This is a genomic window from Herbiconiux aconitum (assembly GCF_024979235.1).
In the GTDB taxonomy this organism is placed as follows: domain Bacteria; phylum Actinomycetota; class Actinomycetes; order Actinomycetales; family Microbacteriaceae; genus Herbiconiux; species Herbiconiux aconitum.
The window spans coordinates 1,086,939-1,201,263 of record NZ_JANLCM010000001.1 but is presented as its reverse complement, the minus strand read 5'-3'; the positions used below and the strand labels follow the sequence as shown (position 1 = coordinate 1,201,263).

The 114,325-nt window shown below is 68.6% G+C and carries 105 protein-coding genes and 1 pseudogene (2 of these 106 only partly in view); 52 read left to right on the top strand and 54 right to left on the bottom strand.

Annotation, left to right across the window (positions count from 1 at the left end):
* Positions 1–1,321, top strand: partial view of a LuxR C-terminal-related transcriptional regulator gene (locus N1027_RS05485; RefSeq protein WP_259505981.1) — the 3' portion only. The gene continues 1,262 nt to the left of window position 1, outside the view; only the last 1,321 of its 2,583 coding nucleotides appear in the window; the start codon falls outside the window, past its left edge; it ends in the stop codon at positions 1,319–1,321.
* On the opposite strand, the gene N1027_RS05480 is transcribed toward N1027_RS05485, so the two are convergent.
* The 5 genes from N1027_RS05480 to N1027_RS05460 form a co-directional block, all read right to left on the bottom strand.
* Positions 1,246–1,488: a hypothetical protein gene (locus N1027_RS05480; protein WP_259505980.1), complete on the bottom strand. Its 243-nt coding sequence runs from the start codon at positions 1,486–1,488 to the stop codon at positions 1,246–1,248. The genes N1027_RS05485 and N1027_RS05480 overlap by 76 nt on opposite strands.
* 12 nt (positions 1,489–1,500) lie before the next feature.
* Positions 1,501–3,225: a RecQ family ATP-dependent DNA helicase gene (locus N1027_RS05475; RefSeq protein ID WP_259505978.1), complete on the bottom strand. Its 1,725-nt coding sequence runs from the start codon at positions 3,223–3,225 to the stop codon at positions 1,501–1,503.
* 176 nt (positions 3,226–3,401) lie between these two features.
* Positions 3,402–4,280, bottom strand: coding sequence for an alpha/beta fold hydrolase (locus N1027_RS05470; protein ID WP_259505976.1), 879 nt, complete (start codon positions 4,278–4,280; stop codon positions 3,402–3,404).
* A gap of 14 nt (positions 4,281–4,294) precedes the next feature.
* Positions 4,295–4,744 carry a cupin domain-containing protein gene (locus tag N1027_RS05465; protein WP_259505975.1) on the bottom strand — a complete coding sequence of 150 codons (450 nt, stop codon included), beginning with the start codon at positions 4,742–4,744 and terminating at the stop codon, positions 4,295–4,297.
* Between the two features lie 18 nt (positions 4,745–4,762).
* Positions 4,763–5,626 (bottom strand): SDR family NAD(P)-dependent oxidoreductase, encoded by an 864-nt coding sequence (locus N1027_RS05460; protein WP_259505973.1) that lies wholly within the window; start codon positions 5,624–5,626, stop codon positions 4,763–4,765.
* Positions 5,627–5,721: 95 nt separating this feature from the next.
* Here N1027_RS05460 and N1027_RS05455 point away from each other — a divergent pair, with 95 nt between their 5' ends.
* On the top strand, positions 5,722–6,300 hold the full coding sequence (locus N1027_RS05455; RefSeq protein WP_259505971.1) for a TetR/AcrR family transcriptional regulator: 579 nt from the start codon (positions 5,722–5,724) through the stop codon (positions 6,298–6,300).
* Positions 6,301–6,315: 15 nt separating this feature from the next.
* On the opposite strand, the gene N1027_RS05450 is transcribed toward N1027_RS05455, so the two are convergent.
* Genes N1027_RS05450 through N1027_RS05435 form a run of 4 tightly spaced genes read right to left on the bottom strand, consistent with a single transcriptional unit; the run spans position 6,316 to position 9,897 of the window.
* The gene (locus N1027_RS05450) at positions 6,316–7,227 is read right to left on the bottom strand and encodes an amidase domain-containing protein (protein WP_259505969.1); all 912 of its coding nucleotides are present in this window, start codon (positions 7,225–7,227) and stop codon (positions 6,316–6,318) included.
* Between the two features lie 25 nt (positions 7,228–7,252).
* Positions 7,253–7,891 carry a pyridoxamine 5'-phosphate oxidase family protein gene (locus N1027_RS05445; RefSeq protein ID WP_259505967.1) on the bottom strand — a complete coding sequence of 213 codons (639 nt, stop codon included), beginning with the start codon at positions 7,889–7,891 and terminating at the stop codon, positions 7,253–7,255.
* Positions 7,892–7,894: 3 nt separating this feature from the next.
* On the bottom strand, positions 7,895–8,812 hold the full coding sequence (locus tag N1027_RS05440) for a hydroxyquinol 1,2-dioxygenase (RefSeq protein WP_259505965.1): 918 nt from the start codon (positions 8,810–8,812) through the stop codon (positions 7,895–7,897).
* A complete protein-coding gene (locus N1027_RS05435; RefSeq protein WP_259505964.1) occupies positions 8,809–9,897 on the bottom strand; it encodes a maleylacetate reductase in 1,089 nt (362 codons plus the stop codon). The genes N1027_RS05440 and N1027_RS05435 overlap by 4 nt, the downstream gene beginning before the upstream one ends.
* A gap of 126 nt (positions 9,898–10,023) precedes the next feature.
* Between N1027_RS05435 and N1027_RS05430 the strand changes: the two genes are divergently transcribed.
* Both N1027_RS05430 and N1027_RS05425 read left to right on the top strand, forming a co-directional pair.
* Positions 10,024–11,187 carry an ANL family adenylate-forming protein gene (locus tag N1027_RS05430; protein ID WP_372499713.1) on the top strand — a complete coding sequence of 388 codons (1,164 nt, stop codon included), beginning with the start codon at positions 10,024–10,026 and terminating at the stop codon, positions 11,185–11,187.
* Positions 11,177–12,301, top strand: coding sequence for a thiolase family protein (locus tag N1027_RS05425; protein WP_259505956.1), 1,125 nt, complete (start codon positions 11,177–11,179; stop codon positions 12,299–12,301). Before N1027_RS05430 ends, N1027_RS05425 begins: the two co-directional genes overlap by 11 nt.
* A 61-nt stretch (positions 12,302–12,362) precedes the next feature.
* On the opposite strand, the gene N1027_RS05420 is transcribed toward N1027_RS05425, so the two are convergent.
* Both N1027_RS05420 and N1027_RS20105 read right to left on the bottom strand, forming a co-directional pair.
* Positions 12,363–14,309, bottom strand: a complete 1,947-nt coding sequence (locus N1027_RS05420) for a cell wall-binding repeat-containing protein (protein ID WP_259505955.1) — start codon at positions 14,307–14,309, stop codon at positions 12,363–12,365.
* A 42-nt stretch (positions 14,310–14,351) separates the two neighbouring features.
* On the bottom strand, positions 14,352–15,263 hold the full coding sequence (locus N1027_RS20105; protein ID WP_259505952.1) for a M15 family metallopeptidase: 912 nt from the start codon (positions 15,261–15,263) through the stop codon (positions 14,352–14,354).
* Positions 15,264–15,376: 113 nt separating this feature from the next.
* On the opposite strand from N1027_RS20105, the gene N1027_RS05410 reads away from it, so the two are divergent.
* Complete coding sequence (locus tag N1027_RS05410) at positions 15,377–17,200, top strand: MDR family MFS transporter (protein ID WP_259505951.1); 1,824 nt, start codon at positions 15,377–15,379, stop codon at positions 17,198–17,200.
* 6 nt (positions 17,201–17,206) lie between these two features.
* On the opposite strand, the gene N1027_RS05405 is transcribed toward N1027_RS05410, so the two are convergent.
* From N1027_RS05405 to N1027_RS05390, 4 genes are all read right to left on the bottom strand, one after another.
* On the bottom strand, positions 17,207–17,926 hold the full coding sequence (locus N1027_RS05405) for an MBL fold metallo-hydrolase (RefSeq protein WP_259505950.1): 720 nt from the start codon (positions 17,924–17,926) through the stop codon (positions 17,207–17,209).
* A gap of 42 nt (positions 17,927–17,968) precedes the next feature.
* Positions 17,969–19,048, bottom strand: coding sequence for an NAD(P)-dependent oxidoreductase (locus N1027_RS05400; RefSeq protein WP_259505949.1), 1,080 nt, complete (start codon positions 19,046–19,048; stop codon positions 17,969–17,971).
* A gap of 135 nt (positions 19,049–19,183) precedes the next feature.
* Positions 19,184–20,527, bottom strand: a complete 1,344-nt coding sequence (locus N1027_RS05395; protein ID WP_259505948.1) for an LLM class flavin-dependent oxidoreductase — start codon at positions 20,525–20,527, stop codon at positions 19,184–19,186.
* Positions 20,528–20,529: 2 nt separating this feature from the next.
* Positions 20,530–22,077: an O-acetylhomoserine aminocarboxypropyltransferase/cysteine synthase family protein gene (locus tag N1027_RS05390; protein ID WP_259505937.1), complete on the bottom strand. Its 1,548-nt coding sequence runs from the start codon at positions 22,075–22,077 to the stop codon at positions 20,530–20,532.
* Positions 22,078–22,364: 287 nt separating this feature from the next.
* Here N1027_RS05390 and N1027_RS05385 point away from each other — a divergent pair, with 287 nt between their 5' ends.
* The 7 genes from N1027_RS05385 (at position 22,365) to N1027_RS05355 (ending at position 30,163) form a co-directional block, all read left to right on the top strand.
* The gene (locus N1027_RS05385) at positions 22,365–23,681 is read left to right on the top strand and encodes an ABC transporter substrate-binding protein (protein WP_259505936.1); all 1,317 of its coding nucleotides are present in this window, start codon (positions 22,365–22,367) and stop codon (positions 23,679–23,681) included.
* An 84-nt stretch (positions 23,682–23,765) separates the two neighbouring features.
* Positions 23,766–24,944 (top strand): carbohydrate ABC transporter permease, encoded by a 1,179-nt coding sequence (locus N1027_RS05380; RefSeq protein ID WP_259505935.1) that lies wholly within the window; start codon positions 23,766–23,768, stop codon positions 24,942–24,944.
* Positions 24,941–25,858 carry a carbohydrate ABC transporter permease gene (locus N1027_RS05375; RefSeq protein ID WP_259505933.1) on the top strand — a complete coding sequence of 306 codons (918 nt, stop codon included), beginning with the start codon at positions 24,941–24,943 and terminating at the stop codon, positions 25,856–25,858. The genes N1027_RS05380 and N1027_RS05375 overlap by 4 nt, the downstream gene beginning before the upstream one ends.
* A gap of 72 nt (positions 25,859–25,930) precedes the next feature.
* On the top strand, positions 25,931–27,361 hold the full coding sequence (locus N1027_RS05370; RefSeq protein ID WP_259505931.1) for a glycoside hydrolase family 1 protein: 1,431 nt from the start codon (positions 25,931–25,933) through the stop codon (positions 27,359–27,361).
* A gap of 34 nt (positions 27,362–27,395) precedes the next feature.
* The gene (locus N1027_RS05365; RefSeq protein ID WP_259505930.1) at positions 27,396–28,415 is read left to right on the top strand and encodes a LacI family DNA-binding transcriptional regulator; all 1,020 of its coding nucleotides are present in this window, start codon (positions 27,396–27,398) and stop codon (positions 28,413–28,415) included.
* Positions 28,416–28,570: 155 nt separating this feature from the next.
* Positions 28,571–29,266, top strand: coding sequence for an SDR family NAD(P)-dependent oxidoreductase (locus N1027_RS05360; protein WP_259505929.1), 696 nt, complete (start codon positions 28,571–28,573; stop codon positions 29,264–29,266).
* A 48-nt stretch (positions 29,267–29,314) separates the two neighbouring features.
* The gene (locus N1027_RS05355; protein ID WP_259505928.1) at positions 29,315–30,163 is read left to right on the top strand and encodes an NAD(P)-dependent oxidoreductase; all 849 of its coding nucleotides are present in this window, start codon (positions 29,315–29,317) and stop codon (positions 30,161–30,163) included.
* A 43-nt stretch (positions 30,164–30,206) separates the two neighbouring features.
* On the opposite strand, the gene N1027_RS05350 is transcribed toward N1027_RS05355, so the two are convergent.
* On the bottom strand, positions 30,207–30,755 hold the full coding sequence (locus tag N1027_RS05350) for a hypothetical protein (protein WP_259505927.1): 549 nt from the start codon (positions 30,753–30,755) through the stop codon (positions 30,207–30,209).
* An 87-nt stretch (positions 30,756–30,842) separates the two neighbouring features.
* Here N1027_RS05350 and wrbA point away from each other — a divergent pair, with 87 nt between their 5' ends.
* The 5 genes from wrbA (at position 30,843) to N1027_RS05325 (ending at position 33,949) form a co-directional block, all read left to right on the top strand.
* Positions 30,843–31,457, top strand: coding sequence for an NAD(P)H:quinone oxidoreductase (gene wrbA / locus N1027_RS05345; protein WP_259505926.1), 615 nt, complete (start codon positions 30,843–30,845; stop codon positions 31,455–31,457).
* 37 nt (positions 31,458–31,494) lie between these two features.
* Positions 31,495–32,244 (top strand): SDR family NAD(P)-dependent oxidoreductase, encoded by a 750-nt coding sequence (locus tag N1027_RS05340; protein WP_259505925.1) that lies wholly within the window; start codon positions 31,495–31,497, stop codon positions 32,242–32,244.
* A 74-nt stretch (positions 32,245–32,318) separates the two neighbouring features.
* A complete protein-coding gene (locus N1027_RS05335; RefSeq protein WP_259505924.1) occupies positions 32,319–32,780 on the top strand; it encodes a MarR family winged helix-turn-helix transcriptional regulator in 462 nt (153 codons plus the stop codon).
* A 109-nt stretch (positions 32,781–32,889) separates the two neighbouring features.
* Positions 32,890–33,597 (top strand): SDR family NAD(P)-dependent oxidoreductase, encoded by a 708-nt coding sequence (locus tag N1027_RS05330; protein ID WP_259505923.1) that lies wholly within the window; start codon positions 32,890–32,892, stop codon positions 33,595–33,597.
* A gap of 28 nt (positions 33,598–33,625) precedes the next feature.
* Positions 33,626–33,949, top strand: coding sequence for a nuclear transport factor 2 family protein (locus N1027_RS05325; RefSeq protein ID WP_259505921.1), 324 nt, complete (start codon positions 33,626–33,628; stop codon positions 33,947–33,949).
* A gap of 32 nt (positions 33,950–33,981) precedes the next feature.
* On the opposite strand, the gene N1027_RS05320 is transcribed toward N1027_RS05325, so the two are convergent.
* Positions 33,982–36,747, bottom strand: coding sequence for a helix-turn-helix transcriptional regulator (locus N1027_RS05320; RefSeq protein ID WP_259505920.1), 2,766 nt, complete (start codon positions 36,745–36,747; stop codon positions 33,982–33,984).
* Between the two features lie 52 nt (positions 36,748–36,799).
* Positions 36,800–37,735, bottom strand: coding sequence for a DNA-methyltransferase (locus tag N1027_RS05315; RefSeq protein WP_372499682.1), 936 nt, complete (start codon positions 37,733–37,735; stop codon positions 36,800–36,802).
* Between the two features lie 48 nt (positions 37,736–37,783).
* On the opposite strand from N1027_RS05315, the gene N1027_RS05310 reads away from it, so the two are divergent.
* On the top strand, positions 37,784–38,068 hold the full coding sequence (locus N1027_RS05310) for a GNAT family N-acetyltransferase (protein ID WP_259505918.1): 285 nt from the start codon (positions 37,784–37,786) through the stop codon (positions 38,066–38,068).
* A 107-nt stretch (positions 38,069–38,175) separates the two neighbouring features.
* Positions 38,176–39,924 (top strand): ABC-F family ATP-binding cassette domain-containing protein, encoded by a 1,749-nt coding sequence (locus N1027_RS05305; RefSeq protein WP_259505915.1) that lies wholly within the window; start codon positions 38,176–38,178, stop codon positions 39,922–39,924.
* 11 nt (positions 39,925–39,935) lie between these two features.
* Here the strand turns inward: N1027_RS05305 and N1027_RS05300 are convergent, their stop codons facing one another.
* From N1027_RS05300 to N1027_RS05290, 3 genes are read right to left on the bottom strand one after another with little or no spacing between them, the layout of a single operon-like run.
* Positions 39,936–40,430, bottom strand: a complete 495-nt coding sequence (locus N1027_RS05300; RefSeq protein ID WP_259505913.1) for a heme-binding protein — start codon at positions 40,428–40,430, stop codon at positions 39,936–39,938.
* Entirely contained in the window at positions 40,427–41,476 is a 1,050-nt protein-coding gene (gene lplAB / locus N1027_RS05295; RefSeq protein WP_259505910.1) for a lipoate-protein ligase LplAB, read from the bottom strand. Before lplAB ends, N1027_RS05300 begins: the two co-directional genes overlap by 4 nt.
* 37 nt (positions 41,477–41,513) lie before the next feature.
* Positions 41,514–41,819 carry an EthD family reductase gene (locus N1027_RS05290; RefSeq protein WP_259505908.1) on the bottom strand — a complete coding sequence of 102 codons (306 nt, stop codon included), beginning with the start codon at positions 41,817–41,819 and terminating at the stop codon, positions 41,514–41,516.
* A gap of 127 nt (positions 41,820–41,946) precedes the next feature.
* Here N1027_RS05290 and N1027_RS05285 point away from each other — a divergent pair, with 127 nt between their 5' ends.
* Both N1027_RS05285 and N1027_RS05280 read left to right on the top strand, forming a co-directional pair.
* A complete protein-coding gene (locus tag N1027_RS05285; protein WP_259505907.1) occupies positions 41,947–42,693 on the top strand; it encodes an HAD family hydrolase in 747 nt (248 codons plus the stop codon).
* Positions 42,694–42,766: 73 nt separating this feature from the next.
* The gene (locus N1027_RS05280) at positions 42,767–45,301 is read left to right on the top strand and encodes a glycoside hydrolase family 65 protein (RefSeq protein ID WP_259505906.1); all 2,535 of its coding nucleotides are present in this window, start codon (positions 42,767–42,769) and stop codon (positions 45,299–45,301) included.
* Here N1027_RS05280 and N1027_RS05275 read toward each other — a convergent pair.
* Together N1027_RS05275 and N1027_RS05270 are read right to left on the bottom strand one after the other, a co-directional pair.
* Positions 45,298–46,617, bottom strand: a complete 1,320-nt coding sequence (locus N1027_RS05275) for an alpha/beta hydrolase-fold protein (protein WP_259505904.1) — start codon at positions 46,615–46,617, stop codon at positions 45,298–45,300. The genes N1027_RS05280 and N1027_RS05275 overlap by 4 nt on opposite strands.
* Positions 46,618–47,541, bottom strand: a complete 924-nt coding sequence (locus N1027_RS05270) for an alpha/beta hydrolase (protein WP_259505900.1) — start codon at positions 47,539–47,541, stop codon at positions 46,618–46,620.
* 155 nt (positions 47,542–47,696) lie between these two features.
* Between N1027_RS05270 and N1027_RS05265 the strand changes: the two genes are divergently transcribed.
* The gene (locus tag N1027_RS05265; RefSeq protein WP_259505898.1) at positions 47,697–48,752 is read left to right on the top strand and encodes a cell wall-binding repeat-containing protein; all 1,056 of its coding nucleotides are present in this window, start codon (positions 47,697–47,699) and stop codon (positions 48,750–48,752) included.
* Positions 48,753–48,788: 36 nt separating this feature from the next.
* Here N1027_RS05265 and N1027_RS05260 read toward each other — a convergent pair whose 3' ends face one another.
* The 4 genes from N1027_RS05260 to N1027_RS05245 all read right to left on the bottom strand — a co-directional run bounded on the left by N1027_RS05260 (position 48,789) and on the right by N1027_RS05245 (position 53,356).
* Positions 48,789–49,634 (bottom strand): transglutaminase family protein, encoded by an 846-nt coding sequence (locus N1027_RS05260; protein ID WP_259505896.1) that lies wholly within the window; start codon positions 49,632–49,634, stop codon positions 48,789–48,791.
* Positions 49,631–50,563: an alpha-E domain-containing protein gene (locus tag N1027_RS05255; protein WP_259507912.1), complete on the bottom strand. Its 933-nt coding sequence runs from the start codon at positions 50,561–50,563 to the stop codon at positions 49,631–49,633. Before N1027_RS05255 ends, N1027_RS05260 begins: the two co-directional genes overlap by 4 nt.
* 5 nt (positions 50,564–50,568) lie before the next feature.
* Positions 50,569–52,230 (bottom strand): circularly permuted type 2 ATP-grasp protein, encoded by a 1,662-nt coding sequence (locus tag N1027_RS05250; RefSeq protein ID WP_259505895.1) that lies wholly within the window; start codon positions 52,228–52,230, stop codon positions 50,569–50,571.
* 115 nt (positions 52,231–52,345) lie between these two features.
* A complete protein-coding gene (locus N1027_RS05245; RefSeq protein WP_259505893.1) occupies positions 52,346–53,356 on the bottom strand; it encodes a LacI family DNA-binding transcriptional regulator in 1,011 nt (336 codons plus the stop codon).
* A 227-nt stretch (positions 53,357–53,583) separates the two neighbouring features.
* On the opposite strand from N1027_RS05245, the gene N1027_RS05240 reads away from it, so the two are divergent.
* From N1027_RS05240 to N1027_RS05175, 14 genes are all read left to right on the top strand, one after another.
* Complete coding sequence (locus N1027_RS05240; protein WP_259505892.1) at positions 53,584–55,134, top strand: sugar ABC transporter ATP-binding protein; 1,551 nt, start codon at positions 53,584–53,586, stop codon at positions 55,132–55,134.
* Complete coding sequence (locus N1027_RS05235) at positions 55,131–56,111, top strand: ABC transporter permease (protein ID WP_259505891.1); 981 nt, start codon at positions 55,131–55,133, stop codon at positions 56,109–56,111. The genes N1027_RS05240 and N1027_RS05235 overlap by 4 nt, the downstream gene beginning before the upstream one ends.
* Positions 56,104–57,159, top strand: coding sequence for an ABC transporter permease (locus N1027_RS05230; RefSeq protein ID WP_259505890.1), 1,056 nt, complete (start codon positions 56,104–56,106; stop codon positions 57,157–57,159). Before N1027_RS05235 ends, N1027_RS05230 begins: the two co-directional genes overlap by 8 nt.
* 32 nt (positions 57,160–57,191) lie before the next feature.
* On the top strand, positions 57,192–58,268 hold the full coding sequence (gene rhaS / locus N1027_RS05225) for a rhamnose ABC transporter substrate-binding protein (RefSeq protein WP_259505883.1): 1,077 nt from the start codon (positions 57,192–57,194) through the stop codon (positions 58,266–58,268).
* Between the two features lie 82 nt (positions 58,269–58,350).
* Entirely contained in the window at positions 58,351–59,799 is a 1,449-nt protein-coding gene (locus N1027_RS05220; protein ID WP_259505881.1) for an L-fucose/L-arabinose isomerase family protein, read from the top strand.
* A complete protein-coding gene (locus tag N1027_RS05215) occupies positions 59,799–60,137 on the top strand; it encodes an L-rhamnose mutarotase (RefSeq protein ID WP_259505879.1) in 339 nt (112 codons plus the stop codon). The genes N1027_RS05220 and N1027_RS05215 overlap by 1 nt, the downstream gene beginning before the upstream one ends.
* Before the next feature lie 67 nt (positions 60,138–60,204).
* Positions 60,205–61,371 (top strand): L-rhamnose isomerase, encoded by a 1,167-nt coding sequence (gene rhaI, locus N1027_RS05210; RefSeq protein ID WP_259505877.1) that lies wholly within the window; start codon positions 60,205–60,207, stop codon positions 61,369–61,371.
* A gap of 236 nt (positions 61,372–61,607) precedes the next feature.
* Entirely contained in the window at positions 61,608–62,558 is a 951-nt protein-coding gene (locus N1027_RS05205) for an EamA family transporter (protein WP_259505876.1), read from the top strand.
* Between the two features lie 339 nt (positions 62,559–62,897).
* On the top strand, positions 62,898–63,641 hold the full coding sequence (locus N1027_RS05200) for a DeoR/GlpR family DNA-binding transcription regulator (RefSeq protein WP_259505875.1): 744 nt from the start codon (positions 62,898–62,900) through the stop codon (positions 63,639–63,641).
* Positions 63,642–63,820: 179 nt separating this feature from the next.
* Positions 63,821–65,857: a bifunctional aldolase/short-chain dehydrogenase gene (locus tag N1027_RS05195; RefSeq protein ID WP_259505874.1), complete on the top strand. Its 2,037-nt coding sequence runs from the start codon at positions 63,821–63,823 to the stop codon at positions 65,855–65,857.
* A gap of 9 nt (positions 65,858–65,866) precedes the next feature.
* Positions 65,867–67,294 carry a rhamnulokinase gene (locus N1027_RS05190; protein WP_259505873.1) on the top strand — a complete coding sequence of 476 codons (1,428 nt, stop codon included), beginning with the start codon at positions 65,867–65,869 and terminating at the stop codon, positions 67,292–67,294.
* A gap of 53 nt (positions 67,295–67,347) precedes the next feature.
* Positions 67,348–68,706: a DUF6745 domain-containing protein gene (locus N1027_RS05185; RefSeq protein ID WP_259505872.1), complete on the top strand. Its 1,359-nt coding sequence runs from the start codon at positions 67,348–67,350 to the stop codon at positions 68,704–68,706.
* 93 nt (positions 68,707–68,799) lie between these two features.
* Entirely contained in the window at positions 68,800–69,891 is a 1,092-nt protein-coding gene (locus N1027_RS20100; protein ID WP_259505871.1) for a helix-turn-helix domain-containing protein, read from the top strand.
* A 55-nt stretch (positions 69,892–69,946) separates the two neighbouring features.
* Positions 69,947–70,630, top strand: a complete 684-nt coding sequence (locus tag N1027_RS05175) for an endonuclease/exonuclease/phosphatase family protein (protein WP_259505869.1) — start codon at positions 69,947–69,949, stop codon at positions 70,628–70,630.
* A 151-nt stretch (positions 70,631–70,781) separates the two neighbouring features.
* Here N1027_RS05175 and N1027_RS05170 read toward each other — a convergent pair whose 3' ends face one another.
* Complete coding sequence (locus N1027_RS05170) at positions 70,782–71,291, bottom strand: DUF1707 SHOCT-like domain-containing protein (protein ID WP_259505867.1); 510 nt, start codon at positions 71,289–71,291, stop codon at positions 70,782–70,784.
* A 116-nt stretch (positions 71,292–71,407) separates the two neighbouring features.
* Between N1027_RS05170 and N1027_RS05165 the strand changes: the two genes are divergently transcribed.
* Positions 71,408–72,154 carry a FadR/GntR family transcriptional regulator gene (locus N1027_RS05165; protein ID WP_259505866.1) on the top strand — a complete coding sequence of 249 codons (747 nt, stop codon included), beginning with the start codon at positions 71,408–71,410 and terminating at the stop codon, positions 72,152–72,154.
* Positions 72,155–72,191: 37 nt separating this feature from the next.
* Complete coding sequence (locus N1027_RS05160) at positions 72,192–73,631, top strand: alpha-hydroxy acid oxidase (protein WP_259505864.1); 1,440 nt, start codon at positions 72,192–72,194, stop codon at positions 73,629–73,631.
* 214 nt (positions 73,632–73,845) lie between these two features.
* Here N1027_RS05160 and N1027_RS05155 read toward each other — a convergent pair whose 3' ends face one another.
* Positions 73,846–74,784, bottom strand: coding sequence for a carbohydrate kinase family protein (locus N1027_RS05155; RefSeq protein WP_259505862.1), 939 nt, complete (start codon positions 74,782–74,784; stop codon positions 73,846–73,848).
* A gap of 111 nt (positions 74,785–74,895) precedes the next feature.
* Between N1027_RS05155 and N1027_RS05150 the strand changes: the two genes are divergently transcribed.
* A complete protein-coding gene (locus N1027_RS05150; protein WP_259505859.1) occupies positions 74,896–75,759 on the top strand; it encodes a DUF3097 domain-containing protein in 864 nt (287 codons plus the stop codon).
* A gap of 49 nt (positions 75,760–75,808) precedes the next feature.
* Here the strand turns inward: N1027_RS05150 and N1027_RS05145 are convergent, their stop codons facing one another.
* Both N1027_RS05145 and N1027_RS05140 read right to left on the bottom strand, forming a co-directional pair.
* Positions 75,809–76,486, bottom strand: a complete 678-nt coding sequence (locus tag N1027_RS05145; RefSeq protein ID WP_259505853.1) for a GntR family transcriptional regulator — start codon at positions 76,484–76,486, stop codon at positions 75,809–75,811.
* A 139-nt stretch (positions 76,487–76,625) separates the two neighbouring features.
* The gene (locus N1027_RS05140) at positions 76,626–77,000 is read right to left on the bottom strand and encodes a helix-turn-helix domain-containing protein (RefSeq protein WP_259505852.1); all 375 of its coding nucleotides are present in this window, start codon (positions 76,998–77,000) and stop codon (positions 76,626–76,628) included.
* On the opposite strand from N1027_RS05140, the gene N1027_RS05135 reads away from it, so the two are divergent.
* Positions 76,999–77,166, top strand: coding sequence for a hypothetical protein (locus tag N1027_RS05135; RefSeq protein ID WP_259505851.1), 168 nt, complete (start codon positions 76,999–77,001; stop codon positions 77,164–77,166). The two genes, N1027_RS05140 and N1027_RS05135, sit on opposite strands and share 2 nt — an antisense overlap.
* A 46-nt stretch (positions 77,167–77,212) precedes the next feature.
* Positions 77,213–77,785: an ATP-dependent Clp protease proteolytic subunit gene (locus N1027_RS05130; RefSeq protein WP_259505850.1), complete on the top strand. Its 573-nt coding sequence runs from the start codon at positions 77,213–77,215 to the stop codon at positions 77,783–77,785.
* A gap of 24 nt (positions 77,786–77,809) precedes the next feature.
* Here N1027_RS05130 and N1027_RS05125 read toward each other — a convergent pair whose 3' ends face one another.
* From N1027_RS05125 to N1027_RS05075, 11 genes are all read right to left on the bottom strand, one after another.
* The gene (locus N1027_RS05125; RefSeq protein ID WP_259505849.1) at positions 77,810–78,562 is read right to left on the bottom strand and encodes an SDR family NAD(P)-dependent oxidoreductase; all 753 of its coding nucleotides are present in this window, start codon (positions 78,560–78,562) and stop codon (positions 77,810–77,812) included.
* The gene (locus tag N1027_RS05120; RefSeq protein WP_259505848.1) at positions 78,559–79,686 is read right to left on the bottom strand and encodes a zinc-binding dehydrogenase; all 1,128 of its coding nucleotides are present in this window, start codon (positions 79,684–79,686) and stop codon (positions 78,559–78,561) included. The genes N1027_RS05125 and N1027_RS05120 overlap by 4 nt, the downstream gene beginning before the upstream one ends.
* On the bottom strand, positions 79,686–81,392 hold the full coding sequence (locus N1027_RS05115) for an IlvD/Edd family dehydratase (RefSeq protein ID WP_372499680.1): 1,707 nt from the start codon (positions 81,390–81,392) through the stop codon (positions 79,686–79,688). The genes N1027_RS05120 and N1027_RS05115 overlap by 1 nt, the downstream gene beginning before the upstream one ends.
* 74 nt (positions 81,393–81,466) lie before the next feature.
* Entirely contained in the window at positions 81,467–82,912 is a 1,446-nt protein-coding gene (locus tag N1027_RS05110; RefSeq protein WP_259505838.1) for an aldehyde dehydrogenase (NADP(+)), read from the bottom strand.
* On the bottom strand, positions 82,893–84,191 hold the full coding sequence (locus N1027_RS05105) for an endo-1,4-beta-xylanase (protein WP_259505837.1): 1,299 nt from the start codon (positions 84,189–84,191) through the stop codon (positions 82,893–82,895). Before N1027_RS05105 ends, N1027_RS05110 begins: the two co-directional genes overlap by 20 nt.
* Positions 84,188–84,556, bottom strand: a complete 369-nt coding sequence (locus tag N1027_RS05100; RefSeq protein ID WP_259505836.1) for a tautomerase family protein — start codon at positions 84,554–84,556, stop codon at positions 84,188–84,190. Before N1027_RS05100 ends, N1027_RS05105 begins: the two co-directional genes overlap by 4 nt.
* The gene (locus tag N1027_RS05095; RefSeq protein WP_259505835.1) at positions 84,556–85,629 is read right to left on the bottom strand and encodes a Gfo/Idh/MocA family protein; all 1,074 of its coding nucleotides are present in this window, start codon (positions 85,627–85,629) and stop codon (positions 84,556–84,558) included. The genes N1027_RS05100 and N1027_RS05095 overlap by 1 nt, the downstream gene beginning before the upstream one ends.
* 49 nt (positions 85,630–85,678) lie before the next feature.
* On the bottom strand, positions 85,679–86,440 hold the full coding sequence (locus tag N1027_RS05090; RefSeq protein WP_259505834.1) for an SDR family oxidoreductase: 762 nt from the start codon (positions 86,438–86,440) through the stop codon (positions 85,679–85,681).
* The gene (locus N1027_RS05085) at positions 86,437–87,225 is read right to left on the bottom strand and encodes a carbohydrate ABC transporter permease (protein WP_259505833.1); all 789 of its coding nucleotides are present in this window, start codon (positions 87,223–87,225) and stop codon (positions 86,437–86,439) included. Before N1027_RS05085 ends, N1027_RS05090 begins: the two co-directional genes overlap by 4 nt.
* 3 nt (positions 87,226–87,228) lie before the next feature.
* The gene (locus N1027_RS05080; protein ID WP_259505832.1) at positions 87,229–88,176 is read right to left on the bottom strand and encodes a carbohydrate ABC transporter permease; all 948 of its coding nucleotides are present in this window, start codon (positions 88,174–88,176) and stop codon (positions 87,229–87,231) included.
* 81 nt (positions 88,177–88,257) lie between these two features.
* The gene (locus N1027_RS05075) at positions 88,258–89,622 is read right to left on the bottom strand and encodes an ABC transporter substrate-binding protein (RefSeq protein WP_259505831.1); all 1,365 of its coding nucleotides are present in this window, start codon (positions 89,620–89,622) and stop codon (positions 88,258–88,260) included.
* A 217-nt stretch (positions 89,623–89,839) separates the two neighbouring features.
* Between N1027_RS05075 and N1027_RS05070 the strand changes: the two genes are divergently transcribed.
* On the top strand, positions 89,840–90,898 hold the full coding sequence (locus N1027_RS05070; RefSeq protein ID WP_259505830.1) for a LacI family DNA-binding transcriptional regulator: 1,059 nt from the start codon (positions 89,840–89,842) through the stop codon (positions 90,896–90,898).
* Here the strand turns inward: N1027_RS05070 and rocD are convergent.
* Positions 90,865–92,052, bottom strand: coding sequence for an ornithine--oxo-acid transaminase (rocD, locus tag N1027_RS05065; protein WP_259507910.1), 1,188 nt, complete (start codon positions 92,050–92,052; stop codon positions 90,865–90,867). The two genes, N1027_RS05070 and rocD, sit on opposite strands and share 34 nt — an antisense overlap.
* A 140-nt stretch (positions 92,053–92,192) precedes the next feature.
* On the bottom strand, positions 92,193–93,065 hold the full coding sequence (gene ddaH, locus N1027_RS05060; protein ID WP_372499679.1) for a dimethylargininase: 873 nt from the start codon (positions 93,063–93,065) through the stop codon (positions 92,193–92,195).
* Between the two features lie 201 nt (positions 93,066–93,266).
* On the opposite strand from ddaH, the gene N1027_RS05055 reads away from it, so the two are divergent.
* Both N1027_RS05055 and N1027_RS05050 read left to right on the top strand, forming a co-directional pair.
* Positions 93,267–93,695, top strand: a complete 429-nt coding sequence (locus N1027_RS05055; protein WP_092550120.1) for an Lrp/AsnC family transcriptional regulator — start codon at positions 93,267–93,269, stop codon at positions 93,693–93,695.
* A 4-nt stretch (positions 93,696–93,699) separates the two neighbouring features.
* Positions 93,700–94,122, top strand: coding sequence for a GntR family transcriptional regulator (locus N1027_RS05050; RefSeq protein ID WP_443669350.1), 423 nt, complete (start codon positions 93,700–93,702; stop codon positions 94,120–94,122).
* A 93-nt stretch (positions 94,123–94,215) separates the two neighbouring features.
* Here N1027_RS05050 and N1027_RS05045 read toward each other — a convergent pair whose 3' ends face one another.
* Entirely contained in the window at positions 94,216–97,722 is a 3,507-nt protein-coding gene (locus N1027_RS05045) for a proline dehydrogenase family protein (RefSeq protein WP_259505827.1), read from the bottom strand.
* Between the two features lie 52 nt (positions 97,723–97,774).
* On the opposite strand from N1027_RS05045, the gene N1027_RS05040 reads away from it, so the two are divergent.
* Positions 97,775–99,349 carry a phytoene desaturase family protein gene (locus N1027_RS05040; protein ID WP_259507904.1) on the top strand — a complete coding sequence of 525 codons (1,575 nt, stop codon included), beginning with the start codon at positions 97,775–97,777 and terminating at the stop codon, positions 99,347–99,349.
* A gap of 61 nt (positions 99,350–99,410) precedes the next feature.
* On the top strand, positions 99,411–100,250 hold the full coding sequence (locus tag N1027_RS05035) for a siderophore-interacting protein (protein WP_259505825.1): 840 nt from the start codon (positions 99,411–99,413) through the stop codon (positions 100,248–100,250).
* Positions 100,251–100,286: 36 nt separating this feature from the next.
* On the opposite strand, the gene N1027_RS05030 is transcribed toward N1027_RS05035, so the two are convergent.
* Positions 100,287–100,835: an acyl-CoA thioesterase gene (locus tag N1027_RS05030; protein ID WP_259505824.1), complete on the bottom strand. Its 549-nt coding sequence runs from the start codon at positions 100,833–100,835 to the stop codon at positions 100,287–100,289.
* Positions 100,836–100,947: 112 nt separating this feature from the next.
* Between N1027_RS05030 and trhO the strand changes: the two are divergent.
* Positions 100,948–101,874: pseudogene (gene trhO, locus N1027_RS05025) on the top strand (oxygen-dependent tRNA uridine(34) hydroxylase TrhO); the annotation flags it as partial.
* Positions 101,875–101,925: 51 nt separating this feature from the next.
* Positions 101,926–102,738: an isocitrate lyase/PEP mutase family protein gene (locus tag N1027_RS05020; RefSeq protein WP_259507903.1), complete on the top strand. Its 813-nt coding sequence runs from the start codon at positions 101,926–101,928 to the stop codon at positions 102,736–102,738.
* Positions 102,739–102,762: 24 nt separating this feature from the next.
* Here N1027_RS05020 and N1027_RS05015 read toward each other — a convergent pair whose 3' ends face one another.
* On the bottom strand, positions 102,763–104,295 hold the full coding sequence (locus N1027_RS05015) for an LssY C-terminal domain-containing protein (protein WP_259505823.1): 1,533 nt from the start codon (positions 104,293–104,295) through the stop codon (positions 102,763–102,765).
* Positions 104,296–104,428: 133 nt separating this feature from the next.
* On the opposite strand from N1027_RS05015, the gene N1027_RS05010 reads away from it, so the two are divergent.
* Genes N1027_RS05010 through N1027_RS05000 form a run of 3 tightly spaced genes read left to right on the top strand, consistent with a single transcriptional unit; the run spans position 104,429 to position 107,168 of the window.
* Positions 104,429–105,331 carry an ATP-binding cassette domain-containing protein gene (locus tag N1027_RS05010; RefSeq protein ID WP_259505822.1) on the top strand — a complete coding sequence of 301 codons (903 nt, stop codon included), beginning with the start codon at positions 104,429–104,431 and terminating at the stop codon, positions 105,329–105,331.
* A complete protein-coding gene (locus N1027_RS05005) occupies positions 105,328–106,131 on the top strand; it encodes an ABC transporter permease (protein WP_259505821.1) in 804 nt (267 codons plus the stop codon). Before N1027_RS05010 ends, N1027_RS05005 begins: the two co-directional genes overlap by 4 nt.
* 41 nt (positions 106,132–106,172) lie before the next feature.
* Complete coding sequence (locus N1027_RS05000) at positions 106,173–107,168, top strand: MDR family oxidoreductase (RefSeq protein ID WP_259505820.1); 996 nt, start codon at positions 106,173–106,175, stop codon at positions 107,166–107,168.
* Positions 107,169–107,210: 42 nt separating this feature from the next.
* Here N1027_RS05000 and N1027_RS04995 read toward each other — a convergent pair whose 3' ends face one another.
* The 3 genes from N1027_RS04995 to hemB form a co-directional block, all read right to left on the bottom strand.
* Entirely contained in the window at positions 107,211–107,585 is a 375-nt protein-coding gene (locus tag N1027_RS04995) for a hypothetical protein (protein ID WP_259505819.1), read from the bottom strand.
* Positions 107,586–107,668: 83 nt separating this feature from the next.
* Positions 107,669–109,120: a glutamate-1-semialdehyde 2,1-aminomutase gene (gene hemL / locus N1027_RS04990; RefSeq protein ID WP_259505817.1), complete on the bottom strand. Its 1,452-nt coding sequence runs from the start codon at positions 109,118–109,120 to the stop codon at positions 107,669–107,671.
* A complete protein-coding gene (gene hemB, locus N1027_RS04985) occupies positions 109,120–110,115 on the bottom strand; it encodes a porphobilinogen synthase (protein WP_259505815.1) in 996 nt (331 codons plus the stop codon). Before hemB ends, hemL begins: the two co-directional genes overlap by 1 nt.
* An 88-nt stretch (positions 110,116–110,203) precedes the next feature.
* Between hemB and N1027_RS04980 the strand changes: the two genes are divergently transcribed.
* Positions 110,204–110,836 (top strand): alpha-ketoglutarate-dependent dioxygenase AlkB, encoded by a 633-nt coding sequence (locus N1027_RS04980; RefSeq protein ID WP_259505814.1) that lies wholly within the window; start codon positions 110,204–110,206, stop codon positions 110,834–110,836.
* Between the two features lie 53 nt (positions 110,837–110,889).
* On the opposite strand, the gene N1027_RS04975 is transcribed toward N1027_RS04980, so the two are convergent.
* The 4 genes in view from N1027_RS04975 to hemQ are tightly spaced (each overlapping or abutting the next) and all read right to left on the bottom strand, a layout consistent with a single transcriptional unit that may run on beyond the window.
* Positions 110,890–111,684 (bottom strand): uroporphyrinogen-III synthase, encoded by a 795-nt coding sequence (locus N1027_RS04975; protein WP_259505813.1) that lies wholly within the window; start codon positions 111,682–111,684, stop codon positions 110,890–110,892.
* Positions 111,681–112,667, bottom strand: coding sequence for a hydroxymethylbilane synthase (hemC, locus tag N1027_RS04970; protein ID WP_259505812.1), 987 nt, complete (start codon positions 112,665–112,667; stop codon positions 111,681–111,683). Before hemC ends, N1027_RS04975 begins: the two co-directional genes overlap by 4 nt.
* Complete coding sequence (locus N1027_RS04965) at positions 112,664–113,839, bottom strand: ferrochelatase (protein ID WP_259505811.1); 1,176 nt, start codon at positions 113,837–113,839, stop codon at positions 112,664–112,666. Before N1027_RS04965 ends, hemC begins: the two co-directional genes overlap by 4 nt.
* Positions 113,836–114,325, bottom strand: the 3' portion of a protein-coding gene (gene hemQ, locus N1027_RS04960) for a hydrogen peroxide-dependent heme synthase (protein ID WP_259505810.1). The gene runs 257 nt beyond the window's last position; only the last 490 of its 747 coding nucleotides appear in the window; its start codon lies off the right edge, out of view — the gene reads right to left on this strand; the stop codon is at positions 113,836–113,838. The genes N1027_RS04965 and hemQ overlap by 4 nt, the downstream gene beginning before the upstream one ends.

Sequence of the window (114,325 nt, the reverse complement as noted above, 5' to 3'; positions counted from 1 at the left end):
CGTGGCGATCCTCTCCGCCCGGGCGCAGCGGGCCGGAGCGAGCCCACCCGACAGGGCGCTCCTGCGCACCATGGAGAGCGCGTCGTTGCGGGTCATCGGGCGCTTCAACGGCGCCGATGAAGCGGCGCTCGACGCCTTCGACATCCTCCAGCACCTCTCCCCCGCCGACCACGACGACCTCGATCGCCTTGAACCAGCACTATGGGCGCACGTCGGCACCACCTTCTTGTACACCGGGCGCATCGACGAGGCGATCACCTGCTTCCGCGCAGGCATCGCCATCGGTGACGCGCTGCAACGCCCCTCGGCGCTCACCTCCCTCGCGCTACTGGCCGGCACGCTCGCCCTGAACGGCGACATCCGGGCCGCGCAGGAGGTGTGTCGCGAGGCCGACTCACGTGTCTGGCCTCCACGCTGGAAAGACGGCTACGCGGGCAGCCTCTACCGACTGGCCGAAGCATTGATCGCGCTCGAGAACGGTGATCCCGACACCGCGGAACTGCGCATCCGGGGCCTCGACCCGCATCGAGAGACCATCGAGCACTGGCCTCTGATCGATCACGTCGAAGCCATGATCTCCCTGTTGCGCGGCCGGCCGGGGGAGGCGCTCGACCAGATCGACCAGAGCATCCGCGCTCACCGCAAGCGGTCGGCGACCAGCCCGCAGACCCTGCAACGACTGGCCGCGACGCGCTCCCTGCTACAGCTGGCCGGCGGAGACTCCGACGCCGCGACCCGCACCTTGGCCGCACCGGGAAAGCAGCCGGGCGGTTGGATCGTCGGCCAGGCACGCGTCGCGCTCGGCCGAGGCGACCACTCGGGTGCGCTCCGGCTGACCCTCCTGGCGCGCCGCGAGACGCTGTCGATCCGTCAGAGGGCCGAGGCCGACGTCATCCGACTCGCCGCCCTGCTGAGGGCGGGGCGGCACCTCGAGGCCCAGGAGGTCGGGGCGGCGACGCTCGGCTTCCTCACCGACCATGCCCTCGCTTTTCCTCTGGCGCTGATTCCGCCAACCGACCTGCGCGCCGTCCAGGAGTTCGCCGAGCGACTCGGCCGCGACGAGTTCATTCCCATCGTCACGCGTGCGGGCCTGCACTCCGTCATACCCGACCAGCAACCCATCCCTTCGCTCAGCGAGCGTGAGCACGTTGTGCTGCGCGAGCTGCTTCGCAACGGTTCGGTGGCCGACATCGCGGCCGCCCTGTCGGTCTCCCCCAACACGGTGAAGTCACAACTGCGCAGCATCTACCGCAAGCTCGGTGTCACGAACCGCGATGACGCCATCGTCGTCGCCACCACGCGCGACCTCGACGCGCGGTAGCCTCTCCGTGACGCCAGCTCGGCGAGCCGCGCGGTGAGAGCACGTTCGTGTCGGTCGGTGGGCGTGAAGATGCCGTCGGCCACGTGCTCGGCGCCCCCGGCGATCTCGACGTTGGAGTGCACGCCGCGGAGCCCGAGGTTCGCCAGCACCGGCTGCAGCGCACCCACGAAGCGTGACCGTCAGGCGCTCGGGCGGAGGAGCCCGTCGCGGGCGACCGCCTCGAGGGAGAGCACCCGATAACCCGCGCTCTCGAAGAACACTGTGACGCGGTCGGCCCCCACGCTCACCACCTCGCCCTCACCCCAGGTGACGTGGTGCACCCGCTGGCCCTCGTGGAATCCGGATGCCGCGGAGGAGGCGGTGGCCGCCGAATCCGCCCCGGGGTGCTGCCGGTAGGCGGTTCCGCTCTCGCAGGTGTCGCAATTGCCGCACGGCTCCGCCAGCTCGTCGCCGAAGTAGGCCAGGAGGAACTGGCGGCGGCATCCGAGGGTTTCGGCGTAGGCGCGCACCATGGCGAGCCGTGACTCCTCGATCTGCAATCGTTGCTCGGCCATCTCGTCGACGGCGGCGCGCGCCTGTTCGGCCGTGACCTCGCGGGTGAGCGCGACGCCGGCGGCGCGCTCGTCGGCGAGGCCGGCGTCGATGAGCAGGTTCACGATGGTGCCGGTGGTGGCCTCCGACAGGCCGGAGGTTTCCGCGATCGCGCGGAGCTCCCGGCGGCGGCTGGCCCGGTCGCCGGGCCGGGCGGCGTCTGCGCCGGCGTCGTCGGCTTCGGCATCGGCATCGGCATCGGCGCGATCGAGTGACCGGATCACCGCATCCACGTGTGCGCCGTCCGGCCGACCGCCGGCGAAGAACCGGCGGAGCCCCAGATCCTCCTGCCGGTAGTGCAGCGTGGCTGCGGCCGGGGCGCCGTCGCGACCGCCTCGACCCACCTCCTGGTAGTACGAGTCGATCGAATCGGTGATGTCGGCGTGCACCACGAATCGCACGTTCGGCTTGTCGATCCCCATGCCGAACGCCGAGGTGGCCACCACGGCATCGACCTCGTCGCCCTGGAACCGTTCGTGCACCTCGCGGCGCTCCGACGAGCTGAGCCCACCGTGATAGGCGGCCGCTCGCAGACCTCCTGTCTGCAGCGCCTCGGCCATCCGTTCGGTCTCCCCGCGGGTGGCGACGTAGACGAGGCCCGGCTTCGCCGCGGCCGCGACCTGCGCGAGCACGGCCCGATCCTTCTCGCGCTTGTCCTCGTGCCGCACCACCGAGAGGTGCACGTTGGGGCGGTCGAAGCCGCGCACGAAGATGTGGGGCTCGCGCATGCCCAGGCGCCGCACGATCTCTTCGCGAACGGGCGCCGATCCGGTCGCCGTCAGGGCCAGGATGCGCGGGGAACCCAGGCGCTCGATCATGCCGCCGAGTCGGAGGTAGTCGGGGCGGAAGTCGTGGCCCCACGCCGAGACGCAGTGCGCCTCGTCGACCACCACGAGGCCCACCGCGAGCGCGCCGAGCTCGTCGATGACCTCGTCGCGCGCGAGCTGTTCCGGGGCGAGAAAGATGAACTCGGCCTCGCCCGACGCCACGGCGCTCCAGGCCGCGGCGTTGAGTCGGCGTGACTGACTGGAGTTGACGGCGACCGCATCCGTTCTGCCCGTCGCCTCGCCGATGTGGCGCACCTGGTCGATCTGCAACGAGATGAGGGGCGAGACGACGACCGTCGGGCCGTCGAGGAGGTGGCCGGCGAGCTGGTAGATGGCGGACTTGCCGTAGCCGGTCGACATCACCGCGAGCACGTCGCTGCCGGTCACCACCGCTTCGACGGCCTCGGCCTGGCCCGGCCGCAGCTCCGCCCAGCCGAACACGCGCCGCGCGACCGCCGCGACGTCATCCACGTGCACCTCGGGCATCGGCCACCGCCTTCCTCGCACCGACGCTGCCATCCTCGCGCGGCCACCCGCGAGCCGCAATCGTGCACCGGGTTCGTCGTGGCGTCGTTTCGGGAGGAGGAGAGTCACACGAGGCCCGTATACGACCTTCCTTGCACGCAGCTCCTCCCGAAACGGAGGCGTACCGCTGCCGAGGGCTACTGCCGCTGCAAGAACGCGTCGACGCTGTCGAGGAACTCCTGCGGGCGCTCCTCAGGGAGCCAGTGCCCGCAGTCGGGCACGACGACGCCCTCCACGTTCTCGGCCACCGCCTCCATCGAGCTCACGCAGAGGTCGCGGATGCTGTTCGCGCCGCCGAGCGCCAGCACCGGGATGGTCAGCTTCCGCTTCATCAGTTCCTTGTTGTCACGCCCGTCCTGGTAGAACGCGCGGTAGTACTCGAGCCGCAGACCGCCCGGCCCGGCGTAGCTCCGGGCGTAGACATCGATGTCCTCGTCGGAGATCGCATCCACGTTGTAGATCTGCATGCGGTAGAACCAGCGCAGGTACTCGCGTTCCTTGCCGTGGATGAGCATCTCGGCGACGTGGTTCGCGGCGTGGAAGGAGAGGTGCCAGAGCCGGAGCTCCTCCCGCTGGTCCATGAAGTACTCGATGCCCTTGTCGCCCGCCACGCCCATCAGCGCCATCTCGCAGAAGACAAGACTCAGCACCTCGTCGCGGAACGTCGCCGCGTAGGCGTAGGACACCGCCGCGCCGTGATCGTGCCCCATCAGGTGCACGGGGCCGAGGTCGAGGCGCGTGACGAGCTCGTGGATGTCGTGGGCGACCGTCACCTTGTCATAGCCCGACAGCGGCTTCTGCGGCATGCCCGAATCGCCCACGCCTCGCAGATCGGGAACGATTACCGTGTAGTTCTCGGCGAGACGGCCCATCACCCGCCGCCACATGTACCAGGTCGACCCCCAGCCGTGCAGCAGCACGACGGTGGGGCCGGATCCGCCGCGCACGTAATGCAGTTGCACCTCGTCGAGGTCGATCATGTGGTGCGAGAACGTGCTCTCCAGTTGATAAGGCATCAGTGCTCCTCCCGTCAGGCTGTGTGATGTTCGGGGCGGTCGCTGCCGCTCGGCACGAATCGCGAGGGCGACCCGTCTTCGGGGTAGGTCGTATATCCGACTCGGTTCTCCGGCATGTAGCTGATGGCGAAGGCGAGGGCGCGGAATCCATCGTCTCCGGTGGTCCAGATGCTATGGATTTCGTTGCGGGGGATGCGCACGAGCTGGCCCGTTCCGAGCGCGAACTCGTCGTCACCGACCCGCATCCTGGCCTCCCCGGTGAGCAGGTAGTAGAACTCGTCGGTGTCGTGCGAGTGCGGTTCGAGGCGCGCCCCGGGGAGAAGCTCGAACTCGTCGACGAACTCGAGGTAACCGCCCATCGTCTCCTGCCGCAGCGCCTCCTTCTCGAAGAGAAACCACGATCGGCAGGTTCCGCCGTGCTCCAGGATGGTGGGCACGTTCGCGTCTTTGACGATCTGTGTCATGGCCGTCTTCCTCTCGTTTCAGTTGGTCGCCCGCACGGTGCCGCCGTCGACGGCGAGGGTCGAGCCGGTGGTGTAGCCGGCGGCATCGGAACTCAGGAACAGCACCGCGTTCGCGACCTCCTCAGGCGTTCCCATCCGGCCGAGCGGGATGCCGCGGTCGGCGATCAGCGCGGCGACCGCGTCGTCACCGCTCGCCCCGTATGCCGCTTCGATGGCCTTCAGCCAGCCCTTCTCGGCGTCCGTCCAGAAGGGCGTCCAGATCGGGCCCGGTGCGACGTTGTTCACGCGCACGCGCGGCGCGTAGGCGCGGGCCAGCGATTTCGAGACACTCGCCACGGCGGCCTTGGAGGCGGCGTAGTCGACGATCACGTCTTCCGCCTGCCGTGACAGGTCGGACGTGACGTTCACCACGGCTCCGCCCCCGGCGGCGTGCATCGCCGGCACGAGCGCCCGGCACAGGCGAACCATCGAGAAGAAGTTGAGCTCGAAGGTGCGGTGGAAGTCGTCGTCGGTGAGCTCCTCGAACGAGGCGAGCCGGCCCGCTCCGACGTTGTTCACCAGGATGTCGGGCGGCCCGTCGAACACCTCGCTGGCCCGATCGACGGCGGCCTGGATGTCGGCGGCCTGCGTCAGGTCGGCGTGCACGGCGACGATCCGGCCTGGCGCATCCGTCGCACCGGGCGCACCCGTCGCCGCCGCGTATTCCTCGATCAGGTCGTCGCGGATGTCCACCGCCACCACGCGGGCGCCTTCCCGCACGAACGCCTCCACCACCGACCTGCCGATGCCGGTCGCGCTGCCCGTGACGATGACGTTCTTGCCCGACAATCCGAGATCCATCGAGTCAGCCTCCTTGGTGACGACGTTCAGGCGAGTGAACACCTCGAATGGTACCGGTCGGTAACAAATGCGTCCAGTGCTGTCTTTCGAGTGGTACCGTTCGGTTGCAAACCTTTCCCCGACCATCTGGAGGCCCCATGGCGCGCCCTCGAGCATTCGACGAGTCGCAGGCTCTTCGCGCAGCGCTCCTCGCCTTCTGGGAGTACGGCTACGAGGAGACGACGCTCGCCGTGCTGATGCAGGCGACCGGCCTGAACAAGACCAGCCTCTACCGCACCTTCGGCAACAAGGAGGAGCTGTTCGAGCGCGCCGTGGCCCTGTACCACCGCGACTTCCTCGGCTTCCGGGCGGAGGCGATGGCCGCACCCTCACCCAAGCAGATCACCGAGCGGCTCCTGCGCGGCATGGCCGCCCTGCACAACGGCGACGGCACCCCACCGGGCTGCCTCGAGACCACGGCGGCACTGGCGACCGGGCCCCAGAACGACCCGGTTCGCGCGATGCTCTCGGGCAATCGCAACCTGATCATCCCGCTCCTCACCGAGCGCTTCGAAGAGTTCGACGCCGACGACCTGCCACCCCGGATGTCGGCGGCTCAGACCGCGAGTTTCGTGGCGACCGTCATCATGGGCATGTCGGTGCAGGCCAAAGGCGGTCATGACCGCGCCGAGATGGACGACGTCGTCACGTCCACGCTCCGCATCTGGGGCGACTGACCCCTTCGAGCCGCCCTACGCGATCGACCAGAAGTGGGCCGTGCCGCCCGGCTTCTCGACGGTGATGGCGTTGTCGAGGTCGCGGTATTGCGCGTCGAGGGTGTGGCCCACGAGCTTGATGGCGATCGTGCCGTCGAGGTTCGGCAGCACCTGCGACACCATCATCGTGTGGTCGACGCCGTTGTCGTTCAGCGGGTCCCAGTCGAACATCACGACGTCGCCCACCTTCACCTGGTCGCGCTGGGTGAGTTCGAGGCGCGTGGTGTCGGGTCGGGAGTCGTAGTAGGCATCCATCTCGTTGCCGCGGATCCAGCTGAGGCTGTAGTCGCCGGTGGTGGCGTACTCGCTGAACCAGTCGGCGTTCTGCGTCCAGCCCCGGGCGAGCATGGCCTGGTTCACGAAGTTGCCGCAGTCGTTGTCGGGGAACTCGCCCCACTCGGCGAGGTTGTAGTCCCGCCAGTAGGTGAACGCGTAGTTCATCTGACTGTCGACGGGGGTCTGGATCTCGTAGCCGAAGGTCGTGTCGGACTCCACCTGCGAGCCGTCGTCGAGGGTCACGGTGACCGGCACGTCCGCGACGGCGAAGTCGACCGCCGTCGGAGTGACGGCGGTGAGGGTCTTCTCGTCGACGACGGCGAAGGAGGTGGCGGGGGTGGGCCCGAAGGAGACGGATGCGACATCCGCGAACCCGGCGCCCTCGATGGTGACCTCGGTGCCGCCGCCGAGTGAGCCGCTGGCGGGTGCGATCTCCGCCACCGACACCCGATCCTCGGCCGCCGCGGAGTCCTTGGACAGTGATGCTGCGGCATCCGATCCGCCTTCGGAGTTCTCGCCGGTGCACCCCGCGAGGCTCGCCGTGAGCAGTCCGGCAGCGAGGGCGGCGAACAGGGACATCGGGTTCTTCATGCGCAGGGTCATTGCCTCCATGGCACCACGGCAACATTTGTGTCCCCTATGAAGGGGGCATTTTGCTCGCACCGCGCAAAGCGGCGTTCTCGGCCTCGAGGGCGGCGATTCGGGCGCGCAACGGCTCCACCGCCGTGTTCACCTGCAGCTCCGTGAAACGCGGTGTGATGTGCTGGGGGCAATTCCAGTCGTAGGCCTCGACGGAGATCAGGATGCCGCGTTCGACGACGGCCTCGTAGTCGTGATCGTCGAGGGCGGCCATGAGTTCCGGGTTCTCGTCGACGGTCACGATCCGGGCCCGCCCGAAGATCTTCAGGCGCTGCCGCCGGGCGTAGTCGAGCACGATGATCGCGACCCGGTCGTCGTCGGTGACGTTGCCGGCACTCACGTACTGCAGGTTGCCACGGAAGTCGGCCCATCCGATGGTGTTCTCATCGATCGTGCGGATGAACCCGGGTGGTCCACCCCGGTACTGCACGTACGGCCATCCGGTGGCGCTGACCGACGCGAGGTAGAAGCCGTCCTGCTCGGCGAGGTAGTCGCGTTCGGCGGCGGTGAGCGGATCGGCCCCCGGGTCGGCGAGTCCTTTGTCGGCGCGGGCTCCGTAGAACGCGCCGCTCCCCCGCTCCGACTGGATGGCTCGCACCGAGTCGGTGAAGGCGATGCTTCCGTAGTGCTTGCTCATGGTTCACTTCCTCTGTGCGGCCGCCGGGGTGAGCACGATGTCGAAAACGACCGACGACCACTCCCGGTCGCCGAGATCGCGCCCGTCGGGGGTGGGCATCCCGGCCGCGTGATGCTCGAACGGTTTGATCAACGACTCCTTCACCCCGAACACGCTGTCACGGTCGAGGTACTCGCTGCCGGCCACGAAGATGTGGGTGACGAGTGTGCGAAGTCCGGGGGCCGAGACCATGAAGTGCAGGTGCGGGGCTCGCACCGGCGAGCGGCCCGCCGCCTCGAGGAGGGCACCGACCGGTCCGTCGGAGGGAATCGGATACGGCGTCGGCGTGAGCCCCCAGAAGCGGAAGGTGCCGTCGGCGTCGGAGTGCAGTCGGGCGCGGGCCGAGGTGCGCTCGTCGGAGTACTGCACGTCGTAGAAGCCGTCTTCGTCGGCCTCCCACACCTCGATGCGCGCCCCTGCGATCGGCTGACCGGTCGTGTCGCGCACCGTTCCCTCGACCCAGCAGGGCTCGCCGGGGGCTCCGAACGCGATGTCGCCACCGTTCGGCACCTCGGGGGCGTCGTTCACGAAGAACGGCCCGAACACCGTGGCCTCGGTCGCGTCGCCGACGACCTCGTTGTTCACCGCGATGGTCTGCATCGAGAGGCCCAGCACGTCGGAGAGCAGCACGAACTCCTGCCGGCGCTCATCGGTGATGTGCCCGACTGCGGTGAGGAAATCGATGGCCGTGCCCCACTCCTGTTCGGTGAGCCGCACTTCGCGCACGAACGAGTGCAGGTGCGTCGTGAGAGAGCGCAACACGAACCTCAGCCGTTCGTCGGGGGCGCCGTCGAACGAGTCGAGCACCCGTCGCACGAGCGCCTCCTCGGCCTCGCGCTGCGCATCCGAGACCCCGGATGAGGGAGGTTCGACGGGGTTCATGCTCGGGCGTCTTCTTTCTGGTCGAGGGGGGTGCCGGCCCACGCGGCGGTGAGGATCGCGACGAGATCGGATTTCGCGACGGGTCGCGGGTTCGAGTCGGGCACCTGGGGCAGGATGATCGCGGCGGCCTCGTCGATGTCGGATTCAGCGAATCCGTAATCGCGCAACGCGCGTGGGGCCTCCAGCTCGTCGCGGAGTTCGCGCAGCCCGCCGTCGGCGGTGGGGGCGCCGAACGCGGCCGCCGCACGGGCTTCGAGGTCGGGCACTGCCGGGCCGTTGAAAGCCAGCACGGTCGGGAGCACGATCGCGTGCGTCTGCGCATGAGGCAGCCCGAAGCTGCCGCCGAGCACGTGGCAGATCTTGTGGTGCAGGCCCGATCCGGCCGAGGCGAAGGCGACGGCGGAGAGATAGCCACCGTAGAGCGCGCGCTCTCTGCCTTCCAGGGCTGTCGGATGGGCGGTGATCGCGCGCAGACCGTCCTGCAGCGCCCGGATGCCTTCCAGGGCCAGCGCTTGGGTGATCGGATCGGCGCGCGGGGCCCAGAGCGAGTCGACGCCGTGGGCGATGGCATTCAGTCCGGATGCGACCACGAGCTCGCGCGGAAGGCCCAGGGTGAGCGCAGCGTCGTAGACCACGGTGGCGGGCAGCACCCGGGCGTCGACGCCGGTGAGCTTGCGCGACGATTCGGTGATGCCCCAGACGTTCGTGGCCTCGGAGCCGGCGAAGGTGGTGGGCACGGCGACGATCGGCAATCCGGTGGTCAACGCGATCGCCTTGGCGAGACCGGTCGCCGAACCTCCACCGATCGACACGACGAGTTCGACCTGCGCATCGGCGGCGGCACGGCGTGCCCGGTCGGCGACGTCGGCGGGCACGTGCTGGGCGACGTCGTGGAACCACACCACCGGTCGCAACACCGGCGCGAGGTCGGCGGCCGCCGTGTTGCTTTCGCCGGCGACCAGCATCACCCGAGGTGCGCCGAGCCTCTCCACCTCTCGTGCGAGGTTCTCGGCGGCCGCACCGCTGCCGAAGATCACGCGCTGCCCGAGAGTCTCGTGTTCGAATCGCACAGCTGTGATCTCCATCCTTAGCGGTGAACGTCGCTTCAGTTTCCTCCGCCTGCGCCTTCTCGCAAAGATGCGCTCACGCCCGTTCCCGCGCCGGCCCTCTCGCGAGCTAGAGTGAACGGCGTTCAGGTGAACGTTGTTCAGGTGCCGCGCGGAAGGAGCCATGATGACTGCTGTCGCATCCGTGCCGCTCTCGAACCGGAGCGCGCCGTGATCGTCCCGCAGAGCGGAGCCACAGGCGACCTTCTCACTCGTTTGCGGGAGATCCGGCGACGTGGGAACGTGCCGCTGGTCGGCGACGACCGGTGGCCGGCCGCTCTCTGGGAAACGGTCCGGGACACTGCTCGCCGTGTGGAGCCGGCCCCCGACATCGCCTGGGCGACGCTCACCTCAGGCAGCAGCGGCTCGCCGCGGATCGTGCTCCGCACGGCAGCCTCGTGGGGCGATTCGTTCGCCGCCGTGGCGCGGTATCTCGAAGCCGGTGCGGGCGATGCCGTGCTGCTGCCCGCCCCGCCCGCCGCGTCTCTGACCCTGTTCTCGCTCGCGCACGCCCTCGAGGCCGGCCCGCGACCACTCTTCGCCGCCGACCCGCACTCGCGCTCGCACGCCACCAGCCTGCACGGCACCCCCCAGGCACTCCGCGCCGTGCTGGATTCCGGAGCCGGCTCGCGACTGCGGGCGGCCTTGGTCGGCGGTTCCCATCTCGATCCGGCGCTCCGGCACCGCGCAGAGGCCGCGGGCATCCGAGTCACCGCCTATTACGGCGCGGCCGAACTGTCTTTCGTGGCGGTCGACGAGGGCGACGGCCTCCGAGCCTTCCCCGGCGTCGAACTGAGCGTGCGGAACGGTGAACTGTGGGTGCGCTCCCCCTTCACCGCGGCCGGCTATGCCGGTGCCACGAGCCCGTTGCGTCGGGATGGCGAGTGGGCGACCGTCGGCGATCGGGCGGAGCTCGTCGACGGGCGGCTCCGTCTGCTCAGGCGAGCCGACGACGCCATCCTGAGCGCGTCGGCGACGATCGTTCCCGAGGAGGTGGAGGCCGTGCTGCGCTCGGTTCCCGGAGTGCGTGACGCGATCGTTTTCGGCCTGCCCCACCCCACCGTCGGCGCGCTCGTCGCAGCTTTCGTGGAGCTCGACGACGACCTCGCTCTCGAACTCCGGCGTGCGGCGCGTGAGCGCTTGGCACCCGCGCACCGGCCGAGGCGATGGTTCGCGGGCGAACTTCCGCGGACGGCATCGGGAAAACCCGCCCGGGCCGAAGCCGCACGCCGAGCATTGGCCGGGGAGGTGCCCCGCCTTGCCATCTGATCGGGATCCCGTGATCATCGCGGCACGCCGCACGCCCATCGGCACGCGCGGTCGCGCTCTCGCAGAGCTGCGTGTCGAAGAGCTCGCCGCTCCGACGATCCGAGCGGCTCTGACGGATGCCGAAGCATCCATCGGTGCTCCGATCCGGGTCGCTGACGTCGTGCTCGGCAACTGCGCGGGGCCCGGCGGCAACCCGGGCCGGGTGGCTGCCCTGGCGGCAGGGCTCGGGGTGGACGTTCCCGGAGGCACCGTCGATCGCCAATGCGGCAGTGGACTCGCGGCCGTGCTCGATGCCGCGGCGGCCATCCGGGCCGGAGACGAGCGTCCGCGTGTGGCCGGCGGCGTCGAAAGCGCATCCACGGCCCCGCTTCGCTCCGTGGGCGGTGTCGCGTACGACCGCGCACCGTTCGCGCCCTCGGGCTTCCCCGATCCCGGCATGACACGGGCGGCCGAGGATCTTGCCGCACGGGATGGAATCACGCGCGCCCGGCAGGACGGGCATGCGGCCCGCAGCCATGCGCGAGCACGTGCAGCGCTCACAGCCGGCCGGTTCGAGGCCGAGCTGGTGCCCCTTGCCGGACTCGACCACGACGACGCGATCGGTGGGGCCGAGGCTCTCCTCGCGCGACTTCCTCCACTCTTCGACGGCGGGACACTCACGGCGGGCACCTCCACGCGCATCGGCGACGGCGCCGCCGCGGTGGTGCTCGCGGCGGCCGGCGCAGCGCCCGGGCTCGCGGTTCGGGCGTCGGCGGTGGTCGGATGCGATCCTGCGTTTCCCGGCATCGGGGCAGCGCCCGCGATCGAGGCGGCGCTCCGGAATGCGGGCGCGACCCTCCGCGACATCGAGGCGTTCGAGATCGTGGAAGCGTTCGCCGCCCAGAGCCTCGCCGTGCTCGATCGGCTCGGCATCGCCGACGACGATCCGCGGGTGAGTGCAGACGGCGGAGCGCTCGCCCTGGGACATCCTTGGGGTGCAACCGGAGCCGTGTCGGTCGTGCGGCTGTTCAGTCGGCTGATCCGAACGGGAGCGCCGGCCGGAACTCTCGGCGTCGCCGCCGCGTCCGTGGGAGGCGGGCTCGGAATCGCAGCAGTGTTTCAGGTAGTGGGCTAGCCGCTACGGCGGCGGGGGCAGCGGCGAGAAGAGTCGACGCCAGTCCGCCGTGGACTACCCATCAGGGTTTGACGTGGGCTTGGAGTTCGGTGAGGACGGAGTCGGAGACCGTGTTTGGCCCCCCGAGCACGACAATATGGACGGGTGCCAACCTGTCGATCTCGGACAGCACGTCGGCGGGGATGGCTGCACCGGTGACGAGCAGCACCGGGGAGCGCGTGAAGACGGCGGCGGAACCGCCGGACAGCGCGTCGGGGAACACAGCGCCGGACGCGATGTAGACCGTCCCATCGGCTGGCGAGAAGGACGCCGCCGCAACATTCGCCGACACCGCATACCGATCCGGGCCGCCGATCCGCGCCGACGGCGCGAGTGCCTGAAGCTGGACGAGTACCGCATTGGAAAGACTGTTCTCACCGCCGAGAAGCACGATGCGGTTCGGGTTCAAGCGATCGAGTTCTGCGACAACGGCCGCTGGGACCTCCTCCTTTTTCGACAGCAACACCGGGCCGCTTCCGAGGCCCGCGGCCGCAGAGCCGGAGAGCGCATCCGGGAACGCCGCTCCGGAGGCGACGTAGACGGTCGATGCCCCCGGGCTGAACACCTGACGTGACACTTCGGCCGACACGGCATATCGATCAGCGCCATTCAGCCGCGACACGGTGGGCGCATAGCTCGCCAGGCCGTCTTGCACACCGGCACTGATCGTGTCGGTGCCGCCGAGCACCACGATGCGCTGGGGCTTGAGCCTGTGCAGCTCAGTCGCGATGGACTCGGGCACGCCGTCCTTCGTGACGAGCAAGACGGGTCCACCTTGGGCACCTGCCGCCGCGGATGCCGAGAGGGCGTCGGAGAACACAAGGCCCGAAGCAATGTAGGCCACCGGGCTACCCGCTCGGAAGGTAGCGGCTGAGATCGCAGCGGAGAGTGCGAACCGATCGGCACCGCCGACCCGATCGACTGAATGTCCGCGAGTCACGAGTGGCTGCAATAAGGCGATCTCGGTGTCGCGCGCGGCGAGCAGCCGCCCCGTGGAAGGGTCAACGGCCATGCTTTCCCAATGCCCAGCAGTTCTCACGCTCGAGATCCGACTCAAGTCGGATGCCTCGAACACCTCGGCACTGAGGTCGTACCGGCCGGATCGATAGGTGTACACGAGCTCATTCGCGGCGTCGAGCGAAAGGCCGCGGGTGTTGCTCACCAGGGTTCCAGAACTGGCGGGGTGAGCCCAGTCTCCGTTCTGCTCGTAGCGATCGAGTCTCTGCTCACCCCGCAGGCCGTCCACGAGAAGTACGACGTACCCCGAGCCGACCGCGATGCCGCTCAGGAACTTGGGCACGGGGTGAACGACGACCGACCGGTCGGCTGCTACGACGACCACGCCGGCATCGGTCGACAGATAGACGGAACCACTGCTCGAATCGAGCGCCATGTGAAGCTGCCAGGAGACGGCGCCGACGTCGACTCGACTCTGCATTCCGGTGTTCCGGTCAAGGATGATGAGGTCATGCGTGGTGCGGTGTGCCGCATAGAGCACATTAGTCTCGGTGTCGATCGCGAGATCAACCAGTCCGACCCCACCCGTGTCAAGCGTGCCGACCACGGAGTTGACGGTGGGAGATCTGGGATTGATGTCCACGATGGCGACCGTGGACGAACCTTGACCGACGTAAAGCAGCTGAGTTCGCCCATTGACAGCAAGCGCAAAACCGGAGGTGAACCCCGAGATGGTAGCCACCGGGGTGAGACGACCGACGGAGATGTCGTACACCGCTACTGATTTGCCGTCGCCACTCATGACATACGATCGGTGGCCGGTTGCGTCGAAGACTATCGGGGACGGTGACCCCGCCCCCGGGCGCACCTGCGAGTCGAGCTGGCTGAGACTAACCGATCGCGTATCCGCGAGCGCGCGGGCCGGTTGCGGGAACGCCCCGAGCGCACACACGACCAGTAGCGCCGTAACGACGCTTGCGAAGATTTCACGAGCGTTGCTCACCTTAATCATTGCATGACTATAGCTCACTATCGCTCGCGCGAGAAGGGGTGTCTAGGGCGCGTAATCGGGGGCGGCCGGCAGGCCGAAGAACTCCTCGAGCGTCGAGACACCCGTGTCGTGCATCTCGGTGGCCAGCGGCACCCCGACCCAGCGGTAGTGCCACGGCTCGAACTCGTAGCCGGTGACCGGGGTTCCGCCATCCGGATAGCGCAGCACCCAGCCGAAGCGGTAGGCGTTCGCGGCGAGCCACTGCCCCGCGGCGGTGTCGGCGAAGCAGCGGCCGTCGGTGGAGCATCCGGAGACCGTGTCGAGGATGTCCATGGCCATCCCGGTCTGGTGCTCGCTGAAGCCGGGGCGGGCGCTGGTGAGATCGGCGCCCGCCGTGCCGAGCTGGTTCACGTAGTAGTCGTAGGCACCGACCTGCACGCTGTAGGAGCGGTAGCCGCTCTGGGCCACCAGCTGCACGCCGATCTCGCCGAGCGCGGCGTGGAACATCTCCTCGAGCGAGGCCGCGGCATCCGCCCGCATCTGGTAGCCGTTGGGGTTCGGCATGTCGGCCGGCAGGTCGACGAGATCAGGTGGCACGTAGTCGGCGCCGTTCTGCAGCGGACGCAGTTTGTTCACCACGACCCACGGGCTCGTCGGGTCGTCGATCGAGAGCGCCGCCTTGTCGAAGGCGGGCGGCGGCGGGGGTTCTGGAGTGAAGGCGGGTGCAGGGATGCCCGGAACGGTAGCAGACGGCGTCGGAGTGGCGCTGGGGGTCGCGGATGCGCTGACCCGCGTCGACGAGACCGATGCGGCATCCAGGCCCCCGCCCCCGAAACCCCACACGCCAGTGGCGAAGAGGGTTCCGGTGGCCACGATCGCCGCGACCGCGAGGGTTGCGACCGTCGCCGAGACGGCGCGTCGACGCCGTGTGCGACGCGCGCGCTCGCGCTGCTGGCGCTCCGTGGTCCTCGACACCGGGCCAGCTTAACGCCCGCTCCTTGAGAGTTGAGAAGTACCGTACAGCGGGTGTAACTTTGCACTTTGCGCAATGTTCGCGCGGCCTCCCTCTCTCTTCCCCGAGGATCTGCATGTCTCGCTCCAATTCGTCGTCCGCCCGTAGGGCCAAAACCGCATCCCGCGAGATCGATGCCGGGGCGGTGATGTCGCACCGCCAGATCATGTTCGTGATCTTCGGCCTGATGGCGGGCATGTTCCTCTCGGCGCTCGACCAGACCATCGTCGGCACCTCGATCCGCACGATCTCCGACGACCTGCACGGCCTGAGCCTGCAGGCCTGGGTCACCACGGCCTACCTGATCATGTCGACCATCAGCACGCCGATCTACGGCAAGCTGAGCGACATCTTCGGCCGCCGACCGCTGTTCATCATCGCGATCACCATCTTCCTGGTCGGCTCGCTGCTCGCCAGCCTCTCGACCTCGATGTTCGAGCTGGCAGCGTTCCGCGCCATCCAGGGTCTCGGCGCCGGTGGTCTGATGGCGCTGCCGCTCGCCATCATGGGCGACATGCTCGCCCCACGAGAACGCGCGAAATATCAGGGCTACTTCCTCGCCGTGTTCGGCATCTCGAGCGTCATCGGGCCGCTGATCGGCGGACTCTTCGCCGGTGCCGACCAGATCCTCTGGATCACCGGATGGCGCTGGGTGTTCCTGCTCAACGTTCCCATCGGGGTCATCGCCCTCTTCGTCGTGCTGCGCTTCCTGCACTTGCCGAAGGGCGCGAAGCGAGCGGTGCGCATCGACTGGTGGGGTGCGGTCGCCGTCATCGTCGCACTCGTGCCACTGCTCCTCGTGGCCGAGGAGGGTCGGGATTGGGGCTGGGGCTCCATCGGCGCGATCTCCTGCTACGTCATCGGCGCGATCGGCGCGGTCGCATTCATCTTCATCGAGCGTGCAATGAAAGACGACGCACTCATCCCGCTCAAGCTGTTCCGGTCGGCGACCTTCTCCATGGCCACCGTGCTCGGCGTGCTGGTCGGGTTCGGTATGTTCGGGGCGCTGCTCACCATCCCGCTCTTCCTGCAGCTGGTCGTCGGCGCCTCGCCCACCGAGAGCGGCCTGCTCCTGCTGCCGCTGATCGTCGGGTTGATGATCGCATCGATCACGAGCGGCCAGATCATCGCGCGCACCGGCAAGTACCGGGCGTTCCCGATCATCGGCACCGGGCTCATGAGCGTCGGCTTCTTCTACTTCACCTTCGTGACGGCCGACAAGCCGGTCTGGTTCCTCATGATCGGCATGCTCCTGATCGGGCTCGGCATCGGCCAGCTCATGCAGACGCTCACCATCGCGAGCCAGAACTCGGTGGGCCTTCGTGACATGGGTGTGGCCACGAGCTCCTCGACGTTCTTCCGTCAGATCGGTGGAACGCTGGGCACGGCGGTGCTGTTCTCGGTGCTGTTCACGCGCATCCCCACCACCATCCAGGCCGCGTTCGCCGACCCGACGATCTCTGCCGGCGTCAAAGCCGCTGCCTCCGACCCGGCCGTGGCCGCCGACCCGAAGAACGCCCAGATCCTTCAGCTCCTCCAGCAGGGTCAGAGCGGCAACACCGGCGCCCTCACCGGAGCGCTGAACGGAGACACCTCGTTCCTCAACGCGGCCGACCCGCGCCTGGCCGATCCGTTCCTGGTGGGCTTCTCGAACGCGACCGTCACCGTGTTCTGGGTGGCTCTCGCGGCGTCGCTCCTGGCGTTCATCCTCGCCTGGTTCTTCAAGACGCCGCCGCTCCGCGCGAAGTCGGCTCTGCAGGAGGCGGCCGACGACGCGGCCATCTCCGCGGCCCGCGCGGCCGAGGAGATGGGCGCGATGGTCGGGCCCGACATCACCACCCAGTCGGTGCCGGTTCAGCGACCGGCGGCTTCGTCGGGCCCTTCGCACGCGAAGGAGTAGGCCGAGCTACCCCTCCAGGAGCTCCCAGCCCTGGAGGGTTCTGGCCATGGCCGGGCCGTGCCCGGGGAGCACGACGGTCGCCGTGCTCCCCAGCAGCGTGAGGGAGGCGTCGCGGGCGAGGCCGGGGTCGTGACTGAAGACCGCGTCGATCGCCTGGGGCCGCGGTGGCTGTCGGCGGGGGAGCGTCGGATGGTGCGTCACGATCACGTCCCCGGTCGCCACCACCGCGCCGTGATCCAGTACGAACGCGGTCGATCCGTCGGTGTGACCCGGAACCTCGATCGGCTCCAGGGCGCTCCCCGCGACATCCGCTGCCGTTAGGGCGCGTGCTGTCGGCACGGCGATGTCGCGGAGGCCTCCGGCCCGCGCGGCCGAGAGAGCCCACCGAAACCAGAGTGGTCTCAGCAGTCTCGCGCCGAGCTTGGCCACCGTGACCTGCTCGCGACCGATTCCGCGGGTGGGCTCGACGTCGGCCCGACCGGTCAGGACGACTGCCTGCGGCGCCCCTCGGAGCAGCTCCGGGATGCCGCCGATGTGATCGGTGTGGGCGTGCGTGACCCAGATGCGGCGCAGATCGCCCAGCGCGGCTCCCACCGCCGCGAGGGACTCGACGACGAGTGGCGCATCGTCGGGATAGCCGGCATCGATGAGATCGACACCGTCGCTGCCGGTGAGCACGATCCAGTTGGATGCGGGTCCTTCGACGAATGTCACTTCGTCTGTCACGCGGATCGTCTTTCGGATGCGGCGCTGCGCCATGGGGTCCTCTCAGGTAGTGGAAGGGTGGTCGGTCGCGGGTGACGCGCGACGGATGCTCATGCCGGCACGCTGCTCGAGCAGCTTCGCCACGAGGAGTTCGCCCGCGACCGGTCCGAAGGCGTCGAGGGCCTCGTGGTGCAGCCGGGCGACGAGATGCGTGAGTTCCGCGGAAAGGCCGGCGTCGGCCGCAAGGCCGGTCACCGTGTCGAGCTCCTCGACGACCCGGTCGATGCCGAAGGTCTCGAGGTAGTCGCCGTCGAGCAGGGCGTCGAGGTGCCGGTCGAGGAATGCGCTGCCGCCGGCACTGCGCCGGAGGATCGCGGCGAGCTGTTCGGGTTCGATCCCCTGCGCCCGACCGATCAGCAGCGCCTCCACCACCGCGGCCACTTGGCCGAACCAGAGGGTGTTGGCGAGGAGCTTCGCGACGTGCCCGGCGCCGACGTCGTCACCCGCCCGTTCGAGGCGATCCGCGTCGCCGAGGCTCGCCAGCAACGGTAGCGCGCGGTCGACGGCGGCCGGCTCCCCACCCACGAAGAACCCCAGCGTGCCCGCCTCGGCATCGGCCGGCCCGCCCGCCATGGGCGCCCCGACGGCGTGCACCCCGCGCTCGGCGGCTCTTCGTGCGAGTGCGCGGGCCACGCGCGGGTCGCCGCTGGTCAGATCGACCCAGAGCGCTCCCTCCCGCAGCCCCTCGAGCGCCCCGTCATCCCCCGCCATCGCGAGCGTCAGCTCCCTCGGCCCCGGCAGCACAGTCAGCACCACGTCACGTTCCCACCCGCGCAGCCCGCCACTCGTCCCTAAACGGGCTTCCCGGCTCGTTTTGGCCCAGTTCGGGACGAGTGGATCGGGGGATTCGAGTGGATCAGGAGGGTCGGGTGGATCGAGTGGGTCAGAGGATGGGGCGGGTTCGATGGGTGGGGTGGAGACCGGCAGGTCGGGGAGTTGAGCCCGGCGGACGGGATCGGGGTCATACCCCACCACGTGGTGACCCGCGGCGCGCAGTCGCAGCGCGATGGGCAGGCCCATCCGCCCGAGTCCGAGCACGCCGACACGCAGCGGCTCCGGCACATCCCCCTGCACCGAAGTCACGCGGCGCACGTCCGCCCCGTCGCGGCATTCCGCACCTTCACCCCCGTGCTCTGCGCGGTCGACGAACCACCACCGCCCGCCCGGCGCCGAGTCGCACCGCGCGCCGCGCCCGACATCCCGTTGCCCAACGCCGTCTCAGAAGTCGCGCAGGTTGCCGCGCAGGCCACCATTGCCGAAGGAGGTGCGCAGCACTCCGCGGCGGCGGAGGATCGGCACGAGTTCGTCGAGCATCCGGTGGATGGTCACAGGATGCAGGTCGCCCGAGAAGATGAAGCCGTCGTTGTCGGCCTCGTCGCCGAGCTCCTGGATGAAATCGGCCACCTCCTCCGCCGTTCCGACGTAGCCGGCCCGCTCGGAGATGCGACCGAGGCGCGCCTTGGCGGTCAACAACTGCCGCAATGTCGCGTCGGCGAAGTCGTCGTAGCGGCCGAGCAGACCCTTGATGCTGCCCCGGGAGACGTGATCGCCGAAGATGCCGGGGTCGACCGGGCGATCCAGGTCGAGTGCCGTGAGGTCGGTCTCCAGGTCGCTCGACTGCCCCAGCGCGATCTGCAGCAACGCGTCGTCAGACGGATGCGCCGACGCGTCGACGATGCGTTGCGCCTCCTCCGAACTGCTGACGATGACCGGCTTGAACACGAACAGGATGTCGATGTCGGATGCGCTGCGCCCGTGAGCGAGCGCCGCGTCGAGCACTTTCGCCCGGTAGGCCCGGATGGTGTCGATGTCGAGCGAAGCCAGCGCGAGCTGCACCTCGGACTGCTCGCCGGCGAAGTTGAGACCGCGCCCCGAACCACCCGGCGACACAACGATCGGGTCGCCCGACAGGGATTTCTCCGAACCGAGCCCGGGGAAGGGCAACGCATTGAGCGGGCCGTCGAACGCGTAGTACTCCCCGCGATGCGGAACGGCATCCAGACGAGACCCGTCGGCGAAGTGACCGGTCGCCGGGTCGGCGATGAGCGCATCCGCTCCCCAGCTGTGCCAGAGCGCGCGCACCGCGGTGAGCCACTCCTCCGCCCGGTCGTAGGCGGCGTCGTGCGCCAGCGGTTCGACCCCGAAATGTCGCGAGGAACCGACATCCGTCACCACGTTGATGCCGAAGCGGTAGTCGCTGAGGTGCTGCAGCGTCGCGAATTGGCGGGCAGCCTGGTAGGGCGAGTACGCCAGCGGGTTGACGGTGGGCGCGATGCCGATGTGCTCCGTCGCGGCGAAGAGGTAGGGTGCGAGCAGCAGCGGGTCGTGCTTCGGCCCGCCGTAGGCGCTGCGGATGCGCAGATCGAGTGTGTCGGCGTTGCCGAGCGAGAGCGCATCCTCGATGATCACGAGGTCGAACCCGGCCTGCTCGAGGTCGCGCACCGACTGCTGGTAGAGCGCCGGCCGGTGCCAGGGGTAGTTCCAGTCGTAGTACGGATGCCCCCACCCGTGCGGCCCGAATCCGCGCGAGAGGAACCAGCCGAAGTGCTGCTGCCGCGCCACGGTCAGGCCGCCTGCCCGGGCCCGGTGCCCGCACCCGCACCCGCACCCGCACCCGCACCCGCACCCGCACCCGCACCCGCACCCGCACCCGCACCCGCACCCGCACCCGCACCCGCGACGGTGCTCGAAATCGACGGAGATTCTGCCCGGCGCACCGTTTCGACGGAGATCGCCACGGCGTGTCGGGCAGAACCTCCGTCGTTTTCGACGGGGGTGACGAGCGGGGCGCCGGAGGCCGCGAGGGCCCTGACCGCGTTGAGCGCCTGCGAGAGGTCGGCGATGAGGTCGGCCACGTCTTCGACCCCGATCGAGAGTCGGATGAGCCCCGGCCCGATGCCGCCCTCGCGCAACTGCTCCTCGGTGCGGAAGGCGTGCGACGTCGACCCGGGGTGGATGATCAGCGAGCGCACGTCGCCGAGGTGCGCCATGCGGGTGAAGAGTCCGACCGCGTCGATGAGGGCCGCGGCAGCGGTGACTCCACCGGCCACCGTGAACGAGAACACCGAGCCCCGCCCACGCGGCAGATAGCGCTCGGCGAGCGCGTGATAGGCGTTCGAGGGGAGTCCCGAATAGTCCACCGACTCGATCTCGGGTTGTGCTTCGAGCCACTCGGCGATGGCCTGGGCGTTCGACGACTGCCGGTCGACCCGCAGCGAGAGCGTCTCGATGCCCTGCTGGATGAGGAAGGCGTTGAGGGGTGACGGCGTGGGCCCGAAACGGAGCGCCACCACGTCGCGTGCGTAGGTGATGAAGGCCGACGACCCGAAACGCTCGGCGTAGCTCCGGCCTCCGAGAGCGCGGGCCGGTTCGGTGAGGTGGGGGAACAGAGCGGGGGATGCCGCCCAGTCGAAGCCCGATCCGCTCACGATCACGCCGCCCAGCACCGCGCCGTGCCCGGCCAGGAACTTGCTGGCCGAGTGCACCACGATGTCGGCACCGTGCTCGAGCGGGCGCAGCAGGTACGGCGTGGCGAAGGTGTTGTCGACGATGAGCGGGACGCCATGGCGGTGCGCCACGGCGGCCACCAGCGCGAGATCGACGATGTCGTTCCTGGGGTTCGGGATCGACTCCACGAACAGGGCTCGGGTGGAGGGACGGATGGCGAGTTCCCAGGCGAGCGGGTCGTTCGCGTCGACGACGAAGGAGGTCTCGATGCCCAGTCGCGAGAAGTTGTCGAGAAAGAGTCCCCGCGAACCCTCGTAGATGCTCGACGCCGAGACCAAGTGGTCGCCGGCCTGCAGCAGTCCGAGGATCGCCACGGAGACAGCGGCCTGTCCGCTGCCCACCAGGATGGCCTGCTCGCCCCGTTCGAGGGCGGCGATGCGGCGCTCGACGGATGCGGTGGTCGGGTTGCCGACGCGGGTGTAGCTGAAGCCGTCATCCGCACCGCCGAAGCGATCGCGGGCCTGGGCGAAATCGTCGAAGACGAAGCCTGCGCTGAGGTAGATCGGAGTGGCCCGGGCGTTCACGCCGTCATCCGGGAGTCCCCCGGCGTGCACCTGTTGGGTGGCGAAACCAAGTTCGCGGTCTCTCGTGCTCTCCTCGGTCATCGACCACTCCTCTCGTCACCCGGTTCCACGCGGCTCGATCCGAACACGGCGTTCTGGCCGATAGAACAGGGTCGCACGCACCGCCCGGGCGAAAGCCGAATGAGAAGTTCTGTTACGGAATCCGCGCATCCTGCGATGTATGCCGGCACGGGAATGTTTCGCGGGCTTGACATGCGTCGAAAAGATCACCTACCGTTGCCTTCGAATCGTGAGAGCGCTCTCACGCCAGGATGTGAGAGCGCTCTCACCCACCATTGGCAACCATCCACGCACACAAGGGAGTGACCGTGAAGTTCTCACGACGCACCACCGCCGCAGCCGTCACCGTCGCGGCAATCGCGCTCGTCGCCACCGGATGCTCGTCGTCCGGCAGCGCAGCAGGAACCGCAGACGACCCCATCACGCTGACCGTCACCACGTTCGGCACGATGGGTCTCGACGACCTCTACACGCAGTACGAAGACGAGAATCCCGGCATCAAGATCGAGGCCACCAACATCGACACCGGCGGAAACGCCAAGACGGACTGGCAGACGAAGCAGGCCGCCGGCGCCGGGCTCCCCGACGTGCAGGCCGTCGAAGAGGGCTGGCTGAGCGCCGTGATGCAGGTCTCCGACCAGTTCACCGACCTCGACGAATACGGCGCCAAGGACATCTCCGACCAGTGGGTCGACTGGAAGGTGAAGCAGGCGACGGATGCCGACGGCCGCATCATCGGCTACGGCACCGACATCGGGCCGGAGGGCCTCTGCTACAACCGCGAGCTGTTCGCCGCCGCTGGCTTGCCCACCGACCGCGAGGAGGTCGCCGCCCTGTTCGGCGGCGACGACGCCACCTGGGCCGACTACTTCGCGGTGGGCGAGCAGTACCACGCGGCCACCGGCAAGCCCTGGTACGACCAGTCCGGCTTCATCTGGAACGCCATGGTCAACCAGCAGCCCGAGGGCTACTACACCTCCGACGGCGAGCTGAACATCGAGGACAACAGCGACCTCAAGGCCCTGTGGGGCGAGCTCGCGGGCGGCGCCGCCGCCGGACTCTCCTCCGGCCAGACCCAGTGGGACTGGGGCAAGGGCAAGGCGTTCACCGACGGCTCGTTCGCAACCTTCGTCTGCCCGGGCTGGATGCTCGGTGTGGTCAAGGGCCAGGTCGAGGCCGCGGGTGGCGACGCCAGCACCGGCTGGGACTTCGCGAACGTCTTCCCGGGCGGCCCGGCCAACTGGGGCGGCACCTTCCTGACCGTTCCCACGACGTCCAAGCACCCGAAGGAGGCCGCGGCCCTGGCCCAGTGGCTGACCGAGGCCAAGCAGCAGGCAGCAGCCTTCACCGTCGCCGGCACCTTCCCGAGCAACATCGAAGCGCAGAGCGACCCAGCCGTGACCGGCACGAACGAGCTGGCGACGTTCTTCAACGACGCTCCGCTCGGCACGATCCTCGCCGAACGCTCGAAGGGTGTCGTGGCCCAGTACAAGGGCGCCGACGACTCGGTCATCCAGGAGCAGGTCTTCGGCCCCTCCGCCCTGTCGCTCGACTCGGGCACCGACGGCCAGGAGGCCTGGGAGAACGCGATCGGGCTGCTGAACCAGCTCGTCGTCAACAAGTAACGCGACCGCCGGGGCCCCTCAGCTCGCTCTGAGGGGCTCCGGCCCGCATCCCCCTGCCCGCCGACCTGCCTCGGAGATCCCCGCATGACCGCAACCATCACCCCGCCGGTGACGTCGCCGAAACCGGATGCGTCGCCCCGGCCGGCTGAGAAGCGCAGCTTCCGTCAGCGTCTCAACACCTGGGACGTGAAGTACTCCCCTTACGCCTACGTGGCGCCCTTCTTCATCCTCTTCGGCCTGGTCGGCCTGTTCCCCCTCGGCTACACCTTCGTGGTCTCGCTGAACGACTGGAACCTCCTCACCGGCCCAGGCGAGTGGGTGGGTCTCGGCAACTTCCAGGCCGAACTCGCCGATCCCTTCTTCTGGAACTCGCTGTTCAACACGGTCAGCATCTTCTTCCTCTCCGCCGTACCGCAGCTGGTGGCCGCCGTCTTCATCGCGGCCATCCTCGACCGAAACCTCCGCGCGAAGACCTTCTGGCGCATGAGCGTGCTCATTCCCTATGTCGTCACCCCGGTCGCGGTCACGCTGATCTTCTCCAGTGCCTTCTCGGAGAAGTACGGACTCATCAACAACATCCTCGAAGCGATCAACCTCGACCCTGTGATGTGGAAGACGGATGTCTTTCCCTCGCACATCGCGATCGCCACGATGGTCAACTGGCGTTGGACGGGGTACAACGCCCTCATCCTCCTCGCCGCCATGCAGGCTGTCCCGCGCGACATCCACGAGTCGGCGGCTCTCGACGGCGCCGGGCAGTTCCGGCGGTTCTTCTCCATCACCCTGCCCTCGATCCGGCCCACCATGATCTTCGTGATCATCACTGCCACGATCGGCGGTCTGCAGATCTTCACCGAACCGAAGCTCTTCAACCCGACCGTCTCGACGCCCGGGGGCAACGATCGCCAATACCAGACGACCGTGCTCTACCTCTGGGATCTCGCGTTCAACCGCCAGAGCTTCGGAAAAGCGTCGGCCGTCGCCTGGCTGCTCTTCCTCTTGATCGTGCTGTTCGGTGTGCTGAACTTCTTGATCTCCCGACGCATCGCCTCCACCGAGGCCCGCGTGATGAAGAAGCGGAGCGCGCGGGCACTCGCCCGTTCGCGCGCCGAGGCCGAACTCACCAGCGGATTCGTGCCCGGCGTGGCCCCCGGCGTCGGCGACGCCCGCGACGAGGTTCCGGATGTCGCGTCCCCACCGCCACCGCCGCATCCGACCGCTCCCGACATCACCGATCCGACCCGCACGGAGGAGAACCGATGACCGCGACAGCGACGCGCCCCGCGAGCGCAGCATCCGCTCGCCCCACCGGCCCGTCCGTTCGCCCGCCGAAGCGGCGCCGCGGCCGAGGCGCGCTCGGCATCGACGCGCGACCGGGGTTCGTGACCTACGGCATCCTGCTCGCCGTCTTCCTCGGCGGCGCCTTTCCGCTCTGGTGGTCGTTCGTCGTGGGCTCGAGCGACAGCGAGGTGCTCACCGCCACCTGGCCCCCGCTCCTGCCGGGCGGCCAGTTCTGGGAGAACGTGGCCCAAGTCGTCGGCACCGTGCCCTTCTGGACCGCTCTCGGCAACAGCATCATCGTGTCGGGCGTGATCACCGCATCCGTCGTCTTCTTCTCGACGCTCGCGGGCTACGCGTTCGCGAAGCTGCGGTTCAAGGGCCGTGAGGGACTGCTGGTGTTCGTCATCGCGACGCTCGCCGTTCCGACGCAGCTCGGCATCATCCCGCTGTTCATGCTGATGCGCCAGTTCGGTTGGACCGGCACGCTCGGCGCTGTCGTGGTGCCCACCCTGGTGACGGCGTTCGGCGTGTTCTTCATGCGGCAGTACCTCGTCGACGTCATCCCCGACGAGTTGATCGAGGCGGCCCGGGTCGACGGCGCGAGCATGATCTCGACTTTCTGGCACGTCGGCGTGCCCGCGGCCCGACCCGCGATGGCCATCCTCGGGCTCTTCACCTTCATGACCGCCTGGACGGATTACCTCTGGCCTCTGCTGGTCGTTCCGCAGAACCCGACACTGCAGGTGGCGCTCAGCCAGCTGCAGTCGGCCAAGTACGTCGACTACTCGATCGTGCTCGCGGGCGCCGTGCTCGCCACATTGCCCCTGCTGCTGTTGTTCGTGCTGGCGGGCAAACAGCTCGTCTCGGGCATCATGGCCGGCGCGGTGAAGGGGTAGCGGGGGCATGTGCCGCCGAGGCCTGAACACGTACGATTGCACGACCACGACTCAAGGAGCAGTAACACAGTCATGACGACCTCATTCCCTCCCGGATTCCTGTGGGGCTCGGCCACGGCGGCCGCCCAGATCGAAGGAGCCGCGTTCGAAGACGGCAAAGAAGCGTCGATCTGGGACGCGTTCGCCCGTGTTCCGAACGCGGTGCTGAACGGTGACACCCTCGACGTCGCCGTCGACCACTACCACCGGATGCCCGAAGACGTGGCGCTGATGAAGCAGCTCGGCCTGCACTCCTACCGCTTCTCGACGAGCTGGGCGCGCATCCGGCCCGGCGACCGCGACGCCAACCCCGCCGGGCTCGACTTCTACTCGCGGCTCGTCGACCAGCTGCTCGAAGCCGGCATCCTGCCCTGGCTCACGCTCTACCACTGGGACCTTCCGCAGGCCGTGGAAGAGAAGGGCGGCTGGGCGAACCGCGACACCGCCTACCGCTTCCGCGACTACGCCGAGATCGTGCACGGCGCACTCGGCGACCGCGTGCAGCACTGGACGACCTTCAACGAGCCCTTCTGCTCCTCGCTCCTCGGCTACGCGGCCGGCGTGCACGCACCGGGCCGCCGGGAGCCGGAGGCCGCCGTGGCCGCGGTTCACCACCAGCACCTCGCGCACGGTCTCACCGTGCAGCGCCTGCGAGAGCGTGGGGCGCAGAACCTCGGCATCACGCTGAACCTCACGAACTCCATTCCCCTGGATGCCGCCGACCCCGTCGACGTCGAGGCGGCGCGCCGGTTCGACGGTCTGCAGAACACGATCTTCCTCGACCCGATCCTCCGCGGCGAGTACCCCGCCGACGTTCGGCACGACCTGGCGGAATTCGGGCTCGACGAGGTGACCGAGACCGGTCTCGTGCGCCCAGGCGACCTGGAGATCATCAGTCAGCCGCTCGATTTCCTGGGTGTGAACCACTACCACGACGACGTGGTGAGCGGGCACCCGCTCGAGGGCGCCGACGACCCGCACCTCGTCGACACCGGCCGGCCGCTGAGCTCGCCGTTCGTCGGATCGGAGTACATCACCTTCCCGTTGCGTGGGCTCCCCCGCACGGCGATGGGCTGGGAGGTCAACCCGGCCGGTCTCCGTACCCTGCTGGTGCGGCTCGGCGAGGAGTACCCGCAGCTGCCGCCGCTCTACGTCACCGAGAACGGAGCCGCCTACGACGACGTCGTGTCGCCCGACGGCGCCATCCACGACGAGCTGCGCACGAAGTACGTGCTCGACCACATCGCCGCGGTGTCGGATGCGATCGCCGACGGTGCCGACGTGCGCGGCTACTTCGTGTGGTCGCTGCTCGACAACTTCGAGTGGGCGTGGGGCTACGGCAAGCGCTTCGGCATCGTGCGGGTCGACTACGACACCCTCGAGCGCACCCCGAAAGACTCGGCCATCGCCTACTCCGCCGTCATCAAGGATGCCGCGGCGGCAGTCGCATCGCCGGTATCGTAAGGCGCACCACCGCTCGAGCCACTGGAGGTCTGAGATGACGATCGATGCCAGTGCCTCGCGCGCGCCGACCCTCGAGATGGTGGCCGCGGAAGCCGGGGTCTCCCGCGCCACCGTCTCGCGGGTCGTGAACGGTTCACCGAAGGTGACCGCAGAAGTCACCGCGGTGGTGAACGACGCGATCGCGCGCCTCAACTACGTGCCCAACCGGGTCGCGCGGTCGCTCGCGAGCCGGCGCACCGACGTGATCGCGCTGATCGTGCCCGAGTCGACCTCGACGGTGTTCGCCGATCCGTTCTTCGCGCCGGTGGTGCGCGGTGTCGCTCGCACGCTCTCCGACACGGACTACACGCTCAACCTGCTCATCGCATCCGAGACCCGTCCGCAGAAGACGCGGCGCTATCTGCTCGGCGGCAACGTCGACGGTGCGCTCGTGGTGTCGCACCACGCCGAAGACCACTCCTACGTCGGGCTCGGCTCGAAACTGCCGATCGTGTTCGGCGGTCGGCCGATCAACCCCGACACCTTCGACAGCTACTTCGTCGACGTCGACAACGTGCACAGTGCCCGAACCGCCACCGAGCACCTGATCGGCCTCGGCCGGCGGCGGATCGCCACCATCGCCGGGCGGCAGGACATGCCGGCCGGCATCGATCGACTGAACGGATGGCGGCAGTCGATCGACGCGGTCGGCGGCGACTCCGAATTCATCGAGATCGGCGACTTCTCGCAGAGCTCCGGAGCGGACGCGATGGAGAGGCTGCTCGCCCGCGGCGTGCCGCTCGACGCGGTGTTCGTGGCGAACGACCAGATGGCGGCCGGTGCGATCCAAGTGCTGCACGCCCATGGGCTGTCGGTGCCGGAAGATGTCGCGGTCGTGGGCTACGACGATGACACCTTCGCCTCGACGCTCACGCCGCCGCTCACCACGATCCACCAGCCCTCCGCCGACCTCGGCGCGACGATGGCCGACCTGCTGGTGCGGCTGATCGCGGGCGACGAGGTGCCGCGCAGCACCCTCATCCCGACCCGCCTCATCCGGCGGGCTTCGGCCTAGCTCGGGCAGCGCCGCGGCCCCGTGACTCGGTCTTCGCCGGTTCAGCGTTGCCCCGTAGATCGGGTAGCGGCCGAGTCATTCGACGGATCCGTCGACCGCCACGGACGGTGATCGTTGTTCGAAGGCCCTATGGCAAACGAACAAGGGAAAAGATCATGACCGTCACGCTCATCACCGGAGCCAACAAGGGCCTCGGCCGAGAAACCGCTCGCCGCCTGATCGAGGTCGGGCACACCGTGTATGTCGGTGCCCGCGACCAGACCCGGGGAGCAGCTGCCGCCGAGGAACTGGGGGCGAAATTCGTGCAGATCGACGTGACCGACGACGAGTCGGTCGCCGCCGCTGCGCAGACCATCCGAGACCAGGCCGGGCGCCTCGATGTGCTCGTCAACAACGCCGGCATCTGGGACGGCCGGATCGGAGTCGAGGGCCTCACCGGCGCGACCGCTCTCGCCGAGTTCGACACCAATGCCATCAGTGTCGTGCGAACGATCCAGGCGTTCCTGCCTCTGCTCCGGTCATCCGACAATCCGGTGGTCGTCAACGTCTCGAGTGGGCTCGGCTCGTTCTGGGCCGTCACCAACCCCGAGCGCGGCGAGTCGCACTACCCGACGATCTCCTACTCGGCATCGAAGGCCGCCGTATCGATGCTCACCGTCGAGTACGCCAAGGCTCTGCCCGAGATCAAGATCAATGTGGCCGACCCGGGATTCACCTCCAGCGACCTCACCGGCAACACTGCCGGGCAGACCATCGCCGAAGGCGCCGAGGCCATCGTGCAGCTCGCCACCATCGGCAAGGACGGTCCGACCGGCACCTTCCACGAAGCCACCGGCCCGTTGGCCTGGTAGCGGCACACACCCGATCTGCCCGCAACACAACGAAAGGAATGGACGAAAATGACCGACGCATCAACCCTCCCTGCGATCGGGTTCGTAGGACTCGGCGACCAGGGCGCTCCGATCGCTCAGGCGATCATCGACGGGGGATTCCCGCTCCACGTCTGGGCCAGGCACGAATCCTCGTATGCAGCCTTGGGCGAACGGGAGTTCATCCGCCACGCGACCGTGGAGGAGATGGCCGCCGCCAGCGACATCGTTGCGCTCTGCGTGCCCGAGGACTCGGATGTCCTCGCCCTTGCCGGCGACGGCGGCCTCCTGGCGGCGATGAAACCGGGGAGCATCCTGGTCAACCACAGCACCGGACTTCCGGCGGAGGCCCGGCACCTGGCCCAACTCGCCGCATCCCATCAGGTCGACGTGCTCGACGCCCCGGTCAGCGGCGGCAACGCGGTCGCGCTGGCTCGTCAGCTCACCACGATCGTCGGTGGCGACGACGCCGCGGTCGCCCGCGCCACTCCGGTCTTCGACACCTTCTCCAAGAGCGTGATCCACGCCGGCCCGGTCGGCTCCGGACAGTATGGAAAGCTCTTCAACAACGCCCTCATGATGATGAATCACAAGAACGTCATCGACGTCATGGCGCTCGCGAGCGCGCTTGATCTCCCGACCGACGGGATGCTCGAGGTCCTCCGTACCGGCTCGGCCTCCAGCTTTGCGTTGCAGGCGATCGGGCCGTCGATCACACTCGCGAACGTCGACCACCTCGTGCCTCTCGAGCGCATCGACATGGGGTTGTTCGCCACCGCGACCGAGGCGCTCGGCGACGACCGCTCACCCGTCGTCGAGCGGGCACTCGCGGGGGCGAACGGCCTGCCGGGCCTCACCGCACTCGTGCTCACGAAGTGAAAGCTGCGGAGAGGAGGAGTGTGTCCGATCGGCCCCCGCCGGTCTAATGCAGGACGGCCTTCATCAGGATGACGACGACCCCGAGGAGGGCGGTCAGAAGGGCCGCGACGAGGCAGAAGTACCACCTGCTGCCGCGGAGTGCGAAAGCGATCGCGCCCAGTGCGAACAAGATCGCGACACCGCCGACCAGTGAGACCACATAGGCCGCATCCTCGGTGAGCACCCCGATAACACCAAGACCGAGGGTGACCACAGGGAAGACGGCCGCGAACAGCAGTCCGGACGAGTGCGTGATGGCTTCTCTGAGCGCAACGGGAAGAGGGATCGTCTTCCCGTTGCGTTTTCCGTGTTGGGCGACGGTGGCAGCGAAGACGTGCGCGATCCAGAACACGATCGATGTGACGGCCACGACGGAGAGCAAACTGAGGTCGTCTTCGTCTTCATCCGCGATGACCAGTATCGCGCTGACGAGGATGGTGCCGTAGATCATGTCGGCGGTGACGAGCTGACGCCGGATTCGATGCCAGAGCCCCTCTGTCGGGGACTCCGAATGGGGCACCGCGGACTTTACGGTCGGGATTCCGAACTGCATGGCAGCTCCTTTCGTTGGACTCGGGAATATAAATGCATGCGCACGCATTTACATTCCCGAAGTGTCCAACTAGAAAAAAGGAAAAGCATGTCTGACCCGATCAACGTCGCGATCGTCTACTACTCGTCAACCGGAACCGTCCATGAGCTCGCCCAGTCGGTGGCGGCCGGGGCTGCGGATGCCGGAGCCACCGTGCGGGTGCTCCGTGTGCAGGAACTCGCTCCCCAGGCCGTCATCGACTCGAACCCGCAATGGGCCGAGCATTCCGCTGCCACGAGAGAGATCCCGATCGCCACTGCCGCCGACCTGGAATGGGCGGACGCCGTCATCTTCGGCACTCCGACCCGATTCGGGAACGTCGCCAGCCAGCTCAAGCAGTTCATCGACACCCTCGGCGGCCTCTGGGCCCGCGGGCTGCTCGCCGACAAGGTCTACAGCGGTTTCACCTCGAGCGACACGAAGCACGGCGGGCAGGAGTCCACCCTCCTGGCGCTCTACAACACGGTGCACCACTTCGGCGGGATCCTCGTCGCACCCGGCTACACCGACCCGCTGAAGTTCAACGACGGAAACCCGTACGGCACGTCACACGTTCGCGCACTGGGCGAGAACCCGGTCGACGACACGTCGCGGGAAGCCGCGGCCTACCAGGGCCGCCGCGTGGTGAACATCGCCAAGGCCTTGAAGGCCGGCCGGGCCTGACACCGAGCATCCACCCAATCGACTAAGGAGTATTCACATGTCCGTTCCACAGACACACACCGGCCGGGTCGCCGTGATCACCGGCGCCGGCCGCGGCATCGGTCAGGCGCTCGCGCTCGGCCTGGCCGCACGCGGCGCCACCGTCGTCGCGGTCGACCTCCACTACCCCGAAGAGACGATGGCCCTTCTCACCGCTGCCGGCCACACCGGCATGGGTCTTGTCGCCGACGTCTCCGACCCGGTGCAGACCGCGGCCGTGGGTATGCGGATCACCCAAGAATTCGGTCACGCCGACATCCTCGTCAACAACGCCGGTGTCTTTCCGTTCGTCGACATCGACGACCTGGACTACGACATCTGGCGGCGGATCATGGCTGTCAACCTCGATTCGCAGTTCTTGATGGTGAAGGCGGTTCTCCCGGCGATGAAGGCCGGCGGTTGGGGCAGGATCATCAACCTCACCTCCAACTCCATCGTCACGAACGCGCCCGGGCTCTCGCATTACATGGCGAGCAAGATGGGCAACATCGGCTTCAGCCGAGGCCTTGCGAACGACGTCGCGCCGTTCGGCATCACGGTCAACGCCGTGGGCCCCACCCTGACGATCACGCCCGGCGTTCGGGAGGTGCACCCGCCGGAGGCACTCGTCGCCGTGGCCCAGGCCCAGGCGATCAAGCGCAACGGCCGGCCGGAAGACCTCGTCGGCACGATCGCGTTCCTCTCGAGCGACGACGCCGCGTTCGTCACCGGCCAGACCATCATGGCCGACGGCGGCTACGCCCGCTGACAAGCCGGCGACAGGATCGCCAGCGGGGCCGTTCACCAGGGTGAACGGCCCCTTCTGCGATGCGAAGATGAGGCATGCCGAATGACACAAGACTCGCGAACGAGGCCTGGGAGGCGTTGTTCCGAGCGCAGTCGACGATCGAGCAGGAACTCCACGCCGCTGCGGTGTGGGACGAACTGCAGCCCAACGAATACGGTGTGCTGTACGAGCTCTCGAAAACACCCGAGGGCCGGCGACTGAAAGACCTGCAAGGCGACGTGCTCCTCAGCCAGGCCGGCGTCTCCCGGCTGGTGAACCGATTGGAGGCCCTGGGTCTGATCGGCCGCACGGCAGACGGAACCGACCGGCGGGCGAGTGTCCTCACCCTGACCCCCAAAGGCCACGAGGTGCAGCGCAAGATCGGCCGTCAACACGCCCGCCGTGTCACCGCACAACTGACCAGTCGGCTCGACTCGGCACAGCTCACCCAGCTGCGTGACTTGTGCCTTCTGATGCTCCCGTCGCACGAGGACTCAACAGACACCGCCATCGAGTAACCAGACGAGTCATTTGGCGGGTCCGAACGGCAACACCTTCTCTGCATAGTGGTGGGTGACACCACGGCAAACGGTCGGCGCGAGTGCGCATGACCCGAGAGGAGACGTGATGACTGTCACACTGATCACCGGAGCGAACAAGGGTCTCGGTCGCGAGAGCGCGCGTCAGCTCATTGCCGCCGGGCACACTGTCTATCTGGGCGCACGTGACGAGGGTCGCGGCAGGGCGGCCGCCGACGAGATCGGTGCGAGATTCGTTCAGCTCGACGTGACGGATGACGCATCCGTCACGACCGCGGCGAATCAACTCGACGCCGACGGCGGCCTCGATGTCTTGATCAACAATGCCGGCGTGGAGGGGCGGATGCCGGACAACGGTATCGTCTCACCGGCCGACACGACCGCTGCCACCCTGCGGGAGGTTTTCGAGACGAACGTTTTCGGCCTCGTGAGGGTGTTCCACGCCTTCCTCCCCCTTCTCCAGAAGTCCGGGCACCCTGTCGTGGTGAACGTTTCCAGCGGGCTCGGCTCGCTCAGCGCTCTGAGCGATCCGGCCAGCCCGACTCGTTTCTACCTAGGCGTGGCCTATCCGACGTCGAAGGTAGCCGTGAACGCGATCACCATCCAGTTCGCAAAAGCGTTCCCACAATTTCGGATCAATGCTGTCGACCCGGGATTCACGAGCACTGATCTGAACGGCCACACGGGCACCCAAACCGTGGAGGATGGCGCGGCCGTCATCGTGAGAACCGCGCAGACCGCTCCAGACGGCGTGACAGGCGCATTCCTGTCTGCTGAGGGCCCGGCACCCTGGTAATCAACCCAACACGTGAGGAAGGATCGACATGCCACACACTCTCCCGTCGGCGATCGACTCGATGATCGCTGCGACGAACAGCGCCGACGATGCCGCCTTCCTGGCGGCATTCGCAGAAGATGCCGAAGTCGCCGACGGCGACCGCGTGTTCCACGGACGCGAGGGGGCTGCCCGGTGGAATGCGAGCGACAACATCGGTGTCGGTATGCACTACGAGCTCGTGTCCTGGTCGTCGGTGGGGAAAGACGCATACGAGGTGATCCTGCGGGCGCGTAGCCGTCGATTCAGCGGCACCGGAACTCTTCGGATAGCGATCCGCGACGGCCTGATTTCAGCCATGGCCCCGGTCTGACAGCCGGCCGGCGAAAGCGTCCGACTGAATCGTCACTCGCTTCGCGAGGCAAGGGCATCGCGTAGCCCGGCGCGGCTGGTGATTCCCAACTTCGGGAACGCGTTGTAGAGATGCCCACTCACGGTGCGCGGTGAGAGGAACAGGCGGCTTCCGATTTCCTTGTTCGTCATCCCGCTCGCTGCCATCTCTGCGATGACCAGCTCCTGGGCCGTCAGGTCAGGGATCTCCCGGTGCGCGCCCGTCGCGTGGAATCGCGCATCACCGGCCGCACGCAGCTCCGTCGCTGCCCGCCGCACCCAAGGTGCGGCGCCCAGTCGCTCGAACGTGTCGAGGGAATCGTGCAGCACTTCGCGGGCACGGTTGGTGTCCACAGCCCGTCGGAGGCGCTCACCGTAGGCCAGCTGTATCCGGGCGACGTCGAAGGGCCAGACGTGCGCATCCGGCATCCCGAGCGCCCGCTCGAATGAATCGCGCCAGGTCGGCTGGTCGTCGGTGAGCGCTACCGCTCCCGCGGTGAGGAGCGCCAGGCGGTCTGAGACGCGGGGCAACCGGGCGTCGACCATGGCGTCGGCGTGTCGGCGGGCCTCGTCGACCCGACCGGTGTGCAGCGCCGCTTCGACGAGGTCGAAAGCGACCCACATCGCCGGGGCCACGAAGCGTGGGAACTCGCCGGGGGCACTGAGCCGGCAGGCCATCCGGTAGGCGGTCTCCCATTCGCCGTCGGCGATCGCTGCCAAGGTGCGGGGTTGGTAGCCGAATCTCTGTGCGCCCCAGCTATGACGTGGTTCACAGGATGCATCGACGGCGTCGGCGTGTGCCCGCGCACTCTCCGTGTCTCCTCGGCCGGCGGCAAGGAGGGACTGCAGGTAGGAGAAATACCAGTCGCCGTTGGCGAAGCCCTCCTGCTCGCAGACGCGGGCTCCCTCGTCTGTCAGGTCTTGCGCCTCGCCCCATCTGCCGTGGAGGAAATCGTTGATGGCGAGGTGGGCGAGCGAACGGGCGTAGGGGCGCGGTGGTCCCCCGGCGCGTCCGGCCCGCACGAGCCGCCAGGCCGGCTCCCGCCACAGCTCGATGAGATCGAGATAGAGCGAGGTGAAGATCATCGACATGGCGAGGGCCGGGTCGGAATCGGCGATCGGTGTTTCAGAGAACGCGACGATGGCTGCGTGCGCCTCTCCCCCGCGTCGGACCGTATCGCCGACGGCCAGACTCTCGGTGAGCAACAAGGCCGGCACCTCGGGTGTCAGGCGGTTCAGGGCATCGAAGTACGATTCCCACAGCTCGGTGTCGCCGGCGTAGGAGCACAACAGCAACCACGTCCGGAATGCGGCGATGAGTTCCTCGTCGTCAGCACGCCAACCATGCGTGCCGGCCAGCACCGCGTCTTCGATCAGTGTGATCTCCGCACGGTAACTGCCCTCGCCATTCACGGCGACCTGCGCGCGGGCGATGACTGCGTACAGTGACCCCGGCCCTCGACCGAAGCCGTCGGGCGTGTCGGCGAGGAGTTCCTCGACCACGCGGAACTCTCCGGCGATCTCGGACCTCAGGAATGCCGCCTCGGCGAGCCGACGTGCTCGATCCTCCTCTCGCGGAGTGAGGTCTGCCGCGCGCATCATCGCCGTGGCAGCCCCGTGAACATCCCCCCTCGAGAAGGATCGATGCGTCAGGTCGTGCAGGAGGCGCGCAATGCTCTCGTCCGGCTGCGTGGCCGCGCTGGCCAGATGCCACACCCGTCGGTCCGTGTTCTCCGGGGACCGCTCGGCTATCCGCTTGTGGATGGCTCGGCGCTCGACGCCGGACGCCGAATCCACAAGAGCTGACCGAAAAAGTGGATGCCGAAAGTCGACGACGCCTGTCTTCGCGTCAATGACGATGGCGCCGGCTTCTTCCCCGGGCACGAGGTCATCGAGTGTGAGTCCGGTCTCGGCGAGCGCGCGAAGTCCGTCACGCCCGTCGAGTGCCAGGGTGAGCAGCGCGGTGCGCGCCGTCGGAGAGAGGGCCGCGATCCGGGTGGCGAAGGAGGCTTCGATTCGACGCGGAAGCGGCAGTTGGTCATCCTCCGATCCGAGCGGAACGACGTGCGTGTCGCTCGCCCACTCGACGAGTGCCAGCGGATACCCGGCAGACAGACGGACAAGCCGCTGACGGGCGTGCGCTGACAACCCTGGGTTCCGAGACCGCACCAGTTCGTCGGCGTCAGGCGGGGTCAGCGGAAGCACCCGAAGCGCTTCCAGGTCGGAGCCGTCGAATGACGACGGATCACCGAGCCGGAGTGAGCCCACCAGTGCGATCCGCTGACCCTCGAGACGACGGGCGATGAACGCGAGGGCGGCCGCGCTTGATGCGTCCACCCATTGCAGATCGTCGACCACGAGCAACAGCGGCGCGTCGCGGGCCGTACGTTCCAGCAACGCGAGTGCCGCGTGATAGACGGCCAGCGGCCCCGTCTTCGCATCGGCGTCACTGCTCATCCCGAGCGCGGATCGAAGGGCGGAGGACGACGCTTTCGGCAAGTCGTCGCTCCAGGCGAGCACGGGGTGAAGCAGTTGGTGGAGGGTGCTGAACCCCAGATTCGCCTCGTACTGCACTCCCGATGCCCGGAGCACACGGGCGCGCCGCCCAGCAGCCAATTCGGCACACGACCTCAGCAAGCGGGACTTGCCCACACCGGCGTCGCCGAGGAGCAGAAGAGCCCCTCCCTCATCGAGTGCGCCCGTCACGAACGTCGTGAGAAGTGAACGCTCGTGGTCGCGGCCGATGAGTTGGTCTGACGTGTCTACACGCTGGTCATCCATCACAGTCACCTTGCCCGGATACCGCATTCTACGATGACCTGGCCGTGCGTTCCTAGAGGTAAGTGGCCTCCGGAAGGCGTCGGCGCATGACCTCCACCGCATCGGGGCTCTTGTCGACCAGCACGAAGTTGCGACCCAGGGCCGCCGCCACCGCGCCCGTGGTTCCGCTGCCGGCGAAGAAGTCGAGCACCCAGTCGCCCTCGCGACTCGAGGCCTGCACGATGCGCCGCAGGATGCCCTCGGGCTTCTGCGTGGGGTAGCCGGTCTTCTCGCGGCCCGTGGGCGACACGATCGTGTGCCACCAGACATCCGTCGGCAGCTTGCCCGTCGCCGCCTTCTCGGGCGTCACCAGCCCGGGCGCCATGTAGGGCTCCCGGTCGACCGTCGTCGAGTCGAAGTAGTAGGCGGCAGGGTTCTTCACGTAGACCAGGATCGTGTCGTGCTTCGTGGGCCACCGGTTCTTCGACTTCGCCCCGTAGTCGTAGGCCCAGATGATCTCGTTGAGAAAGCTCTCGCGGCCGAAGAGGGCGTCGAGCAGCACCTTCGCGTAGTGCGCCTCGCGGTAGTCGAGGTGGAGGTACAGGGTTCCGTCGTCGGCGAGCAGCCGCCAGGCCTCCACGATGCGCGGTTCGAGAAACTCCCAGTAGTCGTCGAAGCGGTCGTCGTAGCTCAGCAGATCGCCCTTGATGCGATCGTAGGCCTGCCCTTTGAAACCGGTGATGCGGCCGGGGCTGCGCGGCGCATCCGTGCCGACCGCTCCGGCGGGGTCGGCTGCGTCGCCCGCTTCCGGCTCGGCCACGACCCGCGTCGCCGTGGTCGACCGGCGGGTCTGCTGCCGCCCGGTGTTGAACGGCGGATCGAGGTAGATGACGGTGAAGGATGCGTCGGCGAAGGCGGGCAGAACCGTCAAGTTGTCGGCCTGGTAGACCACCCCTTCGCCCCGCGCGTCGTCGCCGAAGGAGGCGAGGGGGGATTCGGGGTGGGGCACCCTGCAATTGTGGCAGTCCGAAGGTGGCGGGCGTATTCTCGGGGCACCATGAGCACCGAGATCCGCAACGAACAGACGCAGAACCGCTACACCATCACTCTCGACGACGAATTGGTGGGGTTCACCGATTACCGCATCGTCGGCCGGTCGATCGTCTTCACCCGCACCGAGGTCGATCCCCGTCGCCGGGGAAATGGTGTCGGCAGCGAGCTCGTGCAGTACGCGCTCGACGACGTGCGCACGAGCGACCTCGCGGTGGTGCCCCAGTGCACCTTCGTCTCCCGATGGATCGACGGCCACCCCGACTACCAGGAACTCGTCGACCGCGGCTGACCGCCCGGCCGCCCGCTTGCGCGCCGTTCCGGCCGTCGCTTAGGATGGTCGGCTCGCCACCGGTGAGCGCCGATGCGGCTCCCGCTCGGCCGCCGAACGGAAGAGCCATGGCCCACATCGACGTCTCCGACATCAGCTACACCCTCGCCGACGGCCGGCCACTCCTCGACGGGGTGTCGTTCCGGGTGGGAGAGGGCACCATCGCCGCGCTCATCGGCGCGAACGGCGCCGGCAAGTCGACCCTGCTCCGCATCATCCGGGGCGAACTCGCCGCCGACACCGGGGTGGTGTCGATCGACGGCGGGCTCGGTGTGATGGACCAGTTCGTCGGGCACCGAACCGGCGACGTGACCTCCCCGGGCGACAGCGATGCGAGAAAGCGATCGGATGCGTCGCGCACCGTGCACGATCTGCTCGTGTCGGTCGCGCCCACCCGCATCCGCGATGCCGCCCTCGCCCTGGAACGCGCGGAGGACGCGGTGATCGAGAACGACGTCGAGCGCACGCAGATGGCCTACGCCACCGCGATCGCCGACTACGCGGATGCCGGCGGCTACGAGCACGAGGTGGTGTGGGACACCTGCTGTCAGGCCGCACTCGGCCTGCCCTACGAGCGCGCCCGCCACCGCGACGTCGCTTCGCTCTCCGGCGGCGAGCAGAAGCGTCTCCTGCTGGAGGCGCTGTTCCGCGGGCCGGAGGGCGTGCTGCTTCTCGACGAGCCCGACAACTACCTCGACGTGCCCACGAAGCGCTGGCTCGAAGACACCCTGCGAACGAGCTCGAAGACCGTGCTGCTGGTCTCCCACGACCGCGAGCTGCTCGCGCGCGCCGCCACCCGCATCGTGACCCTCGAGGTCGGCGCTGCCGGCAACTCCACCTGGACGCACGGCGGCAGCTTCGCGAACTACCACGAGGCCCGCACCGAACGGATGGACCGGCTCGACGAGCTGCGCCGGCGCTGGGACGAGGATCACGTGAAGCTCAAGGCCCTCGTTTTGCGCCTGGGCCAGCAGGCGAAGTACAACGACGACATGGCCTCGCGTTACCGCGCCGCGCAGACCCGCCTGGCGAAATTCGAGGCGGCCGGCCCGCCCGAGGAGCGCCCGCGCGACCAGAAGGTGAGCATGCGCCTGCGGGGCGGCCGCACGGGTCGGCGAGCCGTCGTGTGCGAACAACTCGAGCTCACCGGCCTGATGGCGCCCTTCGACCTCGAGATCTGGTTCGGCGACCGCGTCTCGGTGCTCGGGTCGAACGGATCGGGAAAGTCGCACTTCCTCCGCCTGCTCGCGGCCGGCGGCAGCGATCCCGACCCCGCGCTCCTCGGGCCGCTCGGCACCGCAGGCGACGGTGGGGTGCGCATCGATCCCGTGGCGCACAGCGGCAGCGCCCTGCTCGGCGCGCGCATCCGGCCCGGCTGGTTCGCTCAGACCCACCAGCATCCGGAGCTCGCCGGACGCACCTTGCTCGACATCCTGCACCGTGGAGACGACGGGCGGGCCGGGATGGCGCGCGAGGAGGCGAGCCGGGCGCTCGGTCGCTACGGCTTGGCTCTCGCCGCCGAACAACGCTTCGAGTCGCTCTCGGGCGGGCAGCAGGCGCGGCTGCAGATCTTGCTGCTCGAACTCGCGGGCGCGACGCTGCTGCTGCTCGACGAGCCCACCGACAACCTCGACCTCGTCTCCGCCGAAGCCCTCGAAGAGGCCCTCGGCGAGTTCGAGGGAACGGTGATCGCGGTCACACACGACCGCTGGTTCGCGCGCGGATTCGACCGGCACCTGGTGTTCGGCGCGTCGGGCGAGGTCTACGAGTCGACCGAGCCGGTGTGGACCGAGACGCGGGTGCAGCGGATGCGCTGATCGCGCTGTCCTCAGGAGGCGAAGCGCTCCCGGAACACGGCCACCGCATCCGCCGCCAGCTGGTGGTCGACGACGTCGACCTCACCCGAGGTGGTGATGGTGCCGACGGGCACGCCGTCGGCGAAGATCGGGATCGAGCCGCCGTGCGCCTTCATGGTCGCGTGGTCGATGTTCGGGTCGTTGATGTCTTCGAAGCGCGTTCCGGCTGCTTCGTGGCGTAGGCGCACCAGGAGTGACGGAACACCGAAGTACCGCGCCACCGCCGCCTTGCCGGCGAGCCACGGGTCGTTGCCGGGCCCGGTCTTCGGGCCGACCTTCGCCCGGAACACCAGGTCGTCGTCGAGCACCACGTCGACCGCGAGGTTCAGGCCGCGCTCCCGGATGAGTCCGGCCGCGATCGTGCCCAGCTCATAGGCATCCGCCCGGCTGAACGCGGGAAGGTCGAGGCTCGGAACGGCCTCGAGACCGGCGACCGTGTATTCGGGAAGAGGGGTGCTCTCGCTCACGGTACGCGTCCGATCCATTCTGGGGTGCTGAACTTCGACGCGACGAGCTGCTCGGCAGCCGCGCGCTCTTCGGGAGTGATCTCCGACGGCGTCGCTCCGTAGAGCCCCGTGAACGTCGTGATCAGGCGGTCGATGATCTCGGCCCGCGAGAGCCCGGTCTGGCTGCGCAGCGGATCGACCCGCTTGGCGGCCGACTTCGTGCCCTTGTCGCTCATCTTCTCACGGCCGATGCGCAGCACCTGCACCATCTTCTCGCCGTCCATGTCGTAGCTCATGGTGGCGTGGTGGAGCACCGCGCCATTGCCGAGACGCTTCTGCGCCGCGCCGCCGATCTTGCCCTTCGCTGAGGAGATGTCGTTGAGCGGCTGGTAGACGGCTTCGATGCCGAGCGACTTCAACGCGGTGATGACCCATTCGTCGAGGAAGGCGTAGGAGTCGGCGAAGCTCATGCCCTGCACGAGCGCGGCCGGCGCGTAGATGGAGTACGTGACGACGGCGTTCGCATCCATGAACATGGCTCCGCCGCCCGAGATGCGGCGCACCACCTCGAAGCCGTACTTCTCGGCGTTGTCGAGGTCGACCTCGTTCTTCACCGACTGGAAGCTGCCGATCACCACGGCCGGCTCGTTCCACTCCCAGATGCGGAGGGTGGGCTGGCGCCGTCCCACGCCCACCTCGACGGCCAGCACCTCGTCGAGCGCGAGTTGCATCTGCGGGCTCTCGGAACCGGAATGGATCAGCTGCCAGTCGTAGTCGTTCCAACTGCTCGCCTTCGCGAGCGACCGGCGGATGGCGACCGCCACCGCCTCCGGCGAGAACCCGAGAAGCACCGCCCCCTCCGGCAACGCGGCCTGCACCGCGGCGGCGATCGTGGCCGCATCGCTGTCGGAGGGCAGGCCGTTCACGGCCTCGTCGATCAGCGGCAGCGCGTCATCCGGTTCGAGGAAGAAGTCGCCGGCGAGCCGGAAATTGCGGATGCGGCCCTCGATGTCGTCGAGGTCGACCACGACGAGCTTGCCGCCGGGCACCTTGTATTCACCGTGCATGTGGAGATCCTCTCAGGACCTCACAAGCCTACGACCGTCAGCTCTCCTCGATGTCGGAGAACAGGCCCATGAACGTGGTTCCGGTTCCGCCGAGTCGCTGGAACAATTGTCCGGCCTCGGGTGTCGTGACCGCGGCGGAGGCGTCGTCGTAGCTGTCGAAATAGAGGTCGAGCGTGCGATGCGCGGGGGTCGGCGTGCCGTCTTCCTTCGGCCATACTTTGGCCGATTCGAGTCGTCGCAGCCCGGGGAGCGTGTGCGCGAGGGCCGCGATCTCGGTGTAGTCGCTCTCGAATGCGGCGACGTCGGACGGGTTGTCGATGACGAGGGTGATCTTCGTGGGCATGGCGTCTTCCTCTTCTTCTCGGCGGTGTCTGTATTTCTGGGCGGTATCTGTCCATTTTCACCCCCGGTGACCGCGATGGAAACATCCAGTTGACACCACGTTCACGCCGAGCGGTTACCGTAGATTCATGACCTCCACCGTCACCCGCGACGTGAGCCGCCTCGCCACGGCCCGCGCGATCCTGTTCGACCTCGACGGGGTGCTCACTCCTACCGTCGACGCGCACCGCCGCGCCTGGGCGCGACTGTTCACTCCGTATCTCGAGTCGCACGGCGTTCCGGCCTACACCGACGACGACTATTTCCTCTACATCGACGGAAAGCCGCGGGTCGACGGCGTTCGCACCATGCTCCAGGCGCGAGGCCTGTCGCTGCCCGAAGGCAGCCCGACCGACGCGCCCGGCGCGCCCACCATCTGGGGTCTCGGCAACAAGAAGAACAGCGAGTTCGAAGCCGAGTTGACCGAACGCGGCATAGCCGCCTACCCCGGTTCCCTGGTGTTCCTCGCCGCTGCCCTCGGGGCCGGTTACCAGGTGGCCGTGGTGTCGAGTTCACGCAACGCCGTGCCCGTGCTCGAGGCCGCCGGCATCCGCAACCGCTTCGAGGTGGTCGTCGATGGCGAGCGCGCCGCGGCCGAGGGCCTGCCCGGCAAGCCCGCGCCCGACACCTACCAGCGGGCTGCCGAGTTGCTCGGGCTCACCCCCGAGGAGTGCGTCGTGGTGGAAGACGCGCATTCCGGCGTGCAGGCCGGCCGCGACGGCGCCTTCGGGCTCGTCGTCGGCGTCGACCGCGGAGTGGGCGCCCAAGAGCTGCTCGACTCCGGCGCCGACATCGTGGTGAACGACCTGGACGAGCTCGTCTCCGCCCTTCGGTGACGTGCCCCTCGTCACCGAACCGCGCCTTCGCTAGCATCGATCGACCCCCCTCGCCTTTCTCGAGAGAACTCAGATGAATCCGATCGCCTCCGATCCGCTCGACCGCACCCAATTCCCGCTCGACGAATGGGCGCTCACCGAGGCGGAGTTCCACACTGCGACCCAGGGGCGCACGGAGACGCTGTTCTCCGTCGGCAACGGCTACCTCGGCATGCGCGGCAACTTCGAAGAGGGGCACAAGGCCTACGCCGAGGGCACCTTCATCAACGGCTTCCACGACACCTGGACCATCCGGCACGCCGAAGAGGCCTACGGCTTCGCGCGCGTCGGCCAGACCATCGTGAACGCCCCGGATGCTCGCGTCATCCGCCTCTACGTCGACGACGAGCCCTTCGTGGTGGCCGACGCCGACACCATCGAGTACTCGCGCCGGCTCGACTTCCGCACCGGCGTGCTCGAGCGCGTGGTGGAGTGGCGCACACCCTCGGGCAAGCGGGTGCTCATCCGCTCGCGTCGCCTCGTCTCGTTCACCGACCGCCACCTCGCCGTGATCGACTACGAGGTCACGATGCTCGACTCGGATGCGTCGGTGCTGATCTCGAGCCAGATCCTCAACCGTCAAGACCGGGTCGACGAGTTCACGGTGGTCTCCGCCACCAACGGTGCCCAAGGGGCCGCCGGCTCGATCCCCGATCCGCGGAAGGCGAACGGTTTCGGCGACCGCGTGCTGCTGCCGCGGGTCAAGTGGATCAACGAGGGCCGCTATGTGCTGGGCTACCGCACCGCGCACTCGGACATGACGATCGCGGTCGGGGCGGAGCACCACCTCGAGACCGAGAACGAGTGGGACGAGTCGGCGCAGATCGACGACGACATCGCGAAGCACGTCTATCGCGTGCGTGCGAAGGCCGGTCAGCGCATCCGTCTGGTCAAGACCATCGCCTACCACACCTCGTCCACCGTGCCCACGACCGAGCTGGCCGACCGCGCGAACCGCACGCTCGACCGCATCCGGGAGTCACCGATCGAGGAGGTCTTCGATCGTCAGCGCGAGTGGCTCGACGACTTCTGGGAGCGCGCCGACATCGTCGTGGCGGGCGAGCCCGACGTGCAGCAGGCCATCCGCTGGAACCTGTTCCAGCTGGCCCAGGCGACCGCCCGCACCGACGGCGGCGGCATCGCGGCGAAGGGCGTCTCGGGCTCGGGCTACGGCGGCCACTACTTCTGGGACACCGAGATCTACGTGCTCCCCTTCCTCACCTACACCTCACCGCAGGTGGCCCGGAACGCGCTGCGCTTCCGGCTCGGCATGCTCGACGCCGCCCGTGACCGCGCGGTGGAGCTGAACCAGCGCGGAGCCCTCTTCCCGTGGCGCACCATCAACGGCCTCGAGTCGTCGGCCTATTACGCGGCCGGCACCGCGCAGTACCACATCGACGCCGACATCTCCCACGCGCTCTCGCAATACGTGGCGGCCACGGGCGACGAGGACTTCCTCTGCCGCGGCGCCATCGACATCCTCGTCGAGACCGCGCGGATGTGGGCCGACCTCGGCTTCTGGCGAGGCCACGGCGCCGAGGGCGAGACCTTCCACATCCACGGCGTCACGGGCCCCGACGAGTACACCACCGTCGTGAACGACAACCTCTTCACCAACGTGATGGCGCGGGCGAACCTCCGCGCAGCGGTGCGGCAGACGCGCAAGATGCGGCAGACCGCCCCGGATGCCTACACGCGGATGGTGAAGCGGCTCGACCTGCAGGAGGACGAGGTGCTCGAGTGGGCGACCGCGGCCGAAGCCATGCACATCCTGTTCGACGACGAGCTCGGCATCCACCCGCAGGACTCGCAGTTCCTTGAGAAGGAACTCTGGGACCTCGAGAACACCCCGGCCTCCAAGCGTCCGCTGCTGCTGCACTTCCACCCGCTCGTGATCTACCGCTTCCAGGTGATCAAGCAGGCCGACGTGGTGCTCGCCCTCTTCTTGCAGGGCGACGAGTTCACCACCGCCGAGAAGCGCGCCGACTTCGAGTACTACGACGCCCTCACCACGGGCGACTCGACTCTGTCGGCGTCGACGCAGTCGATCATCGCGGCCGAAGTGGGCTACCGCGAGCTCGCGCTCGGCTACTTCCGGGCGGCGCTGTTCGTCGACCTCGGCGACCTGCACAACAACACGGCCGACGGCATCCACGTCGCCTCCACCGGCGGGGTGTGGAGCGCGCTCGCCTTCGGTTTCGGCGGCATGCGCGACTACCTCGGCACGTTCACCTTCGATCCGCGATTGCCCGAGGAGTGGACGTCGCTCGTCTTCCACGTCACGATCCACGGCTCGCAGATCGAGGTCGATCTGCGGCAGGACCGCATGACCTTCACGATCGAGCACGGCACCGCCGTGGTCGTGCACGTGCGGGGCGAGCGGATCGAGGTGGGCCCGGGCGCCCCGGTGACGGTCGCGCTGGCCGACGACCGCCCGTCGATCGAGGGTGCGCCCACCACCTCCGACATCGAGGGCACGATGCGCGCCGACGGTTCGGTGATCACCGCCTCGATGCCGACGATCGTGGCCGAACACGACGAGCCCGACGCCTTCGTGGGCATGGATTAGCCGGTCGGAGCTGAGAGGCCCAAGCGCGGGTAGAGGATCTCGAAGCCCTTCTCGAAGCCGCCCTCGAGCGCATCGACCACGTGTCCGGCGCCGGGGATGACGTAGTAGGTGGTCTTCCAGCCCGCGGCCAGCGCGGCCTCCGACGACCCCTGGGCCTCGGGGATGAACGTGGGGTCGTTGCCGCCGACCGTGAAGATCGCGGTGGTGTCGGGGTACTTGTGGTCGCCCGACTTCAGGATGGCCTCGGGCTTCTGCGCCTCGAACGCAGCGGCATCGCCCCCGAAGAGGTTGGCGATCACCTGGTCGGGCTCCTCCGATCCGGGGTACTCCTCGCCCGAGATGTCGAGCACGTTGCCCCAGAGCTCGGGGTACTTCGCGCCGTACTTGAACGCGCATCCGCCGCCGTTGGAGTAGCCCGCGATCACCCAGTGCGCCGGGTCTTGGTCGATGCGGAGGTTCGCGCGGGCCCAAGCCGGCACGTCTTGCGTGATGAAGGTCTCGGCGTTGCCGAGCTTCGCCGTGTCGGCGCACACCGGGTCGACGTCGGGGCTCCCCAGCTGGTCGGCGACGATCACGATCGGGGCGAGGCCCTTGTTCTTCGCGGCGTATTCGTCGAGCACGGTGGCGATGTACTGCACGTCAGGGTTGCCGGGCTGCCCCATCATCAAGATCACCAGCGGCAGCTCGGGCGCGTTCGGCACTTGCGCGGCAGGCGGCAGGTAGATTCCCGCGGGCCGGCTGGAGAACCCGGATGCGGTGGCCGGGATGACCTGCGTGCCCGTCTTTCCGGTGGCCGGCATGTCGGCCGGCGGAGTCCAGGACTCGTAAAGGGGCTTGCCCGCGGTGTCGGGGTCGGGGCTGCCGGTGGGTGTCGGGTTCGGCTTGTTGTCGATGTCGATCGGGTTCTCGATCGTGATGCCGAGAAGGGCTGCGAGCGTGGGGTTGAGTCCGAAATAGGCGTTGATTCCGAGAGTTCCGGATGCCGCGAACAGCACGATCCCGACGACGGCGATGACTTTGCGCCACCACCGCGAGCGCCAGAGATTCACCACGGCGAGGCCCATGGCGGCGAAGGTGGCGACGATCCAGGCATCCGTCTGCACCGTGAGTGGCACGCCGAAGAGGTTGAGTGCCTCGACGACGGCGATGGCGCCGAAGGCCACGAGCGCGCCGCCGAGCAGTCCGATGAGGGCGGTCAGCACCCAACGGATGCGCGGTGGGCGCACGAGGAGGTAGACGAAGGCGGCAGCGCTGAGGGCGAAGACGACCCAGATCAGAGGGCCATTGATGATGTCGAGGCCGAGGATCGCGTCCATCTAGTGTTCCGCCACCGGCACGACGTGCCGATCGAGCCACGCCACCAGCTCGCTCACCACGTCGTCGCGATTGCTCTCGTTGAGCACCTCGTGGCGAGCATCCGGGTACACGATGAGTTCGACGTCGCTGAGTCGCGAGCGTCGGCGGTAGGCGTCGCGGAGCTTCTGCGCGCTGCGTTCGCCGCCCAGGGTGTCGTCGGAGCCCACCATGATGAGCAGCGGAACGTCGGCGCTCAGCCGCTTGGCGGGGCGACCGTACAGGCGGAGCGCGTCGCGGAGTCCGAAGAGTTTCAGCACCTCGGCGGGGAACATCAGGTCGTCGCCGGCGGCGCGCTCCTGGGCGGCGACGTCGCGGCTCAGCCACTCGAAGCCGTTGCCTTCGCCCTTGGAGGGGCGGTGGTTTCGGGTGAGGTCGCCGCCGTCCATGTGGCCGGGCATGCGGTAGGCCGTGCCCGTGAGCACGACTCCGGCGTAATGCCGGAGGGCGGGGGTGTTGACGAGCTTCTGCACCAGGAGGCTGCCCCAACTGTGGCCGAGCAGGATGAGTGGAACGTCGGGATGCTCGCGCGCGATCTGGATGCCGAGCTGACGCACGTCGTCGACCGTGGCCCGCAGACCGCCCTCGCCGAGTCGGCCGAGTTGCGAGCGATCGTTCTGGTGCTGAGCGAGGCCGGTCGCGCCGTGGCCGCGCTGGTCGGCGGCGTAGACGCTGTAACCGGCGTCGTTGAGCTCGGCGGCGACGGCGGAGTATCGGCGGCCGTGCTCGCCGACGCCGTGGGAGATCTGCACGACGGCCTTCGGGGCCGGGATCGTCCACCCGTAGTAGGTGATCTCGACACCCACCTCGTCGGTGAACCGTGCGGTGAAGTGGGCTGACGGATGCGCGGCGCGGTCGGGTCGCGGCTCGGCTGGCTCCTGCGGCATACGTCATTGTCGCACGGCCTTCTCGTCGACCCGCGGGTGGCCGGAACCCCCAGAATGGGCGCTCGCGGTTGTCCACAGGCTGAGCAACGAGCACGTTGTCCACAGATTGCGTGAAGGCGCGTTTGCCAACTTCAGAGCCGACATATCCTCACCGCATGAACAGATCACTCATACTCACCAACCGTCTCCTCTCCGGCGCGATCGCCGCAACGATCCTCGCCGGAAGCCTCGTCACCGGGGCGGCCGGCGCCGCCTTGGCCGCGCCTCCGCCCTCCAGCGGCCGCAGTACCACCGTCGTTCCCGACCCCTTCGTCGAACGGATCGGCGGCGCCGACCGCTTCGCCGTCTCCGCGGCGATCTCGGCCCACACCTTCGAGCCCATGGTTCCCGTCGTCTACATCGCGTCGGGCGAGGTCTTTCCCGACGCCCTCTCCGCCTCGGCCGCGGCGGGCGCAGAAGGAGGTGTCGTGCTGCTCACCAAACGGGATGCCATCCCCACTCCCGTGGCGACCGAACTACGACGGCTGAAGCCGCAGCGCATCGTGGTGCTCGGTGGCTCCGACACGGTCGCACCCGAAGTCGAGACGGCCCTGCGGGCCTTCTCGACCATGGTCGACCGGATCGCGGGCGCAGACCGCTTCGCGGTGTCCGCCCGCGTGTCGGCGAGCGTGTTCGGCTCGCATCGACCGGTCGCCTACATCGCGTCAGGTTCCGTGTACCCGGATGCCCTCTCCGGCTCGGCGGCGGCAGGTCGGCTCGGTGGCCCCGTGCTGCTGGTCGGCAAAGACGCCATCCCCACTCTCGTCGCGGATGAACTACGACGGCTGGCGCCGGCGAAGATCGTCGTGCTGGGCGGGGTGAACACCATCTCGGAGACCGTGAAAGCCGAACTCCAGACGATGGGCACGACGAGTCGCATCGACGGCGTCGACCGATTCGCGGTCTCCGCGGCGATCTCCGCCGGAGTCTTTCCGCCCGGCGTTCCCACCGTCTACGTCGCCTCGGGCGCCGGCTACGCCGACGCCCTGTCGGGAGGGGCCGCGGCGATCGCGAACGCGGGCCCGGTGCTGCTCGTCACCGCCGACACCGTGCCGGGCGCAGTGGCCGCCGAACTCGACCGGCTGAAACCCCGCCGGATCGTGGTGCTCGGCGGGCCGTCATCCATCTCCGACAGCACGATGGAGAAGCTGAGAACCTACCTGCGTCGATGACCGGCCGGGGCGGGCTCGCGGGCGACCCGCATCAGCTCACGACTCGCGCGTGATCTCCACCGTCACGAAGAGCTGAGACCCGAAGGGTCCGGCGTAGACACCCCGGAGGGGCGCCACGTCGTTGTAGTCGCGACCGCGACCGACGATGACGTGGCGCTCACCGATGTCGATCGAGTTCGTCGGGTCGAAACCCCGCCAGTCTCCGCAGAACCACTCCACCCAGGCGTGGGATTCTCCGGCGATGGTCTCGCCGATCTCGGCGTCGGGCTTCGGGTGCAGGTAGCCCGAGACGTAGCGGGCGGGAATGCCGACCGAACGCAGGGCGCCGATGGCGATGTGCGTGATGTCCTGACAGACACCGCGCTTGTCGAGCCAGGCCTCGCGCGAGGTCGACTGCACCCCGGTGACGCCCTGCACGTATTCGACCTGCCGCCCGATCTCGGCGCAGATCTCCAGCGCCGCCTCGCAGGGCGACACGTGCCGGGCCGCGATCTCCGCGGCGAGTGCCGCGAGGTCGGGTGACGGTTCGGTCAGCTTGGTCTGCTTGTTCTGCTCGACGTAGGTCGTCGAGGTCGTGGCGGCATCGGCCAGGAGCGACCAGTCGACCACGTGCGGCGTGTGCGCCCGGTTGCGCACTTCCACGAGGGAGGTGGCGGTGAGCGAGAGCTCCGTGTGCGGGGTCAGCACCTCGAACGAGGAGACGCGGGTGCCCCAGTAGTCGACGTAGTTGTGCGACGACGACACAGGGGCGATGTCGAGCGAGGAATGCAGCACGAACTGACCCTCCGACGAGACCGGGAGCATCCGGGCCTCGTTGTAGGAGGCCTGCACTTCTCCCTCGTAGCGATACCCGGTGACGTGCCGGATGCGTAAGCGGTTCACGCACTCTCTCCGATCCAGCTCGGAGCCGAGTTCGTGGGGAAGTAGCGCTGCCGCACGGCCTCCGAGGTCGCACTGGTCGCCTCCTGCACGCCGTCCATGTGCCGGGGCAGCTCTTGCAGGATGTCGGCGATCGGGCGGTACTCCAACTGCGAGCGGATCTGCCCGAGCAGTCGCTGCGCGCTGTCGGAGACCCCCACCCGCTCGTTGCGCGGCGCGAGGTCGCGCAGGCACTGCTCGGCCCGCGTGACCGAGTAGAGGATGGAGCGGGGGAACAGCCGGTCGAGCAGGAGGAACTCCGCCGCATTGCGCGCCGAGGGCACCCCGCGATAGGTGCGCAGATACGCCTCGTAGGCGCCGCAGGATCGGAGGATCGTCGTCCACGACGGCCCCGACGCCTCGGTCAACGAGCGGGTCGCGAGCAGTCGCGCCGTCATGTCGGCGCGTTCGATCGAGCGACCGAGGGTGAAGAAGTGCCAGGCCTCGTCGCGGCTCGCCGACGACTCCACGATGCCCACGGCGAGCGCCGCCCGGTCGCGCACCCAGCCGAAGAACTCGTGGGTCTTCTCGTGGGCGACCTTCCGCGGCATCCGGGCGCGGGTCGTGTTGAGGCACTCCCAGAGCTCGGTCGACACGATCTCGCGCGCCCGCCGGGCGTTCTCGCGAGCGGCGCCGAGCGAGTAGGCGATGGACGCCGGATGCGTGCGGTCGACGGCGAGCGTCGCGAGCACGTCGGAGCGGGTGAGCGAGCGGCTGTCATCGGGAACGTCGCTGCCCATCACCGAGAGGAGGGAGCGGCAGGCCAGGTTCTCCTCGATCCAGGGGTCTTCGAGCAGCAACTGCAGGTGCACGTCGAGGATGCGGGCTGTGCCGTCGGAGCGTTCGATGTAGCGGCCGATCCAGAACAAGGATTCCGCGATCCGCGAGAGCATGGCCATCACGCGTCCTCTCGTCGAGTCTGCACCAGGGACTGCTGCTGTTGCTGTGACTGGTCGTGGTTGCGGGGCCGGTCTTCCGGCGAATGATCGGGTTGGTGCCCGATGATCGCGATCGACTGCGTGTTCGCCGCCTGCTCCGCGACGAGGCCCTGGATGTTGTGCCCATCAGTGGATGACGACAGCGGATCCCGCCCCACCACCCAGGTGTCTTTCGATCCGCCGCCCTGCGAGCTGTTCACCACGAGCTGACCCTCGGGGAGCGCGACCCGCGTGAGCCCGCCCGGCAGCACCCAGATGTCGTTGCCGTCGTTGACGGCGAAGGGGCGGAGGTCGGCGTGCCGGGGGCGCATCCCGTCTTCGACGAGGGTCGGGATGGTCGAGAGCTGCACCACGGGCTGGGCGATCCACCCGCGCGGGTCTTCGATCAATCGGGCCCGCAACGTCTCGAGTTCTTTGCGCGAGGCATCCGGGCCCACGACGAGGCCCTTGCCACCGGAGCCGTCGACGGGTTTCACGACGAGCTCGTCGAGCCGGTCGAGCACCTCCTCGAGCGCTCCCGGGTCTTCGAGCCGCCACGTGTCGACGTTCGGGATGATCGCCTCCTCGCCCAGGTAGTAGCGGATGAGCTCAGGCAGGTAGGTGTAGACGAGCTTGTCGTCGGCCACCCCGTTGCCCACGGCGTTCGCGATGGTGACGTTGCCGAGGCGGGCGGCGAGCAGCAAACCCGGAGAGCCGAGCATCGAATCGGCCCGGAACTGCAGCGGATCGATGAACTCGTCGTCGACCCGGCGATAGATCACGTCGACGCGGGTCGGTCCGGCCGTGGTGCGCATCCAGACCCGCCCGCCCGAGCAGAACAGGTCGCGCCCCTCCACCAGCTCGACACCCATCAGGCGCGCCAGCAGCGTGTGCTCGAAGTAGGCCGAGTTGTAGACGCCAGGCGTCAACACGACCACGGTCGGGTCGTCGACCCCGGAGGGAGCGGATGCGCGCAGCGCCTGCAGCAGCTTGTTCGGGTAGTCGCCCACCGGTCGCACGCGCATCGAGACGAAGAGCTCCGGCAGGGTCTGCGCCATCACGCGACGGTTCGAGATGACGTACGAGACGCCCGAGGGCACTCGTACGTTGTCTTCGAGCACCCGCCAGGCGCCCTTCTCGTCGCGGATCAGATCGATCCCGGAGACCTGGATGCGCACGTTGTTCGGCGACACGATTCCCGCGGCTTCGCGGTGGAAGTGGTTCGACGAGCTGATCAGGCCGGCCGGAATCACGCCGTCGCGAACAGCCGCCTGCGACCCGTAGATGTCGGAGAGGAAGGCCTCGAGGGCCCGCACGCGTTGCTTGATGCCGGCTTCGACGTCGGTCCACTCGCTCTGCGCGATCACCCGCGGTACGGCGTCGAGCGGGAAGGGCCGCTCCTCGCCGGCGAAGTCGAAGGTGACGCCCTGGGCGAGGTAGGAGCTGGCGAGCGCATCCGTGCGGCCGCGCAATTCCTCCTGGGTCATCTTGGCGAGCGCGGTGTAGATGTCTTTGTAGGCGGCTCGCGCATCGACGGGGTCGTGCGACTTCGGCTCGGGGAACATCTCGTCCCACGGGGAGGCGGCCCCGCGCCGTGTTCTCGGCAGGAGGGTGGCGCCGTAGCCGTCGAACAGGTCAACCATGCGTGCGAGCCTACTGCGATGGTGTTGCGGCGGTGTTTCCGGGGTGTGGCGCGAAAAGGCTCGCGAGCAACCAGTGGAACTCCTGGCTGCTACCGGGGCGAAAGACGGATGCGCGCTACGGCCGCGACGTCGACTCGCGCACGATCAGCTCGGGCTGGAAGACGACGTGACGGAAGTCGGTGCTGCGCGGGGCGTCGATCTCGGCCATCAGCAACTCGGTGGCGGTGCGCCCCATCTCCCAGGCCGGCTGGCGGATCGAGGAGATCGGGATGGCGGCGTTGGCGGCGAAGTAGATGTCGTCGTAACCGATGATCGCGATGTCGTCGGGCACCCGCACGCCCGCGTGCGTGAGCGCCTGCAGCACGCCGAGGGCGATCAGGTCGTTGGCGGCGAACACCGCATCCGGCCGCTCAGCCGCCGGCAGCGCCAGCAGCTGTTCGGCGCCGACCCGGCCGGCGTCGGCGCGCATGGAGTCGAGTTCGAGAACCCGCACGGGGCGCGCGCCGCGCGCGCGCACCGCATCCTGAGCCCCACCGGCGCGCTCGGCGACCTGCAGCACCGCTCGCGGCCCGCCGACGAAGGCGATGCTCGTGCGACCGACGTCGAGGAGGTGCTCGACCGCGATCTGGCCGCCCCGGTGGTCGTCGACCGAGACCGAGCTGAAGCTGCGCGCGTTCTCGTGACGGTCGACCAGCACCACCGGTGACCCCCGCTCGCGCAACCGCTCGAGTCGGGTGAGCACGTTGCCGACCGGCGTGATGAGCAGACCTGCGACCCGCTGCTCCTCGAACAGATCGAGGTAGCCCAGCTCGCGGGTGGCGCTCTCGCCGCTGTTGCCGAGGATGAGTGACCGCCCGAAGCTCGTGAGCGTGTCTTCCACTCCTCGCGCGATGTCGGTGAAGAAGGGGTTGCTGACGTCCAGCACCATGATGCCGACGGTGCGGCTCTGACCGACGCGTAGCTGCCGGGCGGCGTCATTGCGGATGAAGCCGAGCTTGTCGATGGCGTCGAGCACGCGCTTGGCCGTCTCGGGCGACACGGGCTTCGATTGATTCAGCACGTTGGAGACCGTGCCCACCGACACGCCGGCGAGCGCTGCGACATCGCGGACATTGGCCGTTGCCATACGCACCTCACTGTGGTCGGAGTTCGTGACGCGGACTGTCGCATCGGAACGCCCCCTGAGGATACCGCGCCGCCGCGCTGAGACGATTCACTCACGGCCGAAGATGCGAATACTTAACGATTCCGCATCCAACTTGACTCCGTCGAATCCTCCACCGTAGAGTCATGGCTGCACCACAGTAAAACGATTCACTCTTCAGACCTCGATGCGGAGGTGGTGGGTAGCCAATGGCGACTGACCCCTATACCGGAACTCTTCCGGCAGACGTGACACCGACGGTGTCGGCGCTCTCCTTGACCGGGGCGAGCAAGACCTTCGGCCCGGTGATCGCCCTCGCCGACGGCACCATCGACATCCGGCCGGGTGAGATCCACGCTCTCGTGGGCGAGAACGGCGCCGGCAAGTCGACGCTCGTCAAGATCCTCGCCGGAGTGCACCAACCCGACGGCGGCGTATTCCTCGTCGGCGGCGAACCGGTGAGCTTCCGCACCCCCGCCGACAGCAAAGACGCCGGCATCTCGGTGATCTACCAGGAGCCGACGCTCTTCCCCGACCTCACCGTCGCCGAGAACATCTTCATCGGCCGCCAGCCGCGCAATCGTGCCGGCCTGATCAACCGCGCCGAGATGCGCCGCCAGGCCCGGGAGCTGTTCACCCGCCTCGGCGTTCCGATCGACCCCGACCGCGTGGCCGAGGGTCTCTCCATCGCCGACCAGCAGATCATCGAGATCGCCAAGGCCATCTCACTCGACGCGAGCGTGCTCGTGATGGACGAGCCCACCGCCGCCCTCTCCGGCGTGGAAGTCGACCGTCTGTTCGGTGTGGCACGCTCCCTGCGCGAGCGGGGCGCGGGCATCCTCTTCATCTCGCACCGCTTCGACGAGGTCTTCGCCCTGTGTGATCGCATCACCGTGATGCGCGACGGCCGCTACATCGCAACGCACGACACGACGGCCGTCACGGTCGACGAGATCGTGCGCGAGATGGTGGGACGCAGCATCGACGCCCTCTTCCCCAAGTCGGAGGCCGAGATCGGCGCCACCGTGCTGAAGGTCGAAGGTCTCGGCCGCGCCGGCGTCTTCACAGGCATCGACTTCGAGGTGCGGGCGGGCGAGATCGTTGCCCTGGCCGGCCTCGTGGGTGCGGGGCGCACCGAGGTGGCGCGAGCCGTCTTCGGCATCGACAAGTACGACGCGGGCAGCGTGACCCTGGGCGGCAAGGCCCTCAAGCCGCACAGCCCGCAGGCCGCGATCGACGCCGGTATCGGCTTCGTGCCCGAGGACCGCCGCAAACAGGGACTCGTGATGGACCTCTCGGTCGCCAAGAACGCCACCCTCACCCTGCGAAAGTCGCTCGCGAAGTTCGGCCTCATCAACGGCCGCACCGAGCGCCGGGTCGCGGAGGAGTGGTCCAAGCGCCTGCAGGTGAAAACCGGATCGCAGGATTACGCCGTCTCCACGCTCTCCGGCGGCAACCAGCAGAAGGTCGTCATCGCCAAGTGGCTCGCGACCGAACCCAAGCTCATCATCGTCGACGAACCCACCCGAGGCATCGACGTCGGCACCAAGGCCGAGGTGCACCGCCTGCTCTCCGATCTCGCCGGCCGCGGCATCGCCGTGCTCATGATCTCCTCCGAGCTCCCCGAAGTGCTCGGAATGGCCGATCGCGTGCTCGTGATGCACGAGGGCCGGATCTCCGCCCAGTTCTCCCGCGAGGAGGCAACCGCCGAGCGCGTCATGCACGCTGCGACCGCGTCGTCCGAAGGAGCCGCCTCATGAGAACCTTCCTCCGTCAGCGCGAGATCCCGGTCGCCGCCGCGCTCGTCGTGCTGGTGCTCGTCACCTTCGCGATCAACCCGCTCTTCCTCTCGCCGCAGAGCGTCAAAGACCTGCTGCTGAACGCGACGATCATGATCATCCTGGCCGTGGGTCAGGCGCTCGTCATCATCACTCGCAATGTCGACCTGTCGATCGGCTCGATCGTGGGCCTCGTGGCCTTCGGCACGGGCACACTGTTCAACATCGCGCCCGGGATGCCGATTCCGCTCGTCTTTCTCATCGGCATCGTCTTCGGCGGCGTGCTCGGCGCCATCAACGGTCTGCTGGTCACGCTCGCCAAGGTTCCCGCGCTGGTGATCACCCTGGGCACGCTGTACATCTACCGCGGCATCCTCGCCACCTGGGCCGGGAGCAAGCAGTACTTCTCGGGCGACAACCCCAAGGAGTTCGGCCAACTCTCCGTCGACACCTTCTTCGGCTTCCCGCTCATCACCATCATCGCCGTGGTCGTCGTGGTCGTGGTCGCCGTCGTGCTGGCCTTCCGACGCGGCGGACGCGACCTCTACGCCATCGGCTCCGATCCGGATGCCGCGAAGCTGTTCGGCATCTCGACCGGACGCCGCGTGATGGCCGCGTTCATCGCCTGCGGCGCCCTGACGGGGCTAGCCGGAATCCTCTACGCCTCGCGGTACAACTCCGTCGGCGCCCTCACCGGCTCGGGTCTCGAACTCGACGTGGTGGCAGCGGTCGTGGTGGGCGGTGTCGCCATCTTCGGCGGCTCCGGCACCGTCGTGGGCGCCGCGATCGGCGCGGTGCTGCTCTCGACAATCACGAGCTCGCTCACCGCGACCCGGGTCGACAAGTTCTGGCAGCAAGCCATCGTCGGCGTGCTCATCCTCGCGGCCATCGTGGTCGACCGTGTGGTGAGCATCCGAAATACCCGGAAGCTACGAGTAAGCGAGGCTCGCGATGTCTGAGACTCTGATCGACACCTCGGCCGCCCCCAAGCGCGGCCTCCCGCGCTGGCTACGCGGCAACGACGCTATCATCTTCGCGGTGCTCCTCGTCGTGATCCTCGTCTCGATGATCTCGGTGAAGAACTTCGCGAGCACCCTCACCGTCGGCTTCCTGCTGATCCAGATCGTGCCGATCATTCTGATCGCCATGCCGATGGCCCTCGTCATCATCTCGGGCGAGATCGACCTCTCGGTCGCCAGCACGGCCGGCCTCACCAGTGCGGTGATGGGTGTGCTCTGGCGCGACAGCGGCTTGAACATCTGGATCGTCATCCTGCTCTGCCTCCTCGTCGGTGTCGCGGCGGGCGCCTTCAACGGGTTCCTCATCACCACGCTCGGCCTGCCGTCACTCGCCGTCACGATCGGAACGCTCGCGCTCTACCGCGGCCTCGCCCTCGTGGTGATCGGCGACGGCAAGGTCTCGAACTTCCCGACCGAGCTCACGGCTCTCTCCACGGCGAAGTTCGGCGCGACGGGCATCCCGGTCGTGATGGTGCTCGTGCTCGTCGTGATCGTCTTCTTCGGTGTGCTGCTGCACTTCACCCCCTTCGGCCGCGGGCTCTACGCGCTCGGCTTCAGCAAAGAAGCGGCGACCTTCGTGGGCATCCGCGTCGGCCACGCGAAGTTCTGGCTGTTCGTCGCCACCGGAGTCGTCTCCTCGCTCGTGGGCGTCTATTGGACGCTGAGATTCGCGAGCGCCGGCCCCGACAACGCCACCGGCATCGAACTGAGCGTCATCGCCGCCGTGCTGCTCGGTGGAGTCTCGATCTTCGGCGGCAAGGGCACGATCCCCGGCGTCGTCGGCGGCGTGCTGCTGATCGGAACACTCACCTACGCCCTCCGTCTCGCGAAGGTTCCCGAGACCACGCTCGTCATCGTCACAGGCGCCCTGCTCGTGATCTCCGTCGTCGGACCCAGCTTCACCGGCTGGGTGCGTGAGCGCATCCGGTTGTCCCGGGTTCGCCGAGAAGTCCAGAGGTTGTCCACCTCAGGTCAAACCAGCGCCTAACGCACCAGGCGTGCCCTAAGAAAGGAAGAACAATGGAGTTGTTTCACAAGTCCGGGAGCTCCGGCTCCCGCAACGGACGACGGATCGCATCCTTCGCAGCCATTGCCGCAACCCTCGCCCTCGTAGCGACCGGATGCGCGGCCACGTCTGACGACGCCTCATCGACCGACGGCGCCGGTGGCGACAGCCCCGGTTCGATCGTGTTCCTGCCCAAGCAGCTGAACAACCCGTACACCGACGTCGTTCTCGGCGGCGGCGACGCGGCATCCGAGGAAATCGGCTTCGAAGCCTCGACTCTCGGCCCGCTGGAGGCCAGCGCCAGCGCGCAGGTGCCCTTCATCGAGCAGGCCACGCAGGAGGGCGCGAACGTCATCGTGATCGCCGCCAACGACCCCGACGCCGTCGGCCCGTCGCTCCAGCAGGCCCGCGAGGCCGGCGCGAAGATCGTCGCGTTCGACTCCGACACGAACCCCGACTTCCGCGACGTGTTCGTGAGCCAGGTCGTGGCGAAGGATGTCGCGCTGGTTCAGCTCGAGATGCTCCACGAGCAGCTGGGCGACGCAGGCGGCGACATCGCCATCCTGTCGGCCACCGCGACTGCCACCAACCAGAACGAGTGGATCACGTTCATGGAAGAGGAGCTGGCGTCGAACCCCGACTACGCGAACCTCAAGCTCGTGACCACGGTCTACGGTGACGACGACGCCGACAAGTCCTTCAAGGAGGCCCAGGGCCTCATGCAGAGCTACCCCGACCTCAAGGGCATCATCTCGCCCACCACGGTCGGTATCGCTGCAGCGGCGAAGTACCTCTCGACGTCGGACTACAAGGGCAAGGTCGCACTGACCGGCCTCGGTCTCCCGAACGAGATGCGCGAGTTCGTCAAGGACGGCACCGTCACCGAGTTCGCTCTGTGGGACCCGGCGCAGCTCGGCTACGTCGCCGCCTACGCGGGCCAGGCGCTCGTCGACGGCACCATCACCGGCGCCGAGGGTGACACCTTCACCGCCGGCGACCTGGGCGAGAAGACCGTGGGAGCAGACGGCATCGTCGTCGTCGGCCCGCCCACCAAGTTCAACGCCGACAACATCGACGACTACGACTTCTAAGCCGTAACCGTCTCCGGCCGGCGTCGGGTGCATCATCCGGCGCCGGCCATCCTCTCTCCCGCACCCTCCCCCAGGAACAGTGATGAGCATCCTCACCCCCTTCTCCCGGCGCAAGACCCGGATCGGTCTCGTGGCCGGTGGTCTCGCGGCCTACTGGCCGCAGTTCCCCGAGCTGCTGCCTCAGCTGCAGGAGTCGTCGGCCTACGTGACGGGCCGGTTCAACGAGCTCGACGCCGAGGTCGTCGACGTCGGCTTCGTGTCGGATGCGCACGAGGCCACCGCCGCGGCCGAGAAGCTGCGGGTCGCCGACTGCGACCTCATCGTGATCTTCCTCACCACCTACCTCACCTCCTCGATGGTCTTGCCCATCGCCCAGAAGTCGCACACGCCGGTGCTCGTCATCGACCTGCAGCCGACCGAGGCGATGGATCACGCGAACTTCGACACCGGCAAGTGGCTCGCCTACTGCGGCCAGTGCCCGGTGCCCGAGGTCGCCAACGTCTTCAAGCGCGCGGGCATCCCGTTCCGCTCCGTCTCGGGCCACCTGAAGCAGGAATCGGCCTGGACCCGCATCAACCAGTGGGTGCACGCCGCCGGCGTGCGGGCCCGGCTCCGCACCGCCCGCCACGGCCTGATGGGGCACCTCTACCCGGGCATGCTGGATGTCTCGACCGACCTCACCCTCGTGCAGACCCAGTTCGGTTCGCACGTCGAGGTGCTCGAGTTCGACGACCTTCGCGTGCGCGTCGACGAAGTGACGGATGCGCAGGTGCGCGACCGGGTGGCCCTCGCCCGCGAGCTGTTCAGCATCGACGGGTCGGTGAACCAGGAGGACTTCGACTGGGGCGCCAAAGTGTCCGTCGCCCTCGACCGGCTGGTGACCGACTTCGACCTCGACACCGTCGCCTACTACCACCGCGGCCTGCAGGGCGAGCAGCACGAGCGCCTCGGCGCCGGGATGATCCTCGGCTCGTCAATCCTCACCGCCCGCGGCATCCCGATGGCCGGCGAATACGAACTGCGCACCTCGATCGCGATGCTCGCAGCGCAGGCCATCGGTTCCGGCGGGTCGTTCACCGAGATCCAGGCCATCAACTTCTTCGATGACGTGGTGGAGATGGGCCACGACGGCCCCGCCCACCTCGCTGTCTCGGCGCGCGATCCGCTCTTGCGCGGCCTCGGCGTCTATCACGGCAAGCGCGGTTGGGGTGTCTCGGTCGAGTTCGACGTGCAGCCCGGCCCAGTCACCACCTTCGGTCTCGGCCAGGACCGCGACGGCTCCTACGTGTTCATCACGTCCGAGGGCACCGTGGTGCCCGGCCCGCTGCTCGAGATCGGCAACACCACCTCGCGCGTCGACTTCGGCGGCGACCCGGGCGAGTGGGTCGACGAGTGGTCGCAGACCGGCATCGGCCACCACTGGGCGCTCTGCGTCGGCCACCGCGCCGCCGACATCAAGGCCGCTGCGGCTCTGCTCGGCATCGGCCACCGCCACGTCGACATGACGGCCAAACGCAGCTGGGAGATCTGATGGACTCGACCCGTGTGTGCTTCCAATTGCAGGTGAAACCCGAACTCATCCCGGAGTACACCCGCCGGCACGCGGCGATCTGGCCCGACATGGCCCAGGCGCTGAAAGACACCGGCTGGAACAACTACTCCCTGTTCCTGCGGCCCGACGGACTGCTGATCGGCTACTTCGAGACCCCGTCGCTCGAGGCCGCCCAGGCCGGGATGGCGGCGACCGAGGTGAACGCCCGGTGGCAGGCCGAGATGAGCGAGTTCTTCGTCGATCTCGACGGGGCTCCCGACACCGGTTTCTTCCAACTGACCGAGGTGTTCCACCTCGAGGACCAACTTCCCCGATAAACCGCTAATGTGAGTGGTGAAACGATTCACTGCTCGTCATGAGCCAGATCTACGAAAGAGAATTCCCATGGTGCAGTTCAGCGACATCGCGTCCGAGCTCGAGCGTCAGGCGATCGAGCTGCCCTCCTGGGCGTTCGGCAACTCGGGCACCCGCTTCAAGGTCTTCGGCACGCCGGGCACTCCCCGCACGCCGGAGGAGAAGATCGCGGATGCGGCCCAGGTCAACAAGTACTCCGGCCTCGCACCGAAGGTCGCCCTGCACATCCCGTGGGACAAGGTCGACGACTACTCGGCCCTGCGCTCCTACGCCAACGACCTCGGCGTCGACCTCGGAACGGTGAACTCCAACACCTTCCAAGACGAGGCGTACAAGTTCGGCTCGCTCACCTCCTCGGATGCGGCGACCCGCCAGAAGGCCATCGACCACCACCTCGAGTGCATCGAGATCATGCACCAGACGGGCTCGCACGACCTCAAGATCTGGCTCGCCGACGGCACGAACTACCCCGGTCAGGGCGACATCCGTTCGCGTCAGGATCTGCTGGCCGAGTCGCTGTCGACGATCTACGACGCGCTCGGTGAGTCGCAGCGTCTCGTGCTCGAGTACAAGTTCTTCGAGCCGGCGTTCTATCACACGGATGTCCCGGACTGGGGCACCTCCTACGCCCACGTCTCGGCGCTCGGTGATCGCGCCTTCGTGTGCCTCGACACCGGACACCATGCTCCCGGCACCAACATCGAGTTCATCGTGGCGCAGCTGCTGCGCCTCGGAAAGCTCGGCTCGTTCGACTTCAACTCGCGCTTCTACGCCGACGACGACCTGATCGTCGGCGCGGCCGACCCGTTCCAGCTGTTCCGCATCCTCTTCGAGGTGGTGCGCGGCGGCGGGTACGCGGTCGATTCGCCGGTGGCCTTCATGCTCGACCAGTGCCACAACATCGAAGAGAAGATCGTGGGTCAGCTGCGCTCGGTGCTCAATGTGCAGGAGATGACGGCGCGCGCGCTGCTCGTCGACCGTGCCGCACTGTTGGAGGCCCAGAACGCGAACGACGTGCTCGGCGCCAACGGCATCCTGATGGACGCCTTCTACACGGATGTGCGGCCGTCGCTGGCCGCCTGGCGTGAGTCGCGCGGTCTGCCGGCCGACCCGATCGCGGCCTTCAAGGCATCCGGCTACCAGGAGCAGATCGTGGCCGACCGCGTCGGCGGCGCCCAGGCGAGCTGGGGCGCGTAGCCGCCGCAGCGTCGCGCTCGCGCGCGCCGTGCACCGCGCACCGTGCACCGCAGGTTTGCGGCCCGGAACCCCTGGTGGTGGGTGTTCCGGGCCGCAATTCGTCTCCGTTGCCGCCACCTCCGCTCCCGGGCCCTCGCGAGTCGCCAAGACACGCCGCAACCGTCCTCCGCGTTGCGGCGTGTCTTGGCGATTCGAGCGCGCGGGGCCGCGAGGGAGGGGTGCCGTAGGGTCGAGGGGTGGCGGAGGAGCGGATGCGCGCGGGCGGCGGGGAGTCGGGTGCAGGCGCCGACGCATCCGTCGCGGCACGGCGGCGCACCGTGGGGGCCGCGACACAGCTCGGCACCGAGGTGAGCATCAATCTCGGGTCGGCGCTGGCCGGGCTCGTCATTCCCATCGTCGGTGCGCCTGTGGTGGTGGCCGCCCGGCAGCTCGTGATGGCTGCGGTGGTGCTGCCGTTCTATCGGCCGAAACGATCCGAGCTCACGTGGCGGCGGCTCTGGCCGGCGATCGCCCTCGGACTCGCGCTCGCCGTGATGAACCTCTCCTTCTACCAGGCGGTGCACCTGCTGGGTCTCGGCATAGCGGCGACGATCGAGTTCCTCGGGCCGCTCACCCTCGCACTCGTCACCTCCCGCCGCCTGCTCGACGTGATCTGCGCCGTGGCCGCGGGCGGGGGCGTGTTCCTGCTCACCGGATTCGATGGCACCATCGACGGCTGGGGCATCGCCCTCGCCCTCACGGCAGCCGCCGCGTGGGCCGCCTACATCGTGCTCACCCGGCGGGTCGCGACCCGGCTGCCGGGACTCGAGGGCTTGACGGTCGCGGGGATCGTGAGTCTGGTCATCCTGCTCCCCCTCGCCGCGGTCACCTTCGACGTGTCGGTCATCGACTGGCGGGTTCTGGCGCTGCTCGTCGGGGTGGGCATCCTCTCGTCGGCGCTGCCGTACAGTCTCGACACCTTCATCCTGCGGCGGATCACCCCGCGGCTCTACGCCATCATCACCGCCTTCGGTCCGGTGGTGGCGGCGGTCTTCGGCTGGCTCATCCTGAACGAGCAGTTCACCGTGCTCGAGGTGGTGGCCATCGGCATCGTCTGCGCCGCCGCCGGCACCGCCATCGCCACCCAGCGCGACAAGTCGGGTGCACCCAAATCCGACCTGGAGCACGTGGCCGAGATCACCCCCTGAGCAAAAGCACGAGACGAGCGTGAACGAGCTCTGACCAGAACGGTCACCACGGGAATGAAACCGTCTGGGCCTTTTCGACTACCCAGGGTGAGCGCGGCGCCGCGAAGCGACGGCACGCGAACATGTCCCGGAGCGCCGGGCAGGGACCGGCGCGACCCGAGGCGGCCGCGCGCAGCACGGCCCCCGAGGCAGAAGGTAGTGTGACGGGAAACGAGGGCAGCTGGGCCCTCCCAGACGACCCAGGGTGAGGCCGAGGCCGCGCGAGCGACTTAAGCCGAGCATGTCCCCCCGCGCCGCAGGGGCGGCGGCGCAGGTGCGGCGGCGCGGAAGGAGAACGCAGTGATCGGCGCAGAGCGACGCGAACGGCTGCTCGGCAGCCTGCAGCACGACGGCGTCATCCGGCTCGAGGAGTCCGCCGCCGACCTGGGCGTGTCGACCATGACCGTGCGCCGCGACCTCGAAGCCCTCGAACGCGAGGGCGTCGTGGTGCGCGTGCGCGGCGGGGCCGTGGCGACCGTGAAGGCGCGCTCCTTCGACGAGCGTCAAGGCGTCGACGATGCCGCCAAGACCGAGATCGCCCGCAAGGCGCTCGACCTGGTTCCCGCGAGCGGGGCGGTCGCGGTCGACGCGTCGTCGACATCCGGGCACCTGCTGGCGCAGCTGCGCACCGTCACCGACCTGGTGATCGCCACCAATTCGGCGCACAATCACGCCCGGGCCCGAGCCGTGCGCGGTTCGCGCGCCGTCCTCCTCGGCGGCGAGCTGGAGCCCCGCACCGACAGCTTCGTGGGACCGATCGCGTGCGCCGCCGCCGCGATGCTCAACTACGACCGCTTCTTCACCTCGGCCTCTGCCGCCGACCTCGAGCACGGCACCAGCGAGACGATCATCGAGGAGGCCCAGGTGAAGCGCGAACTCGTTCGGGCCTCGCGCGAGACGGTTCTGCTGATCAATTCGGCCAAGCTCGAGCGTCGGGCGACCGCGGTGGCCATCCCGTGGGAGCAGATCTCGATCGTGGTCACCGAACTCGACCCCACCGACCCCCGTCTCGACGCCCTGCGCCCCCTCGTCGAGCTCCGCTGACCGCGGACTTCTCCAACCCTGTGGCCGACCGCGCCCGCCTACGCCCGCGGTCGAGCGCCCGTTTGGAGAAGTCCGGGCCCAATCCGCTGCCCAGCGTTCACCCGTCGGTCGTTGACGTGCGGATGCCGCCCTGTTATGTTTTGTGAAGTTAACACAAGCTGACACCTCACGGAGCATCCATGACCTCCCCCGCTGCCGCCGCGCTCATCGCGCGCTCGAACCGCCTCGGTTCCGACCCGAAGAACACCAACTACGCCGGCGGCAACACCTCCGCCAAGGGCCTCGAGGTCGACCCGGTGACGGGCGAAGAGGTCGAGCTGATGTGGGTGAAGGGCTCCGGCGGCGACCTCGGCACCCTGAAGGAGTCGGGCCTCGCGGTGCTGCGCGTCGACCGCCTGCGCGCGCTCGTGAACGTCTACCCGGGCGTCGACCGCGAAGACGAGATGGTGGCCGCCTTCGACTACACGCTGTTCGGCAAGGGCGGCGCAGCCCCGAGCATCGACACCGCCATGCACGGCCTGGTGGATGCGGCGCACGTCGACCACCTGCACCCCGACTCCGGCATCGCCATCGCGACCGCGGCCGACGGCGAAGCCCTCACCACCACGATCTTCGGCGACAAGGTCGTCTGGGTGCCGTGGCGCCGCCCCGGCTTCCAGCTCGGCCTCGACATCGCCGAGATCAAGCGGAGCCACCCGGATGCGATCGGCTGCATCCTGGGCGGCCACGGCATCACCGCGTGGGGCGACACCAGCGACGAGGCCGAGGCCAACTCGCTGTGGATCATCCGCACCGCCGAGTCCTACATCGCGGAGAACGGCAAGGCCGACCCGTTCGGACCGGCCCTCGCGGGCTACGGCGCGCTCGACGAGGCCGAGCGGAAGGCGAAGGCCGCCGCGCTCGCCCCCACCATCCGCGGGCTCGCCTCCACCGACAAGGCTCAGGTGGGTTCGTTCACCGACGCCTCCGTCGTTCTGGACTTCCTGGCGAGCGCCGAGCACCCGCGACTCGCTGCCCTCGGCACGAGCTGCCCCGACCACTTCCTGCGCACCAAGGTGAAGCCGCTCGTGCTCGACCTCCCGGCCGACGCATCCGTCGAGGACTCGATCGCACGCCTCAAGGAGCTGCACGCCGAGTACCGCGCCGACTACGCCGCCTACTACGACCGCAACGCGACCCCCGACTCCCCCGCGATGCGCGGTGCCGATCCGGCGATCGTTCTGATCCCGGGCGTCGGCATGTTCTCCTACGGCGCCAACAAGCAGACCGCCCGGGTGGCAGGCGAGTTCTACATCAACGCCATCAACGTGATGCGGGGTGCCGAGTCGCTGAGCACCTACGCTCCGATCGACGAGGTCGAGAAGTTCCGCATCGAGTACTGGGCCCTCGAAGAGGCCAAGCTCGCCCGCCTGCCGAAGCCGAAGTCGCACGCCACCCGGGTGGCGCTCGTCACCGGCGCGGCATCCGGAATCGGCAAGGCCATCGCCACCCGCCTGGCCGCCGAGGGCGCATGCGTCGTCATCGCCGACCTCGACCTGTCGAAAGCTCAGGCGGCTGCGGCAGAGCTGGGCGGCACGGATGTCGCGATCGGGGTGCAGGCGAACGTGACCAGCGAGGCCGACATCACCGCGGGCATCCAGGCCGCCCTGCTGCAGTTCGGCGGGCTCGACCTCGTGGTGAACAACGCCGGCCTCTCCATCTCGAAGCCCCTGCTCGAGACCACCGAAGCCGACTGGGATCTGCAGCACGACGTGATGGCCAAGGGCTCGTTCCTCGTGTCGAAGGCCGCCGCCCGCGTGCTGATCGAGCAGGAGATGGGTGGCGACATCATCTACATCTCGTCGAAGAACTCTGTCTTCGCCGGCCCCAACAACATCGCCTACTCAGCCACGAAGGCCGACCAGGCTCACCAGGTTCGCCTGCTGGCCGCCGAGCTCGGCGAGTACGGCGTGAAGGTGAACGGCATCAACCCGGATGGAGTCGTGCGCGGCTCGGGCATCTTCGCCGGCGGCTGGGGCGCCAAGCGCGCCGCGGTCTATGGCGTGCCCGAGGAGGAGCTCGGCGCCTACTACGCCCAGCGCACGCTGCTGAAGCGCGAGGTGCTGCCCGAGAACGTGGCGAACGCCGTGGCCGTCCTCACCGGCGCCGACCTCACGCACACGACCGGACTCCACATCCCGGTCGACGCGGGCGTCGCGGCCGCCTTCCTCCGCTAGGCTCCGGGCATGACAGCAGCAGTCGCCGCCGTCGACCTCGGCGCCACCAGCGGGCGGGTCATGCTCGGCTACGTGGGGCACGACGAGTTGCGACTCGTTCCTGTCGCGCGGTTTCCGAACAACCCCGTGCGCATCGTCGACGGCCTGCACTGGAACATCCTCGACCTCTACCGCAACGTGATCGTGGGCCTCGGCTCGGCCCTCCGCGAGGAGCCGGATGTGCGCAGCATCGCGGTCGATTCCTGGGCCGTCGACTACGCGCTGATCCGCGACGGACGGATGCTCGGCAACCCCTACCACTACCGCGACGAGCGAACCGCGGCCGGAGTCGACGCCACCCACACGATCGTGGGCCCGGCGGAGCTCTACGCGGCCAACGGCCTGCAGTTCCTGCCGTTCAACACGCTCTACCAGCTGGCGGCCGAGCAGATCGCGGGCTCCCTTGTGCCGGCGCAGTCGATGCTGCTCATCCCCGACCTGATCGGTTACTGGCTCACGGGCGCCCAGCGAGCCGAGCAGACCAACGCCTCCACCACCGGCCTCCTCAACGTGCACACGGGCGAATGGGATGACGCGTTGATCGCGCGCCTCGGCCTCCCGCGTGGCATCTTCCCGGAGGTCGTCACGCCCGGCTCGACCGTCGGCACGCTGCTTCCCTCGGTCGCGGCCGAGATCGGGTCGGCTCGGGCGCTTCCGGTCAGTGCCGTCGGGTCGCACGACACCGCCTCCGCGGTCGTCGCCGTGCCGGCCACCGGCACCGATTTCGCTTACATCTCGAGCGGCACCTGGTCGCTCGTGGGAGTCGAGCTCGAGCATCCGGTGGTCTCCGAAGACAGCCGCGCCGCCAACTTCACCAATGAAGGCGGCGTCGACGGGCGCATCCGTTACCTGCAGAACGTCTCGGGGTTGTGGCTGCTCTCGGAGTCGGTGCGCACGTGGGAGCGGGGCGGCGAGCAGATCGACCTGCCGACCCTGATCTCCGCGGCCGCGGCCGTCACCACGCCGGTTCCGGTGTTCGACGCGGCCGACCCGCGCTTCGTCGCGCCCGGCGACATACCGTCGCGCATCGCATCGTGGTGCACCGAACACGGGGTCGCAGCGCCGCAGAGCCGTGCCGAATTCGTGCGCAGCATCCTCGAGAGCCTCGCGGATGCCTATGCTTCGTCGATCGAGACCGCGGCTTCGCTCTCGGGCAAGCGCATCTCGGTGATCCACGTCGTGGGCGGCGGATCGCAGAACGCGCTCCTCTGCCAGCTGACCGCCGACCGCACCGGTCGCCCGGTGCTCGCCGGGCCGGTCGAGGCGACCGCGGTGGGCAACGTGCTGGTGCAGGCACGCGCGCAGGGTCTGATCTCGGGCGACACCTCGCTCGAGGGCCTGCGCGCGATCGTGGCGAATACCTTCGCGCCCGTGCGCTACGAGCCCACCGCCCGCTGAGTTCGGCGCAATTCTGCAGAGGAGAAATGCCTGCTGTGAGTTATTCTCAGTAAATGGATCTCCGCTCTGCCTCGATGACCATCGCACGCGCCTGCCTCCCTAGTGCACCCTGGGAGCCGCAACGGGCCGAACACGGGGTGGGCACCCTGTACGCTCGCAGCGGTTTCGGCGATGTCACGATCGTCTGGGCGCGCTCACTGCTCGACGGCGCACTCATCGCGAGTCAGCGTTACGGGGTCGCGCGATCTGTCAGCGAAGACCTGGCCGTTCGCGTCGCCGAGATCCGCGGTGAACCGGAGAACGATGAGGACGACGGCCTCACCCGAGCCGAGGTTCTGCTGAAGGCTGAGGTGTGGGATGAGCTGTGGGCGCCCGTGTTCGACGCACTGGAGGAGGGGCTCGACGAACCTGCGGCCGAGGTCCTCGCGGATGCCTGGACTCTCGCCTACGAGGCGGGTGCAGAGATGCGAGCGCTGGTCGGCCGGCGCTCCAATGATCAGTCCGTGATCTCCAAAAGCCTCATCGAGATCGCTCGCCAATCGTGCGCGGCCTGGTTCCTCGACGGTGTCGTCGTGCTCGCGCCACACCCGAGGCAGCTTCTGCGCGACGACGGCGGACGCCCGCATGCGGCCGAGGGCCCGGCGATCGCCTGGGCCGACGGCTCTGAGATCGCGTTCTGGCACGGCGAGCATCTCTCTGCCGGACACCTGCAGGAGATCGGTTCCGCGATCAGCGGATCGGAATCCGACGACGACGTGCGGCGGCTCGTGATCGAACGCCTCGGCTGGGGATACTGGCTTGATCACACGGGCTCGCGTCCGATAGCGACGGCGGACGATGCCCGCCGCCCCGGCACCATGCTCGAGCTCCATGACCTGCCTGACGTCGGCGACGACGATCTCAGGGAAACGTCGCGCGCCCTCGTGTGGCGTGACCGCGGAACGATGGCCGCCGGCGTGCCTCACCTCTACGGCGAACTCGTCCCGGCGGAACACGGCGATCCGGTCGCTGCCGTGGCAGAGCTGTGGGGCTGGACGAAGGAGGAGTACGCCGACATCGGAGCAGCACGACACGGCGACCTTCAGGGCGCACTCGCGATCCTGCCGATCGCCGAGGAAAGCGGCGATGGGTCCGCTCTGACGGTGTGGTCCGATTTTTCGATTCCGAAGGTCACGAGCCGCGGCCGGCGGCATCTCCTGCTCTCCCGTGGCGAGGTCCTGTTCTGGGCTGGGCCTCCGATCACCTTCGAGGTGGGCACGATCAGAGTCGAACCTGGTGCCTCGGCGGAACTCCGGCATCCGCATTTTCCGCCTGTCGAACTCGGTCCGGGCACGTATCGACTCTCGCGCCGAAAGGAGTGGACCGGCGATTGGAGGGTGGCGTCCGGCGATCCCGGCTCCTACGCGAGCTGAACCGACCCGCGACCCACCATGAACCGCCATGTTCTGAGCGTTCAGGGCAAAATCTGGGGGGTCACGAAGAGGGGAGGCCGGTAGGGTGGCGGCGTGGGGGCTGAGGTGGGCGCGGACGGTTGGGCGGACGCGTGGCGCGACGCGCCGGTCGTGAGCCGCGGCATCCTGTTCCCGGCGGAGTCGGCGCCCAAGGTACGACTCGAGCGGTATCGGCCGAGCGCCGACCTCACGGCGTTCGTGCGCCACTACTGGATTCCGCGCTGGAGCCTTCCGCCCGGCGAAACGCACGAGGAAGTGCTGCTGCAGTACGCCACGTGCAACCTGGTGGTGGGCGACGATTACGCGGCGCTCTTCGGGCTCGCCCGCGGCGTCGGATCGCGCACCCTCGCGGGCACGGGTTGGGCGTTCGGCGTGATGCTGCAGCCGGGCGCCGCCCGCACCCTGCTCGATGCGAGGGGGGAAGTCCACGCGGGTGGCTCCGGCGACTCACGCGACACGGGCGACGCGACATCCGGCGACGCAGGTGGCTCCGGCAACCCTGCCGACGCAAGCGACAGCGGCAACCCGGCCTACGCGGGCGACACCGGCAACCCCGCCGAGGCGGGCGACAGCGGCGCCGCCACCCGAGGAGGTGGCCCGCGCGGCGCCCCCCGCTCGGTTGCCAGCCTGTCCGAGGCGCCCGAACCGCTCGCGACGCTGGTGACCGGCGGGGCGGAACTTGTGGCGCGCATCCGCTCACTCCGCGACGACGACACCGGCATGATCGCCGCCTTCGAGCACTGGTTGCGCGGCCTCCGCCTCGACGCCGGGCGCGGCGCCGTGATCAACGACGTGGTGCGCGCCGTCGAGACCGATCCCGAGCTGCGCACCGTCGAGGAGCTGGCCGGGCGATTCGGTCTCGGCGTGCGCAGTCTGCAGCGGCTGACCGCCGAGTTCGTGGGCATGAATCCGAAGTGGCTGCTGCAGCGGCAACGGCTGCAGGATGCGGCGGCACGCCTCCGCGACGAGCCGCGCGCCGGCGGAGCCTCGACACTGGCCGACCTGGCCGCCGAACTGGGCTACGCCGACCAGGCTCACTTCAGCCGCGACTTCGCTCAGGCGGTGGGGATGGCTCCCGGCGAGTACTCACGTCGGACACAGGCCGAATCCGGTCTGGACGTGCCACAATTGCGGAGCGAGGCGTAAGGGCAACACTGATCATTTCGGCACAGGCGCTAGAGAAGGTGCAGCAAGAACGAAGATGGGACGCGAACTGAACATCGTCAGTTACAACCTGCGCAAACATCACGCGAGTGGCGAACTCAGTGATCTGTCGCGGTTGTACGACGTCGACATCATGTGTCTGCAGGAGTGCGACACCGAAGACATCCCGGAGCGGATCGACCACCTCGTGCTCGCCGACTCCACGAAGACCAACCGGCTGGGGCTCGCCGTCTACTATCGCGAAGACCGCTTCGAGCTGCACGCCACCCGCGTCTTCGCGTTGCGCAAGTCGATGCACGACCGCGTGATGGCGCCGGCCCACGAGCGGTTGCTCGCGGCGAAGCTGTTCGACAAGGAGATCGGCAAGGAGATCCTGGTGGGCTCCTTCCACGCGGCGCCGCTGACGGCCTCCAACTCGCTTCGCCGCAAGCAGATCGCTGCCGCGCACCACGCGCTACGCGTGATGGGCCCGGGCCTGCCGACCGTCATGGTGGGCGACTACAACTACCCCTGGTTCCGCGCGAACCTCTCCGAGCGCATGGAGGAGTCGGGCTACCTGCTGTCGTTCAGCGACAAGCCGACCTACGCGCGCTACAAGTACTTCAAGGGCCACTTCGACTTCGTGACGAGCGCGCACACCCGCATCGACTCGATCGACACCCTCCCGCAGGGCGAGAGCGACCACCTGCCGATCCTGGTCGTGGCCGGCGTCGAAGACTGAGTTGTTGCGCGCTGCGCCGTGCTTCGCGCGGCGTAGCGCGGTCGCGCCGCCCCCTGTGCGGCGCTCCGGGACATGTTCCGGTGCGGTCGCTCGCGGCCGCGCCGTCACCCTGGGTCGAGTGGGAGCGCCCAGCGGCTTTCGCTCTCTAGCTCTAGCGATTGTCGTCGCGGCGGGAACCTGCGCCGTAGACGACGATGCCGGCGATCGGGATGAGCACGAAGAAGATCCACGACCAGCGGAAGCCGTCGGGGGTCAGGTAGCCGAACAAGAAGAACAGGGCGAGCGCCAGGAACGGCGAGAGCGACACGATGACCCGGCCCATCGAGCCGCCGAGGGGCTGCCGCCGGCCGCTGCCGCTGCGCACGCCGTTCGGGTCGTAGAGCTGCTCGCGGAACGCGGTGGGCGGCAGCAGGTCGGGGTCGGGAGCTGGCGCGGTGGCGGAGGCGGGGATGCTCTGCTCGACCGGATCGGGCAGGTCGGCGAAGAGCGGGGAGAGGTCGCCGCGCGTCACTGCGGTCTTGGCTGAGGCCGACCGCTCGGTGAACTCGTCGGCGGTGATGCGGCCGTCGGCGAGCGCGCGGGCCAGGGCCGCCACCGCCGTGTCGCGGTCGGCGTTGCTCAGGCGCTGGCTGGCCGTCGTGGGGTCGGTGTAGTCGCTCATGTGACAACCATGCCGTATCCACCGGGCTACGGGGAAGAGACCTCTGCTAGTGTGTGGTCTGACCATGTGGTCTGACCACACGGTCAACCCGATTCGACGACGCAGGAGGAGGCCCCGTGACCACCGAGCACGTGCCGCTGATCGCTCCGGTCGAGCCGGCCCGCGCCTGGGAGGTCGTTCTGCAGCGCATCGAAGGCGACCTGCTCTCCGGTGCCCTCAAGCCCGGCGACCACCTGCCACCCGAACGCACCCTCGCTGCCGAACTCGGCGTCGGCCGCTCCAGCGTGCGGGAGGCGATCCGCGTTCTCGAAGTGCTCGGCCTCATCCGCACGGCTTCGGGATCGGGTCCGCAGTCGGGAGCCATCATCATCGCGCGACCGACCGGCGGTATGTCGGCGCTCGTGCGACTCCAGGTCGCGGCCCACGGATTCGCGGTGCGCGACGTGGTGAAGACCCGGCTCGTGCTGGAGTCGGCCGTGGTCGGGGAGCTCGCCGAGGCATCCGACCCCGACCTCGACGCGGCACTCGAACTGCTCGACGCGATGGAACAGGATGCGCCCCTCACCCGCGACGAATACCTCACCCTCGACCAGGCCTTCCACCTCGCCCTCGCCGTCGCCTCCGGCAACGAGGTGATCGCGTCGATGATGGCGGGCCTGCGCGACTCGATCGAGAAGTACGTGCGCGTCGGCGCGTCGTTCCTTCCCTCGTGGAACGACACGGCCGCCCGCTTGAAGCTCGAGCACCGTGCCATCGTGGCCGCGATCCAGGCGCACGACTCCGAACTCGCTCGCACACGCATCCGCCAGCACATCGAGACCTACCACGCCGAGACCGACGTCTCGAGCGTGCACCCCCACTGACCACGACACCGACGACCGAAAACCGAAGAGGAACACCATGGTTCAGCGCCGCATCCCCAAGATCAAAGACCTCGCCCCGCTCATGCGGTTCAAGGCGCCCGAGCTCAACGCGAAGAAGCGCCGCCTCGACTCGGCGCTCACCATCGCCGACCTCCGCGCCATCGCCCAGCGCCGCACCCCGAAAGCCGCCTTCGACTACACCGAGGGCGCGGCCGAGGGTGAGATCAGCCTGCAGCGGGCTCGCCAGGCGTTCGAAGACATCCAGTTCAACCCGTCGATCCTCCGCGACGTGTCGACGGTGAACACCGGATGGGACGTGCTCGGCGCCCCCGTGTCGCTCCCGTTCGGCATCGCCCCGACCGGGTTCACGCGCATGATGCAGACCGAGGGCGAGATCGCCGGAGCGGGCGCGGCCGGTGCGGCCGGCATCCCGTTCGCCCTGTCGACCATGGGAACGACCGCGATCGAAGATGTCAAGGCGGCGAACCCGACCGGCCGCAACTGGTTCCAGCTGTACATGTGGAAAGACCGCCCGCGCTCGATGGCGCTGGTGGAACGCGCCGCTGCGGCCGGGTTCGACACGCTGCTCGTGACCGTCGACGTGCCCGTGGCCGGCGCGCGCCTGCGTGACAAGCGCAACGGCTTCTCGATTCCGCCGCAGCTGACCGCCGGCACCGTCGTGAACGCGATCCCACGCCCCGAGTGGTGGATCAACTTCCTCACCACCGAGCCCCTCGCCTTCGCCTCGCTCGACCGCTGGTCGGGCACCGTCGGCGAACTGCTCGACTCGATGTTCGACCCCACCGTCACCTTCGAAGACCTCGAGTGGATCAAGGCCCAGTGGCCCGGCAAGGTCGTCGTGAAAGGCGTGCAGAACATCGCCGACGCCCGTCGACTCGCCGATATGGGCGTCGATGGCATCACCCTCTCGAACCACGGCGGTCGTCAACTCGACCGAGCGCCCATCCCCTTCCACCTGCTGCCGGATGTCGCGCGCGAGCTCGGAAAGGACATGGAGATCCACCTCGACACGGGCATCATGTCGGGAGCCGACATCGTCGCCTCCGTCGCGCTCGGCGCTCGCTTCACGATGGTGGGGCGCGCCTACCTCTACGGCCTGATGGCCGGCGGCCGGCAGGGGGTCGACCGGATGATCGACATCCTCGGCACGCAGGTCGCGCGCACCATGCGCCTGCTCGGCGTGAACTCGCTCGAGGAGCTCAACCCTTCGCACGTGACGCAGCTCGAGCGGCTCATCCCGCGCGCGGTGGCGCCCGCCGTCGTGGCGGCCGCGGAGGCCGCGCCGGCTGCGGCAGCGGCCGCTCGTGCCCGTGCGCCTCGTGCCCGTGCGCCTCGGGCCGCAAGGGCGACGACCGCGGAGGCTCCGGCCAAGGCGCCCGCTGCGCCGGCTGCGGCCAAGAGCCGCGCGCGCAAGCCCGTCACCAAGGCCGAGGCAGCCACCGCCGCCGACGCGTAGCGAGGTCTCGGTCGTTTCGGGCGAACGTGCACGCAACCGAACCCGAATCGGGGCCCGGTCTGCCCCAGGTTCGCCCGAAACGACCGGCCCAGCCACTCCCGCCCGCCCCTTCTTCACGACGCGAGCGGCGGGCGGCGTCGTTTCGGGAGGACGTGCGTGCAACGAGCCCCGCATCTGGGCGTCGTTCGCCGCTCCTCCTCCCGAAACGCAGCGACTAGCGCGTGACCTCCGCCAGCAGCGGCGGATTCGCGCCCGCCCGGGACACCGTGATGGCGGCGCACCGCACCGCGAACGACCCGATCGTCGCGAGGCGCTCTGCGTCGAACGACGATCCGTCGCGGAGGGCGGCGGCCGGGATGTCGTCGTCGAGCATGCCGGCGAGCTGGAAGATCAGGGCGCTCATGAACGAGTCGCCGGCTCCGATCGTGTCGGCGACCTCGACCTGCCGCCCCGGGATCGCGAGCCGTTCGGCGCCCGCAGCCAGCACGGCGCCGTCACCACCTCGCGTCACGGCCACGAGGGCCGGTCCGAGGGCGAGGATGCGGTCGATCGCTTCGTCGATCGAGGCATCCGGATACAGCCACGCGGCGTCCTCGTCGCTCAACTTGAGCACGGTGGTGGCTCGAGCGAGGTGCTCGAAACGCTCGAGGGCGGCGGGATGGTCGGTCACGATCGTGGGTCGCATGTTGGGGTCGAAGGTGATGATCGGCGGGTCGTCGGATGTCGCGAGCTGCCGCACGAGCGTGAGCACCGAGGTGCCGCCCGGCTCGAGAAAGGCGGCGATCGAACCGACGTGCACGATCGCAGCCTCCGGTGGTCGGTCTGCCGGGAGCGACCAGCGGAGGTCGAAATCGTAGCGGGCCGATCCGTCGGGCTGCATGTGCGCCGTCGCCGACGACGTCTCGTCGTCGCGGAACGATGCCGGTGCGATGACGACGCCCGCCGACTCGAGATGTTCGACGATCGAGTCGCCGCGCGGGTCACGGCCGAGAGCGGTGAGGAGCGTCACCGGCAAGCCGAGCCGGGCGGCTCCGTAAGCGATGTTCATGGGCGAACCGCCCGGGTGCTCCACCCGGATCGGCGATCCATGGGCATCCGGAGCGTCGACCACGTCGACGAGCGACTCTCCGATGGCGAGCACGGTCGCGATCATGGGTGCTGCCTCTCTGCGGCCGGACGGAGTGGTCTCAGTTTAGGGCGGCGCCGCTGGCCGGCGTCGGCGCGCGCTCCTGGCGACGACCACACGACGCCGTAGCCTTGTGCAGTGCCCGATGACTCCTATGACCGCTATGGCTCCGACGTGCTCGCCGACTACAACCGGCGCGCCGCGCCCGTCGCCCTGCCGAAGGTCGAGGCCGAGTTCGACCTGGTGGTCGAGGAGGTCGCGAGCGACTTCTGCGGCAGCGTGACGCGGGTCGAGGGCCGCACCGTCGAGCTCGAAGACCGCAATGGCAAGCGCCGCGTGTTCCCTCTCGGTGCCGGGTTCCTGCTCGAGGGCCGGCCGGTGCAGCTCGTGCATCCGAAGACGGCGGCGACCCGCGCAGCCGAGGCCGGGCCGAGGCGCACCGCCTCGGGTTCGATCGCGGCACCACTCGAACGCGCCCGGGTCGCCCGGGCGAGCCGCATCTACGTCGAAGGTCGACACGACGCCGAGCTGGTCGAGAAGGTCTGGGGCGATGACCTCCGCAGCGAGGGCGTCGTGGTCGAATACCTCGAGGGCGTCGACGACCTCGACGCGGTCGTGCGCGATTTCGCTCCGACGCGTGAGCGCCGCATCGGCGTGCTCGTCGACCACCTCGTCACCGGGTCGAAGGAGAGCCGCATCGCGGAGGCCGTTTCGCGCGGCCCGTTCGGCGCCCACGTGGCCGTGGTGGGGCATCCGTTCGTCGACATCTGGCAGGCGGTGACCCCCGCGGCGATGGGCATCCGCGCGTGGCCGACCGTGCCGCGTTCGATCGAGTGGAAGCACGGCATCTGCGAGGCGTTCGGATGGCCGCACGACGACCAGGCCGACATCGCACGGGCCTGGAAGCGCATCCTGGCACGGGTCACTACGTACACCGACCTCGAGCCAGTGCTCCTCGGTCGCGTCGAGCAGCTCATCGACTTCGTGACCGAACCGGTCTAGCGGCCGCCCCACATCGCGAGTCGACGAGGAGGAAGGGGACGGACGGGGCTCAGTCGTCGCCGAGGAGGATGGCGGCGGCAGCGATCATCTCGAGCATCCGCTCCCGCATGTGGCCGATGTGCTTCTTCACCGCCGGCTCGATGCCGGCGTACTCGCGCGCCACCATCGCCTGGTAGAGCTCGTCGTACTCCTCGGCGCAGGAGAGCAGTCGCGACTGCATCGAGGCTGCCCGCAGCCAGAACCGCTGGATGCGCCGACGCGTCTCCCGCACCGTCTCGGCCACCAGCACGTTGCCCGAGAGGGTGTTCGCGTAGCGGTGGAACAGCTGGTCGGCGAGCGCCCAGCCCTGCCGGTCGTCGTTCGCGGCCGCCTTGTACATGTCGTCGACGTAGCCCTTGAGCTTCTTCGCCTCGTCGTCCGTGAGCGTGGTCGCGGCCTTGCGGCAGATGTAGGTGTCGAGCACCTCGAGCAGGTCGCAGGCGTCGTTGACCTCGGTGGCGGTCAGCTGCGAGACGGTGAAGCGCGCGTTGTCGGTGCGCTTGACCAGCCCCTCTTTCTCGAGACGCTGCAGCGCTTCGCGCACCGGCGTGCGGCTGATGCCGAGCTGGCTCGCGAGTCGGTTCTCCGACAACGGCGAACCCGACCTCAGCCGGAAACCCGTGATCTCAGCGAGCAACCACTCGTATGCGTCGTCGACGCGGGATCCCGCCTCGGAAGAAACGGCCATCATCACCTGCCCTCAGCATCCGATTCTAGTGCGCGCAACTGGGTGCCTGCCCCCGGCGTCGATTCGCCAAGACACGCCGCTACGGCGAGCGGGATTCCGACGGATTCTGGCGATTCGGCGCTGGCGGCGTCGCGCGGCGTCAGGCGGCTAGCAAGGAGGGGACGGCGGGGGCGGACGCGCGCGCATCCGGAGACGTAGCCGCGACGGCGCCCAGCTCGGTGCGCGACTGGATCGAGATGACAGGCGCGCGACCCGGCACGGCCGATCCGGTGTCGGCCGGGGCCGCGGCGGCCCCGAGCTCCCTGCTCACCGCGTCGAGCAGCTCGGCGAGCGAGAGGTCGAGCACCCGGCACACCGTCGCCAGAATCTCAGAGGACACCTCTTTGCGCCCTCGCTCGATCTCCGAGAGATAGGGCACCGAGACTCTGGAGCCGGCCGCGAGGTCGCGCAGAGTGAGTCGCCGTTCCAGGCGGATTCGCCGCAGAACGTGTCCGATCGCGTGGCGGAGGAGCATGAAGCCAGGGTACGTCGTGGGCCTCCCCAGCGCATCCGTTCCGCCCCGCGTGACGGCGGTGTCTGCTGACAGCAGAATCGGTCGGGCGCTTCGAGGGGGTCTGCCCTCGGCAGATCTGCCGACCGCAGAACCGGGCGACACGGATGCCCGGCGCGACGCATCCTGAACCGGAACGGCCGACGCGACCGCCGCGCCCACCGGGAAGGACCACCATGACCGACACCGCAAGCTCCACCGACCCCCAGGTCTTCCAGCGCCTCCTCGACGAGCGCATCGTTTTCCTCGGCAGCGAGGTGACCGACGTGGTGGCCAACGAGATCTGCGCCAAGCTCCTCCTGCTGAACGCGGTGGCGCCCGAGAGGGACATCTATCTCTACATCAACTCACCCGGCGGCTCCGTGACGTCGGGATTCGCGATCTACGACACCATGAACTTCGTGCAAGCGGATGTCGCGACCGTGGCTCTGGGATTCGCGGCGTCGATGGGACAGTTCCTGTTGTCGTCGGGCACCCCGGGCAAGCGGTACGCCCTGCCGAATGCGAGCGTGGTGATGCACCAGCCGCACGGCGGGTTCGGGGGATCGGCGGCCGACATCCAGACGCAGGCGAAGCAGATCCTCGCGTTCAAGCAGCGGATGGCTGAACTCACGAGCGCGCAGACCGGCCGCACCCTCGATCAGATCACCTCGGACGCCGACCGCGACCGCTGGTTCACGGCGGAGGAGTCGCAGGAATACGGGTTCGTCGACCACATCGTGACGTCGGCGCGCGGGCTCCGGAGCTAAGGCGCACCCGGTATCCCGTGCCCCTCAGAGCCAGCCGCCGTCGACCACCCAGTTCTGGGCCGTGCACATCGCGGAGTCGTCGGCGGCGAGCCACAGCACCATCCGCGCCACGTCGGCCGGCAGCACGCGATCGCTGAGGCACTGATTGCGGTCGATCTGAGCGTCGGCTTCCGGGGTCACCCAGTCGCGCAGCTGACGCTCGGTCATCACCCAGCCCGGGATGACGCAGTTCACGCGGATGCGGTCACCGCCGAGTTCGCGCGCCAGCGTGCGCGTCAACCCCTCGATGCCCGCCTTCGCCGTGATGTAGCCGACGAGGTCGACCAGATCGATGTGCGCGCTGATCGAGCCGAGGTTGATGATCGACCCGCCTCCCGCGGCTCGCATCACGGGCGCGAGCCGCCGGGCGGCGAAGAACTGGTGACGGAGGTTGACCGCCATCCGGTCGTTCCAGTAGTCGACGTCGAGCTCGTCGATCGAGTGCCTCTTGTCGTGGGCCGCGTTGTTCACGAGGATCGTCGCCGGTCCGAAGGTGTGCAGGATGTCGTCGATCGCCGACTCGAGACTTCCGACGTCGCGCACGTCGCACGGCAGGAAGAGAGCGGAAGGCCCGATCTCGGCGGCGAGCGCCTCCCCGTGCAACGCGTCGATGTCGACGAAGCCGACGCGGGCCCCTTGGGCGGCGAACTGTCGCACGAACTCGGCCCCGAGACCCGTCGCACCGCCGCTGACGACCACCGTCTTGTCGCGCAGGCTGGGGTAGGCGGCGTAGCTCACGGAACTCCTTGGATGGTGCTGGGGTCGATGATCGACCGACCCACCGCACCCGCCTTCAGGGCGGCGAACGCGTCGTCGATGCGGTCGAGCGGATACGTGTCGCCGATCAGGCGGTCCAGCGGCAGCTGCCCGGAGCGGTACAGCTCGAAGATGACGGGAAGGTCGAGCTGAGGGATCGACGAGCCGTACAGCGACCCGATCACCCTCTTCTGACGCTGCACGAGCTCGTTGATGGGCACGTCGACCGTCTGCCCGACCCGGCCGAGCCCCACCGCGACGGCCGTGCCGCCCGGCTTGAGCATCCTGAACGCCGAGTTCAGGGTCTCCGGCCGCCCGATCGCCTCGATGGCCCAGAGCACACCATCGGGAACGTGCGAGAGCACCTGCTCCACGATGTCGCCGTCGCGGACGTCGATCGTGATCGTCGCGCCGAGCTCGGCGGCGAGCTGCAACTTGGCCTCGTCGACGTCGATCACGATCAGCGGATTCGCGCCGGCCAGCTTCGCGCCCATCACGGCGGCAAGCCCCACGCCGCCGGCGCCCAGCACGACCAGGGGCTCGCCGAGACAGGCGCCGATCACGTTGCGCACCACGCCGAACCCGGTGATCACGGCGCACCCGGCGATCGCGGCCACGGCGGCGGGGATGTCGTCGGGCACCCGCACGACGCTCCGCTCGGGCACGACGACCCGCTCCGAGAAGCACGAGACACCCAGCAGGTGGTGCACGCGCTCCCCGTCGACGCTCATCCGGGTGGTGCCGTCGAGAAGGCCACCCGACCGCGCCTGCACAGGCCCGAACTCGCACATGATGGGCTTGCCCGCCACGCAGTTGGCGCAGCGACCGCAATTGGGGCGCCAGAGCAGGGCCACCCGGTCGCCCACCGCGATGTCACCGCTGACGCCCTCGCCCAGTTGCACCACCCGACCGGCACCCTCGTGGCCGGGAACGACCGGCAACGGGCACTGCAGGTCGCCCTGCAGGTAGTGCAGGTCGGAATGGCACACTCCGGCCGCTTCGATCTGCACCACGATCTCGCCGCGCCCGGGGGGATCGAGCTCGATCTGTTCGACCTGCAGAGCTCCCCCGAATTCCCGCAGCACCGCGGCGTTCACCGTGGCCATCAGTGCGACTCGCGCATCACGGCCGGGCCCGATGCGCCGACGAGGAAGTCGAGATCGGCTCCGGAGTCGGCCTGCTGCACGTGATCGATGTACAGCTGCGACCATCCCCGCTCGGCCTTGCCGTAGGCCTCGGTCAGCGAGGCGGGCGGCACGCGGGTCGCCAGTTCCGCATCCGACACGAGGAGCGTGAGGGTGCGCGCCTCGACATCGAGGTCGATCAGGTCGCCGTCCTGCACGAGGGCGAGGAGTCCTCCCGCCGCTGCCTCCGGCGTGACGTGCAGCACCACGGTGCCATAGGCCGTTCCGCTCATCCGCCCGTCGCAGACCCGCACCATGTCGCGCACGCCCTTGTCGAGCACGCGCTTCGGCATCGGCATGTTCGCGACCTCGGGCATGCCCGGGTAGCCGCGTGGGCCGCATCCGCGCAGCACCAGAACCGAGTTCTCGTCGACGTCGAGGGCCGGGTCGTCGATGCGGGCGTGCATGTCCTCGACGGAGTCGAACACGACTGCCGGACCGCGATGGCGCAGCAGGGCGGGAGTGGCCGCAGCCGGCTTGATGATGGCTCCGGATGACGCCAGGTTCCCTCGGAGCACCGCGATCCCGGCGCCGCGTTGCAGCGGGTCGTCGGCGGTGCGGATGACGTCTCGATTCCATACCTCGTGCCCGTCGAGCTCGTCGACCAGCGGTCGCCCGGCCACCGTGACGGCGGTGGGATCGAGCAGGTCGCGCACCTCGCCGAGCGCGGCGAGGAACCCGCCCGCGTTGAACAGGTCTTCCATGAGGTGCTCGCCCGCGGGTTGCAGGTTCACGAGTAGCGGCACATCGGCGCCGATCCGGTCGAAGTCGTCGAGCTCGAGTTCGACGCCGACCCGCCCGGCGATGGCCAGAAGGTGCACGACCGCATTGGTCGAGCCGCCGATCGCCGCGAGAGCGATGATCGCATTGTGGAAGGCCGCCTTCGTCATCACCGACGCGGGCGTCACGCCCTCTTCGGCCAGTCGGACGGCCTGCCGACCGGTGGCGTGCGCGAATTCCAGCAGGCGGCTGTCGGATGCGGGGATGCCCGCGATGCCGGGAAGCGTCATCCCGAGGGCTTCCGCCACGCACGCCATCGTCGACGCGGTGCCCATCGTGTTGCAGTGGCCGCGGCTCCGGATCATCGACGATTCCGACTTCACGAAGTACTCGGGGTCGAGTTTCCCGGCGCGCACCTCCTCGCTGAGCTTCCAGACATCCGTTCCGCATCCGAGCGGCCGGCCGCGGAACGACCCGTTGAGCATGGGCCCACCCGGCACCACGATCGCGGGGATGCCCACCGAGGCCGCCGCCATCAGCAGCGCCGGGATGGTCTTGTCGCATCCGCCCAGCAGCACGAGTCCGTCGATCGGGTTCGCCCGGAACATCTCCTCAGCGGCCATTGCCGCCATGTTGCGCCAGAGCATGGCCGTGGTGCGTACGGTCGTCTCGCCGAGCGAGATCACCGGAAGGTTGTAGGGGATGCCGCCGGCCTCGTAGATGCCGTTCTTGACGCTCTGCGCCACCTCGTCGAGATGGGTGTTGCAGGGCGAGAGGTCGGATGCCGTGTTCGCGATGGCGATGTTCGGTCGGCCGTCGAAGGCGTGATCCGGAACACCCCGGCGCATCCAGGCCCGGTGCAGGTAGGCGTTGCGGTCGTCGCCGCCGTACCAGGCAGAGCTCCTCATCGCTTCTCCCGAACGGGAAGATGCGTCATTCGTCGTGGACTCACTGTCGTTGTGATTCTGCATGCTCTCGATCCTTACGGAACAATCAGTCGGCCGTCGACACGGTGGGGAATTCGGGTCAGCGCGTCGTCGCGCAGATCGGCGGGCAGCGCGTACTCCGGAGCGTTCTGAAAGGCGACCGGGCGAAGGAACCGCCGGATGGCCGACGCCCCCACCGAGGTGTGCTGCGAGGTGGTGGCGGGCCAGGGTCCGCCGTGGTGCTGCCCCCAGGTCACGGCGACCCCGGTGGGCCAGCCGTCGAACAGCACGCGCCCGGCGCGCTCCGCGAGGATGTCGACCAGGCCCTCGACCTCGTCGCGCTCGTGCTCCTCGGCATGCACCGTGGCGGTGAGCGAGCCGTCGATCAGAGCGAGGGCGGCGTGCACTTCGTCGAGCGACCGGTACTCCACGAGGAGGGTGAGCGGGCCGAAGCATTCTTCGAGCAGGGCGTCACTGTTGCGGATGACGTTCGCGACCGTCGTGTGCAGCACCGCAGCGGTGACGCCGTCGACGCCGCGGCTCACCGACCCGGCCACGACCTGCACGTCGCCGGCAGCGCGCAGACGATCGGTGCCGGGGAGGAAGGCGTCGGTGATGCGTTCGGTCAGGAGGGCGAAAGCCGGCCGACGCTCGACCGCCCGCCGAAGGGCATCCCTCGACGCGAATCCGGCGGGTACGAACACGATGCCCGGCTTCGTGCAGAACTGTCCGGCACCGAGCGTGAACGAGTCGACGAGCCCGTCGGCGATGGCGTCTCCACGAGCCTCGACCGCGCCGGGTGTCACGACGACCGGGTTGACGCTCCCGAGTTCACCGAAGAACGGGATGGGGTCGGGGCGTTCGGCGATGGCGGCGAGCAGGCCCCGTCCGCCGGCCAGCGAGCCCGTGAAGGCGACGGCACGGATGGCAGCGGCACGGGCGAGCCGCAACCCGGTCTCGCGGCCCTCCACGAGGGCGAACGTGCCGGCTGGGGCTCCGGCCGCGGCGAGCGCCTCCCGAACCAGACGTGCGGTCTCCCGCGAGAGTTCCGGATGCCCGGAGTGCGCTTTGACCACCACCGGGCACCCTGCGGCGAGCGCGGATGCGGTGTCACCGCCGGCCACCGAGAAGGCGAACGGGAAGTTGGATGCCGCGAACACGGCGACCGGCCCGATCGGCCGGAGGAGCCGCCGGATCTCGGGCCGCGGGGGCGCGGCGGCAGGATCTGCGGTGTCGACGACGGCTTCGAGGTAGGAGCCCTCCTCGACCACCTCCGCGAACATCCGCAGCTGCCCGGTGGTGCGCAGCACTTCGCCGCCGAGGCGGGCTTCGCCCGGACGGGTCTCGCGATCGGCGATCGCCACCAGACCGTCCCGCTCCGCCTCCAACCGGTCGGCGATGCCGCGCAGCCAGCCCGCGCGCTCGGTGCGGGAGGAAACCTGAACGGCTCGGGCGGTCTCGGCGAGGTCGTCGAGCACGGCGTCATCCGTTCGAGCGGGCATGCGCATCCTCCCCGATCGTCACGGTGACGGCATCCGTGCCGCCCGGCGCGAGGTGGAGTTCACCCGAGCCCGCGTCGGTCGACACGAGGTAGGAACCCGCGAAGCCGCGCACCTCGATCGAACCGTCGTCACTGCTCTCGGTCGAAGTGGGCGCCTGCCACCATTCGCCGCGCACGAGTCCGTGCAGGGCATCGAACGCGGGCTTGCGCGAGCCGTCGCCGCGGAGGATACCCGACGGGGCCCCGAGCCAGGCGCCCTCGTCGGTGATCCCCCAGTAGGTGAGCGATTCGACCTGCGGATGCGCGACCACGTTGCGGTAGTGCCGCACGATCTCCTCGGCCTGCCGCGCTTCGCCTTCGTCGGTCGAGGGCCAGGAGTCGACCACGTAGTCGTTGAGGTCGACGATCTCCTTCGGCATCAGGTCTCCGGAGAGCAGGGTGGTCTCGGTCAGCTGCAGCGGAAGGCCGAAGCGCGCGAACCGCCCGATCTTCTCGGAGATGTCGTCTTCGCCCCGGTAGCCCTGGTGCATGTGGGTCTGAAGACCCAGCGCGTCGATGCGGATTCCGGCGTCGAGGCATTCCTCGATGAGGCGCTCGTAGTCGGCCGAGAGGTCGAAGTCGTTGAGCACGAAGCGCGCGCCCGGGTTCGCCTCACGGGCGACCTCGAAGGCCATCGCCACCATGCCGACGCGGCCCTTCTTCCGCGCCAGCCGTGTCACCGCGTTCTCCTCCGCCGTGAAGACCGGCAGGATCACGGCTTCGTTGATGGCGTCCCACAGGTCGATGACCCCCGAGAAATCGGTCACCAGGCTCGCGATGTGGTCGCGGATGGCGGCCTCGACGGCGGCATCGTCGAGCTCGACGAGCCACTCCGGCGTGAGCGTGTGCCAGAGCAGCGGATGCCCCTTGACCGTCACGCCCTGCGCACCGAACCACTCAGCGGTCTTGTGCAGTCGAGCCGTCTCCGGGTGACCCCGCTCGGGCTCGAATCCTCGCCAGTAGAACGGCAGGGTCGCCAGGTTGAACAGCTCGAGCCACTCCGACGCGAGCGCTTCAGGGCTCTGCGTCAGCGATCCCCCGAAGAACTCGAGGGCCCGCCCGCTCTGCCCATCCGGCGGTCCGCCGATCCACTCCACGAAATCGAACCCGATGTTGCCGAAACCGAAGTCGTGCCGCAGCTGCTCCACCACGACCGGTCGGCGCTCGAGCGGGCGGCCGTCGCGGTCGGTCAGAGCGACCCGGGCGCTGAGGGTTCGACCCGTCGGGTCGTCCACGGTCATCGCACGCCTCGTGCGCCCGGGTACCAGTCGTCGAGGGTGTTCTCGGTGATCGCGATGAACACGTCGTCGGGGCGCACGCCTTCCGCCTCCATCCGGCGCGCGATGGCCTCGAACGCCTTGACCTTGGTGGCCGCGTCGTACATCTTCACCATCAGGATGCGGATGTACACGACATCGCGCCGGTCACCCCCGAGGTAGTGCGGGTCGGCGACGATGTGGTCGGCCGGCAGCGGGTGGATGACCTGGAAGCGGTCTTCGACATCCATGCCGAGACCCTCGACGAGCCCGGCGTTGACGGCCTCGGCGTAGGCGTGGCGCTTCTCGACGGGAACGGTGTCGGCGACTTCGATCGTGATGAGCGGCATCAGGCCCATACCTCCTTGTTGGTGCGCACGTCGGCGCGATTGCGGGCGGACTCCTCGATGGCGAGTCCGAGTAGATGGTCTTGGCAGGCATCCGCGAGCGGATAGGGCTCAGGGCCCTCGGAGCGGGCCCAGCGACCGACCTCTTCGAGGAACGACGCCACGGCGATGTCGTCTTCGGACAACCGGGTTCCGATCCACGGGTTCTGGTAGACGATCCGCCCCTCGAACGACGCCGAGACGACCTCGTTGCCCTCGAGGTTCATGTCGATACCGGTGCGACGGTAGGAGATGGGCGAGATGACGACGCCCTCGTCGGTGAGTCGCGTCACCGTGTCGTCCACGATCTCTCCGAGAGACCCGCGGATGACGATGCGGCGGGCGAGCAGCGGGTTCCACCACTGGTTGTCGACGAAGTCGTAGAGTCCCATCCGCCCGTCGCCGAAGTCGAGCGTGGCGACGGTGGTGGTGCGCGGCACGGGTGACGGATCGGGCGCCCACCCGTCGAACGTGAGCGGATCGGACTGCGGAGCCGTGAAGGTGCGCGCGTTGACGACGGTCTCGTCGAATCCTGCACCCAGGAACGAACGCATGATCGAGGTCGCGTGATAGAGGTGGGTCGAGGCGACCTCGACCGCGGTCGGGGTTCCGATCGCGCCCGATCGCACCACGGCGAGCCGGGCTGCGTGGCCCGGCATCAGCATGTACTGCTCAGCGACCTGCACCCGGCCGGATGCGCCCACCGCGTTCCACAGATCGCGGAGCCCTTCGGCGGTCGGGGCCGGCGGAGTCTCGGCGAGAACGTGCGCGCCGCGCTCGACGAGCTCCGTCACGACGCCCGGCATCGACGGCCACGACACCGCCGCGATCACGAACTCCGGCTGGGGCGCGAGCACCTCGTCGATCGTGCGCGCCACGGGCACGCCCCAGGCCTCGGCCACACGCAGGGCGGCGGCATCCGATCGGGCCAGCACCGCCACCACCTCGAGCCGCTCGGGGGCGGCCCGCGCCATGCGCAGGAAGAAATCGGACCGCCAACCTGTTCCGACGATCGCGAATTTCAGGGGATTAGACACGCAGTGCACCTTTCGTTGTTGCGGGAAGTAGCGGAAGCGGTTGTGCCGCTCACACCTGGCTCATACCGCCGTCGACCACCAGTTCGGCGCCGGCGACGAAGCTCGATTCATGGCCGGCGAGGAAGAGCACGGCGGCGGCGACCTCCTCGGGGCGACCGATCCGCCCGACCGGCACCATCTCGGCGACGGCCTGTTCGACCGCCGCCGATCCGCCGGTGAACTGGTCGAAGCCGGCGGTGGCGATGGGCCCGGGGCTGACCGCGTTGGCACGGATGCCGCGGGTGCGGAGTTCTGACGTCACCGTGCGGGCGAGCGAGCGCACGGCCGCCTTCGTGGCGTTGTAGACAGCGTGCCCGGGGCCGCCGTTCAGCCCCGCGATCGACGACACGAGCACGATGCGGGCGCCGTCGTTCAGCTGCGGAATGAGTTTCTGCAGGGTGAAGACCGTGCCGCGGAAGTTCAGGTCGGCCACGTGATCGAACAGCTCCGGGGTGAGATCGCTGATGGGCGTCGCATCCGTGTCGCGGCCGGCGTTGGCCACGAGGATGTCGACCGGCCGGCCGCCCTCGGAGACGAGCGCGGCGAGACGATCGAGATCGGCGAGCGAGCTCGAGTCGGCCACGACGACCTGGGCGCGGTCGCCCAGCGCCTGCCGCGCGGCCTCCGCCCGCCCGGCGTCGACCCCGGTGAGGATCACCTCCGCGCCCTCGGCGAGGAACGCCTCCACGACGGCGCGTCCGATGCCCGAGGTGCCCGCGGTGACGACCGCGAGCTGGCCATTCAGACGGCCGCCGACGGGTGCCGCGGTCACTTCAGGGCCCCGGCCGAAAGGCCGCGTTCGAACGAGCGCTGCAGCAGCAGGTAGGCGACGATGACGGGCACCGCAGTGATCACGGCTGCCGCGAGCACGCCCGTCTGGTCGTTCGTGTACTGGCTCGTGAAGAACGACGGCAGCAGCGTCACCACCTGCTTGCTCGGATCGTTGAGCATCAGCATGGGCAGCAGATAGGCGTTCCAGGCGTTCAGCAGGGTGAGCACCACGATCGCTCCGGCGATGGGGCGGGTCAGTGGCAGCACGATGTGCCAGAACACGCGGAAGGTGCCGGCACCGTCGACCCGGCCGGCATCCATCAGCTCCGTGGGAATCCCCTCGAAGAACCCCCGGGCGAGCAGGATCGTGAACGGCACCTGCAGCGCGGCCAGGGGGAGGATCACCGCGATGAGCTCGTTGTAGATGTCGAACGTCGACGCGGTGACGAACAACGGGGTGAGGAGCACGGCTTCGGGCATGGCGAGCGCGGCGAGGATGATCCAGAACCAGATCTCCTTGCCCCGGATGCGCAGCTTGGCGAAGCCGAAGGCGCCGAGCATCGTGACGACGTAGACGATCAGGATGGTCGCGCCGGCCACGATGGCGCTGTTCATGAAGTAGGTGGGCACGACTCCGGTGGCGAACACCTTGGCGTAGTTGCCCCAGCCCTGGCCGGCGAACGACCCCTGCACCATGGCGACGAGGGCGGCCAGGAACGGCAGTGCGATCACGGTGGCGAGCAGTTGCACGCCGACCCGGGAGAACCGGGAGCGAAGTTCGAACATCGGTCAGGACTCCTTCTGGCCGCGACGGGCGCGCAGGAGCACGCCACCGCCGATGGCGATCACGAGCAGGGCGACCGAGATGGCGGCGGCATAGCCGAAGTGCTTCTCCTGCACCATTGTCTGGTAGATGTAGGTGCCCAAGAATTCGGTGGCGTGGTTGGGCCCCGCCTTGGTCACGAGATAGGGCACGTCGAAGGTCTTGAGGGCGCCGATCACCCCGAGGGTGGCGAGCGCGATGGTGGTGCCGGCGCAGAGCGGCCAGATGATCGAACGGAGTGTGCGTAGATTGCTCGCGCCGTCGACGCGCGCCGCCTCGAGCACCTGCGGATCGATCTGGCTCATCGCCGCGTAGAAGAGGATGAAGGTCAAACCGGTCCACTGCCAGATCGTGACGGCCATCACCACGGGCATCGCGGTCGCGCCATCCGCGAGCCACGGTCGGGCCAGGTCGCCGAGCCCGACGTGCTCGAGCACCCAGTTGAACTGGCCGTTCGCGTCGAAGATGGAGCGGAACACCGGGGCCATGGTCGCCGGGGCGAGCACGGTCGGCACGAAGATGATGACCTTGTAGATGGGTGCCAGGCGGATCTTCGAATGGAGGAGGGCGGCGAAGGTGAAGCCGATGGCGGTCTGGATCGTGAAGGTCACGATGAAGAACACCACCGTGTGCCAGATCGCCGTCCAGAAGACCGGGTCCTGCACCATCTGCGTGTAGTTGTCCCAGCCGACGAACTCCGACGGGCTCAGAACGAAGCCGTTCCATTCGAGGGTCGAGACGTAGCCGGTGAATCCGATCGAGAAGTAGATCATCCCGATGACGAGGGCGAGGGCGGGGAGGATCCAGAGCATCCCGATGCCCAGTCCTCGCCGAGGACGACGGCGGCGGCGCGGTGGCTCGCCGGTCGTCGTGGGTCTCGCCGACAGCGAGACCTCTGCCGTAGCAGTGTTCATGAGAGCTCCATTGATCTGGCGCGATTCGGGGAGGGCACGGCGGGGAGGGCGGGGTACGCCCGCCCCGCCGTGCGGGAAGGCCTAGCCGGCGTCGACGACCGCCTGCAGGTTCTTCAGCGCCTCGTCAGGGGTGACGTCGCCGGTGGCGACCCCGATGAGGGCATCGCGGAACGCGGTGTTGAGGTCGGCGCTCACGCTCGCGAAGCGCGGCTGGGTCGACGCGCTCGCGATCTCGGTGAGTTCCTTGAGCGAGTCGAGCTGTGCGTCGGCGTTCACCAGATCGATCTGATCCCACTGCGGCTGGATGCCCTTCAGCGACGGGATGTTGTTCAGCGTGTTCGCGACGGCCTGCTGGCCCGCGTCCGACGTGGCCAGCCAGGTCGCGAACGTCGTCGCGGCCGCCTGCTGGTCGGACTTCGCGCTGACCGCGAGACCGTAGTCGGCATCGCCGAACATGTTGCCCACGTTGCCGGTGTTCGCAACATCGGGGAACTGGATCGGGATCATCGTGAACGGCTCCGGGTTGCTCACACCGGCGGCCTCCATCGCGGCGATCATGATGTCTTTCACCGTGTACTGGGTGTACCAGGTGCCCATCATGACCATCGCGTACCGGCCCGACATGAACTCGTTGTTCGCATCCGGGTACTGCTGCAGGCCGACGGCGCCTTCCTGCATGATCCCGTCGTCGAAGAGCTGCTTCCAGATCTCCATGCCCTCGAGGAACACGGGATCGGTGAAGCTCATCTTGCCCTCGGTCGCCTTGACGTAGGCGCCCGGCTCGACGTTCTCCATGATGGCCTCGAAGGTGTCCATGTCGAAGGCCCATTGGCCGGCGCCCTGCACGAAGCAGCCTTGGCCGGCGGCGGTGAGCGCGTCGCACACCGACTTCCACTCGTCCAGGTTCGTCGGAGGGGTCAGGCCGTTCTTGTCGAAGATGTCCTTGTTGATCCAGACGCTGCCGGAGTAGACGGCACCGGCGGAGAGACCGACGACCTTGTCGCCGACCATGAGTCCGTCGACGCCGGAGGTGGCGAGCTTCGTCTGCCAGTCGGCGCCGAGAGCGCCTTCCACCGCGGGAGCGAGATCGATGGCGCCGGCCTGGAAGGTGTCGACACCACCGTTGGCGGAACCGGGGGCGACGTTGAAGACGTCGGGGCCTTCGCTCGAGGTGATCGCCGGGCCGAGCACGGAGTCGTAGGTGTCGATGGGCTTCGAGACGAATTCGACCTTGATGTCGGGGTATTCCTCGTTGAACGCGGCGATGAGCTTGTCGGCGTTCGTCTTGTCGGGCGTCCAGCCCCACCAGGTGATGTCGCCCTTGGATGCGGAACTCGCGTCGGCTGGAGCCGCGCCTCCGCCTGAGCAGGCGGCGAGCGCCATGAGGGTGGCACCGGCGAGCAGAACTCCACCGGCACGGCGCCATCGGGACCACTGTGTTGACATTGATTTCCTCCTAGTAGGACCCCGCGTCTCTGCGGGGATCTACGAGCTGCGGGAGAGCCGCGCTCGTGTGCTGCTGGTGCACCAGGAATCAACTTGCGTTGCAAGCATCTTCGCTCTTGTTACGCAACTTGCGTTGCATGTTGCGCGCTTGTTATACTAGGTTCCGTCGAGTGCAGGTGTCAACAGTGCAGATGCCGACGGGATTTCGAGGGATGAGATGGCTGGGGCAGCGAAGCGAGCGGCGGAGCGCACGACGACGCTCGCCGAGATCGCTGCGGCCGCGGGAGTGTCGGTTCCCACCGTCTCGCGGGTACTCAACGGCAAGCGCGGAATCTCGGAGAGCAAGCGCACCGCGATCGAGAAGCTCCTCGACGAGCGCGGCTACGAGCGGCGCAAATCGCGGCGTGAGATGGCGCTGATCGATTTCGTCATCTCCAGTCTCGACACCCAATGGGCCACCGAACTGCTCCGCGGCGCGCAAGCCGAAGCAGCACGTGAGGGTGCCGACCTCGTGATCACGGTCACCGACGGGCATCCAGCCGGAACACCCGACTGGATCGAGCGTCTGACCGCCCGCGGCACCGATGGCGTGGTGCTGGTGGTGTCCGAGCTCGCCGATGGCGCGCGCGACGAACTGTCGCGACTGCAGGTTCCGGTGGTGCTCATCGACCCGGTCGGTACCGACACGGAGTCCTACGTCACCGTGGCCGCCACCGACTGGGCGGGCGGACGAGACGCGACCGAACACCTCCTGGGCCTTGGCCACACCCGCATCGGCTTCATCACCGGTCCATTGGTGCTGGAGTGCCACCAAGATCGGCTCGACGGCTACTTCTCGGCGCTGGGCCGCGCGCGGGTGGCGACCGACAGCACGCTGGTCCGCGAGGGCAACTCACTCACGCCGGGTGGGCAGAAATTCGGCGGCGAATTGCTCGACCTGCCGGATCGCCCGACGGCGATCATCAGCGGCTCCGACGAGCAGGCCTACGGCGTCTACCTCGCCGCTCGGGAACGCGGCATCCGCATTCCCGAAGACCTCTCCATCGTGGGCTTCGACGATGTCGACCTGTGCCAGTGGGTGACACCTCAGCTCACGACGGTGCGGCAACCGCTCGCCGGAATGGCCGCCGAGGCGACACGCCTGCTCCTCACCCTGTCGCGGGGGGATGCCATCGCGAACCCGCGCGTGCAACTCGCCTCAGAACTGGTCGTGCGCGACTCGACGTCCGCGCCGGGGGCGGCTCAGCGCAACGCGCGCAGCACCTCGGCGAGCTGATCGACGGCCCAGTCGAGATCTTCGGGCTCGACCACGATCGGCGGAGCGAGGCGGATGGTCGATCCGTGCGTGTCCTTGGCCAGCACGCCCCTTTCCATCAGCAGTTCGCAGACCTCTCGGCCCGTCGCCAGAGCGGGATCGACGTCGATGCCGGCCCAGAGTCCGGCGCCGCGCACCGTGATCACGCCGTGCCCGATCAGTTCGCGCAAGCGCGACTGCAGAAGGGCGCCGAGGCGGGCCGCGCGTTCCTGGTAGTAGCCGGTCGCGAGCATCCGCACCACCTCGAGGCCGACGGCGGCGGCGAGAGGATTGCCTCCGAAGGTCGAGCCGTGTTCGCCCGGCCGCAGAACCCCGAGCACGTCGCGGTTCGCGACGACCGCCGACACCGGCACGATGCCCCCGCCGAGCGCTTTGCCGAGCAGGTAGACATCCGGAACCACACCCACCAGATCGCAGGCGAAGGTGGCGCCGGTGCGCCCGAGGCCTGACTGGATCTCGTCGGCGATGAAGAGCACGTTCTGGGCGGTGCAGATCTCACGCACGCGTGGCAAGTAGTCGGCGGGAGGCACGATGATGCCGGCCTCGCCCTGGATCGGTTCGAGCAGCACCGCGACCGTGTTCGGGTTCTCGGAGACGGCGTGGGCCAGAGCATCCGCATCACCGTAGGGAACGCGCACGAAGCCGGGCGTGTACGGCCCGAAGTCGTCGCGGGCCACCGGGTCGTCGGAGAAGCTGATGATCGTGGTGGTGCGGCCGTGGAAGTTGCCGTCGGCCACGATGATCGTGGCGCGGTCGTGCTCGACGCCCTTCACGCGGTAGCCCCAGGCGCGGGCGAGCTTGATGCCGGATTCGACGGCCTCCGCCCCCGTGTTCATCGGCAGCACCATGTCTTTGCCCGCGAGAGCGGCGAGCTCCTCGACGAACGGACCGAGACGATCGGAGTGGAAGGCGCGGCTGGTGAGGGTGATGCGGTCGAGCTGCGCCTTGGCCGCGTCGACGAGTTGCGGATGCGAGTGCCCGAAGTTCACCGCCGAGTAGGCGGCGAGGCAGTCGAGGTAGCGCCGGCCGTCGACCGCGGTGATCCAGGCGCCTTCGCCTGTGGCGGCGACGACGGGCAGCGGATGATAGTTGTGGGCCGCGTGCTCGTCTTCCATCTCCAAGGCGCGGGTCGCGGCGGCGGAGTCGGGTGGGCTTTCCGCCCGTAAACGCCCACCACGCCAAGAAAGCCCACCCGACTCCGCCGCCGCTGCATCATGGGTGGGTGCCTCGCCCGCTGCCGAGTTGTTGAGGGAACTCATGAGCGGAGCTCCAGCGTGCAGCACTTCACTCCGCCGCCGCCGAGCAGGAGCTCGGAGAGGTCGACGCCGATGGGGTTGTAGCCGCGGTCGCGGAGCTGCTGCTCGAAGCCCTTCGCGCGGACCGCGATGACCACGTTGTAGCCGTCGGAGATCGAGTTGAGGCCGAGCACCGAACCGTCTTGCTCGCTGACGATGATCGCATCCGGATAGAGGCGCTCCAGCGTGGCGCGGCTGTCGGCGTCGAACGCGCTCGGCAGGTAGGCGATGTTCGCGCCGGCGTCGTCGGTGAGCGGATCGAGCACCGAGATCGCGGTGTCGAGGTGGTAGAAGTTCGGGTTCACCAGCGTCAGGCTGACGACCTCGCGGTCGAACAACTCGCCGATCTCGTGGTGGCTGTCGGTGGCACTCCGGAAGCCGGTGCCGGCCAGGATGCGCGGCCCCACGAGCAGGAAGTCGCCCTCGCCCTCGTTGACGTTCTGCGGGTCGACGACGTCGTAGCCGTTCTCCCGGAACCAGTCCATGAACGCGGGCCCTTCGGGCTGCCGCTGGGGGTGCGTGAATTTCGCGCCGTACGCGACGTTGCCGATCACGAAGCCGCCGTTGGCGGTGTAGACCATGTCGGGCAGGCCGACGATCTGGTCGATCAGCTGCACCTCGTGCCCCAGCTCGCGATAGGTGTCGTAGAGGGTCTGCCACTGGCGCACCGCGAGTGAGGTATCGGTGGGAACGGCGGGGTCCATCCACGGGTTGATGCGGTATGCCACGGTGAAGTGCTCGGGGCGACACATCAGATAGTGGCGCGGGGTCGCCGTGCGGGGCAGACGCGCGCTCTGCTCGGCGGTGGGGGAATTGAGGGTCGGCGTCGACATACGGTCTCCTTGAACAAGCGAACTGCTCGTGACGAGCGGATTGTTCGAAGTCGGATGGCGGACCAGCGCGCTGTCCTGGGGCCCCGACCGGGGCACGCCTTATTCAGTCTTGCACGCGCATTCCGCGATTTCACGCTGCTCTGCACGCGAAAATTGCGGAGATTCGGTTTTGGCGCAAGTTCCTGGCGTAGCATCGGCGGCATGGACGCTTTGGACCACCGCATCATCGACCTTCTCAAGATCAATTCGAGAAGCGGATACGGTGACATCGGCCAAGTGATCGGGCTGTCGGCTTCGGCGGTGAAACGCCGGATCGATCGCCTCGTGGCCGACGACATCATCACCGGGTTCACGATCCAGCTGAACCCCGCACTCGACGGCACGGTCACCGAGGCCTACGTCGAGCTCTTCTGCCGGGGCACGGTGGCGCCGGCCGAACTGAAGCGCATTCTCTCGGGGGTGCCTGAGGTGGTCGATGCCGGCACCGTGACGGGCAGCGCCGACGCGATCGTGCACATCCGGTCGCGCGACATCCCGAGTCTCGAGGATGCGCTCGAGCGGGTGCGCATCGCGCCGAACGTCGACCACACGCGGAGTGCGATCGTGCTCTCGAACCTGATCCGGCGGTAGCGGCGTGAGCCCGGGCAGAAGCGCTGGCGGCGGTGGGCTCGGCATCGAGCTGCGCATCGATCCCGCGTCGGGCGTGCCCCCGTTCGAGCAGCTTCGGATGCGCATCCGGGATGCCGTCGCATCGGGAGAGCTCGCAGCCGGGGTGCGGCTGCCGACCGTGCGTGCCCTTGCCGCCGAACTCGGGCTGGCGGTCAACACCGTAGCCCGCTCCTACCGTGAACTCGAGACGGATGCGCTGATCGAGACCCGCGGACGCCTCGGCTCCTTCGTGGCCGCCACCGGCTCCCCCGCGCACCGCGAATTGCAGGCGGCCGCGCGCGCTTTCGCCGATCGCGCCGAGTCGCTCGGCGTCGACCCGACAGAGGCCCTCGACCTCGCCCGCGCCGCTCTCGGCCTCGGCACGGGCGTCGGCGCCACTCCCGAGTAGCCCTCGGCGTCCGTCACTCCTCGCGATTCGCCAATATCCGCCCCATGTCGCCGTAAAGACGGCGGATATCGGCGAGTCGCGGGGAGGGTGGGGCTACTCGAACAGGTCGTCGGTGAGCACGCTCGGGTTGCCGAAGCGGTGGTTCGTGACGCTGATCGCCTGCTCTTGGAGGAACGGCAGCAATTCGATCCGGCCTGCCCGCGTGACCTCGTCGGCGTAGACCGCGAGGTCGGGGCTGCCGCCGAGTGCGAAGGCGAGCGCTCGTGCGTCGCCGCCGATCAGACGGATGCGCGGCACCTGGCCCACGTACTCCGGCGCCCGGGCCAGCCACGCCGCGTCGTTCTCGATCACGACCCGAACGCCGCGCTCCTTGAGCAGCGCGCGAAGGGGCCGCGGCAACTTGGCGGCAGAGCTCACGACGACGGTCGACCGCGCCAGGGTGGCTGCCGCGAGAACGCGCACGAGCTGGTGCAGCGGCTCACCTTCCGACAGGCGGATGACGACGGGCACCGGAACGTAGCGCAGCACGTTCCGTTCGACGCCGAGCGCCGACTCGTCGCTCGCAGCGAAGACGCTCTCCCACGCCGCCTGGTCGCTCTTCGCACCCCGCCGGGCGACGTCGAAGTCTCCCCATTCGAGGCCTGCGGTCGCCGTGTCGAGGAGTTGGGCGACGCGCGCATCCAGCCCGGCAAGACTCAGGCCTTCGCTCGGGGCGCCGGGTTCGTTGCGCCAGCTCCCGAGGTGCACGAGGTAGTTGGGCCCACCCGCCTTGGCGCCGGCACCGACCGACGACTTCTTCCAGCCGCCGAACGGCTGCCGCCGCACGATCGCGCCGGTGATGCCGCGGTTGATGTAGGCGTTGCCGGCTTCGACGTCGGCGAGCCATTGCTCGATCTCGGCCGCGTCGAGGGAGTGGATGCCTGCTGTGAGCCCGTAGGGCACGGCGTTCTGCAACTCGATCGCCTTCTCGAGCGTCGGAGCGTTCATGATGCCGAGCACCGGTCCGAAGTACTCGGTGAGGTGGAACGGGGTTCCGGGCAGGACACCCTCGCGCACGCCCGGTGACCAGAGCCGACCCGTCTCGTCGAGCTGGCGGGGCTCGACGAGCCACCGCTCGCCGACGCCGAGAGTTGTGAGGGCTTCGGTGAGTTTGCCCGATGCCGGTTCGATCAGCGGCCCCATCTGCACCGTCGGATCGCTCGGGTATCCGACGTGGAGCGACCGCACCGCGTCGACCAGCTGCCGGGAGAACCGCTTCGAGTGCGCCACCGACCCCACCAGGATGACGAGGCTCGCGGCCGAGCACTTCTGCCCGGCGTGCCCGAAGGCGCTTTTCACGATGTCGGCGACCGCGAGATCGAGATCGGCGCTGGGGGTGACGACGATCGCGTTCTTGCCGCTCGTCTCCGCGAGCAGCGGAAGATCAGGCCGCCAGGACCGGAAGAGTGCCGCGGTGTCGTAGGCGCCGGTGAGGATCAGACGGTCGACCCGCGGATCGGACATCAGCCGGCGCCCCAACTCACCCTCGTCGACGTCGACGAGCCGGAGCACGTCGCGCGGAATACCCGCCTCCCAGAGCGCCTCGACCATGACCGCCGCCGAGCGCTTGGCTTGCGGTGCGGGTTTGATGATCACCGCGCTGCCGGCCGCGAGCGCCGCAAGCACCGAGCCGGCCGGGATGGCGACCGGGAAGTTCCAGGGCGGCGCCACGACGGTCAGCGCCGACGGCACGAAGACCGCCCCGTCGACCGCGTCGAGCTCGAGGGCGGTGGTGGCGTAGTAGTGCGCGAAATCGACCGCCTCGCTGACCTCCGGGTCGGCTTGATCGATCGTTTTTCCGGTCTCCGACGCCATCACTTCGATCAACCGGTCACGGTTGCCTTCGAGCGCGTACCCGGCCCGACGGATCGAACCCGCTCGCTCTGCGGCGCTCAGGGCGCCCCAGGCAGCACCGGCCGAGACCGTGTCGGCGATCAGGGTCTCGAGGGCGATCGCATCCGTCACCAGCGCTGCGGAGGTGGTCTCCACGCCGAGGGTCGAACTCTCGACCCGAGCCAGGATGCGAGCACCCCAGACCCGGTTCGCCAGCAGAGACGGATCGGTGTCGGGCGCGTTTCGGAACAATCCCCCGGCTGGTTCGAGCTCGCCGTGCAGACGGTCTTGCGTGCGGTTCGGCAGCGGAACCTCGGACCGATCGGCTTCGAGAGCCACGAGGGAGGCGAGGAAACGGTCGCGCTCTTTCGCGAAAGCCGTGGGGTCGGACGCCAGATCGAACACCGACGACATGAAGTTGGCGTCGCTGGAGTTCTCTTCGAGCCGCCGCACGAGGTAGCCGATCGCCACATCGAACTCGGCCGGGGCGACCACGGGCGTGTACAGGAGCAGATTGCCGACCGTCTTTCGCACCGCATCCGCCTGCGCCGTCGCCATGCCGAGAAGCATCTCGACATCGACCGCGTCGGCGACACCCCGCTGATTCGCCAGAAGCCAGGCCCAGGCGATGTCGAAGAGGTTGTGACCGGCGACCCCGATCCGCACGGCGTCGACGTTCTCGGGTCGCAGCGCCCAATCGAGCACCCGCTTGTAGTTGGTGTCGGTGTCTTGCTTCGTGCCGTACGTCGCAAGCGGCCAGCCGTGCAGCGCGGAGTCGACGTGCTCCATGGCGAGGTTGGCGCCCTTGACGACCCGCACCTTGATCGGCGCCCCGCCGCGCGCGCGACGCTCGGCGGCCCAGGCGTGGAGCCGTTGCAGGGCGGACAGAGCGTCGGGCAGGTAGGCCTGCAGCACGATGCCGGCCTCGAAGTCGAGGAACTCCGGCTGGTCGAGCACGCGCTGGAACACCGCGATCGTGAGATCGAGATCGCGGTACTCCTCCATGTCGAGGTTCACGAATTTGCGCCTGGGAGCCGCGGTGCCCCCAGCCACGGTCTCCGGCCCGAGCAGCCCCTTACGCGCGGCGATGCGGTAGAGCGGAATGAGGCTCTCGGCCACGCGCTCGACGGTCTGATCGAAGGCCCACATCGAGAGCTCGCTCGCCACCGACGACACCTTCACCGAGACGTAGTCGACATCAGGCCTCTGCAGGAGCGCCTTGGTGCCTTCCAGCCGATTGGCGGCCTCGCGGTCTCCGAGCACCGCCTCGCCGAGGAGGTTGATGTTCAGGCGCACGCTCTCGCTGCGCAGCGACTCGACGGCCGGCCCGAATTTCGCCGGCCGGGCGTCGACGATGAGGTGCCCGACCATGCGACGCAGCACGCGACGCGCGATCGGCACCACCGCACCCGGTACCACCTCGCCGAGCACGCCGCCGGCCGCGATCGCTGACCGCAGGTACCACGGCAGGAACTGCGGAACGCGTTTGGCCAGCTTCTGCAGGTTCTTCCCCGCGACGAAGAGGTCTTCGGGGCGCGCCACGCCGTCGACGAACCCGACGGTGAAGGCCAGTCCGTTCGGGTCTTTCAGCACGCCCGCAAGGCGCGCAGCCGAGGGGTCGACGGGAGAACCCTTGCTCTCGTCGAGCCAGCGCCGCGCCAACTCGACCGACTCGTGAGCCAGGTCGAGGGAAGCGGGCTGGGACTCTGTGTCGTTCTGCTCAGCCATGTCTTCGAGGATAGGACGTGGAACCGCAGGTTACGCTCAAGGCGTGCAAGCTGTGGATGAGTTCGACGTAGTCATCATCGGTGGAGGACACAACGGCCTCGTAGCCGCCTGCTACCTTGCGCGCGCCGGTCGACGGGTCTTGGTGCTCGAGCGACTGGACGAGCTCGGAGGGGCAGCAGTCTCCTCATATGCCTTCGACGGCATAGATGCGAAGCTCTCGCGCTACTCCTATCTCGTGAGCCTTTTCCCGCGCTCGGTGATCGACGAACTCGGCCTCGACATCCGGTTGCGCCGTCGTCGTTATTCGTCTTACACGCCGTTACCGGGCACCGATCGAGGGCTCCTCATCGACACCGAAGACGCCGGGGCGACTCGTGCCTCCTTCGCCGCTGTCGGCGCGTCCGACGACGCCGACGCGTTTCTGCAGTTCTCCGCCGACCTCGGCCGGCTTGCTGCGGCGCTCTGGCCGACGGTCACCGAGCCCCTCCTCACCCGCAGCGAAGCAAGGCGGATGCTCGGCGACGACGCACTCTGGGAGGCCGTGGTCGAGCGGCCCATCGGCGAGCTCATCGAGCAGCGATTCTCGAGCGACGTCGTGCGCGGGGTCGTGGCGACGGATGCGCTGATCGGCACCTTCGCATCCGTTCACGACCCCGGGCTGGCGCAGAACATCTGCTTCCTCTATCACGTGGTCGGGGGCGGCACCGGCGACTGGGACGTGCCGGTGGGCGGCATGGGCGCCGTCACCGGCGAGCTCGTGCACGCTGCTCGCGAGGCCGGCGTGGAGTTCCGCACGGGCGCCGAAGTCGTGTCGGTGACCCCCGACGGCGTGGTGGAATACCGGATGCGCGGGGCCGCGTCGGCCGAGCGCGACGGCTTGCACCGCGTGACCGGCACACGACTGCTGGCGAACGTCGCTCCCGCGGTGCTCGAACGGCTGCTCGGTAAGACGACGGCCGGCGGCTCGGCACCTGCCCCCGAAGGCGCCCAGGTCAAGGTCAACCTTCTGCTCTCCCGCCTTCCGCGCTTGCGTGACCCCGATGTCGCGCCGGAGGCGGCCTTCGGTGGCACCTTCCACATCAACGAATTGCTCAGTCAGCTCGAAGACGGCGTGCGTTCCGCAGAGAAGGGCGCCGTGCCGAATCCGCTGCCCGCTGAGATCTACTGCCATTCTCTGACCGATCCGAGCATCCTGTCGCCCGAGCTGCAGGAGCAGGGCGCGCAGACCCTCACCGTCTTCGGCCTGCACACCCCGCACCGCCTCGGCGCCGACGCCGACACGCTGCAGCAGGCCGTGCTTGACTCCTTGAACAGCGTGCTCGCCGAGCCGATCGAGTCGCTGCTGCTGACGGATGAGCACGGCCGGCCCTGCATCGAGACGAAGACGACGGCCGACCTCGAACAGACCCTGGGCATGCCGGGCGGCAACATCTTCCACGGCCCGCTGAGCTGGCCCTTCGTCGACGATGAAGCGCCACTCGCGACAGCCGCCGAGCGCTGGGGGGTGGCCACCGCGCATCCGCGCATCCTGCTCTGCGGATCGGGTTCGCAGCGAGGAGGCGCCGTCTCGGGACTCGGCGGCCACAGCGCCGCGATGGCCTTGCTCGAAGACGACCTCGACCGCTGACCGTACCCACCGGACCGGCGCCCCGCCCACCCGTCCCCCGCCCGCATCGATCGGAGTACCCGTGTCCTTCACCCGCGAAGTCGTCCGTCATCCGATGGCCGTGCGCCACCTCGTCGTCGACCGGGTCACCCCACTCACCCCGACTCTCACGCGCGTCACCCTCGTCGGCGAGGAGCTCGCCGGATTCGCGAGCGACGGCCCGACCGACCACGTGAAGGTGTTCTTCGCCGACCCCGCCACGGGCATCCTGACTATTCCCGAGCTGACACCCGATGGCATCCGCCGCCCCGAATCGGGCACGATCGTGTCGCGTGACTACACGCCCCGCGCCTTCCGCGCGGCGACGGCAGACTCCCCCGACGAACTCGACATCGACTTCGTGCTGCACGGCGCACATGGCACCGACGGACCCGCGTCGGCCTGGGCCGCGAGCGCCGCGCCGGGCGACCCGCTGGTGATCGCCGGCCCCCGCGGGTCGCGACTCGCACCGACCGGAATCGCCCGCGCGCTCCTCCTGGCCGACGAGACCGCGCTGCCTGCCCTGTCACGCTGGCTCGAACTGCTCGCGCCCGAGGTCGAGATCATGGCACTGCTCGATGTCGCGGATGTCTCGGTTCCGGCCTATCTGAGCAACGAGCTGCGACTCCGCGCCGATATCGTCTGGCTCTACCGCGAATACGCCCCCGATCAGCTGCTCGCCGCGCTCCGCGGCCTCGGCCCGATCGACGACGACACCTTCGTGTTCGGCGCGGGTGAGGCATCGACGCTCATTCCCGTGCGCCGCTACCTGCGTCAGGAACTGGGCCTCCCTGCCGAGCAGGTCGCACTCAGCGGCTATTGGAAGCGCGGCGTTGCGAGCCTCGACCACCACGCCCCGCTCGATCCGTCCGATCCCGACTGAGCTGCGGCATCCGTCGGCCGACTCGACCGGCGTGTCTCAGGCCCACACGCTCGGCGCCGGCGCCTTGCTCGGCGGCAGTTGTGCGTCGACGCCCCAGGTGTGCAGCCATTCCGGCATCCGCCCGTCCTGCGGCGCCGGCCCCGCGAGGTCGCGCAGTTCGTCGACGGTCACGACGCCGCCCGACCGCTTCAGGAACCGGGCCCGGAGGTAGGCGCGCGCGTAGATCTCGCCCTTCACCACGAAGCGCTGCTCCACGAAGAGGGCCTTGTCGTCGTAGCCCAGCACGCGCGTCTCGACCTCGAATCGCTGCCACAGCTCGAGCGAGCGCCGGAAACTGATCGTCTCCGCCACGACCACCGGATACCAGCCCCGGGCAGTCAGCTTCGCCCACATGCCGGTGCGCTGCATCAGATCGAGTCGCCCGAGATCGAGGATCGAAAGATATACCCCGTTGTTCATATGTCGCAGAACGTCGAGATCGGTTGGGAGCACCCGGAACGGGGTCGACCCGACATCCCAGACGCCGAGGGGCGAACGGGAACGTGAGCGGAGCGTTTGCAGCAGGGTTCTGAAGAAGAAGTGCACGCACCCGATCGTAGAGATGCGCACATCGAAGCGGAACCTCGCCTGTGAATCCCTACAACGACGGATGCGCGTGGCCGGGCTGGCACGCATCCACGCCGACTAAAATCGCCGGGTGCCCATTCCGAAGATCATCCTCTACTACGTCTTCGCGCCCGTGACCGACCCCGAAGCCGTGCGACTGTGGCAGCGCGACCTGTGCGAATCCCTCGGCTTGCGTGGGCGCATCCTGATCTCGGCCGACGGCATCAACGGCACGCTCGGCGGCGAACTCGACGCGGTGAAGCGCTACGTTCGCAAGACGCGCGAGTTCGGGCCCTTCGCCGATCTCGACGTGAAGTGGAGCGAGGGCACCGCACTCGAGGCGTCGACGGCGTCGAAGCACACGCCCTATCGCGCGAGCACCGACTTCCCGCGGCTGAGCGTCAAGGTGCGCGGCGAGATCGTGAGCTTCGGCGCACCCGGAGAGCTGCAGGTCGACGCTCACGGCGTGATCGGCGGCGGGGTCAAGCTTCAACCCGCAGAGCTGCACGAGCTTGTGGAGTCGCGCGGCGACGAGGTTGTGTTCTTCGACGGTCGAAACGCGTTCGAGGCCGAGATCGGGCGGTTCCGCGGGGCGGTGGTTCCGGATGTCGCGACCACCCGCGACTTCGTCGCCGAACTCGACAGCGGCAAGTACGACCACCTGAAGTCCTCCCCGATCGTCACCTACTGCACGGGCGGCATCCGCTGCGAGGTGCTCTCGTCGCTGATGAGCGCGCGCGGATTCTCGGAGGTGTACCAGCTCGACGGCGGCATCGTGCGCTACGGCGAGACGTTCGGCGACCAAGGCCTCTGGAACGGGTCGCTCTACGTGTTCGACGGCCGCGGCTCAGTCTCGTTCAGCCCGGATGCGGCGGTGATCGGGTCGTGCGTGTCGTGCTCCGCCTCCACCTCCCGCATGCAGAACTGCGCCGACCCGGCCTGCCGCTCGCAGTTGGTCGTCTGCGACTCGTGCGCCGACCTCTCCTCCACAATCCTCTGCGCGTCGCACGCTGCCGCCCAGTTCATCCACAGGGGTTCGGGCGTCGCCGGCTCGTCGTATGCTCGGCCCATGACCAGCCACGACAGCCAGCAGACCCACACCACCCACGAACTCATCCACGACCGGGCCGATGCACTGCTCGCCCTGCACAAGGCGCCGGAGATCCTCACCGTGGTGAATGTGTGGGATGTCGCGAGCGCCTCCGTTCTGGCCGACCTGCCCGAGACGAAGGCGTTGGCCACGGCGAGCCACGGCATAGCGGCGGCCTACGGCTACGAAGACGGAGAGCACATCCCGCTCGAGCTGATGATCGAGGCCGTCGGTCGCATCGCGTTGTCGACGTCGCTGCCCGTGAGCGCCGACCTCGAGGGTGGTTACGGCGACGCCGGCGAGACCGTGCGGCGCGCGATCGGTGTCGGGGTTGTGGGCGCGAACATCGAAGACCAGATGCGGCCGCACATCGAATCGGTCGAGAACGTTGCCGAGGTGATGAAGGCTGCGGAAGCCGAAGGCGTGCGGTTCGTGCTCAACGCGCGAACGGATGCGCTGATCCGGCGTGGAGACCGGCCGCTCGATGAGGCGATCGACGACGCCATCGAGCGGGGGCGGGCCTACCTCGATGCAGGAGCGGCCTGCGTCTTCGTGCCCGGCCTGATCGACAAGGCAACCGCCGAACGCCTCGTCGAGGGCATCGGGGTGCGGAAGGTCAGTGTGATCGGCGGGCCCGGATCGTTGGCGCCCGGCGAGTACCAGCGCCTCGGCATCGCCCGCATCTCCTACGGTCCGTGGCCGCAGCGGGTGGCGCTCACGGCGCTGCAGGAGGCAGCCCTTGCCCTCTACGCGGGCGGCTTCCTGCCCGAGGGCACCCAGACCCTCAGCTGATCCGCCGACCAGTCGCGCACCGAGTTACGCCGGGAGGGCGGGCGCTGCACGGCGGGCCTCCCGGCGCTCGCGCCGCGCCTCACGCCGCTCGACGGCGCGGCGGTGCGAGAAACGGCGCGCTTCGGTTCCCGAGAGCGCCAGCAGCACGAGCACATCGAACGACAGCCCCACGAGGTTCGTCTGCAGGGTGATCTCGGGCCCGCCGTTCGCGAAGTCGAGCGCGGTGACGACGACCGCTGCCGCACTGATGCTCATGCCGGTGAACCGGGCCCAGTTGTGCCCGTGATAGATGAGGAAGGCGAGCACCGAGTAGAGCGCGCTGATCAACAACGCCACCGTCACGAACAGCGCGACGACGAGTGAGCCGAGGAAACGCGCATCCGCCGGTGTGAGCGCTCCGGTGATGGTGCGGAAATCGAGTTCGCCGTCGCCGACGGAGAAGGCCACGACCGCGGCCGCGCCGAGAGCGGAGAGCACCCGGAACACCATGAGCAGCACGCCGAGGTAGATGGCCGCAGGTCGGCCGAGGCCGGCGATCGGCGACTCCGTGAATACCGCAGAGGGCGTGGGCGCGACGGTTTGCTCGACATGCGCGGCGCGGTCGTCACCCGCATCCCAGGTGCTGACACGGCGGAGGTCGACCACCGGAAGATCGCCGTCGGTGACGATCGCATCCCCGCCGCCGTTGACGTGGTGGTACCCCGTCGAGAAGTTGCGGATCAGCTTCACCTTCGCCCGATCGTTCCCCTCAACGAGGGTCGACACGATGTGGTCGCGTTCCTTGTCGGTCTCCTTGTCGATGCGGTGCGTGACCTGGAGGGTGAAGAAGGAGATGCCGATGCTGCGGTCGTAGGTTCCCGCGGCCAGCCAGTCGGCCTGGTGACCACCCGGCAGCAGCCACCCTCGTGGGCAACGCCAGAACCGCACGTGATGCCGCTTCGACGGGTTGCCGGAGACCTCCTGCTGGTAGGTGAAGTTCTGCACGTTGCCGAAGAGGTACAGCCGCGAAACGGGGGCTCCCGGGTAGCTCCTCCGCAGCAGCGTGCCGCGAACCGTGCGGAGCGCCGAGGTGAGCCCCATGTCGTCGGCACGATGCCATCCCGCCCGCATCATCGCCTCGTGGATCTGGTCCTCCGACCCGCGCAGCGCGATGTTGATGGGGTCGCCCAGCAAGCCCTCGCGGGTCTTCGCCCGGCCGATGAAGTAGTCGGGTACGTAGAAGAGGGTGAGGATGCTGTGCACCCGCGGCAGGAGGAGGTAGGCGACCACGAGCCAGAAGACGAGCAGGAACCAGAGCTGCTGCCACCCCCTCGCGAACGACTCGGTGGCCACCAGGAAGGCCAGCCAGGCGGCCGAGGCCGTACCGAACAGGAAGAACGCGCTGTCGACCACGAGTCCGACCGATCCGCGGAAGGTACGCCGCCGGATGTGCTCGACCAGACTCGCCTCTTCGAGCTCGTCGATCGACAATTCCGAGGTCTCCCGTGCGTTGAACTCGGCAGCACTCGGCAGGATCTCCGGGGATTCGGCAGGGCCGCCGGTGGCGTGTTCTGCCATCCAGACCGTCCTTTCCTCAGACGGATTCTCTCAGCATTGGCTGAATACTGTGACAACCGTCGACCGCCACCCTAGGCTTGATTCGCGGGCACGTCCGCACTTTCTCTTCCCGGACACCGACAGGACAACATCGATGCCCACCGGCGTACCCATCGAATTCGCCCGCTTGACGAAGTCGTTCGGGAACGTCGACGCCGTTTCTGACCTCTCGCTCACAGTCGAACCAGGGCAAGTCACCGGCTTCCTCGGCCCGAATGGCGCCGGAAAGACCACGACCCTGCGCATGCTGCTCGGCCTCGTGCAGCCGTCGTCCGGCACCGCAACCTTCGGGGGCACGCCGTATGCGCGCCTGCCATCCCCCCTCGCCACGGTGGGCGCGTCGCTCGAGGCCGCCAGCTTCCACCCGGGCCGCTCCGCCCACAACCACCTCGCGGTCTACGCCCAGGCGGCAGGCCTCCCGAAGACGGCCCCGGATGCGGCACTCGAGAAGGTCGGACTCGCCGACTACGGCTCGCGGCGGGTCGGCGGCTACTCGCTCGGCATGCGCCAGCGCCTGGGCCTCGCCTTCGCGCTCCTCGGCGACCCGGGCGTTCTCGTGCTCGACGAGCCGATCAACGGACTCGACCCCGAGGGCATCAAGTGGATTCGTCTCCTCCTCCGCGCGATGGCGGCGGAGGGGCGCACTGTGCTGATCAGTTCGCATCTCTTGAGCGAGGTGCAGCAGACGGTCGACGACGTCATCATCATCTCCCACGGAAAGCTGGTGCACCGTGGCGAACTCTCGAGCCTCGACGTCTCCGACTCCAAGCAGGTGCAGGTGAACGCCGATGACCGTGAGCGGCTCGCGGAAGTCATCCGCGCCGCCGGCTACACCGTCTCGAGTCTGCGCTCGGGCGTGCTGGTCGACAGCGCCGAGGCGGCCGAGATCGGGCGGCTCGCGTTCGAGGCGGGCATCGCGGTCACCGCGCTCTCGCAGAAACGCACCGGCCTCGAGGAATCGTTCCTCACTCTCGTGGGCGAGGAGGGTTCGCTGTGAGATTCCTCGCCACCGTGCACTCCGAGTTCACGAAGCTCCTGAGCACCCGCCTGTGGTGGGTGCTGGCGCTGATCATGGTCGGTTACGTCGCGCTCTGCGCCGGCGGTCTGGCTGCCATCTTCGGAGGCGTCGGCACGACGGGCCGCGGACCGGTCATCCCCGAGGCCCAGCTGCCGCCGCTCATCTACAGCTTCGCCACGTCGGTCGGTTATGTCTTCCCGGTGCTGCTCGGTGCACTCGCCGTGACGACCGAGTTCCGGTTCCAGTCACTCACCCCCACCTTCCTCGCGATGCCCCGTCGCACCGTCGTTCTCGGTGGCAAATTCGTGACCCTCCTGCTCGCGGGAGCCGCGTTCGGGGTGATCGCACTGATCGCATCGATCGGTGCCGGCGCATCCGTTCTCGCCGCCTTCGGCATCGACACGCAGCTGGGAGACCCGGACACCTGGGCCTTCATCGGCCGTTCGGTGCTCGCGATGGCGCTCTGGGCCGCGATCGGGGTGGGCCTCGGCGCCCTCGTGCCGAGTCAGGTCGCGGCGATCGTGATCGTGCTCGCCTTCACCCAGTTCGTCGAGCCGCTCTTGCGCGTCGGAGCGAGCATCACCGATTGGTCGGCGCAGGTCGGGCAGTTCCTGCCGGGCTCGGCGAGCGATGCCTTGGTGGGTGCGAGCATCTACACCTCGATCTCACCGAGCACGGTCGCCCTCGACTGGTGGCAGGGTGGGCTCGTGCTCGCGGCCATCGCCCTGATCGCGACCATCATCGGCTACTTCACCAGCTGGCGACGCGACGTCTCCTGACGCCGGCCGGCAGAAACACAGACCGCAACCCGGAGGTGACCATGGCCAAGGCGATCGTCGTGACCGACAAGGGAGCGCAGGGGCGCCTGCTCGACATCGATGACGAGGAGTTCTTCGAGAACACCGGCGGCGAGCATCCGGTCGACCTCGACGTGCTCTACTCGAGTCTCAACTTCAAAGACGGACTCGCCCTGCTCGGCCGGCCGGGCGTGGTGCGCGAGTGGCCGCTCGTGCCGGGCATCGACATCGTGGGCCGGGTGACGGCGTCCGCGTCGGACCGCTTCGAACCGGGCGACCTGGTCGTGCTGAACGGCGACGGCATCGGCGAGCACCGGCACGGCGGGTTCGCCACGAGAGCGCGCGTGCGACCGGATGCTCTGGTGCCGCTCCCGAATGGCATCTCGCCGGCGCAGGCGGCCGCCATCGGCACCGCGGGTTTCACGGCGATGATCGCGGCGCTGGCGCTGCAAGACAACGGCGTGCTGCCAGGAGCGGGCGAGGTCGTGGTCACCGGTGCCGCCGGCGGGGTCGGATCGGTGGCGATCGCACTGCTCGCCGGTCGCGGCTACTCGGTGGTCGCCTCGACCGGGCGCGCTGAGGAGCAGGGCGACTACCTGAAGAGTCTCGGCGCGGCACGCCTGATCGACCGCAGCGTGCTCGCCGAGCCGGGGCGGCCGCTGCAGAGCCAGACCTGGGCCGGCGCGATCGACTCGGTCGGCAGTCACACCCTCGCCAACCTCTTGGCTCAGACGAACTATGGCGGAACCGTCGTTGCCTGCGGGCTCGCGCAGGGCGGCGACCTGCCCACCAGCGTCATGCCGTTCATCCTGCGGTCGGTCACGTTGACCGGCGCGAACTCGGTCGAAGCGCCTCTGGCCCTCCGCGAGCGCGCTTGGACCGATCTCGCCGCCGAACTCGACCTCGACGCCCTCGCCACGATGACGACCACCATCGGTCTCGACCAGGTGCTCGACGCCGCCGACCGCATCCTCGCCGGCGAGGTGCGCGGCCGAACGGTCGTCGACCTCAGTCTCTGACCCCGGCACTCCATCGCGCCTCGCCAAGGAGGGATCGTCGGGTCAGTCGATGATCTCGGTGCCCTCGAGGGGAGGAAGGCGCAGCGCCCGCAGCAACTCGATCGAGTGGGCGGTGGTGACGATGATGCGCGAGAACTCCTGTTCCTCGAGGTCGATGACCACCGAGGTGCGAGTGCCCTTCACGAGCAGGAAGTCTTTGCCGTCATGGAACTTCCACGTGCCCACCGCCAGAGTGAGCGGGATGGCCGCGCCTGGCGCCCGGATGCCGCGCACCCACACCCACGGGTCGTCGGTCAGCGCGGCCGAACGGATGTTCTCGAGCGGCACCACGATGTCGGTGCGGCGGAACGACAGCAGCTTCTCAGCGCGCGTCAATCGGATCTCGAGGCGATCGGTGTGGACGAAGAGAACGGCCATGCTTCTAGTCTGCCGTGGCTACCCTGTGGAACGGCACCATTTCTGACTCAGGGATATATAACGATTCGGGAATTTATGCGAACTCAGGCACCGGGGCGGGCTGCGGCAGCCGCCGCGGCCGCCCGGGGCAGGGCATCCAGGATGCGCGCTATCGCGGTGTCGTCGTGCGCCGCCGAGACGAACCAGGCCTCGTAGACCGAGGGTGGGAGCGAGACCCCCCCGTCGAGCATCGCGTGGAAGAAGGGACCGTAGCGGAACCCTTCCTGGGCCTGCACCTCGGCGTAGTTGCGCGGCGCGTGCGACGACCCGAAGGTGAAGCTGAAGAGGTTGCCGGCGCGCTGCACGCTGTGCCGCACTCCCGCCTCGTCGAGGGCTGTCGACACGGCGGTGGAGACGGTGGCGGCTGCGGCGTCGAGGGCGGCGTAGACCGCGGCGTCGGCGAGCCGCAGGGTGGCGAGCCCGGCGGCGACGGCGACCGGGTTGCCCGACAGGGTGCCCGCTTGATAGACCGGGCCGAGCGGCGCCAGTGCGTCCATCACGTCGGCTCGTCCGCCGAGTGCGGCGAGCGGCATCCCCCCGCCGACGACCTTGCCGAAGGTGACCAGGTCGGGCAGGTAGGCCGGCACATCGACCGGTCCCGGCGCATCCAGGTGCAATTCGGCGACGGGACTGCCGGAGTTCTCGAGCCCCCACCAGCCCGCCGCGCCCACGCGGAAGCCCGTGAGCACCTCGTCGACGATGAGCAGAGATCCGTGGGCGTGGGCGATGTCGGCGAGGGCGGCGTTGTAGCCGGGAGCCGGCGGCACCACACCCATGTTCGCCGGCGCTGCCTCGACGATGATGGCTGCGATGTCGTGACCGCGTTCGGCGAAGACCTTGCGCACGGCATCGAGGTCGTTGTAGGGAAGCACGATGGTGAGGGCCGCGGTGGCCGCCGGAACGCCGGCGGAGGCGGGCAGCGCAAGCGTCGCGAGGCCGGAGCCGGCCTCGGCGAGCAGCGAATCCGAGTGGCCGTGATAGTGGCCGGCGAACTTGATCAGCAGGTCGCGGCCGGTGAATCCGCGGGCGAGCCGGATGGCGGTCATGGTCGCCTCGGTGCCGGTGGAGACCAGGCGCACCTTCTCGATCGGATGCACGCCGCCGGCTACGACGCGGGCGTGCACGAGCTCGGCGAGGTCGGTCTCGGCCGGGGTGGTGGCGCCGAAGGAGAGACCGCGGGAGGCGGCATCCTGAACCGCAGCGACGACCTCCGGATGCGCGTGCCCCAGAATCGCCGGACCCCACGAGCTCACGAGGTCGACGTACTCGGTGCCCTCGGAGTCGGTGACGTAGGGTCCGCGGGCCGAGACGAGAAAACGCGGTGTGCCGCCGACCGAGCGGAAAGCGCGCACCGGCGAGTTGACGCCACCGGGGATGGAGCGCTGGGCTCGCGCGAACTGCTCGGCGTTGCCGGCGTGGCTCGCGACCGCGGTGGTCGCCTCGGTCTCGTCGCGCTCGGGCGACAGCGCCGCCCCGATGCCGCTCTCGGCGCTCATCACAGTCCTTTCAGTGAGCGGGCGACCTCGACCGCCCAGTAGGTCAGCACCGCTTCGGCTCCGGCCCGACGGATGCTCGTGAGCGTCTCGAGGATGGCGCGCTCCCGCTCGATCCAGCCGTTCGCCGCTGCCGCCTCGATCATCGCGTACTCGCCCGACACCTGGTAGGCCCAGACCGGAACCGGAACGGATGCCGACACGTCGGCGACCAGGTCGAGGTAGCTCATCGCGGGCTTCACCATCACGACGTCAGCGCCCTCCGCCACGTCGAGGAGTGCTTCGCGCACACCCTCGCGACGGTTCGCCGGATCGAGCTGGTAGGTCTTGCGGTCGCCGCGCAGCGTCGATCCGACGGCCTCGCGGAACGGACCATAGAAGGCCGAGGCGTACTTCGCGGCGTAAGCGAGCACGGCCACCTGATCGAAGCCCTCGGCGTCGAGCGCGCCGCGCACGGCGGCGACCTGGCCGTCCATCATGCCGGAGAGACCGAGCATCTGCGAGCCGGCCCTGGCCTGCTCGAGAGCCATGTCGCGGTAGCGCTCGAGCGACGCGTCGTTGTCGACCGAACCGTCGGGCGCGAGCACACCGCAATGACCATGGTCGGTGAACTCGTCGAGGCACAGGTCGGTCTGCACCACCAGCGCGTCACCGGCTTCGGCCACGGCGACCCGTGTCGCGGCGTTGAGCACGCCGTCGGGATCGGTCGCTCCGCTGCCGCGGGCGTCTTTGGCCGAGTCGGCCGGCACACCGAAAAGCATGACGCCCCCGAGCCCGGCCTCGGCGGCCTCGGTCACGGCGGCGCCCAGGCTGTCGAAGGTGTGCTGCACCACACCGGGCATCGCCTGAAGCGGCACGGGCTCCACGATGTCGTCGCGCACGAAGAGCGGGAGCACGAGCTGCGCCGGGTCGATCCGGGTTTCGGCGACCAGTCGGCGCATCGCCGGAGTCGCTCGCAGCCGGCGCGGTCGCACCTCGGGGAAGGAGCCTGAGTTCATGGGTTCCAGCTTAGATCGCCGTGGATGGGCGTCGGCCGGATGAAACATTAACTAGAACATACGTTCGAATGTCGGTAGCCTTGCCGACATGAACCTCGACTTCCAGACCTCACTCTTCGACGACATCGATGCCGATCCTGAACTCGACGAACTCTTCGGCACGGTCGAGCGCACGCACCTCGCCGACGGCGCATGGGTCGACCTGCGGCCGGGCTGGATCCGCAACTCCGACGCCCTGTTCGAGCGACTCGCCGTCGACGTGCCCTGGCATGCCGACCAACGAGAGATGTACGACAAGGTGGTCGCTGTGCCGCGTCTGGTCTCTCACTTCGGTGAGGGCTCGCTCTACCCCGATCCCGTGCTCAACCGGGCTCAGCGCGCCCTCAACGACTACTACGGGCGCCCACCCGGTCAGGTCTTCGCCACCGCCGGTCTGTGCTTCTACCGCACCGGAGAAGACAGCGTGGCCTGGCACGGCGACCGAGTGGGTCGCACGATCGATCGCGACACCATGGTGGCGATCGTCTCGGTCGGCGCAGCCCGAACCCTCTCGCTCCGGCCGAAAGGGGGCGGTGCGACGCTCCGTTTCCCGGTCGGGCACGGTGATCTCGTGGTGATGGGCGGCAGCTGCCAGCGCACTCACGAGCACGCCATCCTGAAGACGAAGCAAGCCGTCGGTCCGCGCATCAGCGTGCAGTTCCGGCCGGTGTGGCCCCGGTGAAGAGCCACCCCACCTCCCCCGCGCTGCTCGCGCGGGCAGAGCGGATGCGGACGCTAGTCGGCCGCCTCCGCGGCGCGGCGAGCGTTGGCGACTTCGATCACGGAGTTGATCAGCGACTCGGCCGAGCGGCCCTTCGCGATGACGTCGACCCTCAGGCCGTAGGCACGGGCGTCTTCCGCCGTGCGGGGGCCGATCGCCGCCACGAGAGTCGATTCCGGGATCGGGCCGAGCTGCAGCTGAACCTGTTCGGCCACCGATCCCGACGTCACGAACACGGCGTCGATGGCTCCGGCCGCGATGTCGGCCCGAATCTGCGGATCGACCTCGACACCGATGGTGCGGTAGGCCACGACCGATTCGACCGTGTGACCCCGCTTGATCAGACCCTCGGTGAGTACAGGCTTCGCGATGTCGCTGCGCAGCGTGAGCACACGCAGCTCCGGGCCGAATTGCTCGAAACGCTTGAGCTCGCGCAGGAGACCTTTCGCCGAGTTGTCCTCCGGCGGAACGAGGTCGACCTTGTAGCCGGCCGCCATCAGCGCGGCGGCCGTGGTCTCCCCGACCGCGGCGATGTGGGTTGACGACGGCACGGTGGCCTGATGCGCCGTCAGCACGTCGACGGTGGTGGCACTCGTCATGGTGAGCCAGTCGAACGACCCGGCGGCCAGCGCCTTGAGTGCTCGGTCGAGCGTCTCGGCGTCTTCGGTGGGGGCGAAGTTGATCATCGGGGCGACTATCGGTTTCGCGCCGACCGCTCGCAGGTCGGCAGCGACACCGTGACCCCACGGTCCGCCACGGGGAACCAGGATGCGCCATCCGCCGAGCGGGCGCTGCGACCAGGCGGTCATTCGGTGCCGCCCGGCCAGTACTGGTCGCCGGAGCCGTCGGTGCCTGGAGCTGCGGGCGCAGATCCGCCGACGGGCGCGAGCTCGGCCGCGCCGTCTTCGAGCAGTTGCGCCGCAACGGCTTGCCCGAGCAGCTCCGCCACGAGGTGGTCGTCGCCGAGCAGGGCGGCCGATCGTTCGCAGCCGAGCTCAGCAGCGCCGTCGGCCTGGTACACCGTCGCCGAGAGGCGCAATTCGTCGTCGACGACCGAGGCCGTCGCACCGACCGGGGCTGCGCAGCCGGCCTCAAGTGCGGCCAGCACCGAGCGCTCGGCGAGAACAGCCGTGCGCGTCGGAGTGTGTTCGATGCTCAGCAACTCGGGAATGCTGTCTCCCTCTCGGGTTTCGATCGCGAGCGCACCCTGGCCAGGCGCGGTGGGCCAGAGCTCGAGTGCGAAGAGTTCAGATGCTGCGTCTAGCCTACCCAGCCTTCCGAGCCCCGCTGACGCGAGCACCACCGCATCGAGGTCGCCCTCCACGAGCCGGCCCAGTCGGGTGTCGACGTTGCCCCGGATGTCGACGATCTCGAGGTCGGGGCGCAGGCTGAGCAGTTGCGCGATGCGTCGCGGCGAACCGGTGCCCACTCGGGCGCCTTCCGGCAATTCGTCGAGCGTGAGCCCGCCGCGGGCGCAGAGCGCGTCGCGCGGATCTTCACGCTCGGGGATGGCGCCGATCACCAGCCCCTCATACGGAGCCGTCGGCAGGTCTTTCAGAGAGTGCACGATCATGTCGCATTCGCCAGCGACCAGAGCCTCGCGCAGAGCGCTCGCGAACACGCCCGTTCCGCCGAGGGTCGCCAGCGATTCGCGCGAGCGGTCACCCTCAGACGTGATGATCACGATCTCGACCTCAGATCCGGTGGCTTCGGCGAGGGTCGCAGCCACGATGCCGGTCTGGGCACGCGCGAGGGCGCTTCCGCGGGTCGCGATGCGGAGTGGGGCACTCACGGGGCGATCCCCGCCACCGCAGGCTTGAAGCCGAGTCGCACGTTCTCGCAGCAGCCCGGGCGGCAGACGTCATACCACGGGCCGAGCTCGGTGAGGGCGGGTCGGTCGACGACCGGCGTGCCCTCGACACGCTCGAGCACGAGGTCGACGAGACCGGAGACGTAGGCCGGGTCGACACCGGGCGTCGGCACCCGAACGCCGATCAAGCCGTGCTCGGCACAGGATGCGAGCGCCTCGTTGTCGAGATCCCAGAGCACCTCCATGTGGTCGCTCACGAAACCGAGCGGCACGATCACGACGGCCTTCACGCCGCGGGCGGGGAGTTCGGCGATGGCGTCGTTGATGTCGGGCTCGAGCCAGGGCTGCGACGGAGGGCCGGAGCGCGACTGGTAGACGAGCTGCCAGGGAATGTCGGCTCCGGCGGTGGCCGCGGCCATCACGACCTCGGCGACCGCCTTATGCTGCGCCGCGTAGGCGCCCTTCGGGCCGAAGCCGCGAGAAGCCGGGCCGGAGCGTTCCGCATCGGCACTCGGGATCGAGTGCGTGGTGAAGAGCACCTCGACGTCGCGCTCGACGTCGAGACCGGGCAGCTGCGCGCGCAGCTCGTCGAGTGCCGAGAACACGCCGTCGATGAAGGGCTGCACGAATCCCGGGTGATCGAAGAACTGACGCACCTTGTCGATCGTGAGCGATCCGGCCAGGCCGGTCTCGTCGAGAGCGGCGGCGAAGTCCTCGCGGTATTGGCGGCAGCTCGAGTAGGAGCTGTACGCGCTGGTGGCGATCGCGATCAGGGTGCGATGGCCCTGCTCGTGAGCGTCGCGCAGGGTGTCGCGCAGGTACGGATCCCAGTTGCGGTTGCCCCACAGCACGGGCAGCTCGATTCCCCGCGAGGCGAGCTCCGCCTCGAGTGCGGCCTTGAGCATCCGGTTCTGGGCATTGATCGGGCTGACCCCGCCGAACGCTCGGTAGTGGTGCGCGACCTCCTCGAGACGTTCGTCGGGGATGCCACGACCGCGCGTCACGTTCCGCAAGAAGGGGATGACGTCGTCTTGCCCCTCCGGGCCGCCGAAGGAGGCGAGCAGGATGCCGTCGTAGGCGACGGGCACCGTGACGTGCTCCGGGCCGTCTGCCGCAGCCGGGCTGGCGGCCGGAACGCGTGCCTCGATCGTCACTGCAGCACCTCGACGATCTCGGCGGTCGCTATCCGTCGCCCGGTGTAGAAGGGAACCTCCTCACGAACGTGCAAGCGGGCATCCGTCGCACGCAGGTGGCGCATCAGGTCGACCAGGTTGGTGAGCTCGTCGTCTTCGAGGGCGAGAATCCACTCGTAGTCACCGAGAGCGAACGAGGCGACAGTGTTGGTGAGCACGGAGCGGTACTCGGCGCCCGAACGGCCGTGGTCGGCCAGCATCTGGCGGCGCTCCGCCTCGGGCAGCAGATACCACTCGTAGGAGCGCACGAACGGGTAAACCGTGAGCCAGCCGGCCGGCTCCTTGCCCCGCATGAAGGCGGGGAGATGGTTGGCCGAGAACTCGGCGTCGCGATGCACCCCCATTGCGTTCCAGGTGGGGAGCAAGGGAGCGAAGATGCGGGTGCGGCGCAGCTGGCGGAGCGCCCATTGGAGGGTCTCGGGCGCGCTCCCGTGCAGCCACACCATC

Excerpts from the sequence above, each read along its gene's own strand:
- N1027_RS05115 (WP_372499680.1), bottom strand. The coding sequence starts at position 81,392 with ATGAGGAGCTCTGCCTGGTACGGCGGCGACGACCGCAACGCCTACCTG.
- N1027_RS05055 (WP_092550120.1), top strand. The coding sequence starts at position 93,267 with ATGGACGCTTTGGACCACCGCATCATCGACCTTCTCAAGATCAATTCG.
- hemB (WP_259505815.1), bottom strand. The coding sequence starts at position 110,115 with ATGAACTCAGGCTCCTTCCCCGAGGTGCGACCGCGCCGGCTGCGAGCG.
- N1027_RS04995 (WP_259505819.1), bottom strand. The coding sequence starts at position 107,585 with ATGGCCGTTCTCTTCGTCCACACCGATCGCCTCGAGATCCGATTGACG.
- N1027_RS05340 (WP_259505925.1), top strand. The coding sequence starts at position 31,495 with ATGTCCGTTCCACAGACACACACCGGCCGGGTCGCCGTGATCACCGGC.
- lplAB (WP_259505910.1), bottom strand. The coding sequence starts at position 41,476 with ATGCACGGTGAATACAAGGTGCCCGGCGGCAAGCTCGTCGTGGTCGAC.
- N1027_RS05120 (WP_259505848.1), bottom strand. The coding sequence starts at position 79,686 with ATGGCCACGGTGAACGCCGCGGTGCTGCGGGAATTCGGGGGAGCTCTG.
- N1027_RS05000 (WP_259505820.1), top strand. The coding sequence starts at position 106,173 with ATGGCCAAGGCGATCGTCGTGACCGACAAGGGAGCGCAGGGGCGCCTG.
- N1027_RS05020 (WP_259507903.1), top strand. The coding sequence starts at position 101,926 with ATGACCAGCCACGACAGCCAGCAGACCCACACCACCCACGAACTCATC.
- ddaH (WP_372499679.1), bottom strand. The coding sequence starts at position 93,065 with ATGTCGACGCCGACCCTCAATTCCCCCACCGCCGAGCAGAGCGCGCGT.
- N1027_RS05280 (WP_259505906.1), top strand. The coding sequence starts at position 42,767 with ATGAATCCGATCGCCTCCGATCCGCTCGACCGCACCCAATTCCCGCTC.
- N1027_RS05170 (WP_259505867.1), bottom strand. The coding sequence starts at position 71,291 with ATGAGCGACTACACCGACCCCACGACGGCCAGCCAGCGCCTGAGCAAC.
- N1027_RS05470 (WP_259505976.1), bottom strand. The coding sequence starts at position 4,280 with ATGCCTTATCAACTGGAGAGCACGTTCTCGCACCACATGATCGACCTC.
- N1027_RS04980 (WP_259505814.1), top strand. The coding sequence starts at position 110,204 with ATGAACCTCGACTTCCAGACCTCACTCTTCGACGACATCGATGCCGAT.
- N1027_RS05245 (WP_259505893.1), bottom strand. The coding sequence starts at position 53,356 with ATGGCAACGGCCAATGTCCGCGATGTCGCAGCGCTCGCCGGCGTGTCG.
- N1027_RS05140 (WP_259505852.1), bottom strand. The coding sequence starts at position 77,000 with ATGCTCCTCCGCCACGCGATCGGACACGTTCTGCGGCGAATCCGCCTG.
- N1027_RS05350 (WP_259505927.1), bottom strand. The coding sequence starts at position 30,755 with ATGCAGTTCGGAATCCCGACCGTAAAGTCCGCGGTGCCCCATTCGGAG.
- N1027_RS05455 (WP_259505971.1), top strand. The coding sequence starts at position 5,722 with ATGGCGCGCCCTCGAGCATTCGACGAGTCGCAGGCTCTTCGCGCAGCG.
- N1027_RS05010 (WP_259505822.1), top strand. The coding sequence starts at position 104,429 with ATGCCCACCGGCGTACCCATCGAATTCGCCCGCTTGACGAAGTCGTTC.
- N1027_RS05335 (WP_259505924.1), top strand. The coding sequence starts at position 32,319 with ATGCCGAATGACACAAGACTCGCGAACGAGGCCTGGGAGGCGTTGTTC.
- hemL (WP_259505817.1), bottom strand. The coding sequence starts at position 109,120 with ATGAGCGCCGAGAGCGGCATCGGGGCGGCGCTGTCGCCCGAGCGCGAC.
- N1027_RS05265 (WP_259505898.1), top strand. The coding sequence starts at position 47,697 with ATGAACAGATCACTCATACTCACCAACCGTCTCCTCTCCGGCGCGATC.
- N1027_RS05355 (WP_259505928.1), top strand. The coding sequence starts at position 29,315 with ATGACCGACGCATCAACCCTCCCTGCGATCGGGTTCGTAGGACTCGGC.
- N1027_RS05445 (WP_259505967.1), bottom strand. The coding sequence starts at position 7,891 with ATGAGCAAGCACTACGGAAGCATCGCCTTCACCGACTCGGTGCGAGCC.
- rhaI (WP_259505877.1), top strand. The coding sequence starts at position 60,205 with ATGGTGCAGTTCAGCGACATCGCGTCCGAGCTCGAGCGTCAGGCGATC.
- N1027_RS05285 (WP_259505907.1), top strand. The coding sequence starts at position 41,947 with ATGACCTCCACCGTCACCCGCGACGTGAGCCGCCTCGCCACGGCCCGC.
- N1027_RS05235 (WP_259505891.1), top strand. The coding sequence starts at position 55,131 with ATGAGAACCTTCCTCCGTCAGCGCGAGATCCCGGTCGCCGCCGCGCTC.
- N1027_RS05370 (WP_259505931.1), top strand. The coding sequence starts at position 25,931 with ATGACGACCTCATTCCCTCCCGGATTCCTGTGGGGCTCGGCCACGGCG.
- N1027_RS05450 (WP_259505969.1), bottom strand. The coding sequence starts at position 7,227 with ATGGAGGCAATGACCCTGCGCATGAAGAACCCGATGTCCCTGTTCGCC.
- N1027_RS05310 (WP_259505918.1), top strand. The coding sequence starts at position 37,784 with ATGAGCACCGAGATCCGCAACGAACAGACGCAGAACCGCTACACCATC.
- N1027_RS05105 (WP_259505837.1), bottom strand. The coding sequence starts at position 84,191 with ATGACCGTGGACGACCCGACGGGTCGAACCCTCAGCGCCCGGGTCGCT.
- rocD (WP_259507910.1), bottom strand. The coding sequence starts at position 92,052 with ATGGAAGACGAGCACGCGGCCCACAACTATCATCCGCTGCCCGTCGTC.
- N1027_RS05080 (WP_259505832.1), bottom strand. The coding sequence starts at position 88,176 with ATGAACACTGCTACGGCAGAGGTCTCGCTGTCGGCGAGACCCACGACG.
- N1027_RS05410 (WP_259505951.1), top strand. The coding sequence starts at position 15,377 with ATGTCTCGCTCCAATTCGTCGTCCGCCCGTAGGGCCAAAACCGCATCC.
- N1027_RS05110 (WP_259505838.1), bottom strand. The coding sequence starts at position 82,912 with ATGCCCGCTCGAACGGATGACGCCGTGCTCGACGACCTCGCCGAGACC.
- N1027_RS05195 (WP_259505874.1), top strand. The coding sequence starts at position 63,821 with ATGACCTCCCCCGCTGCCGCCGCGCTCATCGCGCGCTCGAACCGCCTC.
- N1027_RS05015 (WP_259505823.1), bottom strand. The coding sequence starts at position 104,295 with ATGGCAGAACACGCCACCGGCGGCCCTGCCGAATCCCCGGAGATCCTG.
- N1027_RS05330 (WP_259505923.1), top strand. The coding sequence starts at position 32,890 with ATGACTGTCACACTGATCACCGGAGCGAACAAGGGTCTCGGTCGCGAG.
- N1027_RS04975 (WP_259505813.1), bottom strand. The coding sequence starts at position 111,684 with ATGACCGCCTGGTCGCAGCGCCCGCTCGGCGGATGGCGCATCCTGGTT.
- N1027_RS05075 (WP_259505831.1), bottom strand. The coding sequence starts at position 89,622 with ATGTCAACACAGTGGTCCCGATGGCGCCGTGCCGGTGGAGTTCTGCTC.
- N1027_RS05155 (WP_259505862.1), bottom strand. The coding sequence starts at position 74,784 with ATGATCGCGACCGTGCTCGCCATCGGAGAGTCGCTCGTCGACGTGGTC.
- N1027_RS05380 (WP_259505935.1), top strand. The coding sequence starts at position 23,766 with ATGACCGCAACCATCACCCCGCCGGTGACGTCGCCGAAACCGGATGCG.
- N1027_RS05440 (WP_259505965.1), bottom strand. The coding sequence starts at position 8,812 with ATGAACCCCGTCGAACCTCCCTCATCCGGGGTCTCGGATGCGCAGCGC.
- N1027_RS05365 (WP_259505930.1), top strand. The coding sequence starts at position 27,396 with ATGACGATCGATGCCAGTGCCTCGCGCGCGCCGACCCTCGAGATGGTG.
- N1027_RS05270 (WP_259505900.1), bottom strand. The coding sequence starts at position 47,541 with ATGCCGCAGGAGCCAGCCGAGCCGCGACCCGACCGCGCCGCGCATCCG.
- N1027_RS05190 (WP_259505873.1), top strand. The coding sequence starts at position 65,867 with ATGACAGCAGCAGTCGCCGCCGTCGACCTCGGCGCCACCAGCGGGCGG.
- rhaS (WP_259505883.1), top strand. The coding sequence starts at position 57,192 with ATGGAGTTGTTTCACAAGTCCGGGAGCTCCGGCTCCCGCAACGGACGA.
- N1027_RS05435 (WP_259505964.1), bottom strand. The coding sequence starts at position 9,897 with ATGGAGATCACAGCTGTGCGATTCGAACACGAGACTCTCGGGCAGCGC.
- N1027_RS05475 (WP_259505978.1), bottom strand. The coding sequence starts at position 3,225 with ATGCCCGAGGTGCACGTGGATGACGTCGCGGCGGTCGCGCGGCGCGTG.
- N1027_RS05185 (WP_259505872.1), top strand. The coding sequence starts at position 67,348 with ATGGATCTCCGCTCTGCCTCGATGACCATCGCACGCGCCTGCCTCCCT.
- N1027_RS05375 (WP_259505933.1), top strand. The coding sequence starts at position 24,941 with ATGACCGCGACAGCGACGCGCCCCGCGAGCGCAGCATCCGCTCGCCCC.
- N1027_RS05045 (WP_259505827.1), bottom strand. The coding sequence starts at position 97,722 with ATGGCTGAGCAGAACGACACAGAGTCCCAGCCCGCTTCCCTCGACCTG.
- N1027_RS05360 (WP_259505929.1), top strand. The coding sequence starts at position 28,571 with ATGACCGTCACGCTCATCACCGGAGCCAACAAGGGCCTCGGCCGAGAA.
- N1027_RS05220 (WP_259505881.1), top strand. The coding sequence starts at position 58,351 with ATGAGCATCCTCACCCCCTTCTCCCGGCGCAAGACCCGGATCGGTCTC.
- N1027_RS05465 (WP_259505975.1), bottom strand. The coding sequence starts at position 4,744 with ATGACACAGATCGTCAAAGACGCGAACGTGCCCACCATCCTGGAGCAC.
- N1027_RS05305 (WP_259505915.1), top strand. The coding sequence starts at position 38,176 with ATGGCCCACATCGACGTCTCCGACATCAGCTACACCCTCGCCGACGGC.
- N1027_RS05290 (WP_259505908.1), bottom strand. The coding sequence starts at position 41,819 with ATGCCCACGAAGATCACCCTCGTCATCGACAACCCGTCCGACGTCGCC.
- N1027_RS05325 (WP_259505921.1), top strand. The coding sequence starts at position 33,626 with ATGCCACACACTCTCCCGTCGGCGATCGACTCGATGATCGCTGCGACG.
- N1027_RS05130 (WP_259505850.1), top strand. The coding sequence starts at position 77,213 with ATGACCGACACCGCAAGCTCCACCGACCCCCAGGTCTTCCAGCGCCTC.
- wrbA (WP_259505926.1), top strand. The coding sequence starts at position 30,843 with ATGTCTGACCCGATCAACGTCGCGATCGTCTACTACTCGTCAACCGGA.
- N1027_RS05215 (WP_259505879.1), top strand. The coding sequence starts at position 59,799 with ATGGACTCGACCCGTGTGTGCTTCCAATTGCAGGTGAAACCCGAACTC.
- N1027_RS05085 (WP_259505833.1), bottom strand. The coding sequence starts at position 87,225 with ATGTTCGAACTTCGCTCCCGGTTCTCCCGGGTCGGCGTGCAACTGCTC.
- N1027_RS05230 (WP_259505890.1), top strand. The coding sequence starts at position 56,104 with ATGTCTGAGACTCTGATCGACACCTCGGCCGCCCCCAAGCGCGGCCTC.
- N1027_RS05255 (WP_259507912.1), bottom strand. The coding sequence starts at position 50,563 with ATGCTCTCGCGGATCGCGGAATCCTTGTTCTGGATCGGCCGCTACATC.
- N1027_RS05250 (WP_259505895.1), bottom strand. The coding sequence starts at position 52,230 with ATGGTTGACCTGTTCGACGGCTACGGCGCCACCCTCCTGCCGAGAACA.
- N1027_RS05390 (WP_259505937.1), bottom strand. The coding sequence starts at position 22,077 with ATGACCGAGGAGAGCACGAGAGACCGCGAACTTGGTTTCGCCACCCAA.
- N1027_RS05320 (WP_259505920.1), bottom strand. The coding sequence starts at position 36,747 with ATGGATGACCAGCGTGTAGACACGTCAGACCAACTCATCGGCCGCGAC.
- N1027_RS05100 (WP_259505836.1), bottom strand. The coding sequence starts at position 84,556 with ATGCCGCTCATCACGATCGAAGTCGCCGACACCGTTCCCGTCGAGAAG.
- N1027_RS05070 (WP_259505830.1), top strand. The coding sequence starts at position 89,840 with ATGGCTGGGGCAGCGAAGCGAGCGGCGGAGCGCACGACGACGCTCGCC.
- N1027_RS05160 (WP_259505864.1), top strand. The coding sequence starts at position 72,192 with ATGGTTCAGCGCCGCATCCCCAAGATCAAAGACCTCGCCCCGCTCATG.
- N1027_RS05135 (WP_259505851.1), top strand. The coding sequence starts at position 76,999 with ATGAAGCCAGGGTACGTCGTGGGCCTCCCCAGCGCATCCGTTCCGCCC.
- N1027_RS05175 (WP_259505869.1), top strand. The coding sequence starts at position 69,947 with ATGGGACGCGAACTGAACATCGTCAGTTACAACCTGCGCAAACATCAC.
- N1027_RS05275 (WP_259505904.1), bottom strand. The coding sequence starts at position 46,617 with ATGGACGCGATCCTCGGCCTCGACATCATCAATGGCCCTCTGATCTGG.
- N1027_RS05240 (WP_259505892.1), top strand. The coding sequence starts at position 53,584 with ATGGCGACTGACCCCTATACCGGAACTCTTCCGGCAGACGTGACACCG.
- N1027_RS05420 (WP_259505955.1), bottom strand. The coding sequence starts at position 14,309 with ATGATTAAGGTGAGCAACGCTCGTGAAATCTTCGCAAGCGTCGTTACG.
- N1027_RS05145 (WP_259505853.1), bottom strand. The coding sequence starts at position 76,486 with ATGGCCGTTTCTTCCGAGGCGGGATCCCGCGTCGACGACGCATACGAG.